Source organism: Mesorhizobium kamtschaticum (assembly GCF_056174585.1).
This window is the reverse complement of the sequence record NZ_CM149691.1, coordinates 5,191,677-5,302,411: the sequence shown is the minus strand read 5'-3', so window position 1 is coordinate 5,302,411 and position 110,735 is coordinate 5,191,677. Positions and strand designations below refer to the sequence as shown.

General features: G+C 62.9%; 105 protein-coding genes, 2 tRNA genes and 11 pseudogenes (2 of these 118 cut by a window edge). 62 read left to right on the top strand and 56 right to left on the bottom strand.

Going from position 1 to position 110,735, the window contains the following annotated elements; genetic code table 11:
- Both AC0V7N_RS26455 and AC0V7N_RS26450 read right to left on the bottom strand, forming a co-directional pair.
- A protein-coding gene (locus tag AC0V7N_RS26455) for a glycosyltransferase family 4 protein (protein ID WP_475451180.1) crosses the window boundary here: on the bottom strand, positions 1-1,008 show its 5' portion. It extends 123 nt beyond the left edge of the window; only the first 1,008 of its 1,131 coding nucleotides appear in the window; its start codon is at positions 1,006-1,008; its stop codon lies off the left edge, out of view.
- 10 nt (positions 1,009-1,018) lie between these two features.
- Positions 1,019-1,581: pseudogene (locus tag AC0V7N_RS26450) on the bottom strand (polysaccharide biosynthesis/export family protein).
- 254 nt (positions 1,582-1,835) lie between these two features.
- Here AC0V7N_RS26450 and AC0V7N_RS26445 point away from each other — a divergent pair.
- Positions 1,836-4,145 (top strand): GumC family protein, encoded by a 2,310-nt coding sequence (locus tag AC0V7N_RS26445; RefSeq protein ID WP_475451179.1) that lies wholly within the window; start codon positions 1,836-1,838, stop codon positions 4,143-4,145.
- A gap of 29 nt (positions 4,146-4,174) precedes the next feature.
- On the opposite strand, the gene AC0V7N_RS26440 is transcribed toward AC0V7N_RS26445, so the two are convergent.
- The 6 genes from AC0V7N_RS26440 to AC0V7N_RS26415 all read right to left on the bottom strand — a co-directional run bounded on the left by AC0V7N_RS26440 (position 4,175) and on the right by AC0V7N_RS26415 (position 10,120).
- Positions 4,175-5,011: a GNAT family N-acetyltransferase gene (locus tag AC0V7N_RS26440; RefSeq protein WP_475451178.1), complete on the bottom strand. Its 837-nt coding sequence runs from the start codon at positions 5,009-5,011 to the stop codon at positions 4,175-4,177.
- Between the two features lie 5 nt (positions 5,012-5,016).
- Positions 5,017-5,763 carry an aspartate/glutamate racemase family protein gene (locus tag AC0V7N_RS26435; protein WP_475460501.1) on the bottom strand — a complete coding sequence of 249 codons (747 nt, stop codon included), beginning with the start codon at positions 5,761-5,763 and terminating at the stop codon, positions 5,017-5,019.
- A 2-nt stretch (positions 5,764-5,765) separates the two neighbouring features.
- On the bottom strand, positions 5,766-6,584 hold the full coding sequence (locus tag AC0V7N_RS26430; protein WP_027042344.1) for an ABC transporter permease: 819 nt from the start codon (positions 6,582-6,584) through the stop codon (positions 5,766-5,768).
- A gap of 1 nt (position 6,585) precedes the next feature.
- On the bottom strand, positions 6,586-7,497 hold the full coding sequence (locus tag AC0V7N_RS26425) for an ABC transporter permease (RefSeq protein ID WP_475451176.1): 912 nt from the start codon (positions 7,495-7,497) through the stop codon (positions 6,586-6,588).
- Positions 7,498-7,707: 210 nt separating this feature from the next.
- Entirely contained in the window at positions 7,708-8,997 is a 1,290-nt protein-coding gene (locus tag AC0V7N_RS26420; protein ID WP_475451175.1) for an ABC transporter substrate-binding protein, read from the bottom strand.
- Positions 8,998-9,031: 34 nt separating this feature from the next.
- Positions 9,032-10,120: an ABC transporter ATP-binding protein gene (locus AC0V7N_RS26415; protein WP_475451174.1), complete on the bottom strand. Its 1,089-nt coding sequence runs from the start codon at positions 10,118-10,120 to the stop codon at positions 9,032-9,034.
- A gap of 263 nt (positions 10,121-10,383) precedes the next feature.
- Between AC0V7N_RS26415 and AC0V7N_RS26410 the strand changes: the two genes are divergently transcribed.
- Entirely contained in the window at positions 10,384-11,097 is a 714-nt protein-coding gene (locus AC0V7N_RS26410) for a GntR family transcriptional regulator (protein WP_475451173.1), read from the top strand.
- Positions 11,098-11,100: 3 nt separating this feature from the next.
- On the opposite strand, the gene AC0V7N_RS26405 is transcribed toward AC0V7N_RS26410, so the two are convergent.
- Entirely contained in the window at positions 11,101-12,330 is a 1,230-nt protein-coding gene (locus AC0V7N_RS26405) for a GNAT family N-acetyltransferase (protein ID WP_475451172.1), read from the bottom strand.
- A gap of 92 nt (positions 12,331-12,422) precedes the next feature.
- Here AC0V7N_RS26405 and AC0V7N_RS26400 point away from each other — a divergent pair, with 92 nt between their 5' ends.
- On the top strand, positions 12,423-13,481 hold the full coding sequence (locus AC0V7N_RS26400; protein WP_475451171.1) for a polysaccharide deacetylase family protein: 1,059 nt from the start codon (positions 12,423-12,425) through the stop codon (positions 13,479-13,481).
- Between the two features lie 21 nt (positions 13,482-13,502).
- Here the strand turns inward: AC0V7N_RS26400 and AC0V7N_RS26395 are convergent, their stop codons facing one another.
- On the bottom strand, positions 13,503-13,718 hold the full coding sequence (locus AC0V7N_RS26395) for a DUF2842 domain-containing protein (protein WP_475451170.1): 216 nt from the start codon (positions 13,716-13,718) through the stop codon (positions 13,503-13,505).
- A gap of 152 nt (positions 13,719-13,870) precedes the next feature.
- On the opposite strand from AC0V7N_RS26395, the gene AC0V7N_RS26390 reads away from it, so the two are divergent.
- Positions 13,871-15,043: a COX15/CtaA family protein gene (locus AC0V7N_RS26390; protein WP_496627372.1), complete on the top strand. Its 1,173-nt coding sequence runs from the start codon at positions 13,871-13,873 to the stop codon at positions 15,041-15,043.
- 33 nt (positions 15,044-15,076) lie between these two features.
- On the opposite strand, the gene AC0V7N_RS26385 is transcribed toward AC0V7N_RS26390, so the two are convergent.
- The 4 genes from AC0V7N_RS26385 to speB all read right to left on the bottom strand — a co-directional run bounded on the left by AC0V7N_RS26385 (position 15,077) and on the right by speB (position 18,282).
- Positions 15,077-15,400 carry a hypothetical protein gene (locus AC0V7N_RS26385; protein WP_258584315.1) on the bottom strand — a complete coding sequence of 108 codons (324 nt, stop codon included), beginning with the start codon at positions 15,398-15,400 and terminating at the stop codon, positions 15,077-15,079.
- 78 nt (positions 15,401-15,478) lie between these two features.
- Entirely contained in the window at positions 15,479-16,321 is an 843-nt protein-coding gene (locus AC0V7N_RS26380; RefSeq protein ID WP_475451169.1) for an aminoglycoside phosphotransferase family protein, read from the bottom strand.
- Positions 16,318-17,244 (bottom strand): N-acetyl-gamma-glutamyl-phosphate reductase, encoded by a 927-nt coding sequence (argC, locus tag AC0V7N_RS26375; RefSeq protein WP_475451168.1) that lies wholly within the window; start codon positions 17,242-17,244, stop codon positions 16,318-16,320. The genes AC0V7N_RS26380 and argC overlap by 4 nt, the downstream gene beginning before the upstream one ends.
- 30 nt (positions 17,245-17,274) lie before the next feature.
- Entirely contained in the window at positions 17,275-18,282 is a 1,008-nt protein-coding gene (gene speB, locus AC0V7N_RS26370; RefSeq protein ID WP_027042355.1) for an agmatinase, read from the bottom strand.
- 442 nt (positions 18,283-18,724) lie between these two features.
- Between speB and AC0V7N_RS26365 the strand changes: the two genes are divergently transcribed.
- The 3 genes from AC0V7N_RS26365 (at position 18,725) to AC0V7N_RS26355 (ending at position 22,240) form a co-directional block, all read left to right on the top strand.
- Positions 18,725-19,615: an acyltransferase family protein gene (locus tag AC0V7N_RS26365; RefSeq protein WP_496627370.1), complete on the top strand. Its 891-nt coding sequence runs from the start codon at positions 18,725-18,727 to the stop codon at positions 19,613-19,615.
- A 96-nt stretch (positions 19,616-19,711) separates the two neighbouring features.
- A complete protein-coding gene (locus AC0V7N_RS26360) occupies positions 19,712-20,770 on the top strand; it encodes a glycerophosphodiester phosphodiesterase family protein (RefSeq protein WP_475451166.1) in 1,059 nt (352 codons plus the stop codon).
- 87 nt (positions 20,771-20,857) lie between these two features.
- Complete coding sequence (locus tag AC0V7N_RS26355; protein ID WP_475451165.1) at positions 20,858-22,240, top strand: MFS transporter; 1,383 nt, start codon at positions 20,858-20,860, stop codon at positions 22,238-22,240.
- Between the two features lie 97 nt (positions 22,241-22,337).
- On the opposite strand, the pseudogene rpsI (AC0V7N_RS26350) reads toward AC0V7N_RS26355, so the two are convergent.
- A pseudogene (gene rpsI / locus AC0V7N_RS26350) lies at positions 22,338-22,526 on the bottom strand (30S ribosomal protein S9); the annotation flags it as partial.
- Between rpsI (AC0V7N_RS26350) and AC0V7N_RS26345 the strand changes: the two are divergent.
- A pseudogene (locus AC0V7N_RS26345) lies at positions 22,526-22,812 on the top strand (hypothetical protein); the annotation flags it as partial. The pseudogenes rpsI (AC0V7N_RS26350) and AC0V7N_RS26345 sit on opposite strands and share 1 nt — an antisense overlap.
- A 21-nt stretch (positions 22,813-22,833) precedes the next feature.
- Here AC0V7N_RS26345 and AC0V7N_RS26340 read toward each other — a convergent pair.
- From AC0V7N_RS26340 to AC0V7N_RS26320, 5 genes are all read right to left on the bottom strand, one after another.
- Positions 22,834-23,340, bottom strand: a complete 507-nt coding sequence (locus tag AC0V7N_RS26340; protein WP_496627369.1) for a methyltransferase domain-containing protein — start codon at positions 23,338-23,340, stop codon at positions 22,834-22,836.
- Complete coding sequence (locus tag AC0V7N_RS26335; RefSeq protein ID WP_496628027.1) at positions 23,298-23,567, bottom strand: methyltransferase; 270 nt, start codon at positions 23,565-23,567, stop codon at positions 23,298-23,300. Before AC0V7N_RS26335 ends, AC0V7N_RS26340 begins: the two co-directional genes overlap by 43 nt.
- A gap of 279 nt (positions 23,568-23,846) precedes the next feature.
- Complete coding sequence (rpsI, locus tag AC0V7N_RS26330; RefSeq protein ID WP_027042360.1) at positions 23,847-24,329, bottom strand: 30S ribosomal protein S9; 483 nt, start codon at positions 24,327-24,329, stop codon at positions 23,847-23,849.
- 1 nt (position 24,330) lies between these two features.
- Complete coding sequence (gene rplM, locus AC0V7N_RS26325; RefSeq protein WP_010915638.1) at positions 24,331-24,795, bottom strand: 50S ribosomal protein L13; 465 nt, start codon at positions 24,793-24,795, stop codon at positions 24,331-24,333.
- Between the two features lie 215 nt (positions 24,796-25,010).
- On the bottom strand, positions 25,011-25,475 hold the full coding sequence (locus tag AC0V7N_RS26320) for a hotdog domain-containing protein (protein ID WP_496627368.1): 465 nt from the start codon (positions 25,473-25,475) through the stop codon (positions 25,011-25,013).
- Positions 25,476-25,630: 155 nt separating this feature from the next.
- Here AC0V7N_RS26320 and AC0V7N_RS26315 point away from each other — a divergent pair, with 155 nt between their 5' ends.
- The 7 genes and pseudogenes from AC0V7N_RS26315 (at position 25,631) to AC0V7N_RS26285 (ending at position 30,781) form a co-directional block, all read left to right on the top strand.
- Positions 25,631-26,452, top strand: coding sequence for an enoyl-CoA hydratase (locus tag AC0V7N_RS26315; RefSeq protein WP_475451162.1), 822 nt, complete (start codon positions 25,631-25,633; stop codon positions 26,450-26,452).
- A gap of 2 nt (positions 26,453-26,454) precedes the next feature.
- Positions 26,455-26,876 (top strand): annotated as a pseudogene (locus AC0V7N_RS26310) (VOC family protein).
- A 13-nt stretch (positions 26,877-26,889) separates the two neighbouring features.
- Positions 26,890-27,672: an AAA family ATPase gene (locus AC0V7N_RS26305; protein WP_475451161.1), complete on the top strand. Its 783-nt coding sequence runs from the start codon at positions 26,890-26,892 to the stop codon at positions 27,670-27,672.
- Positions 27,673-27,680: 8 nt separating this feature from the next.
- Positions 27,681-28,430: a GNAT family N-acetyltransferase gene (locus AC0V7N_RS26300; protein ID WP_475451160.1), complete on the top strand. Its 750-nt coding sequence runs from the start codon at positions 27,681-27,683 to the stop codon at positions 28,428-28,430.
- Complete coding sequence (locus AC0V7N_RS26295; RefSeq protein WP_475451159.1) at positions 28,427-28,948, top strand: CoA-binding protein; 522 nt, start codon at positions 28,427-28,429, stop codon at positions 28,946-28,948. The genes AC0V7N_RS26300 and AC0V7N_RS26295 overlap by 4 nt, the downstream gene beginning before the upstream one ends.
- Positions 28,949-29,149: 201 nt before the next feature.
- Positions 29,150-30,430, top strand: coding sequence for an O-acetylhomoserine aminocarboxypropyltransferase (locus tag AC0V7N_RS26290; RefSeq protein WP_475451158.1), 1,281 nt, complete (start codon positions 29,150-29,152; stop codon positions 30,428-30,430).
- 6 nt (positions 30,431-30,436) lie between these two features.
- Positions 30,437-30,781, top strand: a complete 345-nt coding sequence (locus AC0V7N_RS26285) for a cupin domain-containing protein (RefSeq protein WP_475451157.1) — start codon at positions 30,437-30,439, stop codon at positions 30,779-30,781.
- A gap of 9 nt (positions 30,782-30,790) precedes the next feature.
- Here AC0V7N_RS26285 and AC0V7N_RS26280 read toward each other — a convergent pair whose 3' ends face one another.
- The 3 genes from AC0V7N_RS26280 to AC0V7N_RS26270 are packed head-to-tail and all read right to left on the bottom strand — an operon-like array spanning position 30,791 to position 33,851.
- A complete protein-coding gene (locus tag AC0V7N_RS26280) occupies positions 30,791-31,507 on the bottom strand; it encodes a transporter substrate-binding domain-containing protein (protein WP_496627367.1) in 717 nt (238 codons plus the stop codon).
- A gap of 12 nt (positions 31,508-31,519) precedes the next feature.
- Positions 31,520-32,632: a hypothetical protein gene (locus tag AC0V7N_RS26275; RefSeq protein ID WP_475451155.1), complete on the bottom strand. Its 1,113-nt coding sequence runs from the start codon at positions 32,630-32,632 to the stop codon at positions 31,520-31,522.
- Entirely contained in the window at positions 32,601-33,851 is a 1,251-nt protein-coding gene (locus tag AC0V7N_RS26270; RefSeq protein ID WP_475451154.1) for a cytochrome P450, read from the bottom strand. The genes AC0V7N_RS26275 and AC0V7N_RS26270 overlap by 32 nt, the downstream gene beginning before the upstream one ends.
- 104 nt (positions 33,852-33,955) lie before the next feature.
- On the opposite strand from AC0V7N_RS26270, the pseudogene AC0V7N_RS26265 reads away from it, so the two are divergent.
- Positions 33,956-35,060, top strand: a pseudogene (locus tag AC0V7N_RS26265) (NAD(P)/FAD-dependent oxidoreductase).
- Positions 35,061-35,078: 18 nt separating this feature from the next.
- Here AC0V7N_RS26265 and AC0V7N_RS26260 read toward each other — a convergent pair.
- A complete protein-coding gene (locus AC0V7N_RS26260) occupies positions 35,079-35,669 on the bottom strand; it encodes a hypothetical protein (RefSeq protein WP_475451153.1) in 591 nt (196 codons plus the stop codon).
- Positions 35,670-36,007: 338 nt separating this feature from the next.
- Here AC0V7N_RS26260 and AC0V7N_RS26255 point away from each other — a divergent pair, with 338 nt between their 5' ends.
- The 4 genes from AC0V7N_RS26255 (at position 36,008) to AC0V7N_RS26240 (ending at position 41,361) form a co-directional block, all read left to right on the top strand.
- On the top strand, positions 36,008-36,637 hold the full coding sequence (locus tag AC0V7N_RS26255; RefSeq protein WP_027042376.1) for an ATP-dependent Clp protease proteolytic subunit: 630 nt from the start codon (positions 36,008-36,010) through the stop codon (positions 36,635-36,637).
- A gap of 295 nt (positions 36,638-36,932) precedes the next feature.
- Positions 36,933-38,207: an ATP-dependent Clp protease ATP-binding subunit ClpX gene (gene clpX / locus AC0V7N_RS26250; protein WP_023759839.1), complete on the top strand. Its 1,275-nt coding sequence runs from the start codon at positions 36,933-36,935 to the stop codon at positions 38,205-38,207.
- A gap of 273 nt (positions 38,208-38,480) precedes the next feature.
- Positions 38,481-40,892, top strand: a complete 2,412-nt coding sequence (gene lon / locus AC0V7N_RS26245; RefSeq protein ID WP_475451152.1) for an endopeptidase La — start codon at positions 38,481-38,483, stop codon at positions 40,890-40,892.
- A gap of 196 nt (positions 40,893-41,088) precedes the next feature.
- Positions 41,089-41,361, top strand: a complete 273-nt coding sequence (locus AC0V7N_RS26240) for an HU family DNA-binding protein (RefSeq protein WP_006201846.1) — start codon at positions 41,089-41,091, stop codon at positions 41,359-41,361.
- Between the two features lie 87 nt (positions 41,362-41,448).
- Here AC0V7N_RS26240 and AC0V7N_RS26235 read toward each other — a convergent pair whose 3' ends face one another.
- Positions 41,449-42,471, bottom strand: coding sequence for an aldo/keto reductase (locus AC0V7N_RS26235; protein WP_475451151.1), 1,023 nt, complete (start codon positions 42,469-42,471; stop codon positions 41,449-41,451).
- A 150-nt stretch (positions 42,472-42,621) separates the two neighbouring features.
- On the opposite strand from AC0V7N_RS26235, the gene AC0V7N_RS26230 reads away from it, so the two are divergent.
- Positions 42,622-43,188 carry an SIS domain-containing protein gene (locus AC0V7N_RS26230; RefSeq protein WP_475451150.1) on the top strand — a complete coding sequence of 189 codons (567 nt, stop codon included), beginning with the start codon at positions 42,622-42,624 and terminating at the stop codon, positions 43,186-43,188.
- Positions 43,189-43,191: 3 nt separating this feature from the next.
- Entirely contained in the window at positions 43,192-43,935 is a 744-nt protein-coding gene (locus AC0V7N_RS26225) for a creatininase family protein (protein WP_475451149.1), read from the top strand.
- On the opposite strand, the gene AC0V7N_RS26220 is transcribed toward AC0V7N_RS26225, so the two are convergent.
- The 4 genes from AC0V7N_RS26220 to AC0V7N_RS26205 all read right to left on the bottom strand — a co-directional run bounded on the left by AC0V7N_RS26220 (position 43,932) and on the right by AC0V7N_RS26205 (position 48,047).
- Entirely contained in the window at positions 43,932-44,246 is a 315-nt protein-coding gene (locus AC0V7N_RS26220; RefSeq protein WP_475451148.1) for a hypothetical protein, read from the bottom strand. The two genes, AC0V7N_RS26225 and AC0V7N_RS26220, sit on opposite strands and share 4 nt — an antisense overlap.
- The gene (locus tag AC0V7N_RS26215) at positions 44,243-45,160 is read right to left on the bottom strand and encodes a carbohydrate ABC transporter permease (RefSeq protein WP_475451147.1); all 918 of its coding nucleotides are present in this window, start codon (positions 45,158-45,160) and stop codon (positions 44,243-44,245) included. Before AC0V7N_RS26215 ends, AC0V7N_RS26220 begins: the two co-directional genes overlap by 4 nt.
- A gap of 11 nt (positions 45,161-45,171) precedes the next feature.
- Positions 45,172-46,293, bottom strand: a complete 1,122-nt coding sequence (locus AC0V7N_RS26210) for a carbohydrate ABC transporter permease (RefSeq protein ID WP_475451146.1) — start codon at positions 46,291-46,293, stop codon at positions 45,172-45,174.
- Positions 46,294-46,382: 89 nt separating this feature from the next.
- Positions 46,383-48,047 carry an ABC transporter substrate-binding protein gene (locus AC0V7N_RS26205; RefSeq protein ID WP_475451145.1) on the bottom strand — a complete coding sequence of 555 codons (1,665 nt, stop codon included), beginning with the start codon at positions 48,045-48,047 and terminating at the stop codon, positions 46,383-46,385.
- Between the two features lie 280 nt (positions 48,048-48,327).
- Between AC0V7N_RS26205 and AC0V7N_RS26200 the strand changes: the two genes are divergently transcribed.
- From AC0V7N_RS26200 to rbsK, 3 genes are read left to right on the top strand one after another with little or no spacing between them, the layout of a single operon-like run.
- Positions 48,328-49,386: a sn-glycerol-3-phosphate ABC transporter ATP-binding protein UgpC gene (locus tag AC0V7N_RS26200; RefSeq protein WP_496627366.1), complete on the top strand. Its 1,059-nt coding sequence runs from the start codon at positions 48,328-48,330 to the stop codon at positions 49,384-49,386.
- A gap of 42 nt (positions 49,387-49,428) precedes the next feature.
- Positions 49,429-49,881, top strand: a complete 453-nt coding sequence (locus AC0V7N_RS26195; RefSeq protein WP_475451144.1) for an RbsD/FucU family protein — start codon at positions 49,429-49,431, stop codon at positions 49,879-49,881.
- 4 nt (positions 49,882-49,885) lie between these two features.
- Positions 49,886-50,815, top strand: a complete 930-nt coding sequence (gene rbsK / locus AC0V7N_RS26190; protein WP_475451143.1) for a ribokinase — start codon at positions 49,886-49,888, stop codon at positions 50,813-50,815.
- Between the two features lie 170 nt (positions 50,816-50,985).
- Here rbsK and AC0V7N_RS26185 read toward each other — a convergent pair whose 3' ends face one another.
- Positions 50,986-51,531, bottom strand: coding sequence for a hypothetical protein (locus tag AC0V7N_RS26185; RefSeq protein ID WP_475451142.1), 546 nt, complete (start codon positions 51,529-51,531; stop codon positions 50,986-50,988).
- Positions 51,532-51,857: 326 nt separating this feature from the next.
- A tRNA-Asp gene (locus AC0V7N_RS26180) sits at positions 51,858-51,934 on the bottom strand.
- 217 nt (positions 51,935-52,151) lie between these two features.
- Here AC0V7N_RS26180 and AC0V7N_RS26175 point away from each other — a divergent pair.
- A tRNA-Val gene (locus tag AC0V7N_RS26175) sits at positions 52,152-52,227 on the top strand.
- Between the two features lie 30 nt (positions 52,228-52,257).
- Here AC0V7N_RS26175 and AC0V7N_RS26170 read toward each other — a convergent pair.
- The 6 genes and pseudogenes from AC0V7N_RS26170 to AC0V7N_RS26145 all read right to left on the bottom strand — a co-directional run bounded on the left by AC0V7N_RS26170 (position 52,258) and on the right by AC0V7N_RS26145 (position 57,553).
- A complete protein-coding gene (locus AC0V7N_RS26170) occupies positions 52,258-52,479 on the bottom strand; it encodes a hypothetical protein (protein WP_475451141.1) in 222 nt (73 codons plus the stop codon).
- Positions 52,480-52,644: 165 nt separating this feature from the next.
- Complete coding sequence (locus tag AC0V7N_RS26165; RefSeq protein WP_475451140.1) at positions 52,645-53,415, bottom strand: SDR family NAD(P)-dependent oxidoreductase; 771 nt, start codon at positions 53,413-53,415, stop codon at positions 52,645-52,647.
- 13 nt (positions 53,416-53,428) lie between these two features.
- A complete protein-coding gene (locus tag AC0V7N_RS26160; protein ID WP_475451139.1) occupies positions 53,429-54,424 on the bottom strand; it encodes an ABC transporter permease in 996 nt (331 codons plus the stop codon).
- 120 nt (positions 54,425-54,544) lie between these two features.
- Positions 54,545-55,586 (bottom strand): annotated as a pseudogene (locus AC0V7N_RS26155) (sugar ABC transporter substrate-binding protein).
- A 39-nt stretch (positions 55,587-55,625) separates the two neighbouring features.
- The gene (locus AC0V7N_RS26150) at positions 55,626-56,390 is read right to left on the bottom strand and encodes an ATP-binding cassette domain-containing protein (protein WP_475451138.1); all 765 of its coding nucleotides are present in this window, start codon (positions 56,388-56,390) and stop codon (positions 55,626-55,628) included.
- Entirely contained in the window at positions 56,387-57,553 is a 1,167-nt protein-coding gene (locus AC0V7N_RS26145; RefSeq protein ID WP_475451137.1) for an ROK family transcriptional regulator, read from the bottom strand. Before AC0V7N_RS26145 ends, AC0V7N_RS26150 begins: the two co-directional genes overlap by 4 nt.
- 218 nt (positions 57,554-57,771) lie before the next feature.
- Here AC0V7N_RS26145 and AC0V7N_RS26140 point away from each other — a divergent pair, with 218 nt between their 5' ends.
- A complete protein-coding gene (locus tag AC0V7N_RS26140; RefSeq protein ID WP_475451136.1) occupies positions 57,772-58,950 on the top strand; it encodes a M24 family metallopeptidase in 1,179 nt (392 codons plus the stop codon).
- Positions 58,937-60,175, top strand: a complete 1,239-nt coding sequence (locus tag AC0V7N_RS26135) for a M20 metallopeptidase family protein (RefSeq protein ID WP_475451135.1) — start codon at positions 58,937-58,939, stop codon at positions 60,173-60,175. Before AC0V7N_RS26140 ends, AC0V7N_RS26135 begins: the two co-directional genes overlap by 14 nt.
- 58 nt (positions 60,176-60,233) lie before the next feature.
- On the opposite strand, the gene AC0V7N_RS26130 is transcribed toward AC0V7N_RS26135, so the two are convergent.
- From AC0V7N_RS26130 to AC0V7N_RS26100, 7 genes and pseudogenes are all read right to left on the bottom strand, one after another.
- Complete coding sequence (locus AC0V7N_RS26130) at positions 60,234-60,989, bottom strand: ABC transporter permease (protein WP_475451134.1); 756 nt, start codon at positions 60,987-60,989, stop codon at positions 60,234-60,236.
- A complete protein-coding gene (locus AC0V7N_RS26125; RefSeq protein WP_475451133.1) occupies positions 60,986-61,759 on the bottom strand; it encodes an ABC transporter ATP-binding protein in 774 nt (257 codons plus the stop codon). Before AC0V7N_RS26125 ends, AC0V7N_RS26130 begins: the two co-directional genes overlap by 4 nt.
- Entirely contained in the window at positions 61,759-62,787 is a 1,029-nt protein-coding gene (locus AC0V7N_RS26120) for an ABC transporter substrate-binding protein (RefSeq protein ID WP_475460499.1), read from the bottom strand. Before AC0V7N_RS26120 ends, AC0V7N_RS26125 begins: the two co-directional genes overlap by 1 nt.
- Before the next feature lie 84 nt (positions 62,788-62,871).
- Entirely contained in the window at positions 62,872-63,309 is a 438-nt protein-coding gene (locus tag AC0V7N_RS26115) for a VOC family protein (RefSeq protein ID WP_475451132.1), read from the bottom strand.
- Between the two features lie 2 nt (positions 63,310-63,311).
- Positions 63,312-64,051 (bottom strand): annotated as a pseudogene (locus tag AC0V7N_RS26110) (FadR/GntR family transcriptional regulator).
- Positions 64,048-65,487 carry an FAD-binding oxidoreductase gene (locus tag AC0V7N_RS26105; RefSeq protein ID WP_475451130.1) on the bottom strand — a complete coding sequence of 480 codons (1,440 nt, stop codon included), beginning with the start codon at positions 65,485-65,487 and terminating at the stop codon, positions 64,048-64,050. The pseudogene AC0V7N_RS26110 and the gene AC0V7N_RS26105 overlap by 4 nt, the downstream one beginning before the upstream one ends.
- Before the next feature lie 275 nt (positions 65,488-65,762).
- Positions 65,763-67,067 (bottom strand): M23 family metallopeptidase, encoded by a 1,305-nt coding sequence (locus tag AC0V7N_RS26100; RefSeq protein WP_475451129.1) that lies wholly within the window; start codon positions 67,065-67,067, stop codon positions 65,763-65,765.
- Positions 67,068-67,377: 310 nt separating this feature from the next.
- Here AC0V7N_RS26100 and AC0V7N_RS26095 point away from each other — a divergent pair, with 310 nt between their 5' ends.
- Positions 67,378-68,373: a sterol desaturase family protein gene (locus AC0V7N_RS26095; protein WP_475460497.1), complete on the top strand. Its 996-nt coding sequence runs from the start codon at positions 67,378-67,380 to the stop codon at positions 68,371-68,373.
- Positions 68,370-69,518, top strand: coding sequence for a GNAT family N-acetyltransferase (locus AC0V7N_RS26090; protein ID WP_475451128.1), 1,149 nt, complete (start codon positions 68,370-68,372; stop codon positions 69,516-69,518). The genes AC0V7N_RS26095 and AC0V7N_RS26090 overlap by 4 nt, the downstream gene beginning before the upstream one ends.
- Before the next feature lie 27 nt (positions 69,519-69,545).
- Here the strand turns inward: AC0V7N_RS26090 and AC0V7N_RS26085 are convergent, their stop codons facing one another.
- Positions 69,546-70,013, bottom strand: coding sequence for a peroxiredoxin (locus tag AC0V7N_RS26085; protein WP_475451127.1), 468 nt, complete (start codon positions 70,011-70,013; stop codon positions 69,546-69,548).
- Between the two features lie 96 nt (positions 70,014-70,109).
- Here AC0V7N_RS26085 and AC0V7N_RS26080 point away from each other — a divergent pair, with 96 nt between their 5' ends.
- From AC0V7N_RS26080 to AC0V7N_RS26040, 9 genes and pseudogenes are all read left to right on the top strand, one after another.
- Positions 70,110-73,490, top strand: a complete 3,381-nt coding sequence (locus tag AC0V7N_RS26080) for a hypothetical protein (RefSeq protein ID WP_475451126.1) — start codon at positions 70,110-70,112, stop codon at positions 73,488-73,490.
- Complete coding sequence (locus AC0V7N_RS26075; RefSeq protein ID WP_475451125.1) at positions 73,487-73,990, top strand: hypothetical protein; 504 nt, start codon at positions 73,487-73,489, stop codon at positions 73,988-73,990. The genes AC0V7N_RS26080 and AC0V7N_RS26075 overlap by 4 nt, the downstream gene beginning before the upstream one ends.
- A 137-nt stretch (positions 73,991-74,127) precedes the next feature.
- Positions 74,128-75,564, top strand: coding sequence for a multicopper oxidase family protein (locus tag AC0V7N_RS26070; protein WP_475451124.1), 1,437 nt, complete (start codon positions 74,128-74,130; stop codon positions 75,562-75,564).
- Between the two features lie 32 nt (positions 75,565-75,596).
- Positions 75,597-76,036 (top strand): annotated as a pseudogene (locus AC0V7N_RS26065) (DUF411 domain-containing protein).
- A 5-nt stretch (positions 76,037-76,041) separates the two neighbouring features.
- Positions 76,042-76,473: a redoxin family protein gene (locus AC0V7N_RS26060; RefSeq protein ID WP_496627365.1), complete on the top strand. Its 432-nt coding sequence runs from the start codon at positions 76,042-76,044 to the stop codon at positions 76,471-76,473.
- A 129-nt stretch (positions 76,474-76,602) separates the two neighbouring features.
- Positions 76,603-77,007, top strand: coding sequence for a hypothetical protein (locus AC0V7N_RS26055; protein ID WP_475451121.1), 405 nt, complete (start codon positions 76,603-76,605; stop codon positions 77,005-77,007).
- On the top strand, positions 77,004-77,465 hold the full coding sequence (locus tag AC0V7N_RS26050) for a copper chaperone PCu(A)C domain-containing protein (protein WP_496627364.1): 462 nt from the start codon (positions 77,004-77,006) through the stop codon (positions 77,463-77,465). The genes AC0V7N_RS26055 and AC0V7N_RS26050 overlap by 4 nt, the downstream gene beginning before the upstream one ends.
- Before the next feature lie 22 nt (positions 77,466-77,487).
- Complete coding sequence (locus AC0V7N_RS26045; RefSeq protein ID WP_475451119.1) at positions 77,488-78,273, top strand: DsbA family protein; 786 nt, start codon at positions 77,488-77,490, stop codon at positions 78,271-78,273.
- The gene (locus tag AC0V7N_RS26040) at positions 78,270-78,827 is read left to right on the top strand and encodes a hypothetical protein (RefSeq protein ID WP_496627363.1); all 558 of its coding nucleotides are present in this window, start codon (positions 78,270-78,272) and stop codon (positions 78,825-78,827) included. Before AC0V7N_RS26045 ends, AC0V7N_RS26040 begins: the two co-directional genes overlap by 4 nt.
- A 146-nt stretch (positions 78,828-78,973) precedes the next feature.
- Here AC0V7N_RS26040 and tyrS read toward each other — a convergent pair whose 3' ends face one another.
- Positions 78,974-80,227: a tyrosine--tRNA ligase gene (gene tyrS / locus AC0V7N_RS26035; protein WP_496627362.1), complete on the bottom strand. Its 1,254-nt coding sequence runs from the start codon at positions 80,225-80,227 to the stop codon at positions 78,974-78,976.
- A 367-nt stretch (positions 80,228-80,594) separates the two neighbouring features.
- On the opposite strand from tyrS, the gene AC0V7N_RS26030 reads away from it, so the two are divergent.
- The 4 genes from AC0V7N_RS26030 (at position 80,595) to AC0V7N_RS26015 (ending at position 84,203) form a co-directional block, all read left to right on the top strand.
- Positions 80,595-81,329, top strand: coding sequence for a glycosyltransferase family 2 protein (locus tag AC0V7N_RS26030; protein ID WP_475451116.1), 735 nt, complete (start codon positions 80,595-80,597; stop codon positions 81,327-81,329).
- Complete coding sequence (locus AC0V7N_RS26025) at positions 81,322-81,657, top strand: lipid-A-disaccharide synthase N-terminal domain-containing protein (RefSeq protein WP_027028626.1); 336 nt, start codon at positions 81,322-81,324, stop codon at positions 81,655-81,657. The genes AC0V7N_RS26030 and AC0V7N_RS26025 overlap by 8 nt, the downstream gene beginning before the upstream one ends.
- 35 nt (positions 81,658-81,692) lie before the next feature.
- Positions 81,693-83,342, top strand: coding sequence for an ArnT family glycosyltransferase (locus AC0V7N_RS26020; RefSeq protein ID WP_475451115.1), 1,650 nt, complete (start codon positions 81,693-81,695; stop codon positions 83,340-83,342).
- A 297-nt stretch (positions 83,343-83,639) separates the two neighbouring features.
- Complete coding sequence (locus AC0V7N_RS26015; protein ID WP_475451114.1) at positions 83,640-84,203, top strand: phosphatase PAP2 family protein; 564 nt, start codon at positions 83,640-83,642, stop codon at positions 84,201-84,203.
- A gap of 12 nt (positions 84,204-84,215) precedes the next feature.
- Here the strand turns inward: AC0V7N_RS26015 and AC0V7N_RS26010 are convergent, their stop codons facing one another.
- Positions 84,216-84,866, bottom strand: coding sequence for an FMN-binding negative transcriptional regulator (locus tag AC0V7N_RS26010; protein WP_475451113.1), 651 nt, complete (start codon positions 84,864-84,866; stop codon positions 84,216-84,218).
- A gap of 22 nt (positions 84,867-84,888) precedes the next feature.
- A pseudogene (locus tag AC0V7N_RS26005) lies at positions 84,889-85,564 on the bottom strand (alpha/beta hydrolase).
- Between the two features lie 239 nt (positions 85,565-85,803).
- On the opposite strand from AC0V7N_RS26005, the gene AC0V7N_RS26000 reads away from it, so the two are divergent.
- The 9 genes from AC0V7N_RS26000 (at position 85,804) to AC0V7N_RS25960 (ending at position 93,712) form a co-directional block, all read left to right on the top strand.
- Positions 85,804-86,967 carry a cysteine desulfurase family protein gene (locus tag AC0V7N_RS26000; protein ID WP_475460495.1) on the top strand — a complete coding sequence of 388 codons (1,164 nt, stop codon included), beginning with the start codon at positions 85,804-85,806 and terminating at the stop codon, positions 86,965-86,967.
- Positions 86,968-87,152: 185 nt separating this feature from the next.
- Positions 87,153-88,670, top strand: coding sequence for a Fe-S cluster assembly protein SufB (sufB, locus tag AC0V7N_RS25995; protein WP_172229489.1), 1,518 nt, complete (start codon positions 87,153-87,155; stop codon positions 88,668-88,670).
- 9 nt (positions 88,671-88,679) lie between these two features.
- Positions 88,680-89,036 carry a hypothetical protein gene (locus AC0V7N_RS25990; protein WP_475451112.1) on the top strand — a complete coding sequence of 119 codons (357 nt, stop codon included), beginning with the start codon at positions 88,680-88,682 and terminating at the stop codon, positions 89,034-89,036.
- Positions 89,029-89,784 carry a Fe-S cluster assembly ATPase SufC gene (gene sufC, locus AC0V7N_RS25985; RefSeq protein WP_475451111.1) on the top strand — a complete coding sequence of 252 codons (756 nt, stop codon included), beginning with the start codon at positions 89,029-89,031 and terminating at the stop codon, positions 89,782-89,784. Before AC0V7N_RS25990 ends, sufC begins: the two co-directional genes overlap by 8 nt.
- A 25-nt stretch (positions 89,785-89,809) precedes the next feature.
- On the top strand, positions 89,810-91,078 hold the full coding sequence (gene sufD, locus AC0V7N_RS25980; RefSeq protein WP_475451110.1) for a Fe-S cluster assembly protein SufD: 1,269 nt from the start codon (positions 89,810-89,812) through the stop codon (positions 91,076-91,078).
- Positions 91,079-91,082: 4 nt separating this feature from the next.
- On the top strand, positions 91,083-92,327 hold the full coding sequence (locus AC0V7N_RS25975; protein WP_475451109.1) for a cysteine desulfurase: 1,245 nt from the start codon (positions 91,083-91,085) through the stop codon (positions 92,325-92,327).
- A gap of 5 nt (positions 92,328-92,332) precedes the next feature.
- Entirely contained in the window at positions 92,333-92,725 is a 393-nt protein-coding gene (locus AC0V7N_RS25970) for an SUF system Fe-S cluster assembly protein (RefSeq protein WP_475451108.1), read from the top strand.
- A gap of 102 nt (positions 92,726-92,827) precedes the next feature.
- A complete protein-coding gene (sufA, locus tag AC0V7N_RS25965) occupies positions 92,828-93,208 on the top strand; it encodes a Fe-S cluster assembly scaffold SufA (protein ID WP_027036998.1) in 381 nt (126 codons plus the stop codon).
- Positions 93,209-93,250: 42 nt separating this feature from the next.
- Positions 93,251-93,712, top strand: a complete 462-nt coding sequence (locus AC0V7N_RS25960) for a GNAT family N-acetyltransferase (RefSeq protein WP_496627361.1) — start codon at positions 93,251-93,253, stop codon at positions 93,710-93,712.
- Positions 93,713-93,921: 209 nt separating this feature from the next.
- Here AC0V7N_RS25960 and AC0V7N_RS25955 read toward each other — a convergent pair whose 3' ends face one another.
- Positions 93,922-94,419, bottom strand: a complete 498-nt coding sequence (locus tag AC0V7N_RS25955) for a GFA family protein (RefSeq protein WP_475451107.1) — start codon at positions 94,417-94,419, stop codon at positions 93,922-93,924.
- 90 nt (positions 94,420-94,509) lie between these two features.
- On the opposite strand from AC0V7N_RS25955, the gene AC0V7N_RS25950 reads away from it, so the two are divergent.
- Entirely contained in the window at positions 94,510-94,833 is a 324-nt protein-coding gene (locus tag AC0V7N_RS25950) for a TfoX/Sxy family protein (RefSeq protein WP_475451106.1), read from the top strand.
- A 1-nt stretch (position 94,834) separates the two neighbouring features.
- Here AC0V7N_RS25950 and AC0V7N_RS25945 read toward each other — a convergent pair.
- Together AC0V7N_RS25945 and AC0V7N_RS25940 are read right to left on the bottom strand one after the other, a co-directional pair.
- Positions 94,835-95,751, bottom strand: a pseudogene (locus tag AC0V7N_RS25945) (pseudouridine-5'-phosphate glycosidase).
- Positions 95,752-95,825: 74 nt separating this feature from the next.
- Positions 95,826-96,770 carry a carbohydrate kinase family protein gene (locus AC0V7N_RS25940; protein ID WP_475460491.1) on the bottom strand — a complete coding sequence of 315 codons (945 nt, stop codon included), beginning with the start codon at positions 96,768-96,770 and terminating at the stop codon, positions 95,826-95,828.
- Between the two features lie 279 nt (positions 96,771-97,049).
- Between AC0V7N_RS25940 and recA the strand changes: the two genes are divergently transcribed.
- Positions 97,050-98,150 (top strand): recombinase RecA, encoded by a 1,101-nt coding sequence (gene recA / locus AC0V7N_RS25935; protein ID WP_013895892.1) that lies wholly within the window; start codon positions 97,050-97,052, stop codon positions 98,148-98,150.
- Positions 98,151-98,522: 372 nt separating this feature from the next.
- A pseudogene (gene alaS, locus AC0V7N_RS25930) lies at positions 98,523-101,190 on the top strand (alanine--tRNA ligase).
- 237 nt (positions 101,191-101,427) lie between these two features.
- Here the strand turns inward: alaS and AC0V7N_RS25925 are convergent.
- Together AC0V7N_RS25925 and AC0V7N_RS25920 are read right to left on the bottom strand one after the other, a co-directional pair.
- Positions 101,428-102,054 carry a glutathione S-transferase family protein gene (locus tag AC0V7N_RS25925; RefSeq protein ID WP_475451103.1) on the bottom strand — a complete coding sequence of 209 codons (627 nt, stop codon included), beginning with the start codon at positions 102,052-102,054 and terminating at the stop codon, positions 101,428-101,430.
- Positions 102,055-102,140: 86 nt separating this feature from the next.
- Positions 102,141-103,352, bottom strand: coding sequence for an NADP-dependent isocitrate dehydrogenase (locus tag AC0V7N_RS25920; RefSeq protein WP_475451102.1), 1,212 nt, complete (start codon positions 103,350-103,352; stop codon positions 102,141-102,143).
- A 215-nt stretch (positions 103,353-103,567) separates the two neighbouring features.
- Here AC0V7N_RS25920 and AC0V7N_RS25915 point away from each other — a divergent pair, with 215 nt between their 5' ends.
- From AC0V7N_RS25915 to murI, 3 genes are all read left to right on the top strand, one after another.
- Positions 103,568-104,416, top strand: a complete 849-nt coding sequence (locus AC0V7N_RS25915; protein ID WP_475451101.1) for an RNA methyltransferase — start codon at positions 103,568-103,570, stop codon at positions 104,414-104,416.
- Between the two features lie 81 nt (positions 104,417-104,497).
- Positions 104,498-105,100: a hypothetical protein gene (locus tag AC0V7N_RS25910; protein WP_475451100.1), complete on the top strand. Its 603-nt coding sequence runs from the start codon at positions 104,498-104,500 to the stop codon at positions 105,098-105,100.
- Between the two features lie 108 nt (positions 105,101-105,208).
- A complete protein-coding gene (murI, locus tag AC0V7N_RS25905; RefSeq protein ID WP_475451099.1) occupies positions 105,209-106,009 on the top strand; it encodes a glutamate racemase in 801 nt (266 codons plus the stop codon).
- A 23-nt stretch (positions 106,010-106,032) separates the two neighbouring features.
- Here murI and AC0V7N_RS25900 read toward each other — a convergent pair whose 3' ends face one another.
- Entirely contained in the window at positions 106,033-107,412 is a 1,380-nt protein-coding gene (locus tag AC0V7N_RS25900; RefSeq protein WP_475451098.1) for an RNB domain-containing ribonuclease, read from the bottom strand.
- 126 nt (positions 107,413-107,538) lie between these two features.
- On the opposite strand from AC0V7N_RS25900, the gene AC0V7N_RS25895 reads away from it, so the two are divergent.
- Complete coding sequence (locus tag AC0V7N_RS25895) at positions 107,539-107,721, top strand: DUF3008 family protein (RefSeq protein WP_475451097.1); 183 nt, start codon at positions 107,539-107,541, stop codon at positions 107,719-107,721.
- Between the two features lie 8 nt (positions 107,722-107,729).
- Here the strand turns inward: AC0V7N_RS25895 and AC0V7N_RS25890 are convergent, their stop codons facing one another.
- Both AC0V7N_RS25890 and AC0V7N_RS25885 read right to left on the bottom strand, forming a co-directional pair.
- Positions 107,730-107,918, bottom strand: coding sequence for a hypothetical protein (locus AC0V7N_RS25890; RefSeq protein WP_475451096.1), 189 nt, complete (start codon positions 107,916-107,918; stop codon positions 107,730-107,732).
- 230 nt (positions 107,919-108,148) lie between these two features.
- Positions 108,149-108,346 (bottom strand): hypothetical protein, encoded by a 198-nt coding sequence (locus AC0V7N_RS25885; protein WP_475451095.1) that lies wholly within the window; start codon positions 108,344-108,346, stop codon positions 108,149-108,151.
- A 374-nt stretch (positions 108,347-108,720) separates the two neighbouring features.
- Here AC0V7N_RS25885 and rpsD point away from each other — a divergent pair, with 374 nt between their 5' ends.
- The 3 genes from rpsD to AC0V7N_RS25870 all read left to right on the top strand — a co-directional run.
- Positions 108,721-109,338, top strand: a complete 618-nt coding sequence (gene rpsD / locus AC0V7N_RS25880) for a 30S ribosomal protein S4 (RefSeq protein ID WP_027028657.1) — start codon at positions 108,721-108,723, stop codon at positions 109,336-109,338.
- Positions 109,339-109,472: 134 nt separating this feature from the next.
- Entirely contained in the window at positions 109,473-110,360 is an 888-nt protein-coding gene (ttcA, locus tag AC0V7N_RS25875; protein ID WP_475451094.1) for a tRNA 2-thiocytidine(32) synthetase TtcA, read from the top strand.
- On the top strand, positions 110,350-110,735 hold the beginning of the coding sequence (locus AC0V7N_RS25870; RefSeq protein WP_475451093.1) for an inositol monophosphatase family protein. Its footprint extends 442 nt past the window's final position; only the first 386 of its 828 coding nucleotides appear in the window; its start codon is at positions 110,350-110,352; its stop codon lies off the right edge, out of view. The genes ttcA and AC0V7N_RS25870 overlap by 11 nt, the downstream gene beginning before the upstream one ends.

The window sequence follows — 110,735 nt, the reverse complement described above, 5'->3', positions numbered from 1 at the left end:
CGCCTCGCTCATCTTGCCGGCGAGTTCGACGGGATCGGGGCGGACAAGGGCAGGGGAACCGGAACCGAAAATCTCGGGTATGCCGCCGACAGCGGTGGCGATCATGGGTCTTGCCGCGGCCAGTGTCTCCAGCACGATATAGGGCATGGCTTCCGCGCGGGATGGAACGACCACCAGCGCCGCCAGCGCGAAGGCCTCCCTGGCCGGCATTGGCGGCAGGAAGCGGACATGGCCTTGCAGCCCCAGGCGCTCTACCTGCGCGTGGTAGCGCGGCAGGTCGTCGCCGTCGCCGACCATCACCGCGCTCAGCGCCCGGCCGAGTCGGGGAGCAGCGGCCGCCAGGGCATCGATGAAGATGTCGGGTCCCTTCAGGTCCCGCATCATACCGATATAGAGCAGATCCGCCGCATCGGCTGCGATGATCACCGGCTCGAATTCGGCGGCGCGCAGTCCGTTGTAGACCAGAATGTTCGGGATCGGCGGCTCGCCCACCTTCCTGCGATAGGTCCGCCGCTCGTAATCCGAGACGAACAGCAGGCAATCGGTAAAGCGCGCCATGGAGCGCTCCAGTGCGAAGAACAGCTTCCCCGTGGCTGTTGTTTCGTCATAGTGGAGAGAGCCGCCATGCGGCGAATAAAGGCGGGCTACGCGAGACCTTGATACCCGCAACAATGAGCCGAACAGACGGGCATAGGCGCCACCTTTGGCGCCGTGCCCGTGCAACACGTCCGGCCGCAATTCCTTGATGATCCTGTAGGTGCGCCGGGCCGAGGCGAGATCGCCCGGGCCGACATGGCGCTGCATTGGCGTGCGGTGGATGCCGAGCGCCAGCATGTCCTTCATCTGCTCGAACAGGCGCTCCTCGAATTCGCCGCCGGTGGTCGAATCGCAGACGATCCCCACCACATGACCGGCAGCGACCTGCGCTTCCGTCAGGTCGCGCACATGCCGGAAAATTCCTCCGACGGGTGAACGAAAGCAGTGGACGATCCTGAGCTTGTCCGCCACGTGGTGTCTGTCAGAACAGGCGTTCGCGGACGTAGACGGTATCTCCGGGCAGCAGCGGATCGGATGTGACCACGCGGCCGGTCATCACCTTGCCATTGATGTCGCGGGTGATATCGACGCTTTCCTGGTTGGCGCGCGGCGAGAAGCCACCGGCAATGGCGATGGCCTTCTGCACGGTCAGGCCGGGCACATAGGAATACTGGCCGGCGGCACCCACTTCGCCCATGACGAAGATCGGCCGGTAGCGATCGATCTCGACCGAGACGTCGGGGTCGCGCAGATAGCCTTGCCGCAACTTGTCGGCGATTTCCTTTCCATCTGCTGCGCGGTGTGGCCACGCGCCGGTATGGCGCCGACAAGCGGGAAGGAGAGGTAGCCGGACTGGTCGACGCTGTAGGTGTTGGTCAGTCCGTCCTGCTCGAACACGGTGACGCGGATGCGGTCGCCGGCGCCAAGACGATAGGGCTGGTCAAGGACCTCGTGGAAGGCCGCCGGCGTCGGCCGGTAGCTGGAGCAGCCGGCGAGCATCGACACGGCAAGCAGAGCGCGAAAGAGGGAGGCAGTGCTTTTCATGATCGGATACGTACCTTCGACTGGCCGCTGCGGCGTCGCAGCAAACATCTGGGATCGGGTCCGTTATCATCCTGTTAGGGTTAATGGCCGGTAAAGGAGCCGGTCGAGACGGCTCGCGCAGCAGGGGTTTTGGTGTTTTTATCGTTTTCTTGCTGCTCGCCAGTAATCCCTAACGGAGTATTACCGCGATCTTAACGGCTGAGTTACCATAGTTGTTTACGGTGCATCCTGACCCAGTTTCGGAGTAGGGATGCATGTCCGTTCAGTCCGCGGCCGCAGATGTCGACGTTGACCTCAGGCAGCTCTTCGCCAGCCTGGCGAGGAACTGGCTGCGCATATTGCTCTTCGTCCTGGTGGTGACGGGCCTGGCGTTTGCCTTCGCATCATTCGCGACAAAGCACTACAAGGCCCAGACGCAGATCGAAATCGCCCCACGCGAATCCGTCTACACCCGTCCGGCCGGCAGCAACAATGACGGCGACAAGCCGATCCTCGACGAGCAAGGGGTCGCCACCCAGGTCCAGATCATTTCGTCCAACGAAATCCTTAAGCAGGTGGCGCAGAAACTCGGCCTGTCGCGACTGCCTGAGTTCGACGAAACGATCAACATGTCGTCGCTGAGCCGCGTGCTGATCCTGCTTGGGCTGAAGAACGACCCGATGGATGTTCCGGCCGACGAACGCGTGTTGAAGAAGATGCGCGAGAAGCTCAACGTCTTCGGCGTTGAAAAGACCCGCATCATTGCCATCGAGTTCTCCTCCGAGGATCCCAAGCTCGCAGCCGCCATCCCCGATGCCATTGCCGCTGCCTATATTGCCGGGCAGGGCGCGGCCAAAAGCGAATCGAACACCGCCGCCGCGGACTTCCTGGCGCCCGAGATCGCCGACCTGTCGAAGCAGGTCAGGGATGCCGAGGCCAAGGTCGCGGCCTACCGCGGCCAGTCCGACCTGCTGATGGGCGGCAACAATGCGGTTCTTGCCACGCAGCAACTGGCCGAGCTGTCGACCGAATTGTCGCGGGTGCGGGCCAATCGCGCCGCGGCCGAAGGCACCGCCGACAGCGTGCGCAAGGCGCTGCAGAATGGCGGCTCGCTCGACTCACTACCGGAAGTGCTGTCGTCCGACCTGATCCAGCGTTTGCGGGAGCGGCAGGCCGAGTTGCGCGCCAACATCGCCGATCTGTCGACGACGATGCTCGACAATCATCCGCGCGTTCGCGCCGCGAAATCACAGCTGGCCGATCTCGACGCGCAGATTCGCAACGAGGCCCAGAAGATCATGAAGGGCCTGCTGATGCAGGCCGATGCCGCCAAGGCGCGTGAAAGCCAGCTCATCTCCGACGTCAATCAATTGAAGGCAGCATCGGCACAGGCCGGCAACGAGCAGGTCGGTCTCGACGCGCTGCAGCGCGATGCCGCCGCCAAGCGCCAACAGCTCGAACTCTATCTGACCAATTACCGCGAGGCAGCTTCGCGTCAGGACCGCAATTACGTGCCGGTCGACGCCCGTGTCTCCTCACCGGCTTCGGTGCCCTCCGAGCCGTATTTCCCCAAGGTCGGGCCGATCGTTGGCGCGGCTGCGGCGGCTTCGCTTCTGCTGGCCGCGGTATACACGCTGCTCAAGGAACTCTTCTCGGGCCGCGCCATGCGCCCGGCCACCGGCGCCCGTTTCGCGCCGATCGACGAGGTGGCGATGCCGGCAACTGCCCGCCAGGAGCCAACTGCCCACCAGGAGCCGGCCGCTCCTCTGGAGCCATATGCACGCCTTGAGCCGGCTGTCGCCAGCGAATTCGCCAATCGTGCCGCCGAGACGCCTTGGCCTGAAGCGGTCACGGAACCGGTCATAGAATCGGAGATGCTGGCGCAGCCTGTTGCCGCGGCCGAAGCTGTGGCCAAGGCTGAGCCTGTCGCGGAAGCCGAATCGGTCGCCGAGCCGGAGCCTGTCGTGGAGGTTCAGCGGCCACGTTCGGTGCTCGGCGAGATCGACATCGAGAAGGCCGCGGAAAAGCTGATCGCCAGCGGCGCCGCGCGCGCCATATTCGTTTCGCCCGAAGGCGACGAGGCGGCCGCATCGGCGATCCTGGTGGCGCGCGAAGTGTCCGACGCCGGCCTGCGCGTGCTGCTGCTCGACCTCACCGCCTCGGGTGCCGCCTCGCGGCCGATGCTAGACAGCGGGCTCTTCCCCGGCATCACCGATCTGCTCGCTTCGCAGGCGCAGTTCAGCGACGTGATCCATGCCGATCTCTATTCCGACTGCCACGTCATTCCCGTCGGCACCGCCGATCCGGTCCGCGCCATGCGCGCCGCCGACCGGCTGCCGATCATCATGCAGTCGCTCACCACCGCCTATGATCTGGTGGTGGTAGAATGCGGGCCGGCCGATGCGCAAGGCATCAGCCGCCTGGGCGGCGAGGCCACCGAGGTGTTCCTGTCGATGCTCGAGCCGGATGACGAGGTGACGCAGGCGGCCGTGAAGCTGATCGAGAGCGGCTATCCCGACCTGACGCTGGTGACCCCGCTTGGCCACGAACCACCGGGCACGCCGGGCCGGCGCTCCGCGGCCTGAAAGAACTGCTGTTCGGCGGCACGCTTGGTCTAACCCAGCTCCAGCGTCGTCACGCCGAATACCCTGTTGGCATCGAGCTTCGGCGGCAGGCCTTGGTACATGCGGGTGGTGCTGAAGGTCGGTGAGAAGCCTGTTGTCTCGAGCGCCGCGATAAAATCCACCTGGGTGGCTGGAACGTCGATGTTCAGGTCACCACCTTCGCACGCGCTCGCCAGCGCCCCGAGCAATTCGAGTGCTGTCTGCGCGTCGTCGGCGAAGAGCGGGCCGATCTTGAAGCCGCTGCGGCAGGATCGCGCCACCGCATAGCCGGCCGTTCCCCGTGATGTGATCGCTGCCAGGGCACGGTGAGGCGGCCGCAGCCATTGCTGCAGGAAAGAATGCCGGGGTGCGGGAAAGCAAAGCGCGTCATATCCGATGATGTCGGGCACCGGTTGTGCGGTCACCATGCGGGGCCGCTCGGTACGGACGGGCAGGGCCGCAGGGCGCCCGCTGTAACGGATGGTCTCGTAGACCGGCCTGAACCCCTTGCTCCGGTAGTTGGCCTGCTGCTCTTCGACGCCATCCAGGCCGACGGTGCGGCCGGTCAGCCTGTTCATGCCCGCGGTCCACACCGCCTTGCCATAGCCCTTGCCGCGCATGTCTGGGCGGCAGATGTAGAGACCGATGAAACCAAAATCGTGCCCATAGGCCACCGCCGAGATCGCGGCGACCATGTCGTTGCCAACAAAGGCACCGATGAAACCCTCCGGATCCGCCGCCTGGAACATCGCGGCGTCGTCAAGGCCGGGGTTCCAGCCCTCGTCAGCCGCCCAGTCGATGAGGTCGGCCAATTCCCCCAGCGACAGCGCGCGGATGATCGGTTGCATGGTGCTCACTCCGCCGCGACTGCTCCGGGCGCGAACGATTTCAGCATACCACGATAGGGCTTGGCCAGCGGGCTGGCATAGGCACCGCGCTTCGATGTCGACAGGCCGAGCGCAATCAGCGCTTCGGCCTGCTTGATCGCGGCGCCGACGCCGTCGATGACAGGCAGTCCGAAATCCGCCTGCAACTGGTGAGCAAGGTCCGCCATGCCGGCGCAGCCAAGCACGATGGCCTCGGCACGATCCTCCTCGACGGCGCGGGCGATCTCGTCGCGCAGCTTGCCGATCGCGCCTGATGCCGGATCCTCGAGTGCCAGCACCGGAATGTCGGCGGCCCGCACACGCGCCCGTCCCGACATGCCGTAGCGTTGCACCAGCCCTTCCACAGGCACGCGCGAGCGTTCGGTGGTGGTGACGACGGTGAAGCGCTGGGCGATGAAGGAGGCCATGCTGAGTGCGGCCTCGCAGATGCCGATGACGGGAATGGCGGCCATGGCCCGCGCGGCGTCGAGGCCGGTGTCGTCGAAACAGGCGATGATCGCCGCCTGTGCTCCACGGCGTTCGCCGGCGGCGATCTCCATCAGCAGGCCGGGCACCGCCAGCGCCTCGTCATAATAGCCCTCAATCGAGGCTGGTCCCGTCGACGAGGTGACGGCGACGATTTCGGTCCGGACGCCGGCGACGCCGCGCGCGGCCGCGGCGATCGTCTCGGTCATGCTCGCCGTCGTGTTTGGGTTCACCACAAGGATCTGCACGATCACGCTCTCGCCCGGCGGCGGCCGACATAGAGGATGGCGCCCAGTGTTGCCAGGATCACCAGGAAGGAAAACACGGTGGTCACCGTGCCCAGCGCGTAGAGCACCGGCGTCGTGACATTGGTGGTCATGCCATAGATCTCGAGCGGCAGCGTGTTGAAGGTCCCCGACGTCATCAGCGTGCGGGCGAACTCGTCATAGGACAGCGTGAAGCCGAACAGGCCGACGCCGATCAGGCTCGGCGCGATCATCGGCAACACGACATGGGCGAAGGTCTGCCAGGACGAGGCGCCAAGATCGCGCGCGGCTTCCTCATAGGCCGGCGAGAAGCGGTTGAAGACGGCGAACATGATCAGCACGCCGAACGGCAAGGTCCAGGTCAGATGCGCGCCGAAGGCCGACGTATACCAGGCTGGCCGCAAGCCGACCTGCTGGAAAACGACGCCGATGCCGAGCGAGATGATGATGGAGGGCACGACGAGACTGGCGACCGCCAGATAGAACAGCGCGGTGGCGCCGCGAAATTTTTGCCGGAAGGCAAGGCCGGCGAGCAGCGACACCACGACGGTGACGACCATCACCATCAGGCCCAGCACCAGCGAGCGCTTGAAGCTGCCGCCGAAATCGCCGACCGCCTGACGCTCGAACAGATTGGCGAACCAGTGCAGCGACACGCCGTTGAGCGGGAAGGTGAGGCCGCCGGTCTCGCCCTGGAAAGAGAGGATCAGGATCGCCGACAGCGGGCCGTAAAGGAACAGCACGAACAGCGCGAAGAAGGCGGCGAGCACGTAGAATTCGAGGGTGCGTTTTTCGTGGCTCACGTCAAAGCTCCCTGCGGATATCGACGATGCGCAGGATGCCGGCGACCATTAAGAGCACCAGCACCAAAAGCACCACGGCGTTGGCGGCGGCGGCCGGATATTGCAGCAGCGACATCTGGTTCTTCATCATCAGCGCAACGGATGCGCTCTGGCCGCCCGACATCACCTGCACGGTGGAGAAGTCGGCCATCACCAGCGTGACGACGAAGATGGTGCCGATCGCCATGCCGGGCTTGGCCAGCGGAATGATGACGTTCCACAGCACCTGCCAGCCGGAGGCGCCGGCATCGCGCGCGGCCTCGACCAGCGAGCGGTCGATGCGCATCAGCGTGTTGAAGATCGGCGTCACCATGAACAGCGTGTAGAGATGCACCATGGCCAGCACGACCGCGAATTCGGAATAGAGCAGCCATTCGATGGGTTTTGGCACCAGCCCCATATGTACCAGCGTCGAGTTGATCAGCCCGTTGCGGCCGAGCACCGGGATCCACGAGATCATGCGGATGATGTTGGAGGTCAGGAACGGCACGGTGCAGACCAGGAACAGCACCATCTGCATGGCCGTGGTGCGGATGTGGAAGGCGAGGAAATAGGCGACCCAGAAGCCGATGAACAAGGTCAGCGCCCAGACGATGGCGGCGAATTTGATGGTGTTGAGATAGGTCTTCCAGGTGACCCAGGAGCCCAGCACATCGGAATAGTTGGTGGTCAGGAAATCCGGATACATGGCGGCGAAGTCGTAATCCCAGAAGGACACGACGACGATCATGATGATGGGCAAAAGCAGGAACGCGCCGAGGATCAGCGCCAGCGGAGCCGACTGGAGGTAGGGTGTGACGGCGCCGATGGAGAAGCGGCGGCGTCGGACTGGTTTCGCGGCGGCGATGGCGGGGCGTTCGAGCGCGACTGTCATCTAGGCTCTCGGTGCAAGTTTGCGGAGCGGCCTTTCCTTCTCCCCTTGTGGGAGAAGGTGGCCTCACGAAGTGAGGTCGGATGAGGGGTGTTCCAGGGAAAGCCAACGTCTCACTCCGCTGGAACACCCCTCATCCGTCTCGGCGCTACGCGCCGATCCACCTTCTCCCACAAGGGGAGAAGGGGAAGGGAAGGCGCGGCGCTTGTTCCCTTACGCCGCGATGAACTCGTTCCAGCGCTTCACCATGTAGCGGTCCTCGTCCATCACCGAGTTCCAGCAGGCGACCTTGCCCATGCGCTCCTCGAAGGAGCCGCCATCGCGCACGGCGCCGGCTTTTTCCATGACCGTGCCGTCCGGCGCCTTGATCTCGCCCTTGGCCGGCTTGCCCTCGATCCAGTAGCCCCATTCGTCCTCGGTCATGAACTTCTTGGCCGAGACCATGTTGGCCGAGTAGTAGCCCTGGCGGTTGAGATAGCCGCCGACCCAGCCCGACGTGTACCAGTTGATGTATTCATAGGCCGCGTCGAGTTCGGCGCCCTTGAGGTGGGCGGCGAGGCCAAGGCCGCCGCCCCATGAGCGATAACCTTCCTTGAGTGGCTGGAAGCGGCAGGCAATGCCCTTGGAGCGCACGGCGGCGACGGCCGGCGACCACATGGATTGGATGACGACTTCGCCCGACGCCATCAAATTGACACTCTCGTCGAAGGACTTCCAGAAGGCGCGGAACTGGCCGGCCTGCTTGGCCTTGATCAGGAAGTCGATCGTCTTGTCGATCTCGTCCTTGGTCATGTTGCCCTTGTCGGCATATTTGATGTTGCCGGTGGCTTCCATGATCATGGCGGCATCCATGATGCCGATGGACGGGATGTTGAGGATGGCGGTCTTGCCCTTGAAGGCCGGGTCCATGATATCGGCCCAGGTTGTGATGTCGCGGCCGACGAGGTCGGGGCGGATGCCCAGCGTATCGGCGTTGTAGATGGTCGGCACCATGGTGAACCAGTTGGTCGGCGCCTTGGCGAAGGTCTTGGAGTCCTGCGCCTCGACGAAGCCGACGGTGTGCGGCGCGGTGCCCTGGGCGATAACACTGTCGGGGGTGAGTTTGCCGGTTTTGAACAGCGGCACCAGCTCGTCATAATATTTCAGCTTGCTGACATCCATCGGCTGCAGCACGCCGGTGGGGAACACCTTCTTGCAGATCCAGTATTCGATATCGGCGATGTCGTAGCTGTCGGGCTGGGTCACGGCGCGCTGCGCGGCGGCGTCGGAATCGGTCGCCGTCATCTCCAGCGTGATGCCGAGGTCGGCCTTGCACTTGTCGGCGATGGCGTTGAGGTTCGACACGCCGGTGCCGAACTGGCGCAGCGTGATGTTGGACTGCGCCCAGATGGTCGGGAAGCCGGTGATAACGCCCGAGCCGGCGGCAAGGCCGACGGCCGCCGCACCCGTCTTGAGCAGCGAGCGGCGCGAAATGCCAGTCTTGGTTTGTATGGTGTCTGTCATGTCTATTCCCCTGTCTTGTTTTGCTTGGTTGGAGTCATGAATTGAGGCGGCCGAGGACGATCGCGTCTTGCGGATCCCAGGCGAGCGGTACGGCGTCGCCGATGGCGACGGGTCTGGCGAAGAAGTCGGAATCGTCGACGATGACCGTGAAATCGTCGATGCCGGCGCCGGTTACCGACAGCTTCACCGTGGCGCCGCGATATTCGATGTTGGAGACGATGCCGGTGAAGCCGTGCCCGGGCGCGGGCGCGTCGCCGATGCGGACATGGTCGGTGCGGATGGCGATGTCGATCGGCGCGCCTGGCTCTTGGCGGTTGCCGCTGGCGGCGAGCGAGCCGCCGCCATTGACGTCGAAGACGACCATGCCGTCGCGCGCGCCGGTGACCCGGCCGGAGATGACATTGTGATCGCCCATGAAGCGCGCGACGAAGGCGGTGGCCGGCCGCTCGAACACATCGCGCGGCGGTGCCGCCTGTTCGATGCGGCCGTCATTCATCACCACGATCAGGTCCGCCAAGGCCATGGCCTCCTCCTGGCTGTGGGTGACATGGACGAAGGTGATGCCGAGCGAGGTCTGCAATTTCTTCAGCTCGGCGCGCATGCGGATCTTCAGGAACGGGTCGAGCGCCGACAGCGGCTCGTCGAGCAGCAGCGCTTCTGGCTCGGTGATCAGCGCGCGGGCGAGCGCGACGCGCTGCTGCTGGCCGCCGGAAAGCTGCGTGGGCCGGCGCGTCGCATAGGCCTCCATCTGCATCAGCTTCAGCATGTCGAGCGCCTTGCCGCGGCGCTTTTCCTTGTCGACGCCCTTCATCTTCAGGCTGAAGGCGACATTGTCGATAAGGTCGAGATGCGGGAACAGCGCATAGGACTGGAACATCATCGCCGTGCCGCGTTTGGCCGGCGGCAGGTCGGTGACGACGGTGTTGCCGAGCCGGACATCGCCGGACGAAATGCTTTCGTGGCCGGCAATCATCCGCAGCGTCGAAGTCTTGCCGCAGCCGGAGGGACCGAGCAGGCAGCAATAGGTGCCCGCCGGTATCTTCAGGCTGATGTCCTCGACGGCGGTCGTGGTTCCATAGACTTTCGAAACGGACACGATGTCGATCTCGGCGGCTTTGGACATTCAGGCTTCCCCGTTTGGTCGCATTAACCAAAGCATCATGCGTGCCAATCTCGGGATGAACCGCCAACCATTTGAATTGTCTGAAGAATCAGAATTTCCGGCTACTGCCTATCCGGTGGGCTGCCTTGTGCATTGCACAAATTATGGGCGATTGTGCGCGATTTGCACAAGAATCGTATGCAATCTTTTTTGGCTTCGTGTCCACTTTGCCTCTCGTGCGGGGAGGACGAGTCGCGCTAGAAGGGGGCAGGAACGCCATCGCCATGAATATCGCCGATCAGATCTATTCCGCCACCGACAGCGCCAATCAGGATCGCGCTCAGGCGATCCGCGACAATCTGCGCGACGCCATTGTCGACCGCCGGCTGGCGCCAGGCACCAAGCTGTCGGAAGGCGAGGTCGGCACGCTGTTCGACGTGTCGCGCACTGTCGCCCGCGCGGCCTTGCAGATGCTGTCCTTCGAAGGCCTGGTGCGCACCGAGCGCAACCGCGGCGCCTTCGTCGCCAACCCGTCGCCCGAGGAGGCGCGCCAGGTCTTCGCCTCGCGCCGCTTGATCGAACCCGGCATCGCCATTGCCGCCTGCGGGCGCGTCACATCAACCGACATCGTCGCCTTCAAGGCGCAACTCGACGAGGAGGGCCGCTTCATCGCCGAGCGCGGTCCGACCGCGCGGCGTTCAGAAATCAAGGCGTCCGGCGATTTTCATCTGCTGCTGGCGTCCGTCGCCGGCAATGCCATCCTGCAACGCTTCATGGAGGAACTGGTCGCTCGCTCCTCGCTTGTCATTGCGCTTTACGGACGGTCCGGCGTGTCAGCCTGCGGGCACAGCGAGCACACCGAAATTGTCGGCGCGCTGGAAAACAGCGATTGCGAGCGGGCAAGCCGCTTGATGCTGCACCACATCGATCACATCGAGGCCGATCTCGATCTGCGCGTCAGGGCCGGCCCGGCGCTCCGCGAGGCTCTCAAATTCTGACGGCTAGTTTTCGTCGTCCGTGGGAGCGGGTGCAGCCTGTCCGGCTGCCTTGCGGCGCAGCATCTTGGTCAGCTTCCAGATCGTCGGGCTGTTCTTGACGAAGGCCTTCAGCCGCGCGCCTTGGCGAAACGTCCGCGCCAGGGCGCGGCCCTTCAGCGTCAGCGGCACCAGCACCTCGAAATGCCGGGTTTCGATATCGCACCACTGCCGTTTGTAGGGCTCGTCGCCGACGGAGAAATCATAGACCGCAAAGCCGGTCTCGCAGGCTTCCTGGATGTTGTCGAAGAACAGAAAATCGCCGGGACTGCTGTGCGAGAGATCGTCCTCGGCAATTGCTCCGAACTCACAGATCAGGCGCTTGCCGGAACGGCTCGACCCGGTGACGGCGCGCAGCTTGCCGGCGACCTCCAGCCCGTGCAGCACGAAAGAGGGCGTCTCCTCGGCCAGGGCTTGCGTGAACAGCCCCCGGAAGAAGGCGCGCGTCTGGTCGTCGCCGAAGACGTTGGCTATGCCCATCTTGCGAAAGCGCTGCTCCTTCATCTCGAAGAAAGCGTCGAGCAGCCTGTCCACCTCGTCCGAGCTGCGTGCCTCGATGCGCCGGTGGCTGCCGACGGCCTCGAATTTCCGCGTCTGCGAACGATGCTTCTTGCGTTTGCGCTTGCCGCTGGCGCGCAGCAGCAGCGCATCGAAGCCACCGGCAAGGTCGACGGCCAGCGAAAGATTGGGGCTGGCGAAATGATCGAGCGATGCGAGCGGATTGGCGATGCCGTCGAAGTCGGGCAGCAACCGTTCCAGGGCGATGAGATCGATGTCGGGGCGAGCCTTGGCGATGGCGGCAAACATCGAGCGGACGGCCGTGATGTCAGCCCTGGCCAGCCATTGCGGGTCCACTGCGGCGAAATTGCCGTTGGCGTGGCGGCCGCCCATGAAACGGGCGACCCGGAACGGCCCCTGGCTTACGACCTCCAGCGCCAAGGCGAAGACCGGCTTGCCTTCGAAAGAGAGCGTTGCGACGAGCAAATCGGGTTTGAGTTGCGCGGCCCAGTTCAGGATCCATGTCGCGCCCTGCGCCGGCGCGCAGAGCGCCGAGCGGCAGAACCCCGCATAGGCCGTGAGCCCTTCGGCTGCAGCAACGGAAACCGACAGCTGCGCTGCATCCTTCGGCAGGGCGCGCGGCGAAGTCTCGGTGGCCGCGAGCCGATTGCCGTCAAATGACGCCATTGCGTCAACCATACCTCAATCCTTAAGGCGTATTCATCCCGATTTGGGGGAGCGCTCAGGCGTGTTCCGTGCTTGGATCAAGCCTAGGCGCAAAAGGTGAATGAATGATCGACGGTGGGGAGGCAATCCGGAAGCTGGCGCTCAATTTCGCGCGCTATACCGGCCTCGCACCGCTGGCCAGGCCGTTTGTCGGCGGCATCGGCGCCATCCTGATGCTGCACCGCGTAACGGCGACACCGGAAAAGCCAGACAGCGTCAACCGGCACCTCAACATCGCCCCCAGTTTCCTCGACGCGGTGATCGCCGATATGAAGGCCGACGGCTATGCCTTCGTCTCGATGGACGAAGCCGTCGAGCGCATCAAGGCCGACGGCAAGGGCGGCCGCTTCGCCACCATCACCGCCGATGATGCCTATCGAGACAACATGACAGAGGCCCTGCCGGTGCTGGAAAAGCACGGCGCGCCGATCACCATCTATGTCGCGCCGGGGCTGATCGACGGCACCGCCGATCTGTGGTGGGATGTGGCCGAGGACATCGTCAACGCCTGCGACCGCCTGACGCTCGCGACCTCGAATGGTCCAACGGTGATCGATTGCGCGACCCCCGCCAGGAAAACCCAGGCCATAGCCCGGCTGCACGCCTATCTCGCCAACGAGGTTCGCGAGGAAGATTTGCGCACCGTGCTGCGCGATCTCGCCGCTTCAAATGGCGTCGACGCGGATGCGCCGCGCCTGCGGACACTGATGAACTGGGATGAGATTCGCAGTGTTGCCGCGCATCCACTGGTGACGATCGGCGCCCATACGATCAACCACAGCAATCTGAAGCGGCTTTCCGAGGCCGATGCGCGCCACGAGATATCAGCTGTAAAGGACATGTTGCGGGCCGAACTCGGCATCGAGCCGCACCATTTCGCCTATCCTTATGGCTATGCAAGCGCCGTCGGCTGCCGCGAAGTCGGCTTTGTCCGTGACGCCGGCTATAACTCCGCCGTGACCACCCGCCATGGCGTGCTGCGCGCCGAACATGCCGGATTCCTGCAGGCCTTGCCGCGCATTTCGATCAATGGCCGCTACCAGAACCTTGCCCATATCCGCACCATGCTGTCAGGTGTGACGACACCGCTCGCCAATGCCGGCAAGATGCTCGTCACCATCTGATTGCGACGGGCCAGCCCGGCGTCAGCGCTTCGCCCGTGGCTCCAGCATCAGCCACTTGATGATGCCCATTGCCGGCAGCACCCAGAGCAGGCCGCTGAACAGGAAGAACAGGAATTGCACCAAGGCGCCTGACTCCGATAGCTGCGCGACCGCGAAGACCGATGCGACCAGCGCATAGATGATGACCAGTGCCACCAGCAGGAACATTCCGATCAGCTTTTTCAGGCGAATGGGCATGGCTCGGCCTCGTTGATGGCTATCGCTTAGGCCGAACGCAGGACTATCGCAACCCGCGGCGGACGGCGCGACGGCGTGCCGCGCCGGATGGTCTTGCCAGCTCGGGTGTGATGGTTCACCAATCCGCGACCTCAACCTGCCGGGACAAGATCATGGCTGCCATATCAGCCGCCGCTGCGCCATACGTTGCCCGCGACCGCGACCTGCACAACCGCGCGCTCGTGCGTGGCTGGCTTTACGTCGTGCTTCTGGTGCTGTTTGCACTGGTGCTGGTCGGCGGCGCCACCCGGCTTACCGAGTCCGGCCTGTCGATCACCGAATGGCAGCCGATCCATGGCGTCATCCCGCCGCTCAACGACGCCGAGTGGCAAGAGGAATTTCAGCGCTACCAGCAGATCCCGCAATACACCGAGCTCAACAAGGGCATGAGCATCGAGGCTTTCAAGTCGATCTTCTGGTGGGAGTGGGCGCACCGTCTGCTGGCGCGCAGCGTCGGCCTGGTTTTCGCCTTGCCGCTGCTGGTCTTCTGGGTAACGCGCCGCATCGAGCGCGGCCTTGGGCCAAAGCTGGTCGGCATTCTGCTTCTCGGCGGCCTGCAAGGCGCCATCGGCTGGTGGATGGTGGCCTCCGGCCTGGTCGACCGGGTTTCCGTCAGCCAGTACCGGCTGGCGACGCATTTGACGCTGGCGGCGTTGATCTTCACCGCCACCATGGTCGTGGCCCGTGGGCTGGCGCCGCATTCCGAGCCCGCCGCCGATCGCTCGACGCAACGGCTGGCCGGCTTGATCTTGCTTCTGGCGCTGATCCAGATCTATCTCGGCGGTCTGGTCGCCGGGCTCGATGCCGGCTTGAGCTACAACACCTGGCCGCTGATGGACGGCAAGATCGTCCCCGGCGATCTGCTGATCCTCGAACCGGCATGGCGCAACTTCTTCGAAAGCCCGAAGACGGTGCAGTTCGTGCATCGGCTCGGCGCCTATACGGTCTTCGCCGTCGCGCTCTGGCACATGATCGCCACACGTCGGCGGCTGCCAGGTTCAACGCACGCCAACCGCGCGACGCTGTTGTTTTTGCTGGTGCTTGTTCAAGCCTCGATCGGCATTGGCACGCTGCTGATGCATGTGCCGCTGCACATGGCGCTGACCCATCAAGCATTTGCTTTGATCGTATTGGGCTTTGCCGCCGCGCACTGGCGCGGCACTAAGGGCGCCTATTCCTTGCCAACTCGGCCCCCCGTTGAACGCGTTTATGTCGTCCTCGGGTTCGTAGGGATGTCGTTCGTGATCACCGCTGTTGCTTACGTCGCCAAGTCGATCTGGTCCTGACCGCCGTCATCCGGCCGGTCTCAACTCAGATGGTCACATCCAGAATTCGTTGGATTGCGTGGTTTTCTCGCCGTCGAATTCCGCCTGGCGCACAGCGGCGGCGGATGGTGTCGACTGGCTCTGAGCGGCTTTCGCTGCCTTGTCGGCGTCGGCGGCTCTGAGCGCGTCAAGCTTGGCCTGGGCCACGGCGATATCCTGCCGCACCTGGGCGGCCTTGACCTCATCGGTGATTGCCTTGGCCTGGTCTTCCAGGTCCTGGATCTGCTTTTCGAGCGCGGCCTCCTGGGCTGCATTGCTCGAGGAACTGGACGAGGAATACTGGGTTGCGGAGGAAGAACCCGAGATCGCGCTGACCATGAGGAATCCTTGGGTGGGAGCCAGGACATCTCAGTAGTCCAACATGGTAAATAAGTGTTTACCAATGCCCTCGCTTGATCAAAAACCTGCCCGCACCGTCCAGATCGCCTCGGCGATCGACAATTCGCGGTTCTCCTCGACCGCATTGTCGTCCTCGTGGTGCCAGGCCGCGGACAGGCAGCCATAGGCGATGGCATGGTCCAGTATCGCTGCCGGTGATTGCCCCAGCGTGCTGGCAAAGACTTCGGCCATGTGCGCGATCCGCAGGGGATCGAGGCAAAGCGCATCGCGATCAAGCGGGTTGTAGAACATGTTGGCGGCATCGAAGCCGGGATCGCCGAGCACGCCCTTCGGATCGATCACCAGCCAGCCGCGCGCGCCGTGCAGGATGTTTTCGTGATGCAGATCGCCATGCAACGGCCTGACATCATGCGGATCGTCCAGCAACCGTTCGGCGGTTGCCGCGGCCTCGACATAGAGGCTGGCATGACCCGCATCGCGATCGGTCGCGGCTTTCTTGAACAGGCTGACGAACCGCTCCCTGAGTGGCTGAAGCTCGGGCGGGTAGGGGTGTTTTGATGGCGAAAACAGTTTCGCCATCACCTCCGCCGCGATCGCGGTCGCGGCATTGTCGCCCTGTTCATCGAGAACCCGCGTAAGCAGGGTGTCGCCCGCATATTCGAGCAGCATGCTGTGGCCGTCGCGGCCGAGCAGGCGCACCGCGCCTTCGCCGCGCCGCCAGGCGAGAAAATGTTCGCCACGCAGCTCGTCGGCGACATCGTCGAAAGGTTTGAGCGCCTTGACGACGGCCGGCGAGCCGTCTTCGCGTCGCACTTTCCAGATGCGGCTTGAAAAGGTTTCGGCAATGAGTTCGGGCGCGCTGATTTTCCAGCGCGCCGGGAAGGCTGGTGCGTCCGTCAAAGCCCGAGCATCAGGTCCATGTTCTGGACGGCGGCACCGGAGGCTCCCTTGCCGAGATTGTCGTAGACTGCCAGCAGCAGCGCCTGCGCGCGTTTGTCGTTGGCAAAGACATAGACCTTCATGCGGTTGGTGCCGTTGTAGATCTCGGGATCGATGTCCGGCATGCGCTCAAGATGCGCATAGGGCGCCACTTCGACCACGCCGGCCTTGATCGCGGCGAAATGGTCGGCAATGGCGGCATGAAGCTCCACACCCGTCGGCACATGGTCGAGGCCGCCGAGCTGCAGCGGCACCACGGTGATCATGCCTTGGGCGAAATTGCCGACCGCAGGCTGCATGATCGGGTCATGCGACAGTTTTGCATAGGCCCGCAGTTCCGGCACATGCTTGTGCTGCAGGGTGAGGCCATAGGGCAGGAACTCAGAGGCGTCCTCGCCCTTGGCGACATAATCCTCGATCATCGGGCGGCCGCCGCCCGAATAGCCCGAAATACCGTTGACGGTGATCGGGAAATCGGCCGGCAGCAGGCCAGCGGTGACCAGCGGCCTGAGCGTTGCGATCGGTCCTTGCGGCCAGCAGCCGGGATTGGCGATGCGCTTGGCCGAGGCGATCGTCTTCGCCTGATCCTTGTCCATTTCAGCGAAACCGTAAGCCCAGCCTTCGGCGACGCGATGCGCCGTCGACGCATCGATGACCTTGGTCGTGTCATTGGCGATCAGCGAGACGCTTTCCTTGGCCGCATCGTCCGGCAGGCACAGGATCGCGACATCGGCGGCATTGAGGAATTCGGCGCGCGCCGCCGTTTCCTTGCGGCGCTCGGCGGGAATGGAAATGATCTCCAGGTCGCCACGCTCGGCAAGCAGCGCCCGGATCTGGAGGCCGGTGGTGCCGTGCTCGCCGTCGATGAAGATTTTCGGTTTCATTGCCTGATCAAAATCCCTGATATCTCAAAACTATATGCCGTTGCCGTGATTCACCGCGGCACCATTGTGGTTGCCGTTGTTCATCTCTACCTGCCGTGCCTTTCGCTCCGCCAGCAGGCCGAGATACTGCATGGCCACCATCGAGCCGGCAATCGCCGTTATATCGGCGTGATCATAGGCCGGCGCAACCTCCACGACATCGGCGCCGACAATATCGACCTGGTTGAGCTGGCGCAGCGTCGACAGGATCTTCGCCGAAGACGGTCCGCCGGCCACCGGCGTGCCGGTTCCCGGCGCATAGGCCGGGTCGAGGCAGTCGATGTCGAAGGTGAGGTACGTCTTCTTGCCGCCGGTGCGATCGACGATGGCGTAGGCGATATCGGACGCACGCATCTCCTCGATTTCGTGGCCGTAGAGGATCTTGATGCCGAACGTGTCGGGCGCGTGCGTCCGGATGCCGATCTGGATCGACCGGTCGGGATCGATGATGCCTTCCTTGACCGCGCGGCCGACGAAGGATCCGTGGTCGATGCGCTTGCCGTCATCCTCCCACGTGTCCTGATGCGCGTCGAACTGCACCAGAGCGAGCGGTCCGTGGATGGCGGCATGCGCCTTGAGCAGCGGCCAGGTGACGAAATGGTCGCCGCCAAGCGTCAAAAGGAAAGCGCCTGATTTCAGGATCTTGGCAGCTTCGCGCTCGATCGTGCCGGGCGTCTTCTGGTGGTTGCCGGAATCCAGCAGGCAATCGCCATAGTCGACCACGGCGAGATGCTCGAACAGGTCGCGCGAGAACGGGTATTGCGGATCATTGTCGAGGATCGCCGAGGCGCGGCGTATAGCCTGCGGCCCGAAACGGGCGCCGGGCCGGTTGGTGACGGCGGCGTCGAAAGGAATGCCCCACACCACCGCATCGGCGCCCTTCACGTCCTTGGTGTATTTGCGCCGCATGAATGACAGCGCGCCGGAATAGGTCGGCTCAAGGGCGCCGCCCGTTTTGGAGCGAGCGGTGAAGGCATGGTCGATGTTCTTGGTCGCCATTACTGGTCCTCGTTTTCATCGGGGTGCAACAACTACAGAACCGGCACGGAAGATGCCAGTCACAGCTTGGCGAGACGAAATCGCGCCGCCCGGGTGCCACGGCAAGACAGGATTTGTATCATCATGACGCAGACCGCGTTTCTTAATCCGTCCGATGCCATGGTGTCGACCCACACCGGTACGATAGCCGGCGAGCGCTTCCAGGTTCTCGATTCGTGGCGCGGCATCTGCGCCCTGCTGGTGGCGCTGTTTCATTTCCCGACCGCTTCCGCGATCTCGCAGAGCAGATTCATCGGTTCGTCCTATCTTTTCGTCGACTTCTTCTTCGTCCTTTCCGGCTTCGTCATCGCCAGCAGCTACGCCGAACGGCTGAGCCAGCCGGCTCAGGTCGCCCGCTTCGCATTGGTGCGTTTTCGGCCGTATTTACCCCCTGCATCTGCTCATGCTCGCCGCTTTCGCCGGTTTCGAACTGCTGCGGTTGGTGCTGCCGCAGCTGCATGGCACCGGCGCTGCCCCTTTCACCGGCGGTTTCGACCTGAAGAGCCTGCTGGCCAATCTGCTTCTGCTGCAAGGGATGGGCTTCGAGGATCAACTGACCTGGAATGCGCCAAGCTGGAGCATTTCGGCGGAGTTCTTCGCCTATCTCCTGTTCGCCGGCGTGGTCTTCATCGCTGGCGCGCGTGCATGGGTATGGTTCGTCGCTGCCGCCTGCACCGCGCCGCTGTTCCTGCTCGGCTTCTCCACGCATCATATGGATGTATCCTACGATTTCGGCTTCATCCGCTGCCTCTACGGCTTCTCGCTCGGAGCCCTGCTGGCCTGGTTTCAGCATGATTCCATTGCAGGGGCGCGACAGCTCCTCGTCAGGGGTGGCCCGCGGCTGAGCTGGACCCTTGCCGAAATCGTCATGGTGGCGGTCATCGCGCTTTTCGTCTCGCTGGCTGGCAGCAATGATTTCGGCATCGCGGCACCCCTGGTGTTCGCGCTGGCGCTGTTTCTGTTCGCCCATGAGGGCGGCTGGGTTTCCGCCTTGCTGAGAACGCCCTTCATGCTGACGCTCGGCGCGCTGTCCTACTCCATCTACATGGTCCACATCTTCATCCAGACGCGCCTGATCAACGTTGCCGGGCTCTTCGAACGCAAGCTCGGCCTGGGCCTCTTCGGCGACATCGTGCTGCGCGGCGAGCCGGCGACCGGCTTCGGCGCCGGCTGGGCCGGGACCGCGGCGATCGTCGTCATGCTCGTCGCCACCATCGCCGCGTCGTGGATCACCTGGCGCCTGGTCGAAATGCCTGCCATGGCCTGGTTCCGCCGGCTGTCGAAACGCATCTGACGACGGCTTCTTGCGGAAGCCGCTAGCCGGCTTCGTTCACCTGGATGTCACGGGCATCGCCTATCCCGGTCGCGATCCGGCAAGGAGCGATTCTCGATGCGGACAATCTGGCTGAGCCTTCTGCTTTCCACGGCCCTTGCTGCCGTCTCCGGTCAGGCTTTGGCCGGCGAAAGCCGCGCCAGGCAGATCCTCGACCGCTTCGAGCATGCCAACCAGTGGCGCGACCATGTCATGGTGGCCGCGCACCGGGCCGGCAGCATGCAGGCCGGCAAGACGCTCTACGCGGAAAATTCACTCGCTGCCGTCGAAGGCTCGATCGCCATGGGCGCCGAGATTGTCGAGGTCGATATCAGGCGTTCCAAGGACGGCGAGCTCGTCGTCATGCATGACAGCTGGCTCGATCGCACCACGACCTGCAAGGGCGAGGTGGTGAAGTATACGCTGGCTGAACTGAAGGCCTGCCGGCTGGTGGTCGAGGGCACGCGCGCCGTCACCGACGAGAGGGTCTCGACGCTGCGCGAGATGCTGCAGGCGACCAGGGACCGGATCCTCATCAATCTCGACAACAAGCTCGAAGTCGGCGACCTCCCCGGCATGATCGCCGTGGCGCGCGATCTCGGCATGGCCGACCAGGTCATCGTCAAGGAGAACCTCTGGAACCAGAACAGGATTGCTACGGTGAAGGCCGCCATGGCCGCCATCGGCGGCGGCTTCCAGTTCATGCCGATCATCGCCGACGACGCGGTGCATGATGCCGGTTTCGCCGAGACGGTCGACCACGCATTTGCGCCGCGCGCGATCGAACTGATCAACTGGCGGGCGGGCGCCGAAACGCTGACCGCAACCGGCGGACCGCTGTTCAGCACGCGCATGCGCGCGGCCGCGGTGCGCGGCAACTGGCACATCTGGGCCGACACTTACGCCATCGTCAACAAGCCGGGCGGTTTCCTGGCCGGCGGCCGTGGCGACGAACTGGCGGTGCAGGCCAGCCTGCCGCGCGAAGCCTGGGGTTTCTGGGCCGATCGCGGCGCCACCATCATCCAGACCGACGAGCCGAAGGCGGCAATCGACTGGCTGGCGGCGAACGGCTATCGCGTGCCTTATGCCGGGACGGGCGAACGCCTCGAACCTGCCGCGACCGCAAGCATCAATTGATTTGTCGTGATCGGCATCCCGGCCTAGTTGTCGCAGGCTGGCCTCTCCTGACGGAACGGTGTCAGTGACAAACCGTTACCCAAGGGCATGCCCGATACCATCGCTTTCAAGCCCCGCGCCGCCTATGCCGCCACCGTCGCCGCGACCAGTCTCGGTTTCGTGGTGGTGCAGCTCGATGTCTCCATCGTCAATGTCGCCTTGAACAGGATCGGCGCGGCGCTGTCGATGGGCATAGGCGGCCTGCAATGGGTGGTCGATGCCTACACGCTGGCCTTTGCCTCGCTGCTGCTCGCCGGCGGCGCGCTCGGCGACAGGATCGGCGCCCGCCGTGTGTTTGTCGGCGGCATGGCATTGTTCAGCATCGCTTCGCTGGTCTGCGGCCTGGCGCAGAGTCCCTGGGTGCTGATCGCGGCGCGCGCCGTGCAAGGCGCGGGTGCGGCCTTGCTGATGCCGTGTTCGCTGGCGCTGCTCAACCGCGCCTATGCGTCGGACAAGCCGCGCCGGGCGCGTGCGGTCGGCCTGTGGACAGCCGCGGGCGGCATCGCGCTGTCGTCCGGGCCGGTGCTCGGCGGCTTCATGGTCGCGTCACTCGGCTGGGCCAGCATTTTTCTGGTCAACCTGCCCATCGGCGCTCTCGCCATTTGGATGGCCTACCGGTTTCTTGAGGAAACACCGCTGAAGGCCGAGAAGCCGCCGATCGACTGGGCCGGGCAGGGGCTTGTCGTGCTGACGCTGTTTTCGCTGACCGGCGCTTTCATCGAAACCGGTTCGTCGGGCTGGACTTCCTTGCCGGTCATTGGCGGATTGATCTTGGCGGTGATGGCAGGAAGCCTGTTCCTGCTGGTCGAGAGCCGGACCAAGGCGCCGATGTTTCCGCTAAAGCTGTTTGCCAGCCGCATTCCGGCGGTGACCAGTCTCGTCGGGCTGGCGGTCAACCTGACACTCTACGGCACGATCTTCATGCTCAGCCTCTACTTCCAGAAGGAAAGGCATTTTTCGCCCGAGATGACAGGGCTCGCCTTCCTGCCTTTCATGGCGGCGGTCACGGTGTCGAATGTCGCCGCCGGACGCATCGCGGCAACCTATGGCTCACGCTTGCCGATGGCGATCGGCTTGCTTCTTGGTGCTGCCGGTTTCGGGTTGATGGCGCTGATCCAGGCCGACACGTCCTACCTGTCGCTGCTGTGGCGGCTGCTGTTCCTGCCGATCGGCATCGGCCTCGCCGTGCCCGCCATGACCACGGCGCTGCTGTCGTCCGTGCCGACAGCGATGTCGGGAACAGCCTCGGGCGTGCTCAACACAGTGCGCCAGTCGGGCGGGGCGATAGGCGTCGCGCTGTTCGGCTCCGCCTTGGCGCTGGGCACGATCCAGGGCATGCAGATCGCTTTCCTCGCCTCCGCGCTCGCCGTGGCGTTCGCGGCAGTCTGCGCGTTCCTGTTCATCCGCGATGCCGACCATTCCGCCGGATAGGGATGCGCCATGCAAAAAGGCCGCCCGGAGGCGGCCTTTTCGATTGTCCAAAACTGCGAAGCGTCTAGCGCTTCGAGAACTCGGCCCCAAGCGCTCTTTAGCGCTTGGAAAACTGGAAGCTGCGGCGGGCCTTCGCCTTGCCGTACTTCTTGCGCTCGACGACGCGGCTGTCGCGGGTCAGGAAGCCGCCCTTCTTGAGCACGGCGCGCAGCGCCGGCTCGTAGTAGGTCAGCGCCTTGGAGATGCCGTGACGAACCGCACCGGCCTGGCCGGAGAGGCCGCCCCCCCGAGCCGGCTGATGCCAATGCATCGACGACGGCGCCCGCGGCCATGGGCGGCACGGTCGCGCTCGGCCACACCGAATGCGACGTGGTGCGCGGCATCGGCGCGTCCTCGAACGTCAATCTCTCCAGTGACGGTGCCGGCCGGCGCGCGTCGCTGTGGTCACCTGGACGACCGGCCCGCGTGCGGGCATCTACACGTTCACGTCCGGCCGCCTGTCCTCGATCGAGGGCACGCCGGAAGCGCCGGTTGCACCGAAGCCGGCCAAGCCGAAGGCGAAGAAGAAAGCGCGACGTAAGGCGCCGCACGCATTAAGCGGCCTTTCGCCCCTTGATCGCCGTCGACCAGGCGTGAACCGTGATCGCTCCCGTGGCGCTTGCCGGCAGTCTGTCCTTTAGTCGGCGTTTCAGCTCCGCGCTCTCCGCATCCGACAGCTTCCCGACGATTCCGCTCGGGCTGCTCACGACCATGGATAGCCAATAATCGTCGAAGTCAGCGAAGGTGCGTTCGACGACAAGCTCGCGCGTCTCGACATCGCGGATGCCGAGCTCCGCCCAAAGCGCCTTCAGCGCCGCGAAACGCGAGACCTCCGCGCTCGGCGGACGTGCGGCCGGTTTGCCCATCGCGTCCATCTCCTCCCACAAATGCTGCGTAGGGGTGCCGCCGCGCATGACGTCCCAGGTGTAGGACGCGACAATGCCGCCGGGCTTGGTGACGCGGAGCATTTCCGAGGCGCCCTTGCGCGGGTCGGGGACGAAGAACAGCACCAGCGCCATCACCGCGACGTCGAAGCGGTTGGCGTCGTAGGGAAGGGCCATCGCATCGCCAATCGACAGCTGACCTGCTTTGCCGAGATTTTTTGCCGAGCAGTCGCAATCTGCGCGTCGGAGGGATCTATCGCGCAAACGGACGAAGGGGCGGCCTTCGCTAGAATGAGCTCAGTGAACGCGCCGTTGCCGGCACCGACATCAACCCAGGCCCGTCCGGAGTCCGGCGCCAGCCAGTCGAGGAACAAAGCCCCGGCGGATCGGCTCCAGGGAGCCATGAAGCGCTCGTAAGCCGCGCCGTCGGTGAATTTGATCGGTTCGGGTGACGACATCTGAGATCTCCCCTAAGAATTACCTATCCAAATATCCCTTGGGCCGAAAGGCCGGTCCCTGTTTCGTAGCATGGTGCCGCGCCGCGCGCGCCGGGCCGCAGCAAATTTGCCGAGCCTGACATTTTCCGGATGTGCAACACGGCTTGCATTCCGCAGGATAGGGATACGCCACGCAAAAAGGCCGCCCGGAGGCGGCCTTTTCGATTGTCCAAAACTGCGGAGCGCTTAGCGCTTCGAGAACTGGAAGCTGCGGCGGGCCTTCGCCTTGCCGTACTTCTTGCGCTCGACGACGCGGCTGTCGCGGGTCAGGAAGCCGCCCTTCTTGAGCACGGCGCGCAGTGCCGGCTCGTAGTAGGTCAGCGCCTTGGAGATGCCGTGACGAACAGCACCCGCCTGGCCGGACAGGCCGCCGCCGACAACGGTGGCGACGATGTCGTACTGGCCGGCACGGTTGGAGGCGATGATCGGCTGGTTGAGGATCATCTGCAGGACCGGACGCGCGAAATAGGTCGCGAATTCCTTGTCGTTGACGACGATCTTGCCGGAACCCGGCTTCACCCAGACGCGTGCAATGGCGTTCTTGCGCTTGCCGGTGGCATAGGCGCGGCCCGACTTGTCGAGCTTCTGGACGTGGACGGGGGCTGCCGGCTGGGTATTCGTGTTGCCGGTGGCGGCGCCCAGTTCTGCGAGCGAGGAAAGCTCAGCCATCTTATGCGACCTTCTTGTTCTTGGAATTCAGCTTGGCCACGTCGAGGACTTCTGGCTGCTGGGCGACATGCGGATGCTCGGCGCCTGCATAGACACGCAGGTTCTTCATCTGGCGACGGCCGAGCGGACCACGCGGGACCATGCGCTCGACGGCCTTCTCGACGACACGCTCGGGGAAACGGCCCTCGAGCAGCTGGCGCGCGGTGCGCTCCTTGATGCCGCCGGGGTGACCGGTGTGCCAGTAATAGACCTTGTCGGTGAACTTCTTGCCGGTGAACACCACCTTGTCGGCATTGATGACGATGACATTGTCGCCGTCGTCGACATGCGGGGTGAAGGTCGGCTTGTGCTTGCCGCGAAGATGATTGGCGATGACAGTGGCGAGACGACCAACGACGAGACCTTCGGCGTCGATCAGGATCCACTTCTTCACCACATCCGCAGGCTTCTGCGAAAAGGTTGTCATGTTTTCTGCTCTCGGTTCTGACCTTCACGGGGAAGGCGTTTCTTGTTGCTTGGATTGGCGATGAGACGCTTGCCCGCCGCCAATAACAAAACGGCGGCCTTTGCGGGCCGCTGCTTCGTGAGGGCTTATAGGCGAGGGGGAACTGCGCGTCAAGCCGATCAAAAAGCTCTCTAGCGCAGAAACAATAGCAAAAACAACGATCTAGGTAAAAGGTATTATTTTACCACATCGCTGTTCCGCTTCGGCGGGATCGAATAGGTACCCGTGGCGTGCGCGATCGTGTGCCCGTCCGGGCCGGCGACGATGTCGATGTCGAACACCATCAGGCTCTTTCCCAGTTTCAGGATGCGGCAATGGCCATCGATCGGCCCCGCCTCGGCCTTGCGCACGAAGTTGATGTTGAGATTGATGGTGACCGAGAGCGCATCCGGCCCGGCATGGGAGAGCACGCAGACATAGCCGCCAATGTCAGCGAGCGTGAACAGTGAAGGGCCGGACACCGTGCCGCCTGGACGCAAATGCCGTTCGCCGGCATTGAGCCGCACTGTGCAGCCACCGGGAAACACGTCGAGCGCCTCGTAATGTTTGAAATGCTCGTTGAGCTGCGGATAGACGGTTCCCATCAGCGTGTTGACTTGTGCTGCGGTCAGCACCGGTTTGAGATTGGTCTGGGCGGGCATGTCGGTCTCTCGTTTTGCGCCAAGCCTGTATGGGCGCAGCCGGGCGTTTCTGGCAACACCTTCAATCCCCCTGGCGCAAGCGATGGGTGTTGGATGAAACCCGATCCGATATTAGATAGTCTGCCAACCAGACCGGAATCGTGGAGACCTTAGCCATGGCCGAAATCCTTGCCATCAAGCCTGCTGCAGTTGAAGGTCCGGTTGTAGCACAACTGGGCAAGGGCGTGCTGCGCCTGACGATCACCAATCCACCCGCCAACGCTTTGTCGTTGGCAGTGATGGCGGCGCTGACGGCGGAACTCGAACGCGCCAAGGCCGACAAGGCTGTTCGTGTCATTATTCTGTCGGCCGCCGGCAAGGTGTTTTGTGCCGGCCATGATCTCAAGGAGATGACCGCGCGGCGTGCCGACGCCGATCGCGGCAAGGCCTTCTTCGAAGAGACCTTTGCCGCTTGCGCTAAGCTGATGCAGACGATCGTGCGCCATCCCTTGCCGGTGATTGCCGAAGTCGACGGCCTGGCGACCGCCGCGGGGCTTCAATTGGTCGCGAGCTGCGATCTGGCGATTGCTTCGCATGAGGCGACCTTCTGCACGCCGGGCGTCAACATCGGCCTGTTCTGTTCGACACCGATGGTGGCGCTGTCGCGCAACGTCTCGCGCAAGCAGGCGATGGAGATGCTCCTGACCGGCGAGACGATCGACGCGGCAACGGCCAAGGACTTCGGCCTGGTCAACCGCGTCGTGCCGCGCGAATACCTGAATCAGATCGTCACCAAATACGCGCAAACCATTGCTTCCAAATCATCTTTGGTGGTCAAGACCGGCAAGGAAGCCTTTTACGCGCAGGCCGAAATGGGGCTGGCGGACGCCTATGCCTATACCGGCCGTATCATGGTCGAAAACATGCTGTCGCGTGACGCTGAGGAAGGCATCGGCGCCTTCATCGGCAAGCGCAAGCCGGAATGGACGGACGAGTAGTCGTGGAACCGCGCGTCTCCATCATCACCATCGCCACCGACGATCTTGACCGCGCGGTGCGCTTCTACGAGGTGATGGGCCTGACCCGTCATGCCGGCATCACCGACGGTGTCGCCTTCTTCCAGATGGGCGGCGCCATTCTCGGCCTGTTTCCACGCAAGAGCGCCGAAGAAGATTCCGGCATCGCCTTCACCAAGGCGCCTTCCTCCGTCTATCTAATTACAACACCCGTTCCGACGCCGAAGTCGACGAGGTGCTCGCCATGGCGGAGCAGGCAGGCGGCAAGATCGTCAAACCGGCCGGCCGCGCCTTCTGGGGCGGCTGGTACGGCTATTTCGCCGATGCCGACGGCCATGTCTGAGAAGTTGCGCACAATCCGGCCTTTCCGATCGCGGAAGACGGCACGATTTCGCTGCCTAAATGATGATGATCACGTGATGGCCTACCGCAAGCAGCTGACGCGGCTCAAGGCGCCCTATCTCAAGCGCATCCTGCTCGACCCCGAGCGGGTGTCCGACTGGGAAAAATACCCTTGGAACCTGCCGCTGTTTCGCGGCCGCGACTTCGAACTTGAGTTCACCACGCCGATCACCATCATCGTCGGCGAGAACGGCACCGGCAAATCGACGCTGCTCGAGGCGATCGGCGCGCTGGCCGGCTATGACGAGGCCGGCGGCGGCAAGGGCTATCGGCCAGTCGACCATTCCAGCGCCATTGACAAGAGTGGTGCCGCATTGGCGAACACATTCCGTGGCCACTGGCTGCCAAAAGTCACCGCCGGCTGGTTTTTTCGCGCCGAATCCTTCTACTCGGTGGCCCGTTATCTTGATCAGGCCGCGCTGGAAGATCCGTTCAAGCCACCGCCGCCGGATTTCCTGTCCTGGTCGCATGGCGAAGGGTTCATCCGCTTTTTCGAGGAGCGCTGCCGCAGGCAAGGCATCTACATCCTCGACGAGCCGGAAAGCGCTTTGTCGCCGTCGCGCCAGATCGAACTGTTGAAAATGCTGCGGCGCATGGATCAGTCGGGCACTGCCCAGGTGATCATGGCAACGCACTCGCCGCTCTTGATGGCCTGTCCGGGCGCGCGGCTATTCCGCATCAGCCGGTTCGGGCTCGACCCGACCGATTTCACCGACACCGATCATTTTCGCATGATGCGCGACTTCTGTAGCGATCCTGACATGTTTATGGAGGAAGCGCTGCGGGAGGACGAGACGTGACGGTGCGCATGACTGACGACGATCTCAATTGGCGGATGGAAGAGGCGTGCCGCGACGCTTGGCCGGCAGCAACAGAGACGGTCGTCGAAGGTTGGCTTCTGAGACGATCGGGCGGCAGGATCCGGCGCGCGAATTCCGCCAATCCCTTGCGTGGCAAGCGCGGCGCGCCTGACGCCATGATCGACGCTGCCGAGGCCTTTTATATCGGTCACGGCCAGACGCCGCTGTTTCGCGTGCCTGATATCGCCAACGAGCTCGAAGCCGCGCTCGACGATCGCGGCTACCGGCTGGAAGGCGGAACGATCCATCTCCATGCCGGGATCGACGATTTCGCGGAGGTTCACGGCGAACATGTCACGATTTCGCCGATACCGAGCGAGGACTGGTTCGCGGCGCGGTTTCGCATGGGCACCTATGACGACACTGACCGCCACGTCTTTCGCGAGATGACCGGGCTAATTGTTGGCGACCGGGCGTTCGTGTCGTGCGAGCGCGACAGCGAAATTGCCGCCTTGGCCTATGGCGTCATCCGCGACGGGCTGCTTGTGGTGGAGTCGGTTGAAACCGACGGCCGCTTCAGGCAGCAAGGGCTGGGTCGCAAGACGGTTGGCGGCCTGATCGGCTGGGCGCGGCGGGCAGGCGCCTCCGCAGCCTGCCTGCAGGTCGTCGCCGACAACACACCGGCGCGCGCGCTCTACGCTTCGCTCGGCTTCGGCCGCGAACTCTACCGCTATCACTATCGCAGGAAAGCCGCATGAATCACGATAGCTACGACAATGCCTATATCGGCGGCATCCTCAATTCGGTGAAGACCACCGCCATGGTCGGCGCGTCCGCCAACGACGTGCGGCCGAGCTATTTTGTGCTGAAATATCTGCTGGCCAAGGGCTTTTCGGTGATCCCGATCAACCCCGGCCAGGCCGGCAAGGAAATCCTTGGCCGGATGACCTATGCCAGCCTCGCCGATATTCCAGAGCCGATCGACATGGTCGACATCTTCCGCGCCGCGACCGCGGTGCCGGGCATCGTCGACGAGGTGTTGCGGCTCGATCCCTTGCCCAAAGTCATCTGGATGCAGCTTGGCGTGCGCCATGACGAGGCAGCAGCACGCGCCGAGGCGGCCGGCATCAAGGTGGTGATGAACCGCTGCCCCAAGATCGAGTACGGCAAGCTGTCCGGCGAAATCGGCTGGACCGGCGTCAATTCCGGCGTCCTGTCGTCGAAGAAGCCGCTGATGCGTCAGGGCTTCCAGAGTTTTGGCGTGCGCCAGAAGTGACGCGATCCCAAAGATTGGGATCGTTTTTTCGGAATAGAATCCAGTCAACCGCTGGCGCGCAAAATTATTTCGGGAAGCGATTGAGTTTCCTGCGCGTTCATCGCAGATCGTCCACCAAAAGGTATTTTCTTCTTTGCATTCGCCTACGGGCTTCGCCAAGAATGCCCGGCGATTTCTAGAGTTTCAAAAAGGGAGGTTTCAGTGACCCGTTCGCCTGGTTTCAACACGCTCGCCGTCCATGCCGGCGCCAAGCCCGATCCGGCCACCGGCGCGCGCGCCACGCCGATCTACCAGACGACCTCCTTCGTCTTCGACGACGCCGACCACGCTGCTTCCCTGTTCGGTCTCAAGGCCTTCGGCAACATCTACACCCGCATCATGAACCCGACCCAGGCGGTGCTTGAGGAGCGCGTCGCGGCCCTCGAGGGCGGCACGGCTGCCCTTGCGGTCGCATCCGGCCACGCCGCGCAGGTGATCGTGTTCCACAATCTGATGCAGCCGGGCGACAATTTCGTCGCTGCGACCAGACTTTATGGCGGCTCGATCAACCAGTTCGGCCACGCCTTCAAGAACTATGGCTGGGAGGTGCGCTGGGCCGACACCAACGACATCTCGACTTTCGAAAGCCAGATCGACGACAGGACCAAGGCGATCTTCATCGAGAGCCTGGCCAATCCGGGCGGCACCTTCGTCGATATCGAAAAGATCGGCGACATCGCCCGCAAGCACGGCCTGCCGCTGATCGTCGACAACACGCTGGCCTCGCCCTATCTGATCCGGCCGATCGAGCATGGCGCCGACATCGTCGTCCATTCGCTGACCAAATTCATCGGCGGCCACGGCAATTCGATCGGCGGCGTCATTGTCGATGGCGGCACCTTCGACTGGTCGAAGTCGGGCAAGTACCCGATGCTGTCGGAACCGCGCCCCGAATATGGCGGCCTCGTCCTGCACGAAACCTTCGGCAATTTCGCCTTCGCCATCGCCGCGCGCGTGCTCGGCCTGCGCGACCTCGGCCCGGCGATCTCGCCGTTCAACGCCTTCCTCATCCTGACTGGGCTGGAAACCTTGCCGCTGCGCATGCAGCGCCATTGCGACAATGCGGTCACGGTCGCCGGCTGGCTGTCGAACCATCCGAAGGTCGCCTGGGTGAACTATCCCGGCCTGCCCAGCGACAAGAACAACGCGCTGCAGAAGAAATATTCGCCGCTCGGCGCCGGCGCCGTGTTCACCTTCGGCCTCAAGGGCGGCTACGAGGCCGGCGTCAAATTCGTCGAGGCGCTGGAACTGTTTTCGCACCTCGCCAATGTCGGCGACACCAAGTCGCTGGTCATCCACCCGGCCTCGACCACCCACCGCCAGCTTTCCGACGAGCAGAAGGTCAAGGCCGGCGCCGGCCCGGACACCGTGCGGCTTTCCATCGGCATTGAGGATGTCACCGACATCGTCGCCGACCTCGAACAGGCGCTCGCCAAGGTCTGATCGGGGATGGCTGCGTTCCTTTCTGTCGACACCAAAAGCGTCGAACCCGAATCCGGCGCACCGGGGCCGGATCGCCTGATCTCGGGCGATCCGAAATTCCGCACCTGGAATGTCGAGGAGCAGGACGGCGGCCTTTATGCCGGTATCTGGGAATCGACTCCCGGCAAATGGCGCATCGTCTATGACGAGTGGGAGTTCTGCCACATCCTGTCCGGCGTTTCGGTGATCGCGGAGGACGGTGGGCAAGCGCGCACCGTCAAGTCCGGCGACAGTTTCGTGCTGAGGCCGGGCTTCAAAGGCAGCTGGGAAGTGCTTGAAACGACTCGCAAGGAGTATGTGATCAAGCTGTAGGCATCCGGGTCAGACGACGCGATCGATATCGCTGTCTGAAAATCCGTATCGGGCCATCATCCGCCGGTGCCAGTCGCTGCCGAGCAGTTCATCGAGGCAATCATCGATGCGCCGGAGCAGGCCAGCATTCTCCTTGGCGATCGCGAAGGCACCGGCCGATGGCTGTTTTTCAGCCGCGGCAACGTCGACGAGTCCAAGCGGCATTTCGGGTCGCCGCCACAGATAACCTCGGTGCGCCATGGCAACGCTGGCATAGGTATGCACCATGCCGTCGGCGACAGCCCGCGCTGCGTCCGCCTGTGTCGCGAACGGCCTGATCTGGCTGGGCGAGACGCCATTCCGCAACGCCGTGAGATGCTGGACCTGATCGGTGATGACGCCGATCAAGGCGGTGGGATCTTTCGCGATCGATTGATAGCCGGCGAAGCCGCACGGATTGCCTTGTATGACCAGCAACCCGTCCTGCAAAGACCAGATCGGCCGGGTGAAGTCGACAATCCGCCTGCGCTCGTCGGAGACGAACAGCCCGGTTGTCATGGTCCAGCGGCCGTCCACCAGCCCTGGTAACAATTCGGCCAATTCGGTTCCGATCGCCGTAAAATCCTTGAGGCCCAGCATGTCGCTGATCCCCCGCGCAAGCTCGACGTCGCAACCCGAAACCTCACCCGATGCGTCGGTAAAGCAAAATGGCGGCTCTTCCAGGAAAGCGAATTTCATTTCGGTCATTGGGTCCGGCATCTATTTCGCCGGGAACTGGCTGAGGCAGGCTTCCGACGCCTTGTCGTGCATCGCGAGCGCATCCTCGGCATCGGTGTCCGAAATCTCGTCGCGGTAGTAGCGTGTTACGAGATCTAACTGGGCCTGTGTCACCCCTTGTGTGGGCATTTCGCGGGCAAGGCAGCCGCAAAGGCTGAGTGCACGGTCCGGGGAGCCGACCTTGCGGTTGGTCAGGATGAACTCCTGGGTTGGGCAGGCAGCGATGAAGCCGTTGAAATCGAGCCTCTGTTGCGGCTGGTCGCCATGATTGAAGTAAGCCGGCTGCCACTGGCTCTTGCCGCTGACCACGTCACAACCGGTTGCGGTGTCGCTCGCATTCGTGGTGACGGCTTGCCAGGCCTTCTCTTTGCCGCCGCTGGGATATTCAAAATTCTCGCCCAGCGAGGCGGCATATTGGTCAAGGTCGGCTTGGGTCAAGCCGATCGCTTGAAACCGGTTGAACTGGCATTGGCATTCACCGGCGACCCGTTCGGCCTCGCCGTCTTCGGGCTGCTCGCTGGATTTGCCTTTTTGGCAGGCCGCCATAAAGGCAGTGCCGTCGAGCGACGTAGCGGGAAAGGTCGAGACATCAGCGTAGTGGTCGCCCGTCCAGCCAAACAGCTTCTGGTCGAGTTGCAGGTCGATGAAGCCGTTGCGCTTGAACGCACCGAGCGCGACCCTGTCTGGAGGCGTAAGTCTCGCACCCGGGATGTCACCGAGAACCTCACGGTAACCGTCGCCTTCGAGCACGAACAGGAAAAGCCCGCATTTCACGCCGTCGCAGGTGGGACCCGCGACATAGGCATAGATTTCGGACAGGCCGTCGAGGTTGAAGTCGACTTCATAGGCCCAGAACTTGTCCGCGGGCACAACCGCGCCCGTCTGGCGTTCGAGCAGACCGCCAGCCATGGCCCTGGCGACGGCATCGCTGTTTTCCTGCGGGATGTTTTCCGGCTGCTGCTGGGCGCGCGCTGCCCCCAGGCAGGCGCACAGCAGTGCCAATGCGAACGCCGTCGCCGGTCTCCAATACAGTCTCATCGCGCAGCCCCAGGCCCGCGATCGTTCAGAAGCCGACAGCGAGCGTTTCCAGCCCATGGAAGTGGTAAGTGTCGCGGAAGCGGGGCTGTTCGGCAAGATGCAGTTGCGGGTGCCGTTCGAACAAAGTCTTCAGCGACACCTGCAATTCGAGCCGCGCCAGCGGCGCGCCGATGCAGAAATGGATGCCGGCGCCGAAGGACACGTTCTTCTGGTCGGTCCGGTCCGGCCTGAAGGCCTGCGGTTCGGCGAAGGCGCGCGGATCATGATTGGCCATGCCGAGTAGAAGCCCGATCGTCTGGCCCGGCTGCACGACGATGCCAGGCGCAATCTCGATTTCCTGATAGGCGTAGCGCGTGAACATGTGCAGCGGTGCGTCGAAGCGCAGGCATTCCTCGACCGTTGCCGCGGTTGCTTCCGCCGAGATGAAGAAGCGTCTGGGGTCGCCGCCTTGCGCCAGGATCGAGCGGACCGCATTGCCGGTCTGGTGCACGGTCGCTTCATGGCCGGCATTGAGCAGCAGGATGGCCGAGGACACCATCTCATCCTCGGACAGCTTTTGGCCGTCCTCCTGCGCTGAGATCAGCAGCGAAAGCAGGTCGCCGCCGGGGTTGTTGCGGCGCTCTGTGACGTAGCCACGCAGGAAATCGGCAAATTCGCGCGCTGCGCGATTGGCCGTCTCCTCGGTCTCGCGCGTGCGGCCATGGATGTACATGGCGACCATCTGATGTGACCAGTCGAGCAGTTGCGGCCCCATCTCCACCGGCACGCCAAGCATTTCAGCGATGATGGTGATCGGCAAGGGCGCCGCGAAGGCGGGCAAAAGGTCGACGGCCCCGCTCGGATCAAAGCGGTTGATCAGCTCGTTGGCGAGCACTTCGACACGCGGCCGCAGCCGTTCGACCTGGCGCGAGACGAAGGCACGGTTGACCAGTGTCCTCAGCCTCGTGTGCACCGGTGGTTCCAGCTCGAGCATGGAATTGGCTTCGATGCCGTCGAATGCCTTGAGATGGCTTCGGTCCTGGCCGTTGCCGCGGCTGTCGGGAATACCGGCGGGGTTCTGGCGGCCGAAGCGGCGGTCGCGCAGCAGCCGGTTGACCTCGTCGAAGCCGCCAAAGCACCAGAAGCCGAATTCCTCCCAGAAGAAGGCATTCGAGACGCCATGCAGGAAGGCATAGGCCTCGTACGGGTTCAGGAAGAAAGCCGGCTCGTGCGGGTCGAGCCGCAGCCGGCGGGTGGCTGGATCAAAGGCCAGATAGGGGAGCGTCAATTTGGTCATGCCAGACCCATAGCGCGGCTTGCCAGCCTCATTCCAGACCGTATGTTGGCGCGCGATACCCCATGAGTTGATCCAGCCAATGCGGATGCGGAAGGTCTGAACGGATGAATGTGATCGTCGTCGGCGCGGGTATTGCCGGTCTCTCCACGGCATGGTCGCTCGTCAAGGCCGGCCACAGCGTGTCGATCGTCGAGCAGGGGCCGATCCCCAATCCGTTGGCGGCGTCAGGCGACCATCATCGCGTCATCCGCCGCGCCTACCGCGCCGGAACCGGCTATGGCCGGCTGATCACCGAGGCCTATCAGGCCCTGGGACGAGATGTGGGCCGATCTCGGCGAAAGCCATCTCGATGCGCGCGGTTTTGTCTGCATTTCGCGTGAGCCGGGCGACGAGGCCGAGGAATACCGCAAGGGTCTGGAAGCGGGGAATTTCCCTTTTGAATTGCTGGAACCGGATGCAGCCGTGAAACGCTGGCCCTTTCTTGAAGCCGGCACGTTCCGCTATGCCTATTTTTCGACCGAAGGCGGCGCGCTGCATTGCCGCAAGATCGCGGCGGGACTGGCAAAGTGGCTGCGCGCCAACGGCGCCAATGTCTACGAGCACAGCAAGGTGACGGCGATCGACGCCGAGACTGGCCATATCGTGCTGGAGAGCGGCGAGACCATGCAGGCCGACCGCATTGTCGTCGCCGCCGGCGCCTGGGTGCTGAAACTGTTTCCGGAACTGGACGGCGAGTTGAAGACCTATCGGACAGCCCTTGCCTATGTCAAACCGCCGGCCGATTTGAAGTCGGCCTGGGAGGTGGCGCCGGTCGTGCTCGACATCGGCGGCGCGGTCGACGGCTACGTGATCCCGATCTCCGGCGGCGCCGGCATGAAATTCGGTTCGGGGTTGCACAAGGTGCCCACCAGCGACGCCGACTGGAACCGTGACCCGGTGCCGGGCGAGGGCGAGGCAATCCGCAACCTGTTTTCGCCGCCGATCGCCCGCATCGAGGAATACGCGGTGACCGAGGTCGTCACCTGCGCCTACACCTTTACCGATGACGAGAAATTCATGGCGCATGAAAAGGGCAAGTGCCTGATCGTCTCGGCCTGCTCCGGCCATGGCTACAAATTCGGCGCCGCGGTCGGCAGGCGCGTTGCCGCCGCCGTCGGCGACGGCGACGTCGCGGGGCTGAAAGCATGGCTGCGGGCGGAGGTGGCCTGAGCGTCCGCCGAACCTGAATTAATCCTGGCAATGCCTGGGGATATGCACGCGCCGCCAGCCTGACGACCCTTCGCGGACCACCACGCGCCGCGCGACGGTCTGGTGGGAGGCAGGCACATCGATAATACGCCTTTGTTCCGGCTGTATCAGCACCTCCTCGGCGATCCTGTCGTATTGCGCCGGGATGACGACGCGCCGCGTGCGTTCAGGCTGGATCACCACCGTTTCGGCGACGCGTTCATAGCGTGCCTTGTGCCCGATCTTGCACAGCACCCGGCGGCCATGGATGACGCGCCACTCCCAGGAATAGCCGCCGTCGTCGGCTTGCACCGTGTGGTAGACGGTGCGGGTGATGGCTGGCACGACCTCGTAGCTCACCTGCGCCGGAACGGTCATCACCACGCGTTCGCGCGTTCCATAGATGGGTGGGGTGTAGTCGACCTGCTGGCCGGGTGGGCTGACCATCACGTCTTCATAGACCGTGTCGTAAACGGCCGGTGTGCGGACCGGTTCGTAGCATTCCACGGCGCGGCCGCCGGCCGCCGTCTGCGAAGTTGTGCCGAGCATGGCCAGCCCGGCAACGGCGAAGGATGCGCTTCTCCTGAACATGACACTCCCCCTGTTTGAACTTTACACACAAGTTCAACGTTGAATTGTAGGGCAAGCCGTTGCGGAGAAAAGCGGTTTTGCCGCATTTCGTTAAGTGACGCGGTTAAGAAACTGCTACGTTGCGGACCGGCACGGCTGCCGCAGACCGGCGCAGGCGTCCGGCGATGCGAATCCTTGGCCGTAAAGCTTGATTCGACTTACCCAGATGGCTAGGACGGGTCGGCCTTGCACAAGGATGAGCCGGCATCCTATCTACGGAATAACGATCCAGTCCCGATTCTGCCCGATCTGCCGGCATTCCCGGCGCCGGAATCCCACCGCGAGATAAGAGATATCTGATGAAGAACCCCGTCGAAACCTACATGAACCTCGTTCCGATGGTGGTCGAACAGACCAATCGCGGCGAGCGGGCCTACGACATTTTCTCGCGCCTCCTCAAGGAGCGCATCATTTTCATCACCGGTCCGGTCGAGGACGGCATGGCGACGCTGGTCTGCGCGCAGCTTTTGTTCCTCGAGGCCGAGAATCCGAAAAAGGAAATCAACCTCTACATCAATTCGCCGGGCGGCGTCGTCACCTCGGGCATGGCGATCTATGACACCATGCAGTTCATCAAGCCGGCCGTATCGACGCTCTGCATCGGCCAGGCCGCCTCGATGGGCTCGCTGCTCTTGACCGCCGGCCACAAGGACATGCGCTTCGCCACGCCGAACGCCCGCATCATGGTTCACCAGCCGTCGGGCGGCTTCCAGGGTCAGGCTTCCGACATCGAGCGCCACGCCATGGACATCGTCAAGCTGAAGCGCCGTCTCAACGAGGTCTACGTCAAGCACACCGGCAAGACCTACGAGGAGATTGAACGCACGCTCGACCGCGACCATTTCATGACCGCCGACGAAGCCAAGGATTTCGGCCTCATCGACAAGGTCATTTCGTCGCGCGAGCCGCCTGAAGCCGCCGTGGCATAAGGGCTGGGTGGCAGTTGGATGGCACCATCACGCGCTTTTGGCGTCTCTTGCGGCATTTCGGCCACAATTGGCTGTTCCCTCGACGGTCGGGATTGCCTACGTTAAGGCTATGTTGATTTTCGACGGCTTAGCTTTGTGTAGGGTTGCTGCGAATCATTGCCACGTTTTCTGATTTGTGTTTCGTACGGAATACGTTGCGGGAGCCGGGACACTGGCGGCGGCGGATTCCCGCGATAGATAGAATATGCGCCCTTTCAGCCAGACCATCGGCGGGCGGCCATGAAAGGACAGGAAAATGAGCAAGGTCGGCAACAACAGCGGTGATTCGAAGAACACGCTTTATTGCTCGTTTTGCGGCAAAAGCCAGCATGAGGTGCGCAAGCTGATCGCCGGTCCGACGGTCTTCATCTGCGACGAATGCGTCGAGCTCTGCATGGACATCATCCGCGAGGAGAACAAAACCTCGATGGTGAAGTCGCGCGAGGGCGTGCCGACACCGCAGGAGATCCTCAAGGTTCTCGACGACTACGTCATCGGCCAGCCCTACGCCAAGCGCGTGCTGTCGGTGGCCGTCCACAACCACTACAAGCGCCTCGCGCATGCCGGCAAGAACAACGACGTCGAGCTGGCGAAGTCCAACATCCTGCTGATCGGCCCGACCGGTTGCGGCAAGACGCTGCTCGCGCAGACGCTCGCCCGCATCATCGACGTGCCGTTCACCATGGCGGACGCGACGACGCTGACCGAAGCCGGTTACGTCGGCGAGGATGTCGAGAACATCATCCTGAAGCTGCTGCAGTCGGCCGACTACAATGTCGAGCGCGCGCAGCGCGGCATCGTCTACATCGACGAGATCGACAAGATTTCGCGCAAGTCCGACAATCCCTCGATCACCCGCGACGTGTCGGGCGAGGGCGTGCAGCAGGCACTGCTGAAAATCATGGAAGGCACCGTTGCCTCCGTGCCGCCGCAGGGTGGCAGGAAGCATCCGCAGCAGGAATTCCTGCAGGTCGACACCGCCAACATCCTGTTCATCTGCGGCGGCGCTTTCGCCGGGCTGGACAAGATCATCTCGGATCGCGGCAGAAAGACCTCGATCGGCTTCGGCGCCATCGTCGCTTCACCTGAGGATCGTCGCACCGGTGACGTTTTCCGCCTGGTCGAGCCCGAGGATCTCCTGAAATTCGGCCTCATCCCGGAGTTCGTCGGCCGTCTGCCGGTCCTGGCCACGCTGGAGGACCTCGACGAGCCGGCGCTGATCCAGATCCTGACCGAGCCGAAGAACGCGCTGGTCAAGCAGTATCAGCGGCTGTTCGAGATGGAAAATGTCGACCTGACCTTCCACGAGAATGCGCTCTCGGCGATCGCCAAGCGCGCCATCGAGCGCAAGACCGGCGCCCGCGGCCTGCGTTCGATCATGGAAGCGATCCTGCTCGACACGATGTTCGAACTGCCCGCGCTCGAAGGCGTGCGCGAAGTGGTGATTTCGGAAGAGGTGGTGACCGGCAGTGCCCGGCCGCTCTACATCTACTCCGAACAGAAGGAAAAGAAGGGCAATGTCAGCGCCTGATATGGCACTCGACCCTATATTTTTGTGGAACGGCGCCGTTGCGGCGCCGTTTTGCTGTGAAGGGCACGCGACCTCAGCGATGGAGTGGATTTGCCGGCGATGTTAACTCTTGATCTTTGCCCTGCGTGCATCCACCTAACACTGGAAGGCCGAGGTGCCGAATTCTGTGCTGTAAAACTCCCGTCACAAACGGTGGTAGGCGGAACGATCCCCGGTCGTTAATATGAGATTCGCGGTTGGCCTGATGGTGGCCGCGACATGAAAGGTTGGACAATGGCCAAAATATCCAAGGCTCCCAGCGACGGCGTCTTCGCAGTCCTCCCACTGCGCGACATCGTGGTGTTTCCGCACATGATCGTTCCGCTCTTTGTCGGGCGCGAAAAGTCGATCAAGGCGCTGGAAGAGGTGATGGGTCAGGAGAAGCAGATTCTGCTTGCCACCCAGATGAATGCCGCCGATGACGATCCCGAGCCCGATGCCATCTTCGACATCGGCACGCTCGCCAATGTGCTGCAATTGCTGAAGCTGCCCGACGGCACCGTCAAGGTTCTGGTCGAGGGCGCTTCGCGTGCGAAAATCGTCTCCTTCACCGACCGTCCCGACTTCCACGAAGCCCGCGCCACGGCGCTGGTCGAGCCGGAAGAGGAAGAGGTCGAGGTCGAGGCGCTCGCCCGTTCGGTCGTCACCGACTTCGAGAACTACGTCAAGTTGAACAAGAAGATCTCGCCTGAAGTGGTGGGCGCTGCCAGCCAGATCGACGACTATTCCAAGCTCGCCGATACGGTTGCCTCGCATCTCGCCATCAAGATCCCTGAAAAACAGGAAATGCTGGCCACGCTCTCGGTCAAGGAGCGGCTGGAAAAGGCGATGGGCTTCATGGAAGCCGAAATCTCCGTCCTGCAGGTGGAGAAGCGCATCCGCTCGCGCGTCAAGCGCCAGATGGAGAAGACGCAACGCGAGTACTACCTCAACGAGCAGATGAAGGCGATCCAGAAGGAGCTCGGCGAAGGCGAGGACGGCCGCGACGAGGCCGCCGAGATCGAGGCGCGCATCAAGAAGACCAAGCTCTCCAAGGAGGCCCGCGAAAAGGCGGAAGCCGAGTTGAAGAAGCTGCGGACGATGTCGCCGATGTCGGCGGAATCGACGGTCGTGCGCAACTATCTCGATTGGCTGCTGTCGATCCCGTGGGGCAAGAACTCTAAGGTCAAGCAGGACCTGGCTTTCGCGCAGAACGTGCTCGATACCGATCACTTCGGTCTCGACAAGGTCAAGGAGCGCATCGTCGAGTATCTCGCCGTCCAAAGCCGCCAGAAGAAGCTGAAGGGGCCGATCCTGTGCCTCGTCGGACCTCCCGGCGTCGGCAAGACCTCGCTCGGCAAGTCGATCGCCAAGGCGACTGGACGTGAGTTCATCCGCATGGCGCTGGGCGGCGTGCGCGACGAGGCCGAGATCCGTGGCCACCGCCGCACTTATATCGGCTCAATGCCCGGCAAAGTCATCCAGTCGATGAAGAAGGCGAAGAAGTCCAATCCGCTCTTCCTGCTCGACGAGATCGACAAGATGGGCCAGGACTTCCGTGGCGATCCGTCATCGGCACTGCTCGAGGTGCTTGATCCCGAGCAGAACTCGACGTTCATGGATCACTACCTCGAGGTCGAATACGACCTGTCGAGCGTGATGTTCGTGACGACGGCGAATACGCTGAACATCCCGGCGCCCTTGATGGACCGCATGGAGATCATCCGTATCGCCGGTTACACCGAGGACGAGAAGATCGAGATCGCCAAGCGGCACCTGATGCCGAAGGTGATCCGCGATCACGCGCTGCAGCCGAAGGAGTTCTCCGTCAGCGAGGACGCGATCCGCGCCATCGTTCAGACCTACACCCGTGAAGCGGGCGTCCGGAGCCTGGAGCGCGAGTTGATGAAGCTCGGGCGCAAGGCGGTGACCGAGATCCTGAAGACGAAGAAGAAGACGGTGAGCATCACGGCGGCGAACCTTGCTGATTACCTCGGTGTTCAGCGCTTCCGCTTCGGCCAGGTCGAGGCTGACGATCAGGTCGGTGTCGTTACCGGACTTGCCTGGACGGAAGTCGGCGGCGAGCTGCTGACGGTCGAAGGCGTCATGATGCCCGGCAAGGGCCGCATGACGGTGACCGGCAATCTGCGCGACGTGATGAAGGAATCGATTTCGGCGGCGGCCTCCTATGTCCGCTCGCGCGCCATCGATTTCGGCATCGAACCGCCGCTGTTCGACAAGCGCGACATCCACGTCCACTTGCCGGAAGGCGCCACGCCGAAGGACGGCCCGTCCGCGGGTGCTGCCATGGCGACAGCCATTGTGTCGGTGCTGACGGGTATTCCGGTCCGCGCCGATGTGGCGATGACTGGCGAGATAACGCTTCGCGGCCGCATCTTGCCGATTGGCGGCCTCAAGGAAAAGCTGCTTGCCGCACTGCGCGGCGGCATCAAGAAGGTGCTGATCCCGGAAGACAACGCCAAGGATCTGGCGGAGATTCCGGACAATGTGAAGAACGGCATGGAGATCATTCCGGTCGCACGCGTCGGCGAGGTGTTGCGGCACGCGCTGGTGCGTATGCCGGAGCCGATCGAATGGGTCGAACCGGTCAATCCGCCGGCCACGACCGACAGCGTTGACGACGCTGGAAAGTCGCTTGCGCATTAATATTTGCTAAAGTTGCAGTGCACAAACGGAAAGCCGGGCCTCGCGCCCGGCTTTTTCATGTGAAAAACCCCGGATTTCCGGGCTTTTTCCGCTTTTTTCCTGCCTTTTCGACTTGGTTGCGGGAACGCTTCTTTCTAAAGTCCGTTTCCTGCCGGATGAGTCGTTAGTTCCGGTGTTCTCATGGAAGGGAATTTTTATGAACAAGAACGAACTGGTGTCCGCTGTCGCCGACGCCGCGAGCATTTCGAAGGGTGACGCGCAGTCGGCGGTCGATGCGGTATTTTCCGTGATCACCGGCGAACTGAAGAAGGGCGGCGATGTCCGGCTTGTCGGCTTTGGCAATTTCACCGTGTCAAAGCGTGCGGCCTCGACCGGCCGCAACCCGCAGACCGGCGCCGAAGTCAAGATCCCGGCACGCACCGTGCCGAAGTTTTCGGCCGGCAAAGGCCTCAAGGACGCAGTCAACTAAAACGCGTTTTTCTTTTCAGAGACAGAAAAGCCGGGCTCGCCCGGCTTTTCATTTTTTGGCCCGATGCCGACGCGAATGGTGGCCGAGTTATGCGGTCGGCGCATCCGCGCGCATCAAGCCTTCCTTCTTGAGGTCGGCCCAAAGGGCCGCTGGCAGTTTCGCGTCAAGCAGCGACCGGTTGCTTTCGACCTCGCTTGGCCGCTGGCCACCGGGGATCACCGAGACCACCGAAGGATGCAGCAGCGGGAATTGCAGCGCCGCCTCGATCAGCCTGATGCCATGGCGCTTGCAGACAGCCTCGATGCCGGCGACCCGCTCGAGAATGTCCTTCGGCGCTTCGGAATAGTCGTAGTAGGCACCGGGCTTCGGTCCTGTCGCCAGGATGCCGGAATTGTAGGGGCCGCCCAGCACGACGCCGATGCCGCGCTTCTGGCAAAGCGGCAGGAAGGATGTCAGCGCCTCCTGTTCCAGCAGCGTGTAGCGCCCGGCAAGCAGGAACAGGTCGAAATCGCCGCGCTCGGCCAGCGTCTGGGCAACCTGCCATTCGTTGATGCCGCCGCCGAACGCCTTGATGGCGCCCTGGTCGCGCAGCGACAGCAGCCCGTAATAGCCCGAGCGCATGAATTCTTCGATGCGCTGGTCGGACGCCGCCTTGCTGCCATGGGTGAAGATGTCGACATCGTGCACGAACAGGATGTCGATCCGATCGACGCCAAGCCGCTCGAGCGAGGCCTCGAACGAGCGCATCACGCCGTCATAGCTGTAATCGTAGACTTCCCTACGCGACGGCGTGTCGAAGAACTTGCCGATGCCCGTGCGCTGTTCCGGCGGGCAGGCGCGCATCAGGCGGCCGACCTTGCTCGACAGCACATAGTCGTCGCGCTTCTTGCCGCGCAGGAACGGGTTGAGCCGTGTTTCCGACAGGCCGAGCCCATAGAGCGGCGCGGTGTCGTAGTAGCGGCAGCCGGTCGCCCAGGCGGCATCGAGCGTCGCATTGGCATCCTCGTCGGAGACGGCGCGGTAGAGATTGCCGAGCGGCGCCGTACCGAAGCCGAGCTCGGTAAAGGTGATGCCGCCATTGCCGATGCGGTCGAAATGCCGTGTCTTCATGTCCTGGTGTGTCCTGGCTTGATTTGTCTGACATGACACTATCATGCCTGTGGTCAGGCAAAAGCGCTGCGCAGTGTTGGACACGCATTTTCGCGGTTGCTAGCATGAACGAAATCAAGCTGTTCATGGACATTCGAGGGCAGGTTTGCGGTGAGCGACAAGAACGAAAACCTGTTTGGAACCGCGCTCAACGAACTCGGCGCCGTGCTGGCGCGGGTGGATGAGGGCCAGATCGACGCCGCCTGCAAGCTGTTGGCCGAAGCCAAACAGATCGTCGTCTATGGCTGCGGCCGCGAGGCCTTGCAGGTCAAGGGTTTCGCCATGCGGCTCTATCACCTCGGCCTGCCGGTCTCGGTGGTCGGCGACATGACCACGCCGCCGCTGGGCCGAGGCGACGTCTTCCTCGCCAGTTCCGGACCGGGAGAGACCTCGACGGTGCTCACCTTGATGCGCATCGCGCGCGATGCCGGCGCGACCAATCTGCTTCTGACCGCCCAGGCCGGCGGCAGTGCGGCGGGGCTGGCCGATTTCACGCTGCTTATCCCGGCCCAGACCATGGCCGATGACCAGGGGGCGCAAAAGACTTCGGTGCTGCCGATGGGCTCTGTGTTCGAAGGCGCACTGTTCCTGCTGTTCGAGGTGATGGTGCTGAAGCTCAAATCGCTGACCGGCGCGTCGCCCGAAGCCATGCGCGCCCGCCACACCAACATGGAATAGACCATGCGCTATGAGCTGATGCTGCCGCACCAGATCCGCAAGGCGATCGCCGAGAATTGGCCGGTCGCCCTGCCGCTCGGCGTGCTCGAATACCATGGCGAGCACATGGCCGTCGGCATGGACACGCTGGCCGTCATCAAGACGCTGGAACTGTTCGAGAAGGAGAGAGATATCGTCATCCTGCCGCCCTTCTACTACGGCGCGGCGAGCTACGCGGTGGCGCCGCCGGAAGGCACTGGCTCGGTACAGGTCGGCGGCAATCAGCTGGCGCCGTTCGGCGAGGAGCTGTTCTACAGCCTGCTGCGCATCGGCTTCCGCAACATCCACGCCATCATCCATCACCAGACCGAAAACTTCGCCGCCGGCATGCCGACCGATCTCGCCTTCAAGACCGCCGGCCGCCAGGCGATCTTCCGCTTCCTCGAGAAGCAGCGCGGCGAGGGCTGGTGGGGGTCGGAGACGATGGCCGACTATTATGCCGGACATGCCGCTGGCGAAAATTTCTTCAACTGGGTGCAGGTGCATCCACTGATGCCGGCGACGATGAACGGCAAGTACCCGTTCGACCATGCCGGCATCGGCGAGACATCGCTGATGCTGGCGCTATGTCCGGAGGCTGTCGATACGGCCCACTTCGCCGACAATACCAGCTGGTATACGGCTGATGCCAAGGACGCATCGGCGGAACTTGGGCAGCAGGGCGTCGCCATGATCATGGATCACCTGCGCGCGATCCTGAAGGCCTAACCCCGGCTTTTCAACCGCTCCGCCCGGTAGTCGGCGATCGACTTGTCCGGATCGCTCTTGGTGGCCACGGCCCAGATGAACGTGCCGGCGCCGGTTATCGCCAGGATGACGTAGAGGGCTATGCCAAGCGCCAGGTGATTGGCGTAAAAGCCCACCAGGGCCATGAGCAGGCCGCCGCAGACCATCGCCAGCACAAAGCCGGCGATGACGGCCCGACCCTGCCAGGCGATAGGCATGACGCCCTTGCCATAGCGGTCGTAGCCCTTGTAGCCGACACGGATGTTGCGTGCGAACCAGTATTGGGTCGTCACTTCACGGCTCCCGCCGTCATGCCCATGATCAGATAGCGTTCCAAGGCAATGCCGATGACCGCCAGCGGTGCAATCGCGGCGGTGGCAAGCGCTGCCATCGACCACCAGTTGATGCCTTGCGAGCCGGTCTGGCTCGCCACCATGACGGGAATGGTCTTGGCATCGGTCGAGGTCAAAAGGGCGGCGAAAAAGTACTCGTTCCAGCACAGCACCATCGCCAGGATGAAGGCGGCGACCATGCCCGGCAGCGCGATCGGCATGACGATGCGGAAAAAGGCGCCCCAGATCGACAGGCCATCGACGAGGGCCGCTTCCTCGAGCTCGACGGGGATGGAATTGAACTGGTCGCGCATGATCCAGATGACGATCGGCAGCACCATCAGCGTGTAGAGCAGGATCAGCCCGATGCGCGTGTCGAGCAGGCCGACTTCCCGGTAAAGCACCAGGAAGGGCAGTGCCAGCACCACCGGCGGCAGGATCAGCTGCGACAGGAAGAAGAACGAGATGTCTTCGTTCTTGAACCAGGCGAACTTGTAGCGGTAGCGCGTGAGGCCGTAGGCGGCGAGGCTGCCGATGACGATGGCAAGGCTCGACGCGCCGACCGAGGTGATGACCGAATTCATGAAGCGCTTGAAGAATTCGTCACGCACCGTGGAGGTCTGGAAGATCGAATCCGGCGACAGGCCAAGCGAACGCCAGCCCTTCCAGTCCGGCTGGAAGTCGACGAACGGAATAAGGTGGCCCTGCGTGACGTCGACCGCCGACTTGAACGAGGTGGTTATCGTCCAGTAGATCGGGAACAGGCAGATGAAGGCCCAGAACACCAGCGCGCCATAGATGAAGACGCGGCTGGTGATGAAGCTCGCCGGCGAGCGGATTTCGGAAACGGTGTATTCGGTGGTTTGAACGCTCATGATCCCACCGCTCAGTTGACGTTGCGCACGAAGCGGTTGGCGAATTTCAGCAGCCAGGTCACGAACACCACGATGATCACGAGATAGGCCATCGCCAGCATGGTGCCGTAGCCGACATTCGAGCGGTCGCGGTATTCTCGGTAGATGAAACTGGAGACGGAATCCGTGGCGCCACCGGGTCCGCCCGAGGTCACCGTGATGATGATGTCGGCAAGCTTCAACTTGAAGATGATGCGCAGGATCACCGCCGTCACCGACACCGGCAGCATCAACGGGAAGGTGACCTGCCAGAAGGTCTGCCAGGCATTGGCGCCGTCGACCCGCGCGGCCTCCAGCACCTCGCGCGACATCGCCTGCAGGCCGGCCAGCAGCATGATCATCATGAATGGAATGAAGGTCCAGGCATCCAGTATCATGATCGAGATGCGGGCTGTGATCGGATCCGAGAAGAAAGCCGGATTCTCCCAGCCGAGATGGCGCGCCAGCGTCGCCGCCGGCCCGAACCGGTACTCCATCAGCGATTTGCCGATCATCCATGACACCGCGACCGGCGACAGCATCAGCGGCATCAGGAAGACGACGCGGAAGAATTTTCGGGCCCGGATCTGCGCGTTGAGCAACAGGGCCAGGCCAAAGGCGATGACATATTCGACCAGGACCGCCAGCACATAGAGCACCATGTTGAACAGCGCATTGCGGTAGTAGGGATCGCCCAGCATCTGCCAGAAATTGTCCAGCCCGTTGAATTTGCGGCCCGAAAACGAACTCAGGTTCCAGTCGGTGAGCGCGATGTAGAAGCCGAACAGCGTTGGAAAGATCACCATGGCGATGGTGAACAGCAGCGCCGGCAGCAGGAACAGCGCACGCTGGCCATCCTCGCCGCGTGTCAGCACCTGGCCGATGCCGAGCGCCACGCCCCACAGCACATAGGCGTAGACGACTGGACGCCAGGTCTCGAAGCCGATCGTGTCGGTATCGGTCTTGTACAGGATCTCTAGCAGGATCGTCGCCAGCAGGCCGAGCGTCGCCGCAGCCATCAGCGCCCAGCCAAGCCGTTTGCGGCCTGGAGAAATCAGATCATAGGGGGCGGCATCTGCCGGCCACTGGTTTGCGGTCGAAGTCTGGTCAGCCACAAATCTCGCCCGTTTGGAAGGCCCCTCTTGGAGCCGGAGAAGGCTGTGGTCCGGCGTTGCCGCCGGACCACGGTTCATAGCGCAGGAGCCTACACGCCGAGCGAGGCCTTGTAGAGCTTGACTTGCTTTTCGCGACCGATCTGGTCGGTCAGCTTTTCCCAGGCCGCGGCAATGGCGTCAGCGCCTTCCTGAGCCTTCATCTTGCCGGCGAAGGTGTTAGCCAGGATATCCTCGGCAGCACTGTAGTACTGGAAGATGCCGGGGATGCGCGGCTCGATCGCGCCGTTCGGATGGTTGTAAGAGTTGAACTGGGAATCGAGGTAACTCGTGATGAATGCCTTGTCGTAGCCGGCGGCCACCCATTCGTCGATGTCATGCTGGCTGTTGCGGTAGCACTGGAAGCCGGACGGATACATGGCCGTCCAGATCGCCAGATCCTTGCCACCGAGATGGGCGGCGGCGGACCATGCCGCCTTTTTCTTCTTCTCGTCTTTGTCGACGCGGGCCATGACATAAACGCCCCAGCCGAGATAGGCGAGGTTCGGCGCGTAGTTCGGTCCGCCCGGCAGCTTGTCCCATTTGGCGGTCTTGGAATTGTAGACGTCATCCGAGCCCGGCAGGATGTCGAAGCCGCAAAGGTCGCCAATCACGGACGAGTCATTGGTCTTGACGTTGGAGCCGATGTCGCCCCACCAGGGGATCATTGAACCGGTTCCGGCCAGGAACTGCTGGAAGCCGGTGGTGTTCGGGTCGGCGTTGATCTGGTCCGCGGGTTCGGACGGCAAGGCGTCGATGACGTCCTGGATGGCGCGTACCCAGGCCGGGTTGTTGACACGTGGCTTCATCGTGTCGGCGTCGAACAGCCACGCCTTGTCATCGGGATGCTTGGCGTAAGCGCTGGCGCGGCTGCCAAGGAAGTAGAAGCCGAAACCGCCCCAGGGCTTGGGCGCATCGAGATAGCCATAGACATCCTGGCCCTTGAATTTCTTGCCCTTGAGGAACTTGGTGACGGCCTGCACCTGCTGCCAGGTCTTCGGTACGCCCCATTCGCCGGCGCCGCCGCCGTCCTTCCACTGCTTGGCGAGATCCGCGTCGGCGAACACGTCGGTGCGGTAATTGAAATTGTGCGTGTCGCCGTCGATGGTGACGCGATATTGCTTGCCATCCCAGGTGCCAACCGGAGGCTTCAGATAATTGACCAGGTCGTCCATATCGATCTGTTTCTTGACCCAGTCGGGCATTTCCGAAGTGAGCCCCTTGCCGCAGACATCGCCTTCGAAAGGCGCGCCCATCTCGGCAATGTCGAAGTCGACGGTTCCGGTGGCGATCGACTGCTGCAGGCGGGCATTGTAATCCGCCTGCGCCAGGTCGATCCAGTTGATCTTGGCGCCGGTGTAGGTCTCCCACGGCTTCAGGAAGCCACGAAACAGCACATTGTGCAGGTTCTGGTTGTTGAGGCCCATGAACGAGAGCTCGACACCGGCGAACTCGCCTTGCTTGACATTTGCCTTGGTCGCATCAAGGCAGAGTTCGCCAACCTTCTGGAAATCTGAGTCGGTCGGCTGGCCTTTGCCAACGCCGGGAATCTGCAGGATTTTCGCACGAAGTTCACTTGCCGCGGAAGCAGGACGCGTCAAGGCGCCGAGCCCGGCGCCCGATGCCGCTGCGATCGCGGCCATGCTGGCCGCGCCCTTCAGTATGTCGCGCCTGGTAGCGCCGGCACGGACCAGTTTTTCGTAAAGATCTACTCTCATCGACTATTCCTCCCAGAACATCAGTGTGAATGGATGTGACCAACCTGTCGGACGCTGGAGCGCCAGCGGTTCTTCCGGCTCGTTGACGAAATTACGCAGGACCCCACCTGCTCGATCTAAGTTTCGATTGCGGATTGGCTCCGACATTTGGACCAGCGCCCGCCACTATTCTCACAACCAAACGCCGTGTCAACGAGAACAGGTTTTTATCTATAGAGTTCCGACTTGCCCTGACAGGTCGCGTTGGTTAGCTTCTGCGCCTACGGCCGATGGAGGAGATATGGCTCAAGTCGCAATCAGCAAGGTGGCCAAGGCGTTTGGAACCGTCAAGGTTCTGCATGAGGTCAGCGTCGACATCGCCGACGGACAGTTCGTGGTGCTGGTTGGCCCCTCGGGTTGCGGCAAGTCCACGCTGCTCAGAATGGTGGCCGGGCTGGAGACCGTTTCCGGCGGCACGATCGCCATCGGCGACCGCGTCGTCAATCATCTGCCGCCAGCCAAGCGCGACATCGCCATGGTGTTCCAGAACTACGCGCTCTACCCGCACAAGACGGTGGAGCAGAACATGGCCTTTGCCCTCAAACTGCGCAAAACCGATCCGGCCGAGGTCGCCGAGCGGGTCAAGCGCGCCGCCGACATCCTCGATCTCAATCCCTATCTGAAGCGCTATCCCCGGCAGCTTTCCGGCGGCCAGCGCCAGCGCGTGGCGATGGGGCGCGCCATCGTGCGCAATCCACAGGTGTTCCTGTTCGATGAGCCGCTCAGCAATCTCGACGCCAAGCTGCGCGTGCAGATGCGCACCGAGATCAAGGAACTGCACCAGCGGCTGAAGACCACCACCATCTACGTCACCCACGACCAGATCGAGGCCATGACCATGGCCGACAAGATCGTCGTCATGCGTGACGGCCGCATCGAGCAGGTCGGCGCGCCGCTGGAGCTGTTCGACCGGCCGGCCAATTTGTTTGTCGCCGGCTTCATCGGCTCGCCGTCGATGAACCTGCTCAAGGGCATCATGCGCAAGGGCGACAAGCCGGGCGTCGAGATCGCTGGCACGCTGTTCCCGATTGCCCCGAACAGCGCCGCGCAGGACGGGCAGGCCGTCGTCTATGGCGTGCGCCCGGAACATCTGGAGATCCATCCCGACGGTGTGCCGGCGAAGATTTCGGTGGTCGAGCCGACCGGCTCGGAAACGCTGGTGTTCCTGCGCTTCGGCGAGGGCGAGATGGTAGCGTTGTTCCGTGAACGCCACGACTTCAAGCCCGGCGACACGCTGGCTCTGAAGCCGAGGCTCGACCAGATCCATCTTTTCGACGCCGAGACCGGCCAGCGTCTCTGACCTCAACGTCTCTGATCTCAAACAGACTTCACGAGGACTATCATGCTCAAAGGCATCAATCCGCTGCTCAATGCCGACGTGCTGCAGGCATTGCGGGCGATGGGCCATGGCGATGACCTGATCATCGCCGACACCAACTTTCCGTCGGATTCGGTGGCGAAGCAGACCGTGCACGGCAAGCTGCTGCGCATCGATGCATCGGCGGCGCAAGTGGTGAAGGCGGTGCTGTCGCTTTATCCCTTGGACACATTCGTCGATGACTCCGCTGCGCGCATGGAAATCGTCGGCAAGCCGGACGAGATTCCGGCGGTGCAGAAGGAAGTGCAAAAGGAGATCGACAAAGCCGAAGGCAAGGCCTGGCCGATGATTTCCGTCGAGCGCTACGCCTTCTATGAGCGCGCCAAGCAGGCCTATTGCGTCATCCAGACCGGCGAGCGCCGCTTCTATGGCTGCTTCGCCTTCCGCAAGGGCGTCGTGCCGCCGGATGCGGAGTAGCCGCATGGCCATCGGCAAGCCTGTCGTCATTTTGGGCGTCTTTGTCGCCGACACCGCCTATCGCGCCGATCGCCAGCCGCGCATGGGCGAGACGATCCTCGGCAACTCGTTCAAGCTGGGTCCGGGCGGCAAAGGGTCGAACCAGGCCGTGGCCGCCGGCAAGCTCGGCGCTGACACCACCTTCCTGACCCGGCTTGGCATCGACGCCTTCGCCGACATGGCCAAGCGGACCTGGCAGGATGCCGGCGTGAAGAGCGCCGTCATCGACACGCCGGACAGCTATACGGGCGCGGCCTACATCTTCGTCGAGGAGGGCAGCGGCAACAACGCCATCATCGTCAGCTCCGGTGCGGCCATGCTGATCTCGCCGGCCGATATCGAGGCCAACGGGGATCTGATTCGTGGCGCCGGCGTTTTCGTCACGCAGCTTGAACAGCCGATCGACGCCGCGATGCGGGCGCTGGAGATCGCGCGCGGGGCAGGGGTGACGACGATCCTCAACCCCGCTCCCGCGGCAAAGCTTCCCGACCATATCTACACGCTCTGCGACTATCTCACGCCAAACGAGACCGAGGCCGAGGAATTGACCGGACTAAAAGTCTCTTCGGTCGATGACGCCCGCGCCGCCGCCGGCAAGCTGCTCGAAAAGGGTGTCGGCACGGTCATCGTCACGCTCGGCGACAAGGGCGCGCTGCTGCACACGAAGGGCCGCTCCGACCATGTCCCCGCCATCAGTGCCGGGCCGGTTGTCGAAACCACCGGTGCGGGGGATGCCTTCAACGGCGGCTTCGCCGCAGCACTGTCGCGAGGCGTGGAGCCGCTGCAGGCTGTGCGCTTCGCCTGCGCCGTCGCCGGCATTTCGGTGACGCGTCCCGGCACAGCGCCGTCGATGCCGACGCTGCAGGAGGTCGAGGCGCTGCTGGCGAAGGGCTGAGATAATTGAGGCTCGCGGAGCCGTCAGTCTATTCCAGCCCCAATGCATGTCGCCCAAAAGTGACCTTGGTTTGGGAGAACGGTATGCATCAAAACAAGGACCCAAAGCGCGTCGCATGAATCGGCTTCGACGCGACGCGCTTTAGATGTCCCGCAGGCGATGGCCCGGCCTTACTGCTTGATGTAGCAGCGTTTTTCTTGATCAGGCGCGGGATCGCCGAATGAATCATTGTCGCATTGGACGCCATTGCGGAACACGTCTTGTGTGAATCGGCCACGCGCCCCGTATCTGACCACCTTGCGGCCATCGAAGTCGCAGTATTCGCCTTCGTCGGCACAGGCCGCCCATCTTTCGCGGCGGGGCTCGTCGTAATTGTCATCCGACTGGTCCCGGTCGCGCATGACGATGAAACACGACTTTGGCCTGTTCGGTGCCGGGTCGCCAAAAACGCGATTTGAGCAGGGTACCGCGTTTCGCTCGATATAGCGCGAGGTTGTGCGGCCCCGGGCGCCATAGACCACTTCGGCGGGATACGGCAGACGGCAGATGCCGCCCTCGCGCGCGCACAGCTGCAGTCGGTCGGCCGACGCGGTCGCTGGGAAAAGGGCGGTGGCGACCGTCGTCACGGCACCCAGGTAAACGAGCGTGAATATCGTGCGTATAGGAATGTTTGGTGCGATTGACACTATAAGTCCTCCATACCGTTTCGGCAGCATACTGGTGCAGCTCCGCTACCTGCGAAATGAATCGAGCGCTTTGTGGGCAAATCCGCAAGCGAAATTCGCAAGATCAAACGCGGCTCAACCCAGGCGGAGTCGGTTCAGGAGCTGCTTTTCAGCCTATTGGAGTGGCGTCCCATTTGCCACACCGTCACGCATGCATGAGTGTTTTTTTGAAGCCGGCTGTGAAGACCGTCGGCCGCGTACGATGGGCGCTGGTAGCGATCACCGACCGCGCCTCGACACTTCATTTCTGAAAGTGGACCTTGACAATTCATGTCGACATTTCCCTTGTGCCAAGGGTTTGAAACCCTTGAGAGAAATGGCGCGAGTGACGGGGCTCGAACCCGCGACCTCCGGCGTGACAGGCCGGCACTCTAACCAACTGAGCTACACCCGCGCATTGACGAGCACGTGTCAGCCGTGTTCGTCGTTGGGGCGCTGGATAAGGGGTTCGCCACCGGGTGTCAAGCGCACCAAACCATCATAACAGCAAACTGGAGAAGGTTTTTTGACAGCCGGCGTTTTGTTGACAAATCCGGCCCGCGAACAGGGCGTCGCCTGTTCATTTGGCCTTGCGAAGCCGGTCCCGACCGCTTAAAGGTCCGCGCCGGAGCGGGCGATTAGCTCAGTTGGTAGAGCGCTTCGTTTACACCGAAGATGTCGGCGGTTCGAGCCCGTCATCGCCCACCATTCCAGTCACACAATCCATCCAGCGCCGCGTCAATGGCGAATGTCGAAATACGCGGTGGCCGGCGGCCCGGCCGCGTCACAAACCCGGCGCAGATCAGCATGGATGTTTTTGGTGTTCAACAGCTCGGCTGCTTCCGGATAACCCTCGGCCAGCAACGCGGCAACAATCTCGGCTGGAGAGTTGTGGACGCCACCTTCCGCCAAAGCTTGAGCCCGCTGGTAGATATGGCTTGTTCTGATGTCGTCGACCATTCCCAAATCCCTCGGTTGACTAGCACTGATAGACAACCCTTGAGGTGCGGATGCGTTCCATGCAACTTACGAGGGAATACTTGCCGGGCTGATGTGCCGAGCGGCGGCTTGTCCTTGTTGCCTCTGGTCAGGAGGCGGGCGATCCAATGCCGTCGATGTAAAGATTCACGGCGGCACCATCCGGAAATCCTTGCCTTCGGGCAGCAATTGCCCGCCGTCGACGACAATGGTCGTGCCGGTGATGTAGCTGGCATCGTCCGAGGCGAGGAACAGGAAGGCATTGGCGACGTCGCGCGGGCTGCCGAGCCGGCCGAGCGGGATCGAATCCTCCATGTTCTTGATATAGGCGGCACCGCGATGCTGCTGGATGGCTTCGGTCAGGATGTTGCCGGGCTCGACGCCGTTGACGGTTATGCCGTAACCGGAGAATTCGAGCGCCGCCGAACGGATGAAGCCGTTGATGCCTGCCTTGGTCGCCGAATAATGGCCGTGGCCGGGACTGGTGACATGCGGACCGGTGATGGAGGAGGTGAACAGCATACGTCCGTAGCGCTGCGCCTTCATCGGCACCAGTGCGGCGCGGGTGGCATTGAAGGTGCCGCGCAGATTGACGGCCATGACGCGGTCCCAGTCGTCGGTGCTGGTGTTCTCGATCAACTGCCAGGGATAGATGCCGGCATTCTGCACGATGATGTCGAGGCGGCCATGATGCTTCAGCGCCAATGCCACCGCGGCCTCGGCATCGCGCATTTGCGAGATGTCGGTGCCGATGAAAGGGGCGCCAAGCTCATCCGCGGTCGCTTGTCCGGCCCCGACCTCGGTGTCGGCGAGCACCAGCCTTGCACCTTCTTCAGCGAAGCGCAGGGCGGTGCCTTTGCCGATGCCGCTTGCGCTGCCGATGATCAGCGCGACCTTGTCGTTCAGCCGTCCGGTCATGCCTGCCATCCTGTCATGCGAGTCTTTGGCGAATGGTTTGTTTGAAGGCGTCCAGCAGCACCGCGGCCAACACCAGCAGGCCGTGGATGACCTGGGTGAAGTTGGCCGGCAGCCCCATCAGATTGATCGCCGTGTTGATGGCCGAGAGCAGCAGCACGCCGGCATAAACGCCGGGCAGCGTGCCGACCCCGCCTTTGAGGCTGACGCCGCCGATGACGACCGCGGCAAAGGCGTTGAACAGCAGGCCGACGCCGAGATTGGCGGTGGCGCCCGAGGTGCGGATCGCCAGCAGCCAGCCGGCAAGGCCGGCAATGGCGCCAGCAAGCACGAAGGCGATGATGAGGTTGCGGTTCACCCGGATGCCGGCGCGGAAGGTCGCCGTCTCGTTGCCGCCGATCATCACGAGATGACGTCCGAATGGCGTCTTGGCCATGATCAGCGAGAAGACGACGAAGCAGGCGATGGCGATCCAGGCGGTAAGCGGCAGGCCGATCAGCCGCTGGATGCCGAACCAGCGGATGGCAGGCGCGAGATCCTGCGCCGAGCGGCCGCCTGAAATAACCAGCACCAGGCCGCGCACCCAGATGTAGGAGGCCAGCGTGATGATGAAGGCGCTCATCTTGACCTTGACCACAAGATAGCCGTTGAAGGCGCCGATGAGGCCGCCGACGGTCAGTGCCAGCAGCAGCGACACCGGAACCATCAGCCATTCCGGGTGCAATTGGACGCCAAGGCCGATGCCCGACGAGCAGAACAGGATGCCGACAGCCATGGCGCTCAGCGCCGCCACCGATTCGACCGACAGGTCCATGTGGCCGGCGATGATGACCAGCGCCAAGCCGATCGACATGACGCCGAGCACGCTCGATGCCTCGATGATGTTGGCGAAGATGCCGAGCTGGAAATAGTTCGGGATGAAGATGGAGAAGACCACCAGCACGAACAGCAGCATGAACCAGACGAGGTTGTCGAGAACGAACTCCAGGGCATGGCGGGTGCGAGGGTTCATGGGCTGATCCCGGCTGGCGCATATCCGAAAATCATCTTTTGATTTTCGAAGTCATGCGCGGATTGGAATTGCGGAGGATCGGCTCCGGGCCGATGGCCCGGAGCGTTTCAGGCGACGTGCCTATTCGACCGACTTGACGGTGTCCGTCGGCGGCTTCTGGTTGCCCCAGAAGGCCGGGTTGTCGACGTTTTCCTTGGTGATGGCCGCACCCGGGATCTTGATGTTCGGCCCCCAGGCTTCCTTGGTCACGGTCGATTTCAGGCCGAGCACATCGTATTCGCCGGGCTTGATCTCTTGCTTCTTGACCACCTTGTCCATGAACATGGCGACGGCAGCGGCCTGCGCGTAGAGCGGCTGCTCGACTTCGACATTGAGCCAGCCCTTGCGGATCAGGTCGAGGCCGACCGGAGCGCCGTTCGAGCTCATCAGCATGACATCGCCCGGCTTCTTGCCGGCAGCCTCGAGCGAGGCGACGGCGGCGACCGAGAGGTGAGCGGCATGGCTGAAGATCAGGTCGATGTCGGGGTTGGCCAGCATCTGGTCGGCAACAATGGTGCCGGCGTTGCTGGCTTCCCATTGCATGGCCGGCAGCGAGATGATCTTGACGTCCGGAAACGCCTTCATCTTCTCCTCAAAGCCTTTCTGGATGTCGAGCGTGTAGGGATCGCCGGGATCGCCCAGCACTTGCAGCACCTTGCCCTTCACCGAGCCGTTCTTGGCTTTCAGCAGCTTTTCGGCCTGGTCGGCGGCGACATAGCCGATCTCGACGGTTCCGGCGACCGAGGTGAAGTCGGAAGGCGTCGAGGTGATCTGGCGGTCGAATTCGACCACCGGAATGCCGGCGGCACGCGCCGCTTCGATCGACGGTTTCAGCGCGTTGAAATCGACCGCGGCCAGGATGATCGCCGCCGGCTTCAGCGCGATGACGTCATTCATCTGCGATTGCTGGGCGTCGGTCTTGTTGTCGGCGTTCAGCGTCTTCATCTCATAGCCGGTCTGCTTCAGGAACAGCTCCAGCGCGCTCACCGAGCCGGTCTGGAATTCGTCGAGCAGTGTCGGCACCATGTAGATAGACGACACCCTTGGACTGGGCGAATGCCGGCGTGAGCGTGGCAAAGGCCAGTGCCAGGATACCGAAGACAGCAAGAAGTATTCGCTTCATGTCGTTGGCTCCCTGTTAAGCCGGACCCCTCTTTGTCCCTCAGCCCGCCGGTCCGGCACCGGCAAGCGTCTCTCCGGTGATCATGTTGATCACCGCATCGGGACTTGTTTTGTTGCGTGCGACATCGCCGGCCACGACGCCTTGGCGGATCACCACGATCCGGTCGGCGACCTGAAAGGCCTGCTGCATGATGTGGGTGATGATGACGACGCCGATGCCCTGGCTCGCCACCTGGCGGATCATCTCGAGACCGCGCCGCGTCTGCTCGACGCCAAGGGCGGCGAATGGCTCATCCAGAAGCACCAGCTTGCCGCCCCAGTGCACGAACCTATTGAGTTCGATGGCCTGCCGCTGGCCGCCCGACAGATGCTCGACATTGGTGCGCAGCGACGGAATGCGGGTACCGGCGCTGGCCAGCGCCTTTTCGACGACGGCTTCCATGGCGCGCTCGTCAAGCACCGGAATGCCGAGCACCTTCCTGGTGATCTCGCGGCCCATGAAGAAATTCGCCACCACGTCGACATTGGTGCACAGCGACAGGTCCTGGTAGACGGTTTCGATGCCCGCCGCCTTGGCTTCGGCGGGCGATCGGGCCAGAAACTCCTTGCCTTCGAACAGCATGCGGCCAGAGGTCGGCTCGAGCCCGCCGGCGATGATCTTGACCAGCGTCGATTTGCCGGCGCCGTTGTCGCCGAGCAGCGCCACGACCTCGCCCTTGCCGATGGAGAAGCTGATGCCTTTCAGCGCTTCGATCGCGCCATAGTTCTTGGTGACGTTGTCGAGCACCAGCAGCGGTTCGCTCATGCCGCAATCTCCTTGGCTGTCAGAAGATCGCGGCCGCGTTCGCGTTCGGCGGCGAACATCTGGCCGAAGCGCGGCGACAGCACCCCGGAAACCGCAAGCGCGGCGGCGCCGCGCAGCACGGAATGCTGCCCGCCGCGCGCGACCATGATCCGCGGCGTCACCCGGTCCTTGCGCGCGGAGACGGAGTTGTGCAGGCCGCCAGTCGAAGCGGCCAGCCGTTCGAGCAGATCGGTGGACGCCAGCCCGCCGAGAATGACGGTTTCAGGATCGAACAGGTTCTCGATGACGGCGATGGCATTGTGAAAGATCGGCGCGACTTCCGCGACCCAATCGGCCTCTGTGCCGTTCCAGCGCCGGAGCGCCTCGAGCGAGAGGTACCGTTCAAGACAGCCGCTGTTGCCGCACGGACAAGCCTCGCCGCCCGGAACGACAGGGATATGCCCGACCTCGCCGGCATTGCCCCAGGCGCCACGCTGCACGCTGCCGTCATGAACCATGACGCCGCCCAGACCGACGCCGAAATAGAGATAGTAGTATTCAGAAAATTGGGCGCCGAGGCCGTAGAGCCGCTCGCCCATGGCCGCGGCCGCCATGTCGGTTTCGAAAAAGGCCGGCAGTCCCGTCGAGGCCGCCAGCCGATCGCGCAGCGCCACATCCTGCCAGCCGGTCATGGTGGTCGGGCCGACAAAACTCATGGATTCGACACCGAATGGTCCGGGCAGGGCGAGGCCGACCCCGAGAACCCGCCCGCCGGCCCGCAATCCGGTCAATTCAGACACCATCGCCCCGATCAGGTCGAAGGCGTGGTCGGGCGTCGCGTTCGGCGCTTCTCGATAAGTGCTCTCGATCACGTCGCCGCTCAGATTGATCAGGGCGGCATTGATGCCGAGCGGGGTGATGTGGATGCCGACGGCATAGCCGCCCTCGGGATTGATCCGCAGCGTCGCCGGCGGCAGCCCGCGCCCCTTGGGTTCCTCGCGCACGGAGAGGATGTAGCCTTGCTCCTCCAACTCGCGAACGATGGTCGATACGGTCTGGACGGTCAGCCCGACGCGGCTGGCGATCTCGCCGCGGGCGATCGGTCCGTGAAGGCGGATGGACTCAAGCACGATGCGCCGGTTGTACGGCCGCCCGAATTCCTGATTGGTCCCCCGCAATGCCATGCCTTGCGCCTCCAGTTGACGTTAGGTTCGCATCAAAGATTTATTCAGTCAAATGGAATTCAAAAATAAACGAAAGCCGCGTTCCAATCCTGGGAGAGCCGCAAGTCACATCCGGCCCAGGCCCTGTTCACGTGTCGCGCTTGGCTGATTGCCGCCATAGCGAAACCGCTTCAATGCTGTGCAAGCCTCGCAACCGTTGAACAAAGCATGGAGTAGAGATGATCGAACTGCCGTTTGCCCGCGACGAATACCAGCAGCGGCTTGCCAAGATCCGCGCCGAGATGGCGAAGCGCGGCCTCGAACTCCTTGTCGTCAACGACGTTGCCAACCAGCACTACATCACCGGCTATGATGGCTGGTCGTTCTACACGCCGCAGGTGGTGTTGGTACCCCTGGAGGAGGTCCAGCCCGTCTGGATCGGACGCGCCATGGATGCCGCCGGTGGCCTGCTGACGGCCTGGATGAAACCAGAGAACGTGGTTGGCTTCCCGGAGGATCATGTTCAGCGTGCCGATCGTCACCCCATGGACTGGATCGCCAGTTGGATCGTCGCCAAGGGCTGGGGTAGCAGACACATCGGCATCGAGCTCGAAGCCTATTATTTCTCGCCGAAAGCGCATGCACGGCTGGTCGCTGGACTTCCCAATGCGAAGTGGCACGATGCCGATCTGCTGGTGAACTGGATCCGTGCGGTCAAATCGGCGCCCGAGATCGCCTATTTGCGCAAGGCGTCGACCTTGGCCGAAGCGGCGGTGGCACGGGCCTTCGAGGTGATCGCGCCAGGTGTGCGCGAATGCGATGCGATTGCTTCGATCCAGGCGGCGCAGATCGCCGGCAGCCCGGACTTCGCCGGCGACATCACGGCTCTTCCGCCGACGATCCTCGGCGGCGAGAATGCCTCGGCCCCACACATCATGTGGAGCGACAGGCGGTTCGGAGACAATGAGACGATTGCGCTGGAACTCGCCGGCGTCTGCCGCCGCTATGCCGCCGGATTGGCGAGAACGATGCAGCTCGGCAAAACACCGACCCGTGTCGCGGACACGGCAAAGGCGGTGATCGAGGGCATGGACGCTGTGCTCGACGCGGTCAGGCCGGGAACGACTGCCGAAGCCGTCGAGGGCGCATGGCGCAAGGTCATTCAACGCCACGGGCTGAAGAAGGAGTCACGCATCGGCTATTCGATCGGCGTCGCCTATCCGCCGGATTGGGGCGAACACACGATCAGCCTGCGGCCCGGCGACAAGACGGTGCTCCAGCCCGGCAACGTCGTTCACTCCATCCTCGGCATGTGGATGGACGGCTGGGGCATCGAGATCAGCGAGACCATTTTGGTTACCGAAACTGGCCATGAGACGCTGACGAAGTTCCCGCGAGAGATCCATGTCAAATCCTGAGGGTTCGGCCATGGCAGGCAGTGTTGCCAGTCTCGGCGCGATCGATATCGACACCGGCATTCTCGATCAGATGATCGAGATCCGCCGCCATCTGCACCGCAATCCGGAACTGTCGAACAGCGAAGCCAACACGCAGCGCTATCTCAGGCAGATGCTAGCCGGCGAGGGAATAGCCGACATTCGCGACGTCGCGGGCTTTGGCCTGGCGGTCGACGTAGTCGGCACCGGCAAGCCGTCGAACCGAAAGCTTGCCATTCGCGCCGACATCGATGCCTTGCCTATCGAAGAGGAGTCCGGTGTCGACTACGCATCGACCAATCCCGGCGTGAGGCATGCCTGCGGTCACGACGCCCACGCCTCGATGGGTTTCGCGGTCGCCGCGCATCTGCATCGATCAAGGGCTGATTTTGGCGGGACGGTCCGCCTGATCTTCCAGCCGGCCGAGGAGGATTCGCCCTCGGGCGGCAAACGGGTGGTGGAAGAGGGGCTGCTCGACGATATCGACGCCGCGATCTGCCTTCACGTCGATCCCTATACACCATCCGGCAAGATCGCGGTCGGTTCGGGTCCCTACACCCTGGCGTGCGACACGTTCGATGCAATCGTCATCGGCGAGGCGGCGCATGCGGCCAAACCCTATGAGGGCGTCGATGCGATTGCCGTGGCCTGCTCCATGGTCGGGGAATTGCAGAAGATCGTCTCGCGCGAGATCGACCCTTACAACCCCCTGGTCATCTCAGTCACCGGCATCAATGGCGGCAGCGCCTACAATGTGATCGCCGGCAAGGTCGCCTTGAAAGGCACCATCCGCAGCGGCAGCGACGCAACCCGCGAGCGGGCCTGGCGCCGCGTTCGCGAAATCCTGGAGGGGATCGCGACAAGCCACGGCGCCAGTGTGCAACTCGCCATCCACAAGGGTGAACCCGGGGTCGTCAACGATGTTGAGATGGCGGAGTTGATCACCGCCAGCGGCAAGGCCTGCGTCGGCGCCGACAATGTTCTCAACACGCCCGGATGGACGATCGCGGACGACTTTGGCTACTTCAGCGAGAAGCGCCCGTCGGTCTATTTCCGCCTTGGCATCCGCAACGAGGCGGTCGGATCGGTCTTTCCGCTCCACCATCCGAGGTTTCGTGTCGATGAGGCCGCGCTAAAAATCGGCGCGGCGACCCTGGTTTCGGCGGCGACCAGATTTCTGTCGACGCAACCGGAAAATAACGGCTGACCAATGCAGTCCAAAGGTCGGCTCGTGCACGGCCTGCACGAGCCGGTGCAATGCCTGTTCAGTATTTGATGACCCGGCGCTCGACCAGCACCACGACACAGAACAGCACGATCGACAGGCAAGACGACAGCACGATCGCCGCATAAAGCCGGTCCGACTGGTAATTGAAGCTCGCCTGGATGATGAGCGCGCCGAGGCCCTTGTCCGAGCCGATCCATTCGCCGACGATGGCGCCGATGACCGCCGTCGCCGACGCGATGCGGAGCGAGGAAAATAGCATCGGCAGCGCGCGCGGCAGCCGCAGGCTCCAGAAAATCTCCGAACGTGTCGCCGACAGCACGCGGAACAGCTCGTGCTCATTGTCGCTGGCCGAATCCAGGCCGCGGATCATGTTCACCAGCGTCGGGAAGAAGCATATCACCGCCGCGATGACGATCTTCGGCGTCATGCCCAGCCCGAAGATCAGGATGATGATCGGCGACAGCGCCAGGATCGGAATGGTGTTGAAGAACAGCACGATCGGAAAATAGGTGGCCTGCAGGATGCGGTTGTGCACGAACAGGACCGCCAGCAGCACGGCGGCCAGATTGCCGATGACGAAGCCCGCCAGCGCCTCGATCAGCGTCGGCCTGAGATTGTCCATGAGCAGCGCGAAATTCTTCTGGAAGACGCCTGATATGGCCGTCGGCGTCGGCACGATATAGGCCGGCACGCCGAGCAGCGGCAGCAGATACTGCCAGGCAAGCAGCAGCGAAGCCGCGCCGAGAACGGGCAGGGCTATTGCCATTTGCGGCGAGAGCGGCGCCGGCCTCATGATGCCTGCTCCAGCGCGGTCCGCAGTTCCGCCATGGCGGCGACAATCGCCGGGTCTTCGCGCGTACAGCGGTTGCCATCCTGTTTGAGCGGCCGCAGGTCCAAATCCTTGATCAGCCGCCCCGGATTGGCGGCGAGAACGATAACCCGTTCACCGAGATAGGCGGCTTCGGCAATCGAATGTGTGACGAACAGGATCGTCGTGCCGGTGCGCCGCCACAGGTTGAGAAGTTCGTCGTTGAGGCGATCGCGGGTGATCTCGTCGAGCGCCCCGAACGGTTCGTCCATCAGCAGCAGCTTCGGCTGGCCAAGCAAGGCGCGGGCAATCGCCACACGCTGGCGCTGGCCGCCGGAGAGTTGATGTGGCAGGCGCTCGCCAAAGCCGGCAAGCCCCATCAGCTCCAGCAACTCGTCGCTGCGGTCTTCGATCTTGCGGGTCAGGCTGCCTTGCCCGACGCCAAGCGGCAGGCGGACATTGTCGCGCACCGTGCGCCAGGGCAGCAGCGTCGAATCCTGGAAGACGAAGCCGACATCGCGGCGCGAGCGCACCGCATGCGGTGTGTCGCCAAGCACGCTGATCGTGCCGCCTAGCGGGTCGAGCAGGTCGGCGACCACGCGCAGCAAGGTCGACTTGCCGCAGCCGGACGGCCCAAGGATCGACAGGAAGGAGCCGGCCTCGACGCTGAGGTCGAGACCGGAAAGCACCTTTACGGCCGCCTGGCGGCCGCCATAGCCGACATCCAGCCTGCTGGCTTCGATCGCATTCGCCATCAGGCGGCGGGCGCGTCGAGCTTCGGCCGCTCAGTGGCCGAAAGTTCGAGGATCTTGGTGGTGTAGACGTCGGCCGCCTTGGGCCGGCCGTTGGGGTACTGGCCGACCTTGTCGAGCAGCGCCAGCTGTTCTTCGATGGAGGCGGGGTCGAACGTGCCCCAGCCGTCCTTGGCCGTCGCGCCGTCGAAGGAGAGTTTGAGCACGAGGTTGACGGTCTTCTCTTCCCAGCCAAGGTCCATTTCCGGATAGGCGGCGACCATTTTCTTCACCGCTTCCTGCGGGTTGGCGTGCACCCAGCCCCAGCCCTTGGCAACCGCGCCGATGAACTTGGCCAGTGTGTCCGGGTCCTTTTCGATCGCCGCATCGGTGGCGAAATAGACATCGGCATAGGAATTCAAGCCGAGGTCGCGCACCAGAAGGTCGATGCGGTCGTCGCCGACGACGCTCAGCGCCTGCGTGTTGGTGATCCAGCCACCAATGGCATCGACATCGCCCCGCACCAGCGGTCCCTTGTCGAAGCCGACATTGATGACGGTGAGATCGGACGGGCTCAAGCCGTTCTTGGCCAGGATCTCATCCATGACGAAACGCGCCGTCGGCTGGATGCCGATCTTCTTGCCCTTGAGGTCGGCCACGCCCTTGATCGGATTCGAGGCCTTTGAGGTAAGCGCGTAGGGGCCGGTGCGGAAGCCGCAGGCGATCATCTTTACCGGCACGCCGCTGGCGCGCGCGGCAAACAGCTGTGGCGTTTCGGAGAATTGGCCAAGCTGTGCCGCGCCCGAGATCACCGGCGGCACGGTCGAGGCGTTGGGGCCACCCGGGCTGAATTCGACGTCGAGCCCGGCATCCTTGAAGTAGCCGTTGGCGACGGCGGCGATATCGCCGATCTGGCCGTTGGACATCAGCCAGTCATACTGGATGACGACCTTGCCGGCGGCTTTCGCGCCCGGCGTCAGCACCAGCTGCATTCCGCCCGATGCCACGGCAACAGCCGCCAGGCCGGACTTCATGAAGCCACGGCGGTTCATGTCGTAATTCCCATTCATTTTTCGCTCCTGTTGCAAGACTGTCTCGTCTCTTCATTGCGCGCCGTTCCCTTGGCGCGGTGTCGTCTACGGCTGTTCATCGTGGTAGTCGCCGGGGCCGCCGTCGAGCCAGGCGTAGAGTTCCCAAAGCGTGTCGTCCGGGTCGGTGAAATAGGCGCAGCGCGCGTTCCAGACGTAGTTTTCCGGCGGGCCATAAAACGGCACGCCCTTGGCCGTCAGCTCGGCATGCAGCTGGTCGATCTCGTCAGGTGCGTCGAGCTGGACGGCGACGCAGACCTTGTGCGCGTGGCGCGGCGACCGCAGTTTCGAGACGCCGGTATGCCGGCTGATATGGTCGATCTCCCAGGCGGCCAGTGTCACGCCTTCGCTGTGGAAGTCGGCGAAACCCTCGGCGCGGCGACGCAGGCGAAAGCCCAGTCTGTCGACATAGAACTCCACCGTCCGCTCGATATCCTCGACGAGAAGGCAGACATCCGAAATTCGATATGCGGTCCCCAGCGACATGGCTATTGGCCTCCTTCGGTACGCCGGGTGCGCAATGGCAGTTTGACGCCGACACGGTCGGCCGCGCCGATGATGTGCGCGCGCATCGCGGCTTCGGCTGCTGCCGCGTCGCCGGCGACCAGCGCCTCATAGATGCGCACATGCTCGCCGACATTGACTTCCACCAGATCGTGCAAGGGGTTGGTCTGCCTTGCGTAATAGATCGAGCGGCGGATCTGTTCGCAGACGAAGGAAATGAAGGTGTGGATGTAGCTGTTGCCCGTCGCCCGGGCGATTTCGCGATGAACAGAAGGTCGGCGTCGATGCTGCCGTCCTCCCAGCGTTCCTCGCCGCTCATACGGTCGAGTGCTGCCTTGATGGCGTCGAGGTGCTCCTGGTCGCGGCGTTCGGCGGCGAGTGCGGCTGACTCGGCCTCGAGGATGCAGCGAAGCTCGAACAGCCGCTCCATGTTCTGCCCTTCCTTCAGAGTCTCGCGGTCGATGCGGATCGCCGCGCGCTGCTCCGGCGCCAGGACGAAGGAGCCGATGCCTTGCCGCGCCTCCACCATGCCGTCGGCGCGCAATTGTGCGATCGCCTCGCGCACGACGTTGCGGCTGACGCCGAATTTTTCGGAGAGCTGTTGTTCCGTCGGCAGCAGGGCGCCCGGGTTGAGGTCGCCGGACTCGATCTCGCGGCTGAGGAACGCCGCGACCCGATGCGGCAGCGCCTCGACAGTGCCGATGGCGGCCAGTCGTTGTTTCATGAAGAAGTCTCCGTCGCGGGAAAGAGGCAGCCAGGGTTCATCAGCCCGCCCGGGTCGATGGCATGTTTCAGCGCGCTGACGAGCTTGCGATGGATAGGGGTCATTCCGGCCCAGTAGGCAGGCTGTCGGGTGCGCCCGATGCCATGCTCGGCGCTGATCGAGCCGCCGAGGGCGTTCGTGATGTCGTACAACCCGGTGGTGATGGCGGCGCCCCTGGCGCGGGCGTCGGGCTCGGCAAGGTCGAGCGGCGGCAGGACGTTGAAATGGATGTTGCCGTCGCCCGCGTGGCCATAGGCCTGGGAAATCCAGCCCGGATGCTCCAGCGCGACAAAATCGCGGGCCTGAACGACGAGCGTTGGGATGTCGGAGATACGCACCGAAAGATCGGTACGCACGTGGTAGCCGCGCTTGGCCTGGCCCTCGACCAGTCCTTCGCGAATGGCCCAGAACGCCCTGGCCTGTGCGCCGCTCTCGGCCAGGACGGCCTCAGTGACGAGGTCTTCTTCCATTGTGCAGGCAAGGAAATTCACCAGCAGGCTGCGTAGATCGATCGCGGCACTCGACGACAATTCGATCAGCACATGGACAGGGGCCGTGACCGGCGCGACGATGTCCGGGTCGACGAGACGCGCCAGCTCCATGCATTCCGATCCGATGATCTCGAAGGCGGATATCAGGTCGGAGCATCCGCGTCGGGCTTGGCTGAACAGCGCTATCGCCGCCTCGAACGAAGGAAGCCCCAGATACGCCGTCTCGACCCTGCCGGGTTTCGGAAACAGTTTGACCTCGACGCCAGTGATGATGCCCAGTGTGCCCTCGGCGCCGATGAAAAGCTGCTTCAGGTCGTAGCCGCGGTTGTCCTTGCGCAGGCCGGAAAAGCCGCTCCACAATTCGCCATCCGGCAGCACGACTTCCAGCCCGACGATGAGGTCACGGGCCATGCCGTAGCGCAACACGTTGACGCCGCCTGCATTGCTTGCCGCATTGCCGCCGATCTGGCAGCTGCCTTGAGCGCTGAGCGCCAATGGAAACAGGCAGTTCTGCTCTTCGGCGGCATCCTTGATGTGCTGCAGGATGCAGCCGGCATCGGCTTGCAGCATGAAATTGTCAGTGTCGACCAAGCGGATCCTGTTCAGCCGCTCCAGGCTGATGATCACCGCGCCGTGGGCCGTGCCGATGTCGATCGCGCCCGCGACAAGCCCGGTGTTGCCACCCTGCGGGATTATCGCCAGCCCAAGCGTGCCGCACAGCCGAATCGCGGCCTGAACCTCGGCGACCGAGGCTGGCTTCAGCACCGCAAGCGCGCCGCCATGATGGTCGCTGGACCAGTCCACGAGGTATTTCGCCATGCCGGCCGCATCGGCAGCCATGCCGCCTTGCCCCAGGAGATGCTCCAGGGCGGCAAGGACGTCAGGCGAAGTGCCATGAATGGTCATTATCGGAGTGGCGCTGGTGTTGTGGCGTATGGTTATACATATCATCCTACAACTGGAATTGTGTCAACACCGGCAGGCCGAAGGGCCGTGGACAAGTCGCTTGCCAGCGCGTTGGGTGAGGTGCTGGCCAGGTCGCTGTTCAGGCAAGAACCGAAGCCACCGGCAGGCAGTCGAGGCCGGCACGGACAGCGATCACCCAGATCTGGATTGGTTGCAAAGCGGGTCAGATTTGGTTGAGAGGTATTGAGTGCCAATCAGGTCAGGACCGGTGCGCCTCAGAGAAACTGGGCGACCTTCTTGCCGACGGTGAGGAAGCGCAGGGGATCGATCGCTTCGCCATTGTGGCGCACTTCATAATGCAGATGCGGGCCGGTCGAGCGGCCGCTGCTGCCGGTCTTGCCGATGACGGCGCCCGCGCCCAGCTTCTCGCCCACGGTCACGTCGATTTCGCTGAGGTGCCCGTAGCGGGTCGCAAAGCCATTGCCGTGATCGACTTCCACCATGCGGCCATAGCCGCCATTCCATCCGGCCTTGGTGACAACGCCAGGCGCCGTGACCTTGGCGTCCATGCCGATCGGCGCCCTGAAATCCATGCCCGAATGCAGCGCTGCGGTGCCGAGGATGGGATCGGTGCGCACGCCGAACGGGCTGGTGACGGAGTGGCCGGGGGCGGGGTTGGCCAGCGGCAGCTGGCGGGCTTCTTTCTTGAGATGGTCGAGTGTATCCAGCGCCTCGTCCAGTTCCTTGACCTTGCTGTCGAACATCATCGAGCTGTCGAGCGGGATCAGCGGGCCGCCGACATCGCTCTCATTCTTGCCGAAATCGCTGTCGACCGGCAGGCCCGCAGCCTGGAGCGCCTGGGTGATCGCGTCGGCGCTCTTGTAGGCATTGTCTGCAAGCGTGCTGATGCGGGTGAGCTGTTCGTTCTCGATGGATTTCAGCGACTGGTTGATCGAGACGAACAGCCTGTCGGCACGATCGGCGGCTGAATCGCTGGGCAGCGGATCGGTGCGCGTTGACCATAGGGAAAATGGCCTGGTATCGGCGGCGCCGAGGTCGGCGCTCAGGCTGGCGACCGCGTAGTTCTGCGCCGGTTGGCTGATGCTGCCGGTCACCTCGGCGTGCTTGTCAGGCTTGGCAGCCGCTGCCGGATCCTCAGTGGGCACCGTTCCGACGTCATTCTCGGCGCGTTCGAGCAGCGGGCCAAGACGACCGTGACGCTGGCTGAGCTGTGTCTGGCGTTCAAGCAGTTCGCTGACCTTGGTCTCCATCAATTGCTGGTCGAGCAGTTGGCGGCTGGTGATGCGGTCGACCTGGGCCCGAAGTGCTGAAATGCGGTCTTCGTAGGCCTGCTGCATGCGCGCCTGGCGCGCGGTCGTGGCGCCGATCAGGTCGTCGCGCAAAACGAGATAGGACGTGGCCATGAGGTAACCGATGGCAATGGCGGCGAGTGCTGAACCGATGAATGCCGCGAGCCAGGGCCGTATCGTGAAATGCCTGATCTCGTTGCCGCGGGCGATGATGATCGTGTGGGGTTCCTTGCGCCTGCCGAAGATTGCGGACTGACCGGTTGCGTTCACGGGACCAAGCTTTCGTTTACGACACCACGACTGCCTGACTACACATTATTAAGGTTAACAAAGGCTTTCTGGACCGATTGCGTGGCGCGGAATGCACGCGGCGCGGGCAAAGGGTTGCATGAAACCGCCAGGGGAGCGGCCTTCATGCCGCTAAGTCATTGGCGAAGAGCACCAATCTGCTGCCCGCCATACGGCCTGTCGCTCGCGGAGGTCCAGAGTTCCTTAACTGTCTTCAATTGCATTTACTTGACGGTTTTCGAGTAAAAGCGCGATGGGGTTTGGGATTTTATCGAAGATGGCGGTCCAAGGGATGCTGAGCGATCTGGTTAGCAAGATCCTCGACAAGCTGTCGGGCACCAGTCTGCTGGCGACCGGGCTCTTGTTGCTGACGGCCCTTGTCAGCGCGCTCGTGGCCTATTGGCGCACGGTCGAAAAGAAGAGCTGGAAGGAGTTCTTCGAGTTCGTCATCCCGCATGAGGTCATCACCCATCCCTCGGCGAAGGCCGACCTGATGTTCTGGGTGACGAAGAAGGCGCTGATGCCCTTCCTCATGCTGCCCGCTGGAATTGTCTTCGTCTCGGCGGTGGGCTACGGCACCAACTGGCTGTTTTCGACACTCTTCCAGTTCCAGCCGCCGCTGATCGAGGGACCGGCAGGGCCGGTGACGGTGCTGATCTTCACCGTCACCATGCTGCTCGCCTACGACATTTCCTACTATCTCTATCACGTTGCCCAGCATCGCTATCCCGTGCTTTGGGAATTGCACAAGGTGCATCACTCGGCCGAGGTGATGGTCGGGATCACCAAGGACCGGGTCCACCCGCTCGACGAACTGATGAACCGGGCCTGGGACGGCGTCGTCGTGGGCATCTGCTTCGGCATCTGGTCGCTGATTTCGCTGAACCTTGTTGAACTGACCGTCTTCGGCGTCAACGTCTATGTCATGCGCAACATCCTGATGATGGATTTCGTCAGGCACACGCATTTCAAGATCTCGTTCGGCCCGCTCAGCAATTTGATCCTGTGTCCGCATTGGCACCAGCTGCATCACAGCACCGATCCGCGCCACTACGACAAGAATTTCGGTCTGCTGTTCTCGTTCTGGGACCGGCTCTTCGGAACATTGTGCGTGCCGAGGCCCGACGAGGACTTCAAGTTCGGTCTGGTCGACCGCGACGTGCGCGACTACCAGTCGCTGGCCGGCCTCTATGTCATGCCGCTGAAGCGGATGTGGGGGCATATTGCCAGGCGCATCCGGCCTGGAAAGCCACGGATTTCGCGATCATCGGAAGGGACACGGCCATGAACGCTCCCTTCGTGCTCGCGATCCCGCGCACACGCACCTTCGAAGTCGTGACATCGGCGGCGCGCCTGGCCGAGATCGCCCCGGCCTGGAGCGCGCTCTGGCAGCGAGCCGGCGGGCTTGTCTTTCAGCACCCGGGCTGGATCGCGGCCTGGTGGCGCACCACGCCGCATCAGGAACGGCGCACGCTCAGGATCGGGCTTGCCTGGAACGGCGACAGGCTCGAGGGTGTGATTGCGCTCGCTACCTTCAAGCGCTCCGGCATCCGCATACTCGAATGGGCGGCGAAGGATCACAGCGACTATGGCGATGCGCTGGTTGCGCCCGACAGCGATCCGCAGGCGATCTCCCGCCTCTGGCAGTATATTTTTGACCAGGGCGGCTTCGACCTCAGCTATCTCAACCGTCTGCTGCCGGATGCCGGTGTTCATGCCCTTCTGGACCCGGCCTCGCGCCATGGCACGGCGCTTCGGCCCAACCACCGCGCTGAAATCAGCTACCGTGTCGCTGGTCCCTGGCAGAGTGGGGCGGAATGGTTCGAGACGCTGTCCAAGAAGGCCCGGCAGAATTACCGTCGTGGCCGCAAGTTCATGGAGGAAGGCGGTGCATTGCGTTTCCGCCTGCTCGATGCTGACGACCCGCGCGAGCCGGTGCTCGCACGGGTCGCGGCGCTGAAGCGCCTCTGGCTCGTCAGGCATGGCCGCGTTTCAGACCTGTTCGACAAGGGCTCGCCCGTTCTCACCGCGCTTATTTCGGTGCTGGCCGAGCTCGGGCTGTTGCGCATCTTCGTGCTGGAACTTGACGACACGATCGTCGCCGTCTCGATCAATTTCGAGCAGCACGGCACGATGATGGCTTTCGTCACCACCTATGATCCCGAATACGAGCGCGCCTCGCCGGGCATGGTGCTGATGATGGACTATATCCAGTGGTCGCTCGACCGTGGCCTCGCCAAAGTTGATTTTCTCTGCGGCGGCGAGGATTTCAAGCGGCGCTTCGCCACCCAATCGGTCACGCTGTCGTCGATGATCGGCGCGCGTGGCCTGCGCGGTCATCTCGCCGCGCTGGCCGATCGTGTGAGCCATGTTGCCAAATCCTGGCGGGCGCAGCGGCGGCCGAAGCCGAGGGCAGAAGCACCCGACGAGTAGGACGGCTCGTGTGGCTCTTCGCGACGCTCAAAGCGCGCGAACGGCCTCCAGCACCTCTTCCGCATGACCCTTGACCCGGACCTTGCGCCAAATCCCAGCGATCCGCCCGTCACGGCCGATCAGGAACGTCGCCCGCTCGACGCCCATGTATTTACGGCCATACATCGATTTCTCGACCCACAGATGGTAGGCCTCGATTACCTTGCGCTCCTCGTCGGCGGCGAGGTCGATGGTGAGATTGTACTTGGATTTGAACTTGTCGTGCTTCTTGACGTTGTCGGGGGACAGACCGATCACGACGGCGCCGGCCTTCTCGAATTCGGGTTTCAGCTGTGAAAAGCTGATTGCCTCTTGCGTACAACTCGTCGTGTCGTCCTGCGGATAGAAATAGAGGACGACGGGTTTGCCGGACGAGGACGAGAGGCTTAGCGACCCGCCCCCATCCCGGGGCAGGTCGAACTGCGGTGCGAGATCGCCCACGTCGAGGTCAGCCATATCGATGCCCTTGTTTGAGGTTACGCGCGAAGCCACACCGATATAGTGTCGACCGGGGATTCGTCCACGAGCGAATTTGTACAACGGAAGATTTGCGTGGATCAGGAGCAACCGCAGCACGAGAAGATCAGGTTCAGGCGTGACGAGATCACCGACCTGGGGACCTTGCCGTCCGCGTGCCGCGTTCCACCGCTCGGTCAGGCGTCGATCGGCCGCGGCTTCCGCATGCTTTCGCGCGTATTTGCCGGCATGGTCGCGCTTGTCCTGCTGGCCGCGGTCGTTGTCTACCTGGTCGGGGCGTCCGGCATCGGCTCCGAGCGGCTTCGGGCGGAAGCGGAAACCGCCATCGAGAAGCTCGCCGGCGTCGATGTCCATGTCGCGGTCGGGCCGGCGCGCATCACGCTCGACAGTTCGAGCTTCGTCGCGCTTCAGGTGAGCGACGTCAGCCTGAAGACATCAGATGACAAGCCGATGGCGGATGCCGGCCGCGTGCGCTTCGGCATGCGCCTGATACCGCTGCTTTGGGGAGAGGTGCGGCTGACCAGCGCCAGGATCTCGGATGCCCATATCGTTGTGGCGGCAATGCCGTCCGGTGGCGACTGGACAGCGCAATTGCGCAATGAGGACGGCCTCGTCGATCCGGAAAAACTGTCCGCCGCGGTGTTCGGCAACATCCATCGCGCGCTGGACGCCGTGCGGGAAGATTCGCTGCGCCGGATCGAACTCAGCAGTGTCGAATTCGTACTGCCCGACACCGGGGCGATCAAACGGGTCAAGATCGCCGACGCCACCGTCGTACAGTCGGGGCCTGGCGGCATGGAGTTTTCCTCCGAGGCCGATGTCGATGGCAGAAAGGTCACCGTTGCCGCTTCCGCTACCCGCGATATCGCGGCGCACCGGGTGACGGCGCTGAATGCAAGCATCGATCTGGTGGCTGCCGAGACCACCACGGCCGACGCCGGGAAGTTGGGGGCCGTCGCGCTGAAACTGACAGGATCGGAAGGAGCCGGCACCATTGCATCACGGTTGACGGCCGCCCTGTCGTCGACAGGTTCCGTGCTCGATCTTGGTCCCCGCGGGCTGCTCCCGGCCGACGTCGATGTCGATGCCACGCTTGTCGATGGCAGCAACAAGATCCAGGTGGACAAGCTACTGCTGAAAACCGGCCGGTCTTCTTTCAATTTCGGCGGGTCGATAGGGCCAAAGCCCGCGACCGGGGCGGCGGGCGAGGAACCCTCCTATCGTTACGACCTGACCAGCGACGGTTCGACCCTGGCGCCATCGGAGTCACCCGAGCCCGCGCTGACCTTCCTCGCCCGCATTGCCGGCGTCTATCAGACCAAGAGCCACAAATTGGTGGCCGAACAGATCGCGGTTCGCTCCGACGCTCCCGGCGAGGTGCTCGGCACCGCGGCCGTTACGTTCGTTGACGGCAAGGCTCCCGGCATCAATCTGGCGCTCAACGTCCATGACATGCCGGTCTCGGACGTCAAGCAGCTGTGGCCGTGGTTTTCGGCACGCAATGCACGACTCTGGGTGCTGAACAATCTGTTCGGCGGCCGCGTCGTCGACGCCAATCTCCAATTCCAGGTCGTGCCCGACCGCCTCGGCAACGGCGTGCCGCTGTCGGCCGACGAGGTGTTCGGCCGCTTTCAGATCGAAGGGTCGCGTTTTGACACCGCCGGCCGCATTCCGCCGATACGCGACGCAGTCGGCGTCGTCGCCTTCCACGGCAATGACGTCGATGTTTCGCTCTCCTCGGGCACCGTCTTCATGCCCAGCGGCCGCACCGTGGCGGCCAGCAACGGCACACTGAGCGTCAAGGCGGCTAACCACCCGCCGGTCATCGGCGCACTCGACATCGACGTCGAGGGGGAGGCGCCGGCTGTCGCCGAACTCGCCTCCTACGAACCGATCAATGCCATGCGCCATGTCGGCTTCCTGCCGGAGGATTTGTCCGGCAACGTTACCGGCCATGTCAGGGCCGACATTCCCTTGCAGTCCGGCGTCGACACCTCGAAACTCGACTGGCTGGTGTCGCTCGACTACACCGGCCTGTCGCTGGCCAAGCCATTCGATGGCCAGACCGTGGCCGATGCCGACGGCTCGATCACGGTCGATCCCGAAAAGGCAGTGATTTCCGCCAAGGCATCGCTGAACGGCATTCCGGCTGAACTCGACCTCGTCGAACCGCTGGTCGATGATGGGCCGCCGCGCAGCCGCAAGGTGGCGCTGGTGCTCGACGACAAGATCCGTGCCGCCGCCATGCCCGGCCTGACGCCGCTGCTGGGCGGAACGGTGAAGGTCGCGATCGACAAGAGCGGCAGCGGCAATCAGAACGTCTCGGCCGACCTGACCAACGCCAGGCTGGACATTCCCTGGGCCGGCTGGAGCAAGGGGGCAGGGGTTCCAGCCAACGTCACCTTCGTCATGACCAAGGCCGGCGACACCACGACGCTGTCCGATTTCAACCTCGACGGAAAGACATTCTCCATCGACGGCAGCGTCGTGCTGGTCAACGGCGCCCTATCGTCGGCGAAGTTCAGCAAGGTCACCTTGAACCGGGGTGACGATGTCGCGATTTCGGTGAAGCGGTCGGGCAAGGGCTATGCGGTCGACATCAATGGCAACGCACTCGACGCCCGCTCGCTCATCAAGCAGTTCACGTCCGATGTGGACACCGCAACCAAGACGACCGGAACAGACAACATTTCCGTCAGCGCCGATGTCGAGCAGCTTACCGGCTTCCACGACGAGCAACTGTCCAACCTGAAGCTCGATTACAGCGCTGCCGGTTCCAGGGTGAACGGACTGAAGGTCAGTGCCACGGCAAGTTCGGGCGCGGCCATCACCATCAGCAACACCACCGGCGGTGGCCAGCGCTCGCTCAACGTGCAGTCCGCGGACGCCGGCGCCATATTGAGGTTCTTGAACGTCTACGAGCACATGGAAGGCGGCGCGATCACGCTGGCCTTGTCAGGAACCAGCGACGGGCCGATGAAGGGCAAGGTCGACACCAGCAACTTCTTCATCGTCAACGAACCGAAACTCGCCTCTATCGTCTCGACCACGCCGGCCGGCGACAACCGCAGCCTCAACCAGGCGGTCAAGGGCAATCTCGACACGTCGCGGGTGAAGTTCGAGCGCGGCTATGCCGAGATCGAGAAAGGCAGCGGCTATCTGAAGCTGGCCAATGGCGTGCTGCGCGGTCCGCGCATCGGCACGACGTTCCAGGGCATTCTCTACGACCAGAACAACAATATGGACATGACCGGCACCTTCATGCCGGTCTATGGCCTCAACCGCATCTTCGGCGAACTGCCCATCGTCGGCGCCTTGCTCGGCAATGGCCGCGACCGCGGCCTGATCGGCGTCACCTACCGTCTCAGGGGCAATGCCAACAAGCCGGTGCTCGACGTCAACCCGCTGTCGGTGATCGCACCGGGCATATTCAGGTCGATCTTCGAATATCGATGAAGCCCGCCGTGTGTCGCCAAAACCCGCGCCAGGTTCCGGCCTTGATGTCGCACCATCGGCCCATCACGGGCTTGGGACTTGCAAAAGCCATGCTTTGCCGTCAGCCTGAGTGGGCTATGGCTCGGCTTTCGCCAAAACATCTTTTGGTCGTGCTGCTCGCGGTCTTCCTGACTGCGGATTTCACCCTGTCCACTGCCCAGGCCAGCATCATGTCAGTCCGTATGGCGGGTGCAATGATGGTGCCAGCCGATACGGGCATGGGCAAGATGGCCGAGACACCCATGAAGGGCGATTGCAATGCCTGCCTCAAGGACACGGGCGATAAAGGCGGCCCGATGCAGTGTGCGCCGATCTGCATAGCGCCAGCGCTTGCCGTGCTGCCGCAGGATTTCAGGGTGACGCCGGCTCCCTCGGTGCAGCAGCCATCGGCCTTGCCCGCCCCGTTCCTGCACGGGCGAAGTTCTCTGCCCGATCCTTACCCTCCCAGACCCAGCGCCTGACGCCGTTTCAGCCCAGACAAGGCTGATTCCCGGCGCCTGATCGCTTGCGCGCGCATCGTTGCGCCGTGGGCGCTCATGCCAATCCAGGTCGATGCCGGCATGGCCGCCATCGATCGAGATCGCAAAGGGCTAGAAGGGTGAATGACGATTTCAAATACCACATTTCGCGCCGAGGCTTTCTCGTCGCGGGGGCAGGGCTTGCCGTGTCCACTTCGCTGCGTCCCGCACGCGCCTCCGCCGTCGACGAACGCTCAATCAAGATCGCACCCGGCCGGACGCGGCTCGGTGGCGGCGACGGCCCATCAACTGCTGTCTGGGCCTACAACGGCGCCGTTCCCGGTCCGACGCTGCGCTTGCGGCAAGGTGAGCCTGTTCGCTTCACAGTCGAGAACGGACTCGAGGAGGACACGACCGTCCATTGGCACGGCATCCGCCTGCCTAACGCCATGGACGGCGTCCCAGGCCTGACCCAGCCACCCATCAAGCCGGGCGAGACCTTCGTCTATGAATTCACGCCTCCCGACGCTGGGACCTTCTGGTATCACCCCCACACGGACAGCTTGGTGCAGCTCGGCCGCGGTCTCGCTGGACCGCTCATTATCGACGAAGCAGAGCCTGTTCTCGTCGATCGTGATCTTTTATGGCTGCTGCAGGACTGGCGGCTCGCCGCCAACGGGCAGATTGCCGGCGGCTTCGGCAGCACGATGGATGCGTCGATGTCCGGCCGCGTCGGCAACAGCGTCACCATCAACGGCGCGGTGCCGGCCGACCTCGGGGTAAGGGCCGGCGAGCGTGTCAGGCTGCGGCTCGCCAATGCCGCGCTTGCCCGCATGATGGCACTGCGCTTTGAAGGTCACCGGCCGGTCGTCGTCGCCATCGATGGCCAGCCCTGTGACCCGCATGAACCGGAGAACGGCCGTCTGCTGCTAGCGCCGGCGATGCGCATCGACATCGTGTTCGACATGCAGGGCGACCCCGGCAGCAGGCATGCCGTAATCGACGACTTTTATGACGGGCTTGCCTATACGCTGACCAACCTTGCCTATGACAAGGTGTCTCCGCTCCGTGCGCATCCACTCGATGCGTCTGTCGGCCTGCCGCACAATCCGTTGCCCGAGCCGGACCTGGCGAACGCCGTGCGCCAGGAGATCATGCTGCAAGGCGGCATGATGGGCGGCGGCAAGCTCGCTGGCGTCGGTGGCATGATGGGCACGGGGATGCCGGGCATGAACGGTGGCGCCGCCTGGGCGATCAACGGCATGTCGATGACCGGCGACGGCCATGCCGGCATGGCGCCGCAGTTCACGCTTGAACGGGGCGCCTCTTGCCATCTCACCATGCGCAACGAAACCGCCTGGTGGCACCCCATGCATGTCCATGGCTTCAGCCTGTCGGTGCTCTCTCGCAACGGCGCGCCGGTGCCGCACCGGCAGTGGCAGGACACGGTGCTGATGCCCCCCAAGGATGTGATCGAATGCGCCTTTGTCGCCGACAATCCGGGCGACTGGATGCTGCACTGCCATGTCGCCGACCACCAGATGGCCGGCCTGATGACCGTGTTCCGCGTGAAATGAGTTTGAACCACACCATCAAAGGAGAACTGCAAATGAAGCTGACCTATCGCCTCGCCGCCCTCTCGCTGCTCATCGCAACACCGATGCCCGCATTCGCGGCGACCATCAATGCGGTGATGTACAAGAACCCGCAATGCAGCTGCTGTGAATCCTATGCCAACTATCTGGAGCACAACGGCTTCAAGGTCGATATCAAGCCGGTCAACAATCTGTCGCAGATCAGCAGCGATGCCGGCGTGCCCGCCGACCTCGAAGGCTGCCACACGCTGATGGTCGACGGCTATGTCGTCGATGGCCTGGTGCCGGTCGACATCGTCAAGAAGCTGCTCACGGAACGTCCCGCCATTGCCGGCATCACGCTGGCCGGCATGCCGGCGGGCGCGCCCGGCATGGGCGGCGAAAAAGCGAGACCTGGACGATCTACGCCTTCACCAAGGACGGCAAGGCGCCGACCGTCTACGCTACGGAGTAAGCACCGTGAACAAAAGCAAACAGGCCATCGCCATGATCGGCGTGCTGCTGGCGATTCCGCTGCCCGCCAGGGCGGCGGAGGCGCCGCAGAACCTTGCCGTTCTGGAAGCGCCTTCAGTGGTGCCGGCGATCAGCTTTGTGGATGCCGCCGGCCAGCCGAAAACGCTCGCCGACTATTCCGGCAAGGTTGTGTTGCTCAACATCTGGGCGACGTGGTGCGCGCCTTGCCGCAAGGAGATGCCGACGCTCGACCGGCTGCAGGCCAAGCTCGGTGGGCCGGACTTCGAGGTCGTCGCGTTGTCCATGGACCAAAAAGGCCCGGACGCCGTGAAGAAATTCTATGCCGATATCGGCATTACACACCTTGCCCTGAACATCGACATTTCGGCCAAGGCCATCTTCGCGCTCGGCGCGGTTGGCCTGCCGACGACCTGTTGATCAATCGTGACGGCAAGGAAATCGGCCGACTGATCGGCCCGGCCGAATGGGATGCACCCGACATGGTCGACTTCATCCGCGGCCGTATCGCCACAAAATGAGAAAGGAAATGACATGAGCACCACTGAATTGACCCAGGCCAGCGAGACTTCGTCGCGCCGCGATTTTCTCCCGGGTGTTCGCCCCTATCTCCGGGGTCGGCGTGGCCTGATCGCGGCTGGCGCGGTCATCGTTGCCGCTGGCCTTGCCTTCAAATGGTCATGGCTGGTCGCCGCCGGCATCGCGCCGGTGCTGCTCAGCCTGCTGCCCTGCCTTGCTATGTGCGCGCTTGGCCTGTGCATGAACCGGATAGCAGGCGGATCGTCCGGCAGGCAGCAATCAGCAACCGATCTCGGAGTTCCGACTGACGACGAGCCGACGGCTGCAAGGCTGGCGGCTTCTAACTTGGTAGGACCGATCAGCGCAGGCGATGCACGCTGCTGCCAAAGTGTTCCATTTGATCGCCGATCGTTGAACGAAGGAGTGAAACAGTGAGGACCATTTACGCAGCTGTCGTGCTGGCCCTTGGCCTGTTGAGCGTCGGCGATGCCGTCGCCGCGTCGAGCCAGATCGTGGTCGAAAAGGCTTGGGCGCGGGCAACGCCCAAGATGGCGGTCACCGGCGGAGGCTATCTTACGGTGACAAACCACGGGCCTGACGAGGATCGTTTGCTGAACGTGACAAGTCCAGTCGCCGAAAAAATTCAGTTTCACACCATGGCCGTTGACAATGGTGTGGCCAAGATGACCCGGCTTTTGGCTATCGAGTTACATCCCGGCGTCCCGGTCGTCTTCAAGCCTGGCGGCATCCACATGATGCTGCTTGGGCTGAATCACCAACTCAAGGAGGGTGAGACCGTACCGCTCACCCTGACGTTCGAGAAAGCCGGCGCAATCGAGGTGGATGCCCAGGTGTTGGGGATCGGTGCGACGGCGCAACCTGCCGGACAATGACCCCTTACAAGGAGAAACACCTATGATCACCAGACAAGCGCATCGGTGTGGCAGGCTGGCTCACATGCTCCTGCTTGCCGGACTGACCGGATGGCTCCTGCTCAATCCGAGCTTTCAGGGCGCTCGAGGGGCGGCGTTCGCGGCCGGCGAAATGTCCCAGGACCAGCTCGACCTTAGGATACACGACTACATCTTGGCGCATCCGGAGGTTCTCGTGCAGGCGTTGCAAAGCTTGGACGAGCGCCAGCGCGAAGCAGAGGCAGCCCAGGCGAAGCAGGTGCTCAAGGCGCGCGCTGACGACGTCTTCCGCGACAGGCAGAGCCCTATCGGCGGCAATCCTGACGGCAATGTCACGCTAGTCGAATTCTTCGACTATAATTGCCCCTATTGCCGGGTGATGGCGCCGATCATGGATCAGGCCGTGGCTGACGATCCCCAGCTCAAAATCGTCTACAAGGAATTCCCCATCCTCGGCCCGGACTCCCTGTTCGCGGCCAAGGCAGCGCTGGCGGCCGAACGCCAGGGCAAATATCAGGAATTCCACAAGGCGCTTTATGGGGCTCGCACAAGAGTGACAGAAGCGATAGTGCTCAGGATTGCCGGTGAGGCTGGGCTCGATGTCGAGCGGATGAAGAGCGATATGCAGCAGCCCGACATCCAGGCATTGATCGATCGCAACACGGAGTTGGCGCAGGCGCTGAAGATCACGGGAACGCCGGGCTTCGTCGTTGGCGATCAGATTTTTCCGGGTGCGACCGATCTTGAGACGATGAAGAAATTGATCAGGCAAGCAAGGGCCGGCAAATGACCAGCACCCCAAACCGGCGCACCATTGTTCTTGGCGTGTTTGGCGTCGCTATGGTTGCGGGCTTTCTAACGCGAGCCGATTTGGCAATCGCCGCCGACGATCTGGAATTGGCCAAGCGGTTCAAGGATCTCAGCCAGAACGGCAACAGCACCTGCTCGGCCAAATTCACGGAGTCGATCGCGACCATGCCGGCTGTGTCGCGGATCACGGGCTCATGTTGCAGCCCGATGGAAATGAAACGCTATGTCGAGCAGGTGAACGGCCTGACCAAGTACCGCGCCATCCAGATGATCCCGAGCGATCCGTACGACATTCCGGCTGGCGTCGCACAGAAGATGATCCCTTACTATGATGAGAAACTCAGCGACGACGAGCAGAAGGCCTATGACTACGCGATGGCCAATTCCGAGGAGAAAGGACCATGCTGCTGCCAATGCTGGCGCTGGAAGACATATGGTGGACTGGCGAAATATCTGATCCACGAGCATGGTTTTGACGGCAAGCAGATCGTGGATGTGTGGGACCTTTCCGACGGCTGCGGCGGGGGGATGTAGGAAGTGCCGGCGGCGTAACCTCCCCACAGCCGGTGCCGGAACCCTTGTCACGCCACGACACCTGCGTTGATAGCTGCCTTGCAGCGAGGGCGAAATCTTGAAAGTTACCGCAGTGGGTGGTGATCTGAATGCGGCGCCGGGGATGATCAGGCCGGCCGCACTAAAACGTCTTTTTTCTTGCCCAGTGAAAGCTTTACGACGTTTTCCGGACTCAAATCCTGAAGCGTGACCATGCGGCGGTCGTCGCTGACAGACTGGTCGTTGATGCGCACCGCACCGCCCTGGATGTGCCGCCGTGCCTCGCCATTGGACGCTGCCAGCCCGGCCGTGACCAGCAGCGACAGGATGCCGACGCCGGCCTCCAGCACGGCCTTATTGGCCTCGACGGTCGGCAATGTTTCGGCGAGCGCGCCTTCCTCGAAGGTTTTTCGCGCGGTTTCCTCGGCCTGGTTTGCCGCGTCTCGACCGTGGACGATCGCCGTCGTCTCCGTGGCCAGGATCTTCTTGGCCTCGTTGATCTCGGAGCCACCGAGTGCGGCCAGCCGCGCGATCTCATCGAGGGGCAGGCGGGTGAATATCTTCAGGAAGCGCTCGACGTCGGCGTCCTCGGTGTTGCGCCAGTACTGCCAGAAATCATAGGGCGAGAAGAGGTCGCCGTTGAGCCACACCGCACCCTTTGCCGATTTGCCCATCTTGGCGCCGGACGATGTCGTGAGCAGCGGCGTGGTCAGGGCGTAAAGCTGCGGCGTGCCCATGCGATGGCCGAGATCGACGCCATTGATGATGTTGCCCCACTGGTCCGACCCGCCCATCTGCAGGCGGCAGTTCTGGCGCCGGGCGAGTTCGACGAAATCGTAGCCCTGCAGGATCATGTAGTTGAATTCGAGGAACGACAGCGACTGCTCGCGGTCGAGCCGCAGCTTGACGCTGTCGAAGGTCAGCATGCGATTGACCGAAAAATGCCGGCCGACATCGCGCAGGAACTCGACATAGTTGAGCTTCATCAACCAGTCGGCATTGTTGACCATGATGGCGTCGCTCGGGCCGTCGCCGAACCGCAGGATGCGGCCGAAGATGCGCTTTATGCCTTCGATGTTGGTGGCGATCGCCTCAGGCGTCAAAAGGCTGCGCTGGTCGTCGCGGAAAGACGGGTCGCCGATCATCGACGTGCCGCCGCCCATCAGCGCGATCGGCCGGTGTCCGGTCTCCTGCAGCCAGTAAAGCATGGTCGCCGAGATCAAATTGCCGATATGCAGGCTGGTGGCGGTGGCGTCGTAGCCGACATAGGCGGTGACCGTTTCCTTGGCGAAAAGCTGGTCGAGGCCGGTTTCATCCGAAATCTGGTGGATGAAGCCGCGCTCGCTCATCGTGCGCAGGAAATCGGATTTGAAGGCAGGCATATTTTGTTTCCCGAAAGCGTCCGCCCGGTCCGGCCGGGCATGTGTGAACGGGCGCGTTTAGCATCCAAGCGCGATCAGCAAAAGTGGAATCCGGTTTTGCGGCGGATCGCGCCCCAACCAAGTGTTCGCGATCAGCGAAAAGTGGAATCCGGTTTTTGCGGCGGATTGCCATGCGAAGGATCGCAAGATGTCCTGACGATCACCCGTTGTCGAAACGGTGCGACGAGCCGTCCGGCACGAATGCTTGCTTCATCGTTTCGGCTGGCGTAATGAGGCGCCGCGCCAAAGGTTCTTGCAGCCCACGACCTCGAGCGGCACCGCACGGCATCCATTAATGCCATATCCGACGACAGAGCCCCGACGCGACATGCCGGACGCATTGATATCCATCGTCATTCCTTGCAGGAACGAGGCGGCAAACCTGCCGCTGCTGATCGACGAGATCGAGGCGGCGATGGCCGGGCGCGACTTCGAACTGATCATCGTCAATGACGGCTCGACCGACGAGACCGCTGCGGTGCTGGCCGAGCAGACGGCACTTCGCCCGTTCCCGGTGCGGGAATTGCGGCACCAGAAATCCGCCGGACAGAGCCTTTCGGTGCGCTCGGGCGCTTGGGCGGCGCGCGGCAGCATCATCGCCACGATCGACGGCGATGGCCAGAACGATCCGCAATACATTCCGGTGCTGGTCGATGCCTTGCGGCAGGCCGGGCCAGATTTCGGCGCTGCCCAGGGGCAGCGCCTCAAGCGCCGCGACAGCAAGGTCAAGCAATTGGCGTCGCGCTTCGCCAACTGGCTGAGAAACGCCATCCTGCATGATGAGACGCGCGACACCGGCTGCGGCCTGAAGGCCGTCCACACCGATGTCCTGCGCAAATTGCCGTTCTTCGACGGCACGCATCGTTTCGTCCCGGCCCTGGTCATTCAGGAAGGCTATCGCGTCGTGCATTGCGACGTCGTCGACCGCTCGCGCCGCCACGGCAAGTCGAACTACGGCATTTTCGACCGCGGCCTGCAGGGCGCGCTCGATCTCGGCGGTGTCTGGTGGCTGCGCCGCAGGCGCCGCAGAATGCCAAAAGTAGAGGAAATCAAGCGTGGTTAACGTGCTTCAGGAATTGGGAACCTGGCTTCACCAGGTTTTTGTCAAGCAATTCGACGCGTGGATCCTGCTGGGGTTCATCGCCCAATTCTTCTTCACCATGCGTTTCGTCGTGCAGTGGCTGGCATCTGAAAAGGCCAAGCGCAGCGTCGTGCCCGTCGCCTTCTGGTTCTTTTCCCTGTTCGGCGGCGGCCTGCTGCTGATCTATGCCATCGTGCGTCAGGATCCGGTGTTCATCGCCGGCCAGGCCATGGGCATGTTCATCTATGTCAGAAATCTCTGGCTGATCGCCAATGAGCGCAAGGCGGCGGCGATGACCAAGGTCGATTGAGCTGCCCGTCAAGACATGATCAGAGAGGCTCAAGCATGGCGTTGAACAGGAACTACATCCTTCTCTTCCTGTTCAGCCTGGTGATGACGCTTTCGGGGCTGGCATCCCTGCCGCCGATCGACCGTGACGAGTCGCGCTTTGTCCAGGCGACCAAGCAGATGGCGGAGAGCGGCGACTATGTCGACATCCGCTTTCAGGACGCGTCACGGTACCAGAAGCCGGTCGGTATCTACTGGCTGCAATCCGCCGCCGTGACGCTGAGCGGTAAGGGCGCCGAAGCCCCGATCTGGGTCTACCGCACGATCTCGGCACTCGGCATTGCCATTGCGGTGCTGGCGATCGCCTGGACGGGAACCAATCTTTTCGGCGCCAATGCCGGCATCGCCGCCGGCCTCGTGATGGCCGCCATCTTCGCCACGGCCTTCGAGGGCCGCGACGCCAAGACCGATGCGATGCTGCTGGCCTGCTGCGTGGCGGCCCAAGGCGCGCTGGCGCAGATTTACCTGGCATCCCGCCGCAGCGAGCCGGTCGCCGGCCATCTCTGGTGGATTTTCTGGATCGCGCAAGGCGCGGCCATCCTGATCAAAGGGCCGATCGCGCCGCTTTTGTCGGCGCTGACCATCGCGGCGCTGTTCGCCTTCGAGCGCGACGGGCGCTGGCTGTCGAAACTCAGGGTCGGACGTGGCCTGTTGCTTGTCGTGGTGATCGCGCTGCCCTGGCTCGCCGCCATCACCTGGAAAAGCCATGGTGCTTTCCTGCAGCAGGCCGTCGGCAAGGACATGCTCGGCAAGGTCGCCTCGGGCGAGGAATCACACGGCCTGCCGCCCGGCTTCTACATGCTGACCTATTCGCTGTTCATGTGGCCGTTTGGCTTGATCGCGGTCGGCGCTGGCCTTCAGGCCCTCAACCGGTTGCGCGACGATGTCAGGCTGCGCTTTTGCCTCGCCTGGTATATCCCGTTCTGGTTGGTGTTCGAGCTGATCCCGACCAAGCTGCCGCACTATGTCCTGCCGGCCTATCCCGGCATGGCGCTGCTGATCGGCTGGCTGCTGACATTGCAGCCGGAAGATGCCAATGCCCCGCTGAAGCGCTGGCAGCAATGGCTGTGGTGGTCGACCGCCTTCGGTCTGGTCGTGGTCAGCCTCGGCCTGGCGGCGGTCTGCATCGGCGCGCCGATCTACATCACCCACACCTTCTCCTGGTGGAGCATTCCGGCGGCTGCCGCCGCACTCGGCACGGGCTACTTCGCTTTTTCGCGGCAGTTGCAGGTGCCGCTGCCCCGCATCGGCGCCACCGCCGCCTGTGCCGGCATCACCTACGCCTTGCTGTTCGGCGTCATCGCCCCGTCGCTGAAGCCGATCTGGCTGAGCCCGGCGATCAAGCAGGCAGTGCTTGCCAACAAGCCTTGCGACACGACGTTGCTGGCTTCGGCGCGGTATCAGGAACCGAGCCTGGTGTTCCTGGTCGGCACCAAGACGGTGCTGACCGATGTCGGCGGCGTGGCGGAACATCTGCTTGCCGATCCGGCTTGCGCGTTGGGGCTGGCGCCGATCGGGGACGAGCAGAAACTGAACGGCATGCTGTCGGTGCGCGGCAAATCGGTGAACCGCGTCGCCGAGATCGACGGCCTCAACTATTCGTCGGGAGACAAACTGTCGCTCGGCCTCTATCGTGTGGCTCCATGACGGCTCGTCGATGCCCATGACGGCAACAATGGGGTCGAACTCCCAATGCTCGTGAAACCGCGCCCTTCCGTTTTCGCCACGCTTCTTGCGGCTGGCCGCCGGTCCATGGACAATTTTCGCGACACCTTGCAGATCGTCAGAAGGCGTTTTGCCGTTCGTCCCGCACGTTACCCCAACATCGCATGGCCGGTTTGGCTCGTGGTTTGGGTGTTACTGACCGGGGCGGCATTCGTTCGCCTCGACACACCGGCTGGGATGGTTCACGGCCAATGGTCGGGGGCGAGGCTTGCCGAATTCTTGACCCAATTCGCTCTCGGGGGCTGGTATCTGATCCCGTCGGCGCTTTTGCTCGTCGCGGCCAACCTGACCGATTGGCGCAGCCTTTCACGGCGATCGCTGATGCTGGCCTACAACTGGACCTGCCTGGCTTTCCTGGTGCTGAGTTCCGTCGGCCTGTCCGGCCTGCTGGTCAATGTCCTGAAATATGCGATCGGCCGGGCCCGCCCGCTCTACTTCCAGGATTTTGGCGTGCTCGCCCTGCATCCCTTCGCCTTTGACGCACGCTTCGCCGGTTTCCCCTCAGGCCATGCCACGACGATGGGGGCGGTCTTCGGCGTTCTCCTGCTTTTGTTCCCGAGGCGTTGGTATATCGCCCTGGCGATCACCGCCTGTTTCGCCTCGACCAGGGTTTTCGTCGGCGCCCATTATCCCAGCGACACCGTTGCCGGCTTCGGCCTTGGCTGCGCCTTTGCGCTCGCCTGCGGACTGGTCTTTGCCCGGCTCGGCTTCATCTTCCGTCCGACGCCGTCAGGATTGCCGGTCCGAAAAGCGTCGTTCCGGCTGATTGCTCCGGAGAGATAGGTCGAAGCCTGATTAATTGCTGTCCAGGCCGCCGTAGGACCGTACCAGGCGAGCCATGTCGGATGCGTTGGCGACTTCGCTTTCGAGACCTTGCGCGACGCCGACGCGGTCGGCGACGGGACGGTTCTGGCTGACCTTCCACTTGCCATGGATCTCGCTGATTTCGATTTCCAGCCCGATGATGCCCTTGATCTGCGACTGGATGAAGGGCGGCGGCGCGTCGGTCACCGCCCAGGGGGCCTCGCGAGGGCCTTCCTGCGATATGGTCAGGTCGGCGATCTGCTGCGCCAGCCAGTCCTGGTCGTCGATAACCTTGGCGGTGCCGCGCACCTGCACGATGGCATAGTTCCAGGTCGGCACCACCTTGCCGGTCTCGCGCTTGGTCTCGTACCAGGACGGCGTCACATAGGCGTCGGTGCCCTGGAAGACGACCAGTACCGGTGATGACGGGTTTTCCGCGATAAGTTTCCAGTGCGGGTTGGCCCTGGCCAGGTGGGCGCGCAGCTTGCCGCTCAGTGACGCCCCGGCGTCGAGCAGGAACGGAATGGCGTCGGCGACCGGCCCATCGGGGCCGTTCGAGATCAGCATGCCGAGCGGATGCGACCGGATCAGTCCGTGCAGGACATCGGGTCGGGTTTCCTGGAAATGGGGAGGCTCGTACATCGGCGCTACCGCCTTTCCCTGCTTATCTCAGCCGCTTCGGCCGCGGATCGGACAATTCGCCCGCCAGCCGGCGATCGAGATAGTCGGCGCATTCCTCGATCAAAAGATCGGCGTCGTTGGCGAAAAAGTGGTTGGCGCCGGGCAAGGTCTTCTGCGTGATGGTGATGCCCTTTTGCGTATGCAGCTTGTCGACCAGGCCCTGCACATCCTTCGGCGGCGCCACCTTGTCGGCATCGCCATGGATGATCAGGCCCGATGACGGGCAGGGGGCCAGGAACGAGAAGTCATAGGTGTTGGGCTGCGGGGCGATCGAGATGAAGCCTTCGATCTCGGGTCGGCGCATCAAGAGCTGCATGCCGATCCACGAGCCGAAGGAATAGCCGGCGACCCAGCAGCTCTTGGAATTCCGGATGCAGCGACTGGACCCAGTCGAGTGCCGCCGCCGCGTCAGACAATTCGCCGGTGCCGTGGTCGAACTCGCCCTGACTGCGGCCGATGCCGCGGAAATTGAAGCGCAGCGTGGTGAAATCCCGCTTCTGGAACATGTAGAAGAGGTCGTAGACGATCTTGTTGTTCATCGTGCCGCCGAATTGCGGATGCGGGTGCAGCACAATGGCAATCGGCGCGCTCTTTTCCTTGGAGGGCTGGTAGCGTCCCTCCAGGCGGCCGGCCGGACCGGTGAAAATGACCTCAGGCATGAAATACTCCACTTGGGTATACGAATGCGCGGCGCCCGGAACGTGTCTTCCTCTGGCCTTGACGCAGGGCGAGCGTCTTCTTAGAAGCTAGTTTAGAACTATTCAAAACTGAGTGGCCTGACGTCGAGCCCGGCCACCCGCGCCGCAAGCCGCGTAAATAGGACGGCTCGCCTTGGAATTTCAAGGAAATAACGCCATACGACAACCGAATGGCGTCTGACAGGATCAACTGGACGAAAATGGCCGCAAAACGCGCCTATCTCGACTACAATGCCAGTGCGCCGCTGCTCCCAGCGGCACGCGAGGCTATGGTCGCGGCGCTCGACGTTGCCGCCAACCCGTCATCGGTTCATGCCGAAGGCCGCGCCGCGCGGCGCCTGATCGAGACGGCAAGGCGCGAGGTTGCGGCACTGGTGAATGCCAGGCCCGAACATGTCGTGTTCACCTCCGGTGCGACCGAGGCTGCCTCGACACTGCTTTCACCCGATTGGCAGATGGGGCGCGGCAGCGTGCGCATGAGCCGGCTTTACGTCAGCGAGGCCGATCATCCCTGCCTGTTGAATGGCGGACGCTTCCCGGCAGCGCAGGTGACGCGCATCGGCATCGATGCCAATGGCATTGCCGATCTTGCCGCCTTGGCCGCGGCACTTGCCGGTCACGACAAGACTGACGGTCTGCCGCTGGTGGCGATCCATGCCGCAAACAACGAGACCGGCGTCATCCAGCCGATCGATCGGATCGCCGGGATCGTCAAGGCCGCGGGCGGCATTCTTGTCGTCGATGCGGTTCAGGCCGCGGGCCGCGTTTCGATCGATATGTCAGGGGGTTACGCCGACTATTTGATTCTATCTTCGCACAAGATCGGTGGCCCCAAGGGTGTCGGCGCCATCGTCGCCGCCGCCGAGCTGATGATGCCAAAGCCGCTGATCAATGGCGGCGGCCAGGAAAAGGGCCATCGCGGGGGCACCGAAAACCTTGCCGCCATTGCCGGTTTTGGTGTTGCCGCACGCGAGGCGCTGGCCGGGTTGCCGGCGATCGATGCGGTGCGTGAGCGCCGCGACGAGATCGAGGCCATCGTGAAAATGCTGGTGCCGGAGACGGAAATCTTTGGAACCGGCGCGCCAAGGCTTGCCAACACGACATTCTTCGCTATTGCGGGCGTCAAGGCAGAAACCGCGCAGATCGCCTTCGATCTGGCCGGTGTGGCGCTGTCGGCCGGCTCTGCCTGTTCGTCTGGCAAGGTCGGACCGAGCCATGTGCTGAAGGCCATGGGCTACGGCGACAGTCTCGGCGCCTTGCGCGTGTCGATCGGCTCAGTGACGGGTGCCGAGGACATCGAATTGTTCCGCACCGCGCTGGCGGGGATTGCCGCCCGTCGGGCGGACAAGGAAAAGGCCGCCTAGCGGTTGGACGATTTTGGGCCTTTCGGCCTGGTAGAGCCGTGCGTTTCATGCTGGCCGGGTGAATTTCCGGTCGAGGCGCACTATATGGAACTTACGCTGCCGCGAGCGCTCTTCGACGTTCATTTCGGCGGTGCCATAGTTTGAAAACTGTCGGGCCTTGACCCCGGCGTGGATGGAGAACGCATATGCCTGCTGTGCAGGACACGATCGATCGGGTCCGAAAGATCGACGTCGACCAATACAAATACGGGTTCCAGACCGAAATCGCAGTCGACAAGGCCCCCAAGGGTCTGAGCGAAGACATCATCCGTTTCATTTCGGCCAAGAAGGACGAACCGTCCTGGATGCTGGAATGGCGCCTGGAAGCCTATCGGCGCTGGCTGACGCTGGAAGAGCCTACCTGGGCGCGCGTCCATTATCCGAAGATCGATTTCCAGGACATCTATTTCTACGCGGCGCCCAAGAGCACGCCCGGCCCGTCATCGCTCAGCGATGTCGATCCCGAACTCTTGAAGGTCTACGAGAAGCTCGGCATTCCGCTGCGGGAGCAGGAAATCCTCGCCGGCGTGCAGAAGACCGATGCCTCCGATCTCGAGGAGCCCAGCGACAACGTCTACAAGTCCGGCCGCGTCGCCGTCGACGCGGTGTTCGATTCCGTCTCCGTCGTCACCACCTTCAAAAAGGAGCTGGCGCAGGCCGGGGTGATCTTCTGCTCGATTTCGGAAGCCATCCGCGAGCATCCGGAGCTGGTGAAGAAATATCTCGGTTCGGTCGTGCCGACCTCTGACAATTACTATGCGACGCTGAATTCGGCTGTCTTCACCGACGGCTCCTTCGTCTTCGTGCCCAAGGGCGTGCGCTGCCCGATGGAGCTGTCGACCTATTTCCGCATGAACGAGAAGAACACCGGCCAGTTCGAGCGTACGCTGATCATCGCCGAGGAGGGGGCTTATGTCTCCTATCTCGAGGGCTGCACGGCACCGCAGCGCGACGAGAACCAGCTGCATGCCGCGGTTGTCGAACTGGTGGCGCTCGACGATGCCGAGATCAAATATTCGACCGTGCAGAACTGGTATCCCGGCGACGCCGAGGGCAAGGGCGGCATCTACAATTTCGTCACCAAGCGCGGCGATTGCCGCGGCGACCGTTCGAAGATTTCGTGGACGCAGGTCGAGACCGGCTCTGCGATCACCTGGAAGTACCCGAGCTGCATCCTGCGCGGCGACGATTCCCAAGGCGAGTTCTATTCGATCGCCGTGTCGAACGGCTATCAGCAGGTCGATAGCGGCACCAAGATGATCCATCTCGGCAAGAACACGTCGAGCCGCATCATCTCCAAGGGCATCGCCGCCGGCTTCTCGCAGAACACCTATCGCGGCCAGGTTTCGGCGCATCGCAAGGCGACCAACGCCCGCAACTTCACCAACTGCGACAGTCTGCTGATCGGCGACCAGTGCGGCGCGCACACCGTGCCCTACATGGAAGCCAAGAACTCGACGGCGCAGTTCGAGCACGAGGCGACGACGTCCAAGATTTCCGAGGACCAGAAATTCTACGTCATGCAGCGCGGCATTCCCGAAGAGGAAGCGATCGCGCTGATCGTCAACGGCTTCGTCAAGGACGTCATCCAGCAGCTGCCGATGGAGTTCGCGGTCGAGGCGCAGAAGCTGATCGGTATTAGCCTTGAGGGGAGTGTTGGTTAGACGAGGTCCATGAGCGCCAACGGCAAACTGCTCGGAACGTTCGCCGGTGATCTTCAGGACGGCGAACTCGATAGCAAGGCAGTGGCCGCCGCGCTTTACCGGGCGCTCGAGGCGGAGAAACAGGAAGCCGGCATCGTCGATATCTGGTGGTACGGCTTCAGCGTTGAGATGGAACTTGGCAATGGTGAACATTGGGCGGTTGAGTGCCTGGGACCAAATGCTTTTCGGCTCTATCCCGGCATCGTCCGCGAAGAGAGCGTGACCTGGCTGAATTTGTGGGTAGCCCCGAATTACACGCTGGAAGAACTGATTGAACGAATGAACGAAGTCGCCACGTTGGCGAAAGGAACGAAGAACAATGCTTGAGATCAAGAACCTTCACGCCCGTATCGTCGACGACGGCACCGAGATCATCCGCGGGCTGGACCTGACGGTGAAGGCTGGTGAGGTCGCAGCTATCATGGGCCCGAACGGCTCGGGCAAGTCGACGCTGTCCTATATCCTCGCCGGCCGCGAGGACTATGAAGTCACCGAAGGCGACATCCTCTACAACGGCCAGTCGATCCTCGAAATGGATCCGGCCGAACGCGCCACGTCTGGCATCTTCCTCGCCTTCCAGTATCCGATGGAAATACCGGGCGTCGCGACGATGGAATTCCTCAAAGTGGCGATGAACGAGCAGCGCAAGGCGCGCGGTGAAGAGCCGCTGAAGATCCCGGAATTCCTGAAGCGGGTGAAGGAAGCAGCCGCTTCGCTCAGCATGGACATGGCGATGCTGAAGCGGCCGCTCAACGTCGGCTTCTCCGGTGGCGAGAAGAAGCGCGCCGAGATCCTGCAGATGAAGCTCTTGGAGCCGAAACTCTGTGTGCTCGACGAGACCGATTCCGGTCTCGACATCGATGCGCTGAAGATCGTTTCCGACGGCGTCAACGCTTTGCGCGCGCCGGACCGGGCGTTCCTGGTCATCACCCACTACCAGCGGCTGCTCGAACACATCGTGCCCGATAGCGTGCACGTGCTCTACAAGGGCCAGGTCATCAAGTCCGGCGACAAGTCGCTGGCGCTCGACCTCGAAGCCAATGGCTATGCCGGCGTGATCGGCGAAGCCGCGTGAGATGCCAGAAGGCAAGGTCAAACTGATGAATATGCACACACAACCGCAGCGGACACCGGCCGAAACCGCGTTGATCGAGGCGTTCGGCGACCGGCTGTCGCTGCTGCCTGGCGACGGCGCGGTGATGCTGAAGCGCGACGACGCGATCGAGGCGATCAAGCACGGCCTGCCCACGCGGCGTATCGAATCCTGGCACTACACCGACCTGCGCCGGTTGTTGAATGCGGTGCCGGATTTCGACCCGGCTGCGGCGGCGAAAGCCGTTGCACCGATCGTCGAAGGCTCCGCGGTGTTGGCGATCCTGAACGGCAAGTCCGACGCGAAGACGCCTGATATCGAAGGTGTCACCGTCCAGCGCCTGTCGGAAAAGCTGATCGACGGCAGCATCGCGCCGGGCCTCGATTCCTATGGCAGCGATGATGCGATCGGGGCACTGAACACGGCTTTCGTCGCCGACGGGTATTTTGTCGACATCGCCGACGGCGCTGAAATCGAAAAGCCGATAGAACTGCAGAATTTGCAGGCCGGCGGCCAGACCCATGTGCGCCTGCCGGTGCGCGTCGGCGCGGGCGCCAAGGCGGTCATCGTCGAGCGTCAGGCAGGAGATGGCGCCGCTCTGGTCAGTTCCGTCAGCCAGCTCGTGCTCGGCGAAGGCGCCGAGGTGACGTGGCTGATCGTGCAGGAGCAGCCGGAGACGGCGACGCATCTGGCGCAGTTCAAGGCCTATATCGGCAAGAACGCGAAACTGACGCTGTTCGTCATGAACGCCGGCGGCAAGCTGGTGCGCCAGGAGATCATGGTCAGGACGACGGGCGAAGGCGCCGACTTCAAGCTGCGCGGCATCAACCTGCTCGCCGGCGACACCCACACCGATGTGACCATGGTGCTCGACCACGCCGTGCCGCACACGGCCTCCACCGAGGTCATCCGCAACGTGGTGACGGGCAAGGCGCGCGGCGTTTTCCAGGGTCGCATCAACGTCCATCAATATGCGCAGAAGACCAACGCCAAGATGGCCTGCAACACGCTGCTCCTGTCGGACGATGGCGAGTTCTCGACCAAGCCCGAGCTTGAAATCTTCGCCGACGACGTCATCTGCGGCCATGGCGCGACGGTCACCGAGATCGACCACGACCATCTCTTCTACCTGATGGCGCGCGGCGTCGACGAGAAGAGCGCCCGCGGGTTGCTGGTCAAGGCGTTCGTCGCCGAGGTGATCGAGGAACTGGATGACGAGACGATCGTCGAGGCGCTGGAAGCGAAGCTCGACGACTGGTTTGTGACGCACGGGTGAAATGATGAACGCTCCAGGCAAGATTGGAGATTTCTACGACGTCGAGGCAATCCGCCGCGACTTCCCGATCCTGTCGCGCGAAGTCTACGGCAAGAAGCTGGTCTATCTCGACAATGGCGCCTCGGCACAGAAACCGCAGGTGGTGCTCGATACGATCCAGCACGCCTATTCCCAGGAATATGCCAACGTCCACCGTGGCCTGCATTTCCTGTCCAATGCGGCGACCGATGCCTATGAGAAAGCCCGTGAGACGGTGCGCTGCTTCCTCAATGCGCCGAGCACCGACAACATCGTCTTCACCTCGAACACGACCTCGGCGATCAACACCGTCGCCTATGGCTATGGCATGCCCAATATCGGCGAGGGCGACGAGATCGTACTGTCGATCATGGAGCATCACTCCAATATCGTGCCCTGGCACTTCATCCGCGAGCGGCAGGGCGCCAAACTGGTCTGGGTGCCGGTCGACGATCTCGGCGTCTTCCACATCGAGGAATTCGAGAAGCGGCTGACCGACCGCACCAAGCTCGTCGCCATCACGCAGATGTCGAATGCGCTAGGCACGGTGACGCCGATCAAGGAAATCGCGCGCATCGCCCATGCGCGCGGCATTCCCGTGCTTGTCGATGGCAGCCAGAGCGCCGTGCATATGCCGATCGACGTGCAGGACCTCGACTGCGACTTCTTCGTCTTCACCGGCCACAAGGTCTACGGCCCCTCCGGCATCGGTGTGCTCTACGGCAAGAAGAACATCCTCGCCGGCATGCGTCCGTTCATGGGCGGCGGCGAGATGATCGAGGAGGTGACGGAAGACATCGTCACCTACAACGAGCCGCCGCATCGTTTTGAGGCCGGCACGCCGCCGATCGTCCAGGCGATCGGGCTGGGCGCGGCACTCGACTACATGGATAGCATCGGCCGCGAGCGCATCGCCGCACACGAGGAAGATCTCAAGACCTACGCGCATGAGCGGCTGCGCGCCATCAACTCGCTGCGCATCTTCGGTGACGCACCCGGCAAGGGCGCCATCATCTCCTTCGAACTGCAAGGCATTCATGCCCATGACGTGTCGATGGTGATAGACAGGCAGGGCGTGGCGGTCCGCGCCGGCACTCATTGCGCTCAGCCGCTGTTGAAACGCTTTGGCGTAACCTCCACATGCAGGGCATCGTTCGGCATGTATAATACCAGGGCCGAAGTCGACGCTTTGGCCGAGGCGCTCGAAAAAGCGCGCAAGTTCTTCGGGTGACGATCATGGATGACGCTAGCAACACCACCGAGGCCGCGCCGGAAACGGCGATCAACCCACGGGTTTCCGCTTCGGCCATTCCCGCCGACGAACTGGCGCGGCTGACCGACGACATCGTCTCGGCGCTGAAGACGGTCTATGACCCGGAAATCCCCGCCGATATCTACGAGCTCGGCCTCATCTACAAGATTGACATCGAGGACAACCGCTCGGTCAAGATCGACATGACGCTGACCGCCCCGGGCTGCCCGGTGGCCGGCGAAATGCCCGGCTGGGTCGAAAACGCTGTCGGCGCCGTCGAAGGCGTCTCCGGCGTCGAGGTCAACATGACCTTCGATCCGCCCTGGTCGGCCGACCGCATGTCGGAAGAGGCTCAGGTGGCGGTGGGCTGGTACTAGCGTCGAGCCTGGTACACTTGCGCCAAGGGTAAAACTTCACCATTTTAGGTGAGGAATCATTCGGCAGGCCTTGAACCTGCATGGAATGGAGAAGGAAAAAGAATGGGACGCTTCGCCGTCATCACGATGACCGAAAAGGCCGCCGATCGGGTGCGCGAGATCGTTGCCACCCGCGACAGCGCGCATGGCATTCGCCTCGGCATCAAGAAGGGCGGCTGCGCCGGCATGGAATATACGGTCGATCTGGTGACCGAGCCCAACACCAAGGACGATCACATCGAGCGCGACGGCGCCCACGTCTATGTCGCGCCGGAGGCTGCCCTTTTCCTGTTCGGCACCGAGATGGATTTCGAGCAGACGACGCTGCGCACCGGCTTCACCTTCCACAACCCGAACCAGAGTTCGGCCTGCGGCTGTGGCGAATCCGTCGAACTGAAGCCGGCCGACCTCAAGGCGCTGGCAGAGGCACGCGCTTCGGCCTGAGCCCAGGCCGAATTTCCAAATCCACACCGAGCCCGTGACCGGATGGCCGTCGAACACGTGACCGACGCGATATCAATCCGGCCGCATGTCGGCGTCGACAATGCCGCGTTGGCGCATCTTTTCGAAGAGATGCAGCGGCACTATCGGGTGCCGTGCCCGCCGCCCGAGGCCATCCTTGCCGATCTTGCCGGTCTGCCGCCGGGCGTTGAGATCCTGGTCGCTGAAACGGACAGGATCATCGGTTTTGCCATCTGCTCGACGATCTATCCCGGACCCGGTTTGCGAACCGGATTTTTCCTGAAAGAACTGTTTGTCTCGGCGGCCTATCGCGGCAGTGGTGCCGGACGCCTGCTGATGCAGGCACTGGCGCGGATCGCCCAGCAGCGCGGACATGGACGTGTGGACTGGACAGCCGACGGTGAAAATGAGCGGCTGCTGACGTTCTATGACGGCCTTGGCGGTACGAGGCAGCCGGAGAAGGTTTTTCTTTCGGCTGAGCGGTGAGGCGCTCGCGGCTTTGGCGAACGGTGAAGACTGAGGTGGCCGCCTGAGCCTTTCCTTCGCCCCGTTTACGGGGAGGTGAGGAATGGCCCGCGCAGCGGGCGAAAAGCCAATTGCTTGGCTTTTCGAATGACGAACGCCCGAAGGGCCGGATGAGGGGCAGCGCCAACCTCTCAAATGTCTGCGCTACCGGTCATCTGCCTGCCGGCCTGCTACTCCACCCACATCCCCGTCCGCTTGTGCCAGTCGGCGATCGATTCTTCGGGATAAACATCGAACGCCTTGTCGCCCTTGCCAATATCGGGCTCGACCCAGTTCGCCTTGTATTTCAGCATCAGATGCACCTTTTCCGGTGGTTTCGGCAGGTCGCTGTCGATCGCCGAGGCGAAGGGATGCACCAGCTCCGGCCAGGTCGGGTCGTAGAGCCAGAGCGCCGATCCGCATTTGCGGCAGAAATTGCGCTCGCCGGTCGAGACTTCGCAATGGGGGTGCTCGTCGTCCTCTATCTCGGCGCGGTAGACGCCAAGGCTTCTCTTGCCCCTGATGTTCAGCGTCTCGTAGTCGGCGCCGAGATTGATGGCGAAACCGCCGCCGCCCTGCTGCTTGCGGCAGATCTCGCAGTAGCACAGCATGAACGGCACGGGCGTGTGGCTTTCCACCTCGAAACGCACGGCGTTGCAGCGGCAGGATCCCTTGAGCAGAAGCGGCATGGCAAAAAACTCCGACGGAATGGTCTCAACCTGTCAGCATGATTTTGGTTGCGCGATGACAATGTCAAATGCCGGTGACATGATCGCGGCATGGACAATGAACGCATCGCCGAACTGTTCGCGGGGCTGGGCCCGGTCAGCATCCGCAGACTGTTCGGCGGCAAGGGCATCTATTTCGACGGCGTCATCGTCGCCATCGTGCTGCGCGGCGAATTGCTGCTGAAGGCCGACGAACAAAGCGCGCCGGATTTCGAGACCGCCGGCTGCCGGCAGTGGACCTATACCGGCTCACGCCACGGCAAGCTGGTCGCCATGCCCTATTGGAGCATTCCAGACAGCGCTTTTGACGATCCCGACGAGATGACGGTCTGGGCACGCCGCGCCTATGAGGCAGGGCGAAGGGCTGGGAAGTGAACTAAAGCGCCTTCGCTATCTCGGCTGCCAGCCGCGCATTGTTTTCGACCAGCGCAATGTTGGTCTTCAGGCTCCGGCCGCCGGTCAGTTCCAGGATTTTTCCCAGCAGAAACGGCGTCACCGCCTTGCCGGTCACATTGAGCGCCTCGGCAGCTTTCTGCGCCGCCTCGATGTAGCCGGCCATCTCTTCGGCCGGTATTTCGTGGTTCTCGGGCACCGGATTGGCGATCAGCATGCCGCCGCCAAGCCCCAGCGCAGCCCGAGTCCGGTAGAAATGCGCGATCTCTTCTGGCGTGTGCAGAGTCAGTGGCGCGCGGAAGGGCGACTGCCGCGACCAGAAGGCCGGCATCGTCTCGCAGCCATGGCCGACCACGGGCACGCCGCGCGTTTCCAGCACCTCGAGCGTCTTTTCGATATCAAGGATGGCCTTGGCGCCGGCCGAGACGACGATGACCGGCGTGCGCGCCAGCTCGTCGAGGTCGGCGGAGATATCAAAACTCTTTTCCGCCCCCTTGTGGACGCCGCCTATGCCGCCGGTGGCGAACACTTTATCCCGACCATGTGCGCTGCGATCATCGTGGCGGCGACTGTGGTGCCGCCGGTACGCCCTTGCGCGACGGCGAAGCCGAGGTCGGCGCGCGACAGCTTCATGGCGTCACCCGTCATGGCCAGCGATTCGCGCTCGCCGTCGGAAAGGCCGATCTTGATGCGGCCGCCAACCACGGCGATCGTCGCCGGTACGGCGCCGCCGTCGCTGATGATCTTCTCGACATTCGCCGCCATGGCGCCATTGTCGGGATAGGGCATGCCGTGGGTGATGATGGTGCTTTCCAGCGCCACCACCGGCCGTCCGGCAGCCAGCGCCTGCGCCACCGGCGCGTGGATGTCGATGAAGGGGCGGGCGGTCTCTGGGGTCATCTGCATCTCCAACCGGAGTGCGGCGCATCGGTCTGGATACGCAGCTTCACTCAGGCGCTATGAATTTGCCGGTCTCATGCCACTTCCTGCGCCTCCGGCACAAGGGCCAGCGCTTCACTGAAGCTTGCGGCGGTGAAATCGGGAACGGCGTCGGCGCTTTCGATGGCCAGCGTCGCCGCCGCGACGCCGTCGCGCAAGGCCTGGCGCAAAGGGATGCCGCGCAGCAAGGCCGCGATCGTTGCACCCGCCAGTGCGTCGCCGGCACCGGTGACATCGGCAACCCTTCTCGGCGGCGGCGGCAGGATCGAGAAGGCGCCTGCTTCGTCGAAACCCAGCACCGGTGCGCCGCCTGCCGTCACGACGCCGCTGGTGAGGCCGCTGCATCGCAATCCGTCGATGAGATCTCGCTCGGCGGCATCCGCATGGACGCCGGCCAGCGCGATGGCTTCTCGCCGGTTCATGAACAGCTGAGCCAACGCGCCGAGCACCGGTATCAGCCGGATCACCTTGGCCGGCGAAATGGCAATCGCGAATACAGGTTTGCCGGCGGCAAGCGCAACCAGCCGCTCCAACGCTGCCGACGGCAGATTGGCGTCGCATAGGACGGCATCGGCGGCACTGATCGCCTCGCGCACCTTGGAGCGCCTCATCTGCTTGGGGAACGCCAAATCGTATAGCGCCATATCGGCGAAGCCGACGATCAGCTCGCCCTCGCGGTCGATCAACGCCGTATAGCTCGGCGTCGTGCGGTCGAGGAACACGGCTGACAGATCGGCGATGCCTGCTTCCGCTATGGCGCGTGAAACGGCATCGCCTGCCGCATCGCCGCCCCGCATCGAAAGCAGTGAAGCGGAGGCGCCGCGCCGCACCGTGCTGCGCAGCGCGTTGAAGACGCCGCCGCCGACATCCTCGCGCATCGTGCCGGGATTGGACGCGGCCGGCACATAAGCGCCGGACACCTGGCCACGCCGGTCGATATGAGCGCCGCCCACGGCCAGAATCTTTACGGATTTCACCATGCCGGCGATATGCCCTTTGTTATTCTTGCCGCGCAAGCGCTAGGCTGCAACTGCAGTTTCGCATGCGAGGCAGCGATTCGGCACACCGAGACAACGGGGCCTGCTGGCCTAATGCGAATGCGTTGCTGCTTACGTTTCTGGGACGAAAAAAGAACAAATCGGGATATTGCTTGTTTTTCAAATGGTTGTTGCCTCTTGCCAAATGAGAACAAAAAAGGTACAAAATGGCAGGGATTACGGATTGTCCGGCCTTCATTGACGACCAAGGGGTGATGTATCATGGCTCAGAATTCTTTGCGGCTTGTAGAGGATAAGGCAGTGGACAAATCAAAGGCTCTGGATGCGGCGCTGTCGCAAATCGAGCGGGCTTTCGGCAAGGGCTCGATCATGCGGCTCGGCGCGAACGAGCAGGTCGTCGAGATCGAAACGGTGCCGACCGGCTCGCTCGGCCTCGACATTGCGCTTGGCGTCGGTGGCCTGCCGCGCGGCCGCATCATCGAGATCTACGGGCCGGAAAGCTCGGGCAAGACGACGCTGGCGCTGCACACCGTGGCCGAAGCGCAGAAGAAAGGCGGCATTTGCGCCTTCGTCGACGCCGAACATGCGCTCGATCCGGTCTATGCCCGCAAGCTTGGCGTCGACCTTGAAAACCTGCTGATCTCGCAGCCCGACACCGGCGAGCAGGCACTGGAAATCTGCGACACGCTGGTGCGCTCCGGCGCCATCGACGTGCTGGTGGTCGATTCGGTCGCCGCACTGACGCCGCGCGCCGAAATCGAGGGCGAGATGGGCGATTCGCTGCCGGGTCTTCAAGCTCGTTTGATGAGCCAGGCGCTGCGCAAGCTGACCGCCTCGATCTCGCGCTCCAACACCATGGTCATCTTCATCAACCAGATCCGCATGAAGATCGGCGTCATGTTCGGCTCGCCCGAAACCACCACCGGCGGCAATGCGCTGAAATTCTACGCTTCGGTTCGCCTCGACATCCGCCGCATCGGCTCGGTCAAGGACCGCGACGAGGTCGTCGGCAACCAGACCCGCGTCAAGGTGGTCAAGAACAAGCTGGCGCCGCCCTTCAAGGTGGTCGAGTTCGACATCATGTATGGCGAGGGCGTGTCCAAGACCGGCGAACTGGTCGATCTCGGCGTCAAGGCCGGTGTGGTCGAGAAGTCGGGCGCCTGGTTCTCTTACAATTCGCAGCGTCTCGGCCAGGGCCGCGAAAATGCAAAACTGTTCCTGCGCGACAATCCCGATACCGCGCGCGAGATCGAATTGGCGCTGAGGCAGAATGCCGGGCTGATCGCCGAAAAGTTCCTCGAGAATGGTGGCTCTGAGGGCAACGGCGACGACGGTTTTGAGGACGAAGCCGGCGCGATGTAAGGCGATTGCCGGAGTTCGGCCATAATCCCGGTCTATGATCTGAGGCTTAAGTAATCGAGTTCTTTAGTACCGCGTCCAAAACCGCCGGCCTTCGCGCCGGCGGTTTTCGTTTTTGGCTAGCGCGAATGGCTGGCAAGCTCCCAAAGCGCGTCGCGTCGAAACGGATTCATGCGACGCGCTTCAGGTCTTTGTTTTTATGCATGTCGTTCTCCCAAAACCGAAGTCACTTTTGGGCGACATGCATTAGATTGGCCCAATTCCGTGTTTCTGGACAGGCTGGGGCGTGCCCGCTAAAAGGCCAAATCTATTTCTGCAAAGCAGAGACCAGTTTCCGCCGGCCGCGCCGGCGGTTTTCGCGAAAAGGCAGCAGTCATGAGTGGCGTGAACGAGATCCGGTCGACCTTTCTCGACTATTTCCGCAAGGAGGGCCACGAGGTCGTGGCCTCGAGCCCGCTCGTGCCGCGCAACGATCCGACCTTGATGTTCACCAATGCCGGCATGGTGCAGTTCAAGAACGTCTTCACCGGGCTGGAGAAGCGGTCCTATTCGCGTGCCACCACCGCCCAGAAGAGCGTCCGCGCCGGCGGCAAGCACAACGACCTCGACAATGTCGGCTACACCGCGCGTCACCTGACCTTCTTCGAGATGCTCGGCAATTTCTCCTTTGGCGACTATTTCAAGGAGCGTGCCATCGAGCTTGCCTGGAACCTGATCACCAAGGAGTTCGGGCTGAACAAGGACAAGCTGCTGGTCACAGTCTACCACACGGATGACGAGGCGGCCGGCTTCTGGAAGAAGATCGCCGGCTTCTCCGACGATCGCATCATCCGCATCCCGACCTCGGACAATTTCTGGGCGATGGGCGACACCGGTCCTTGCGGGCCGTGCTCGGAGATCTTCATCGATCGTGGCGAGCACATCTGGGGCGGCCCTCCCGGCAGCCCCGAGGAGGACGGCGATCGCTTCCTCGAATTCTGGAACCTGGTGTTCATGCAATATGAACAGGTGACGAAGGAGGAGCGCGTCGACCTGCCGCGTCCGTCGATCGACACCGGCATGGGCCTGGAGCGCATGGCGTCCATCCTGCAAGGGGTGGAAAGCGTCTTCGAGACCGACCTGTTCCGGCACCTGATCGATGCGGCGTCCTCCGCGCTTGGGCGCGCTCCCGATGCGGAAACGGTGGCGTCCTACCGCGTCATTGCCGATCACCTGCGCTCGTCCTCCTTCCTGGTCGCCGACGGTGTTTTGCCGTCGAACGAAGGCCGCGGCTATGTGCTGCGCCGCATCATGCGCCGTGCTATGCGCCACGCGCAGTTGCTCGGTGCGAACGAGCCGCTGATGTGGAAGCTGGTGCCGGCGCTGGTGCGCGAGATGGGCCAGGCCTATCCCGAACTGCTGCGCGGCGAACAGCTGATCACCGAGACGCTGAAGCTCGAGGAGACACGCTTCCGCAAGACCCTGGTGCGCGGCCTCGGCCTGCTCTCCGAGGCGACGGAAACATTGCACGCCGGCGACATGCTGGACGGCGAGACGGCCTTCAAGCTTTACGACACCTACGGTTTCCCGCTCGACCTGACGCAAGACGCGCTGCGCCAGCGCAGCATCTCGGTCGATCTTGCCGGCTTCACCAATGCGATGGAGCAGCAGAAGGTCGAGGCGCGCAAGCATTGGACCGGGTCCGGCGAGGCCGCGACCGAGACGGTGTGGTTCTCCGTGCGTGAAAAGACCGGCGCCACCGAATTCCTCGGTTACGAGACTGAAGCTGCGGAAGGCCTCATCGAGGCGCTGGTCAAGGACGGCAAGACCGTCGACAGCGCCGGCAAGGGCGACGCCGTTGCTGTGGTCGTCAACCAGACGCCGTTCTATGGCGAGTCCGGCGGCCAGATGGGTGACACCGGCGTCATCTCCGGCGAAGGATTCTCGATCGAGATATCCGACACGCAGAAGAAAGCCGACGGGCTGTTCGTGCATCTGGGCAAGGTGGCAAGCGGCACCGTCAAGACGGGCGCGGCCGTTGAGCTCAAGGTCAACCATGCGCGCCGCACCAGGCTGCGTGCCAACCACTCCGCGACGCATCTGATCCACGAGGCGCTGCGCGAGGTGCTGGGCACCCATGTCGCGCAGAAGGGCTCGCTGGTCGCGCCCGAGCGCCTGCGTTTTCGACATCTCACACAACAAGCCGATCTCGGCCGAGGAGCTCGAAGAGGTCGAGCGCATGGCCAACGAGATCGTCGTGCAGAACAGCCCGGTGACCACCCGCCTGATGTCGGTCGACGATGCCATCGCCGAGGGCGCCATGGCGCTGTTCGGCGAGAAGTACGGCGACGAGGTGCGCGTTGTGTCGATGGGTACGGGGCTGCACGGCGCCAAGGCCAACCGGCCCTATTCGGTCGAGCTCTGCGGCGGCACCCATGTCAGGGCGACCGGCGATATCGGTCTGGTCCGCGTTGTCTCCGACAGCGCTGTCGCCGCCGGCGTGCGCCGCATCGAGGCGCTGACCGGTGAAGCCGCGCGCAAACATCTCGACGAGCAGGACAGGCGCCTGAAGGCGGCGGCAGCGGTGCTGAAGATTTCGCCCGCCGACGTGCCGGCGCGTGTCGAGGCTTTGCTCGACGAGCGCAAGAAGCTCGAGAAGGAGCTGACGGAAGCGCGCAAAAAGCTGGCGCTGGGCGGCGGTGCCGCGGCAGGTGCTCCCTCGGAGAACGAGACGGTCGCGGGCGTCGGCTTCCTCGGCAAGGCGGTCTCCGGCGTCTCGCCGAAGGACCTGAAGCCGCTCGCTGACGCCGGCAAGACCTCGCTGGGTTCCGGCGTCGTCGTCTTCGTCGGCGCTGGCGAAGACAACAAGGCGAGCGTCGTGGTCGCCGTCACCGACGATCTGCTAAGCCGCTTCAGCGCCGTCGATCTGGTGCGCGTGGCCTCCGCGGCACTCGGCGGGCAGGGCGGTGGCGGCCGGCCTGATATGGCGCAGGCCGGCGGTCCGGATGCGTCGAAGGCCAACGACGCGATTGCGGCTGTGAAGGCGGCACTCGAAGCGGCGTAGGCGAGTGGACTGAATCTATAGCAACGGTTGGAGGGACAGCGCCCCCCTCTGTCCTGCCGGACAACTCCCCCGCTTGGGGGGAGATCGGACGTCGCATCGGCTTTCGCCAATCCTCCCACGTGGAAATACAACCGCGCCGGGATAGGCGCCTTACCAGACGCTGCCAATCTCCCCACTCGTGGGGGAGATGTCCGGCAGGACAGAGGGGGCGCTGTCCCGCGGACGTCTCAATACTTATCAGCCGACTTTTTCAGTCCGCACGAAGCTCCGCCGAGCCGCAACCCGCGCATACCAGTCCTGGATATCCGCGAACCGCGCCAACAGGTCTTGACCCTCGCTGACCTTGACGAAATAGGCAATGACCGGTGCGGCGTGCAGGTCGGCCAGCGTCAGCTGGTCGCCGAGCAGCCAGGGTCCATTTGCCTTCAGTGAGGTCAGCACCTTCAGCACCGTCTCCGCCTGGCTCAGGCCGCTCGCGATCAAAGCCTCATCCGGCTCAGCCTTTTCCAGCCGCTCGACGGCAACGTCCCAGACCATGGCGCGGTAGCCATAGGCATCGAGCATGCCTGTCATCTGGCCCATCCTGGCACGGCCGCGCGCGTCGGCGGGCTGCAGCGCCGGACCGTCGAAACCCTCGTCGACATAGCGCGCGATCGCATTCGTCTCGAAGAGGCGAAAACCTTCATGCTCGAAAGCCGGGATGCGGCCGAAAGGGTGATGCTCCAGATACCAGGCCGGAATGCCTTCGGCGGCGAAGATATCGAGCGGCACGAGTTCGTAGCCGATGCCTTTCTCCTCCAGAGCCAGCCGCGCGATGCGCACGTAAACGCTGTAGTCCGCGCCGTAGATGATCGGCCTGGTCATTGGCCCCGGCCCTCCGCTATGGCTCCGGGCGTTCGTCGCTTGAAAAGCCCATTTCGGGGCTTTTCATGCGCTTCGCGCACCGCTCCTCACCCCATCGCCTTCTGCAGATTCTCGTCGATCTTGTCGAGGAAGCCGGTGGTTGACAGCCAGGGCTGGTCGGGACCGATCAAGAGCGACAGGTCCTTGGTCATGAAGCCGGATTCGACCGTCTGGATACAGACCTTCTCCAGCGTGTCGGCAAACCGCTTCAGCTCGGCATTGTCGTCGAGCTTGGCGCGGTGCGCGAGGCCGCGCGTCCAGGCGAAGATCGAGGCGATCGAATTGGTCGAGGTTTCCTCGCCCTTCTGGTGCTGGCGGTAGTGGCGGGTGACGGTGCCGTGCGCTGCTTCCGCCTCCACCGTCTTGCCGTCCGGCGTCATCAGCACCGATGTCATCAGGCCGAGCGAGCCGAAACCTTGCGCTACCGTGTCGGACTGCACGTCGCCGTCATAATTCTTGCAGGCCCAGACATAGCCGCCCGACCATTTCAGGGCGGAGGCCACCATGTCGTCGATCAGGCGATGCTCGTACCAGATTTTCTTTGCCTTGAACTCGGCCTCGAATTCAGCCTCGTAGACTTCCTGGAAAATGTCCTTGAAGCGGCCGTCATAGGCCTTGAGGATGGTGTTCTTGGTCGAGAGATAGACCGGATAGTTGCGCAGCAGGCCGTAATTCAGCGAGGCGCGGGCGAATTCGCGGATCGACTCGTCGAGATTGTACATGGCCATGGCCACACCGGCGCCGGGTGCATCGTACACATCATGCTCGATCACCTGGCCGTCCTCGCCGACGAACTTGATCGTCAGCTTGCCCTTGCCCGGAAAGCGGAAATCGGTGGCGCGGTACTGGTCGCCGAAGGCGTGACGGCCGACGATGATCGGCTTGGTCCAGCCGGGCACCAGGCGTGGCACGTTCTTCATGATGATCGGCTCGCGGAAGATGGTGCCGCCGAGGATGTTGCGGATGGTGCCGTTCGGCGACTTCCACATCTTCTTCAGCTTGAATTCCTCGACGCGCTGCTCGTCGGGGGTGATCGTCGCGCATTTCACGCCGACGCCGTATTTCTTGATGGCATTGGCCGAATCGATTGTCACCTGGTCGTTGGTAGCGTCGCGGTGCTCGATGCCGAGGTCGTAATATTCGAGCTTCAGGTCGAGATAAGGGTGGATCAGCTTGTCCTTGATGAACTGCCAGATGATGCGGGTCATCTCGTCGCCGTCGAGTTCGACGACCGGGTTCGCCACCTTGATCTTCGCCATGAAAGAATGCCTCGTTGCTGGGATATGGGACGGCCTTGCCCGCGCGGGGTTCGGCCAGGGGATGCCGCCCGTATATCAAAGCGCTTTTGGCCGCGCAAACGGCGATCGGTCACGAATGTGAGGCTGTCGCCGCGATCATTTGCCAAAGCTTCATTTTCGCGGCTGAATATGGCAGGGAACGCTGAAATGCCGCAAACAGCAGTTCATTGACAATCATGCCCGTCACCAAAGATGCTGATAGCACTGCACCCGCCGGTCCGGCGATCATCCTCGTCGAGCCGCAGCTTGGTGAGAACATCGGCATGGTCGCCCGCGCCATGGCCAATTTCGGCCTTTCGGAGCTGCGCCTGGTCAACCCGCGCGACGGCTGGCCGAGCGAGAAGGCGCGCGCCGCCGCCAGCCGCGCCGACCATGTCATCGATGCCGTGAAGGTGTTCGACGACCTGGCCTCGGCGCTTGCCGATTTGAACTTCGTTTTCGCCACCACCGCCAGGCAGCGCGACGGCTTCAAATCCGTGCGAGGCCCGGTTGAGGCGGGCAGGGTGCTCCGCGCCCGTCATGGCATCGGGCAGCGCACCGGCATCCTGTTCGGCCGCGAGCGCTTCGGTCTCTACAATGATGAGGTCGGCCTTGCCGACGAGATCGTCACCTTTCCCGTCGATCCGGATTTCTCTTCGCTCAACATCGCCCAGGCCGCCTTGCTGATGTCCTATGAGTGGATGAAGTCCGGCCTCGAGGACGAGACCAAGACCAATTTTTCCGGTCCGGAGATGAAGCCGGCCAGCAAGGAAGAGTTGCACGGCCTGTTCGCCTATCTGGAAGGCGCGCTCGAAGCGCGCGGCTATTTCCGACCGGCGCCGAAGAAGCCGAAAATGGTCGACAATCTGCGCGCCGTGCTGACGCGCGCCGGGTTCGCCGAACCGGAGCTCAAAGTACTGCGCGGCATAATTTCCTCACTCGACAGGTTTTCCCCGGCGATGCCGCGTGGTGATGGCTCGCCAGGAGACGATCCAAGACGGCTTCCGGCCGCTGCGCGAAGCCGGGCGGCGGATAAAGAAGGTTAAGGTCAGTAAGCTTCGAACGTCTGGAGTAACCGAATATTATTCGGTTCTGATCCATCCTCATCGAAACTATGGGGGTGGCATATGTTTACGTCCAGTATAGGCCGGATGCGCTTCTTCCTTTACTCTCTCGGCCTGTCGGTGGCCGAGGTGGTGGCGATCATCATCTGCATCATGGGCACGATCGGCTTCGAAGGACTGGTCTATTCGGCGCCAGGCCCGTCACGGCAAGGCATGGCCGGTGCGGTACTGGTCTTCTCGCTCATCTTTGTTGTGCTGCGCGGCAACATTGCCTTGCGTCGCGGCCGCGATGCAAACGGGCGCCGGTGGATCGTGTGGTCCTATATCGTGCTCTCCGGTTTCTACGCCGTTCTGCAGGCAGGCACGCTGCTGGTCATCAAATTCGGCGATCCGGAAAGCGTGCCTGGCGGCCTGAACCTGCTTGGCCTTTCAATATTCGGCCTTTGGTGCAGCATCCTGTGGGCAAAGCCTGTCGCCGGCAGCAACATCGAAGAACTGACCTCGATGTTCGACTTTGACGGCCCGCTGCCAATTTCGGCCCGCGCTGGGAGCACCGCAGCAAGCAATGTCCAGGCTACGCCGCGTGTCGCCGCTGCACGCGTTGCGCCCGCGCCGCAGCCTTTCGGCAGGTCGCGCACCGCCGGTTTCGGCAAGCGTGGGGTGTGAGGCCTGCGCAAAAGCTGTGAGCATTCGCCACTTCAAGACCATGATCGTTGCGGATAGAAACGGCATTGGCCAAATCACCGGCCAGCCTCTTTCCGTGGTCCGATATTCATGAACGATCGATCAAGCCACCGCCCGATCCTGATGTTCGATTCCGGCGTCGGCGGGCTGACCGTGTTGCGCGAGGCGCGCGTGCTGATGCCGGACCGGCGCTTCATCTATGTCGCGGACGATGCGGCCTTTCCCTTCGGCGCCTGGGAAGAACCGGCGCTGCGGACCCATATATTGGAGCTGTTCGCCAAGCTGCTCGACCGGTTTGAACCAGTCATTTCGGTCATTGCCTGCAACACCGCCTCGACGCTGGTGATCGACGCGCTGCGCGACGCCTTTCCGGGCCACCCCTTTGTCGGCACCGTGCCGGCGGTCAAGCCGGCGGCGGAGCGCACGCGTTCGGGCCTGGTCTCGGTGCTGGCGACGCCGGGAACGGTGAAGCGGCAATACACGCGTGACCTGATCAGCAAGTGGGCGCAGAAATGCCATGTCCGCCTGGTTGGCAGCGACAGGTTGGCGGGACTTGCCGAAGCCTATATGCGCGAGGGCTTTGTCGACGAAGAGGCCGTGCGTGCCGAGATCGCGCCCTGTTTCATGGAGCGTGACGGGATGCGGACCGATATCGTCGTGCTGGCCTGCACGCATTATCCGTTCCTGGCCAACCGCATGCGCAAGACCGCACCCTGGCCGGTCGACTGGATCGATCCGGCCGAGGCAATCGCCCGGCGCGCGCTTTCGCTGCTGCCGCCCGTCGATGGGCCGCTGCCGCAAGGCGAGCCGGATATCGCCGTCTTCACTTCCGGCAAGGCTGACTTTGCCGTCAGCCGGCTGATGCAGGGCTTTGGACTGGCCGTACGCTAGGCGGTGGCGGAAACCTCTGCCGCTCAAACAGGTTCGAAGACGATGCTGCGCTGATCCGGATCCGCCGAGACCAGCTTCAGCGTCACGCCATCACCCTGCTTGAGCCCGGAGGCCTTCAGGTTGGCAACGACAGGCATGTCGGCAAGCTGGACGCGCACGCCATGGTTGACGTCGGTCACAACGGCCTTGAACGTCTCCCCCTCGCGTCCCCTGAGCATCACCGCCTCGGCAAGGTCGATGGCCGCATGGTTGATCTGCGAGGCGCGGGCATCCGAACGTCCCATCACTTTCGGCAATCTGGTGAACGCGTCGGTGACGGCCTGCGGCACGGGCTGGCCGTTGGCGATTGCCAGCGCGCAGCGCACGACATAGCGGTCGGCCAGCCGCCTGAGTGGCGCGGTTGCATGGGCATAGGTCGCAGCCATCGCCTCATGCCACGGGACGAGGCCCTCCTGATAGGGCTGATAGGAAGCGCCGGAGCCGGCATGGCGGATTTCCAGCATCAGCGCCGCCTGCTGCTTATTGGTCGGATCAAGGGTCCGCTGATAGTCGTGCAAGCTGGTGGAGGCCGGCCAGGATAGCCCGAGAGCCTGCGCCGCATTGCGCAGTCTTTGCACCTTGGAAGCGTCTGGCTCCGACATCACCCGGAACAACCCGGTATGATGCGCAAACATGGCGTCGGCGATCGCCATGTTGGCAGCCAGCGAAAGCGCGGCATTGTCTTGTTCGGATTGCAGTATCGGTCTGAACGAAAGCCGGAATGTGCGATCGGCTAGCCTTTCAACCTCTTGCTCGGGCGGGTCGACGCGTGACGCGCCACGGCGCTCCTCGTTTGCCGCTATGCGCCGTGCCAGCTCCGCGAAGTCGGCGGGAACGTCGGAGGCCTTAACGCTGTCATAGGCGAGCTTCGCGCGGCTTTGAATGATTGCCCGCTCCGCGCCGTCCAATTTTGTCGCACCGTCCTCTGCGATGCGGACCGTGAAGATGACCGCTGGACGCGGTCCATCCGGCAACAGGCTCGCCGCACCTTCGGCGATTGCCGGCGGGTAGAGCCCGGCCTTGCCGTCCGGCAGGTAAAACGTCTCGCCCCGCGTCCAGGCTTCGAGATCGATCGCGTCGCCGTCCTCGACGAACCAGGCCACATCGGCAATGGCATAGTGCAGCAGCAGATCACTGCTGCTCGCCTCGATCGAGAACGCCTGGTCGAGATCGGTGGAGGCAGCCGGATCGAGCGTGACGAAGGGCATATCAGTTCGATTGACATGCTGGTTCGGCACACGTCGGGTCGCCGCCTCCGCCGCGGCCATGACCTCAGCCGGAAATCCATCCGGCACGTGGAATTCGGTGCGGATTTTCGCCAGGCCGGTGGAGAGCGCTTGTGAGGGGTCGGTCAGAGACTTCATTCAACTGTCCTACACCGGGGCTGCGGGCTCGGGAAGGCAGCCGACGAGTTCGTCAAAGCCTGGGCCGCAGGCGCTGGAACTGCCGCCGAAGCTTGGCGTTTCTTCCTACAGCAAAGGAGAAAAATCATGCCTGCCAAATCACAAGCTCAGCAAAAGGCCGCCGGCGCGGCGCTTTCCGCCAAGCGCGGCGAGACCAAAAAAGGTGAACTCAAAGGCGCGTCGCGCGAGATGTACGAATCGATGACCGAAAAACAGCTCGAGGAATTCGCCGAGACCAAGCGCAAGGGTCTGCCCGACAAGAAATCATAAGTTGACCGTCAATGATGGTGGTAGTCGCAGCGCTTCACTTTCTTCGTGATCCAGTGGGGACCGCCATTGCTCCAGACTCGTCTGGTGATCTTGACCCAATGGCAGTTGTTTTTTCCGCCGGCCACAGCGACGTTTGGCGAAGCGAGTACGGTCGGGCCTGCAAGTAGCGCGACCAGAAGCAAGGTTGCGGTCATCATAGGGCTCTCCATTGCCTGACATTCGATTTCTAGCGAATCGCGGCAATGATCCCCAATCACGAAGTCGGGAACGTCATTAGAGAGGTCCCTCGCTGCAAAGGCTCCTCTCCAAATTCGGGATCGTTCGCTCTCGCGGCTGACACCCTTTCAATGCGAAAAGGCCAGCGACGGATCACTGGCCCTCCTGGATCTTGGCATTCCAAGACATCAAAGCTTGTCCTGAGCCGGTCTCACAAGCGGTGGCAGCGCCTTATCTTCTGCACAATCACCTTGCGATGACCGTGCCGCCACACCACCCTCTTCTTGACGATGACGCGGCAGACCTGTTTGTGGCCGTGCCAATGGCGTGCCATGGCTGGTTCCGGCGCCACCACCATCGAACCTGCAAGCACCGCGGCGCCCGCCAAGGTAAGGAAGAACTTCTTCATGCTAATTGGACTCCTCTAGCTCCAGATCCCTTCCTGGTGCCGTTGGCGCAAAACCTCCCGCCACATCCGGCATCGCATAACGTCGGCGACGGTATACGGTTGCGCCGTGTCGAGCTAGGCGAAAGCTTGACACCGGTTAAATCTCGGTTTAACCAGCCGCCAACGCCGGGCAGCGATGTCCGGTGTTTGTTTTGTATGCGCAAGACCGGTTGCCTTGGTTTCTGGTTTTGTTTGAACTGACGTGTCCCGTGGGTTTTCCGCCGCGTTGCGTGGGAAAACCCTGTCAGGTCTCGAAAACGGAGGCCAGAGGAGGGCGCGTTTCCTTCACCCGGACCATGAGGTGCCGGGTGTGTTGTTTTTGAAAAGGGAATGCGATGAGCAAGCGCGAATCCGCGAAGTACAAGATCGACCGCCGTCTCGGCGAAAATATCTGGGGCCGCCCGAAGTCCCCGGTCAACAAGCGTGAATACGGCCCCGGCCAACACGGCCAGCGCCGCAAGGGCAAGCTTTCCGACTTCGGCCTGCAGCTGCGCGCCAAGCAGAAGCTGAAGGGTCACTATGGCGACGTTTCGGAAAAGCAGTTCCGCAAGGTCTATGAAGAGGCTGACCGCCGCAAGGGCGACACCTCGGAGAACCTGATCGGCCTGCTCGAGTCGCGTCTCGACGCGGTCGTCTACCGCTCCAAGTTCGTGCCGACCATTTTCGCTGCCCGTCAGTTCGTCAACCACGGCCACGTCAACGTCAACGGCAAGCGCGTCAACATCGGCTCGTACCGCTGCAAACCGGGCGACGTCATCGAAGTGCGCGAAAAGTCGAAGCAGCTGGTCATCGTCCTGGAATCGGTCGGCCTCGCCGAGCGCGACGTGCCGGACTACATCGAAGCCGATCACAACAAGATGGTCGCAACCTTCTCGCGCATCCCCGGCCTGGCGGACGTTCCGTTTGCCGTGCAGATGGAACCGAACCTGGTCGTCGAATTCTATTCGCGCTAAGCGAACGATTTTCCGCGATACCGAAAAGGCCGCCCTTCGAGGCGGCCTTTTTGTTTCGCGCATCCGCTTTGCGGTTTCGATTCTCCGGCCGATGCGCTAATCCGGGCAGACGTCACATCCGGGGCCGCCGCGCCATGAACATGCAGCCAGACATAGAGACGCTAGAACCGATCGCCGAGGGCGGTTTCCATCCGCTGTTCGCCGATGTGCCGTCCTCGGTCGAGTTCAACAAGCTGCGAAAGCGGCTGCTGCGGCTGACCCGTCAGGCGACCGAGGATTTCTCGATGATCGTGCCCGGCCAACGCTGGCTGGTCGCGCTGTCGGGCGGCAAGGATTCCTACGGCCTGCTCGCGATCCTGCTCGATCTCAAATGGCGCGGGCTGCTGCCGGTCGAATTGCTGGCCTGCAATCTCGACCAGGGCCAGCCGAATTTCCCAAAACACATCCTGCCCGACTATCTCAACGCCAACGGCATTGCGCACCGCATCGAGTACCAGGACACCTATTCGGTCGTCACCGACAAGCTGCCGCAGGGCAGCACCTATTGCTCGCTCTGCTCGCGACTGCGGCGTGGCCATCTCTACCGTATCGCGCGCGAAGAGGGGTGCTCGGCGCTGGTGCTTGGCCACCACCGCGAGGACATTCTCGAAACCTTCTTCATGAACCTGTTCCATGGTGGCCGGCTCGCCGCCATGCCGCCAAAGCTGCTCAATGACGAAGGCGATGTCATGGTGCTGCGGCCGCTGAGCTATTGTGCCGAGATCGACCTCGAAAAATTCGCCGCCGCGATGCGGTTCCCGATCATCCCTTGCGACCTCTGCGGCAGCCAGGAAGGTCTTCAGCGCAACGCCATGAAGGCGATGCTGGACGATATCGAAAAGCGCATGCCCGGCCGCAAGGACACCATGATCCACGCGCTGTCCAACACCAGGCCGTCGCACCTGCTCGACAGGAAACTGTTCGATTTCGCCGCTCTCAACGAAACCCTCATACGCAGGCAAGATGCTCCCGATGACATTTGACGACAACGCGATCGACTGGCTGGCCAGCCTGCTGGCCGAGGCGGCCGACACCGAAATCATGCCCCGCTTTCGCCGGCTGGGCGATGGCGATATCAGACAGAAGACCTCTGCCGCCGATCTGGTCACGGAAGCCGATGTCAACGCCGAGCGGCTGATCACCGCCAGGCTGCGCCAACGCTATCCCTCGGCCATGGTTGTCGGCGAGGAAGCCTGTTCCGACAATCCGGCGCTGCTCGATGGTCTGGGCGACGCCGATCTAGCATTCGTCATCGACCCGGTCGACGGCACTTTCAATTTCGCCTCCGGCGTGCCGCTGTTCGGCGTCATGCTCGGCGTAGTGGTCAAGGGTGAGACGGTCGCCGGCATCATCCACGA

Excerpts from the sequence above, each read along its gene's own strand:
- AC0V7N_RS25915 (WP_475451101.1), top strand. The coding sequence starts at position 103,568 with ATGCCCGTCACCAAAGATGCTGATAGCACTGCACCCGCCGGTCCGGCG.
- ttcA (WP_475451094.1), top strand. The coding sequence starts at position 109,473 with ATGAACATGCAGCCAGACATAGAGACGCTAGAACCGATCGCCGAGGGC.
- AC0V7N_RS26390 (WP_496627372.1), top strand. The coding sequence starts at position 13,871 with ATGGCTGCCATATCAGCCGCCGCTGCGCCATACGTTGCCCGCGACCGC.
- AC0V7N_RS26105 (WP_475451130.1), bottom strand. The coding sequence starts at position 65,487 with ATGACCATTCATGGCACTTCGCCTGACGTCCTTGCCGCCCTGGAGCAT.
- AC0V7N_RS26125 (WP_475451133.1), bottom strand. The coding sequence starts at position 61,759 with ATGGCGAATGCGATCGAAGCCAGCAGGCTGGATGTCGGCTATGGCGGC.
- AC0V7N_RS26030 (WP_475451116.1), top strand. The coding sequence starts at position 80,595 with ATGCCGGACGCATTGATATCCATCGTCATTCCTTGCAGGAACGAGGCG.
- AC0V7N_RS26335 (WP_496628027.1), bottom strand. The coding sequence starts at position 23,567 with ATGGCTCCCTGGAGCCGATCCGCCGGGGCTTTGTTCCTCGACTGGCTG.
- AC0V7N_RS26185 (WP_475451142.1), bottom strand. The coding sequence starts at position 51,531 with ATGCTGCCGAAACGGTATGGAGGACTTATAGTGTCAATCGCACCAAAC.
- AC0V7N_RS25955 (WP_475451107.1), bottom strand. The coding sequence starts at position 94,419 with ATGCCGCTTCTGCTCAAGGGATCCTGCCGCTGCAACGCCGTGCGTTTC.
- AC0V7N_RS26365 (WP_496627370.1), top strand. The coding sequence starts at position 18,725 with ATGCTCGCCGCTTTCGCCGGTTTCGAACTGCTGCGGTTGGTGCTGCCG.
- AC0V7N_RS26420 (WP_475451175.1), bottom strand. The coding sequence starts at position 8,997 with ATGACAGACACCATACAAACCAAGACTGGCATTTCGCGCCGCTCGCTG.
- AC0V7N_RS26440 (WP_475451178.1), bottom strand. The coding sequence starts at position 5,011 with ATGCAACCGATCATCCGCGCGCTGTCGCTGGGGGAATTGGCCGACCTC.
- AC0V7N_RS25900 (WP_475451098.1), bottom strand. The coding sequence starts at position 107,412 with ATGAAGTCTCTGACCGACCCCTCACAAGCGCTCTCCACCGGCCTGGCG.
- AC0V7N_RS26045 (WP_475451119.1), top strand. The coding sequence starts at position 77,488 with ATGATCACCAGACAAGCGCATCGGTGTGGCAGGCTGGCTCACATGCTC.
- AC0V7N_RS26095 (WP_475460497.1), top strand. The coding sequence starts at position 67,378 with ATGCTGAGCGATCTGGTTAGCAAGATCCTCGACAAGCTGTCGGGCACC.
- AC0V7N_RS26195 (WP_475451144.1), top strand. The coding sequence starts at position 49,429 with ATGCTCAAAGGCATCAATCCGCTGCTCAATGCCGACGTGCTGCAGGCA.
- AC0V7N_RS25950 (WP_475451106.1), top strand. The coding sequence starts at position 94,510 with ATGGACAATGAACGCATCGCCGAACTGTTCGCGGGGCTGGGCCCGGTC.
- recA (WP_013895892.1), top strand. The coding sequence starts at position 97,050 with ATGGCTCAGAATTCTTTGCGGCTTGTAGAGGATAAGGCAGTGGACAAA.
- AC0V7N_RS26165 (WP_475451140.1), bottom strand. The coding sequence starts at position 53,415 with ATGACCGGACGGCTGAACGACAAGGTCGCGCTGATCATCGGCAGCGCA.
- AC0V7N_RS26130 (WP_475451134.1), bottom strand. The coding sequence starts at position 60,989 with ATGAGGCCGGCGCCGCTCTCGCCGCAAATGGCAATAGCCCTGCCCGTT.
- AC0V7N_RS25975 (WP_475451109.1), top strand. The coding sequence starts at position 91,083 with ATGAACGCTCCAGGCAAGATTGGAGATTTCTACGACGTCGAGGCAATC.
- sufD (WP_475451110.1), top strand. The coding sequence starts at position 89,810 with ATGAATATGCACACACAACCGCAGCGGACACCGGCCGAAACCGCGTTG.
- AC0V7N_RS26145 (WP_475451137.1), bottom strand. The coding sequence starts at position 57,553 with ATGGCATTGCGGGGGACCAATCAGGAATTCGGGCGGCCGTACAACCGG.
- AC0V7N_RS26415 (WP_475451174.1), bottom strand. The coding sequence starts at position 10,120 with ATGTCCAAAGCCGCCGAGATCGACATCGTGTCCGTTTCGAAAGTCTAT.
- AC0V7N_RS26280 (WP_496627367.1), bottom strand. The coding sequence starts at position 31,507 with ATGACCGAAATGAAATTCGCTTTCCTGGAAGAGCCGCCATTTTGCTTT.
- AC0V7N_RS25885 (WP_475451095.1), bottom strand. The coding sequence starts at position 108,346 with ATGAAGAAGTTCTTCCTTACCTTGGCGGGCGCCGCGGTGCTTGCAGGT.
- AC0V7N_RS26215 (WP_475451147.1), bottom strand. The coding sequence starts at position 45,160 with ATGAGCGTTCAAACCACCGAATACACCGTTTCCGAAATCCGCTCGCCG.
- AC0V7N_RS26040 (WP_496627363.1), top strand. The coding sequence starts at position 78,270 with ATGACCAGCACCCCAAACCGGCGCACCATTGTTCTTGGCGTGTTTGGC.
- rpsD (WP_027028657.1), top strand. The coding sequence starts at position 108,721 with ATGAGCAAGCGCGAATCCGCGAAGTACAAGATCGACCGCCGTCTCGGC.
- AC0V7N_RS26275 (WP_475451155.1), bottom strand. The coding sequence starts at position 32,632 with ATGGGCTGGAAACGCTCGCTGTCGGCTTCTGAACGATCGCGGGCCTGG.
- AC0V7N_RS26120 (WP_475460499.1), bottom strand. The coding sequence starts at position 62,787 with ATGAACCGCCGTGGCTTCATGAAGTCCGGCCTGGCGGCTGTTGCCGTG.
- sufB (WP_172229489.1), top strand. The coding sequence starts at position 87,153 with ATGCCTGCTGTGCAGGACACGATCGATCGGGTCCGAAAGATCGACGTC.
- AC0V7N_RS25940 (WP_475460491.1), bottom strand. The coding sequence starts at position 96,770 with ATGGTGAAATCCGTAAAGATTCTGGCCGTGGGCGGCGCTCATATCGAC.
- AC0V7N_RS26135 (WP_475451135.1), top strand. The coding sequence starts at position 58,937 with ATGTCAAATCCTGAGGGTTCGGCCATGGCAGGCAGTGTTGCCAGTCTC.
- tyrS (WP_496627362.1), bottom strand. The coding sequence starts at position 80,227 with ATGCCTGCCTTCAAATCCGATTTCCTGCGCACGATGAGCGAGCGCGGC.
- AC0V7N_RS25970 (WP_475451108.1), top strand. The coding sequence starts at position 92,333 with ATGGATGACGCTAGCAACACCACCGAGGCCGCGCCGGAAACGGCGATC.
- AC0V7N_RS26355 (WP_475451165.1), top strand. The coding sequence starts at position 20,858 with ATGCCCGATACCATCGCTTTCAAGCCCCGCGCCGCCTATGCCGCCACC.
- AC0V7N_RS26315 (WP_475451162.1), top strand. The coding sequence starts at position 25,631 with ATGGCCGAAATCCTTGCCATCAAGCCTGCTGCAGTTGAAGGTCCGGTT.
- AC0V7N_RS26295 (WP_475451159.1), top strand. The coding sequence starts at position 28,427 with ATGAATCACGATAGCTACGACAATGCCTATATCGGCGGCATCCTCAAT.
- rpsI (WP_027042360.1), bottom strand. The coding sequence starts at position 24,329 with ATGGCTGAGCTTTCCTCGCTCGCAGAACTGGGCGCCGCCACCGGCAAC.
- AC0V7N_RS26320 (WP_496627368.1), bottom strand. The coding sequence starts at position 25,475 with ATGCCCGCCCAGACCAATCTCAAACCGGTGCTGACCGCAGCACAAGTC.
- AC0V7N_RS25990 (WP_475451112.1), top strand. The coding sequence starts at position 88,680 with ATGAGCGCCAACGGCAAACTGCTCGGAACGTTCGCCGGTGATCTTCAG.
- AC0V7N_RS26235 (WP_475451151.1), bottom strand. The coding sequence starts at position 42,471 with ATGAAGACACGGCATTTCGACCGCATCGGCAATGGCGGCATCACCTTT.
- AC0V7N_RS26205 (WP_475451145.1), bottom strand. The coding sequence starts at position 48,047 with ATGAGAGTAGATCTTTACGAAAAACTGGTCCGTGCCGGCGCTACCAGG.
- argC (WP_475451168.1), bottom strand. The coding sequence starts at position 17,244 with ATGAAACCGAAAATCTTCATCGACGGCGAGCACGGCACCACCGGCCTC.
- murI (WP_475451099.1), top strand. The coding sequence starts at position 105,209 with ATGAACGATCGATCAAGCCACCGCCCGATCCTGATGTTCGATTCCGGC.
- AC0V7N_RS26085 (WP_475451127.1), bottom strand. The coding sequence starts at position 70,013 with ATGGCTGACCTCGACGTGGGCGATCTCGCACCGCAGTTCGACCTGCCC.
- AC0V7N_RS26020 (WP_475451115.1), top strand. The coding sequence starts at position 81,693 with ATGGCGTTGAACAGGAACTACATCCTTCTCTTCCTGTTCAGCCTGGTG.
- AC0V7N_RS26115 (WP_475451132.1), bottom strand. The coding sequence starts at position 63,309 with ATGTCGCTGGGGACCGCATATCGAATTTCGGATGTCTGCCTTCTCGTC.
- AC0V7N_RS25895 (WP_475451097.1), top strand. The coding sequence starts at position 107,539 with ATGCCTGCCAAATCACAAGCTCAGCAAAAGGCCGCCGGCGCGGCGCTT.
- AC0V7N_RS26410 (WP_475451173.1), top strand. The coding sequence starts at position 10,384 with ATGAATATCGCCGATCAGATCTATTCCGCCACCGACAGCGCCAATCAG.
- AC0V7N_RS26300 (WP_475451160.1), top strand. The coding sequence starts at position 27,681 with ATGACTGACGACGATCTCAATTGGCGGATGGAAGAGGCGTGCCGCGAC.
- AC0V7N_RS26075 (WP_475451125.1), top strand. The coding sequence starts at position 73,487 with ATGAAGCCCGCCGTGTGTCGCCAAAACCCGCGCCAGGTTCCGGCCTTG.
- AC0V7N_RS26255 (WP_027042376.1), top strand. The coding sequence starts at position 36,008 with ATGAAGAACCCCGTCGAAACCTACATGAACCTCGTTCCGATGGTGGTC.
- AC0V7N_RS26090 (WP_475451128.1), top strand. The coding sequence starts at position 68,370 with ATGAACGCTCCCTTCGTGCTCGCGATCCCGCGCACACGCACCTTCGAA.
- AC0V7N_RS26270 (WP_475451154.1), bottom strand. The coding sequence starts at position 33,851 with ATGACCAAATTGACGCTCCCCTATCTGGCCTTTGATCCAGCCACCCGC.
- AC0V7N_RS26285 (WP_475451157.1), top strand. The coding sequence starts at position 30,437 with ATGGCTGCGTTCCTTTCTGTCGACACCAAAAGCGTCGAACCCGAATCC.
- AC0V7N_RS26225 (WP_475451149.1), top strand. The coding sequence starts at position 43,192 with ATGCGCTATGAGCTGATGCTGCCGCACCAGATCCGCAAGGCGATCGCC.
- AC0V7N_RS25890 (WP_475451096.1), bottom strand. The coding sequence starts at position 107,918 with ATGATGACCGCAACCTTGCTTCTGGTCGCGCTACTTGCAGGCCCGACC.
- clpX (WP_023759839.1), top strand. The coding sequence starts at position 36,933 with ATGAGCAAGGTCGGCAACAACAGCGGTGATTCGAAGAACACGCTTTAT.
- AC0V7N_RS25910 (WP_475451100.1), top strand. The coding sequence starts at position 104,498 with ATGTTTACGTCCAGTATAGGCCGGATGCGCTTCTTCCTTTACTCTCTC.
- AC0V7N_RS26260 (WP_475451153.1), bottom strand. The coding sequence starts at position 35,669 with ATGTTCAGGAGAAGCGCATCCTTCGCCGTTGCCGGGCTGGCCATGCTC.
- AC0V7N_RS26400 (WP_475451171.1), top strand. The coding sequence starts at position 12,423 with ATGATCGACGGTGGGGAGGCAATCCGGAAGCTGGCGCTCAATTTCGCG.
- AC0V7N_RS25925 (WP_475451103.1), bottom strand. The coding sequence starts at position 102,054 with ATGACCAGGCCGATCATCTACGGCGCGGACTACAGCGTTTACGTGCGC.
- AC0V7N_RS26425 (WP_475451176.1), bottom strand. The coding sequence starts at position 7,497 with ATGACAGTCGCGCTCGAACGCCCCGCCATCGCCGCCGCGAAACCAGTC.
- sufC (WP_475451111.1), top strand. The coding sequence starts at position 89,029 with ATGCTTGAGATCAAGAACCTTCACGCCCGTATCGTCGACGACGGCACC.
- rplM (WP_010915638.1), bottom strand. The coding sequence starts at position 24,795 with ATGACAACCTTTTCGCAGAAGCCTGCGGATGTGGTGAAGAAGTGGATC.
- AC0V7N_RS26385 (WP_258584315.1), bottom strand. The coding sequence starts at position 15,400 with ATGGTCAGCGCGATCTCGGGTTCTTCCTCCGCAACCCAGTATTCCTCG.
- AC0V7N_RS26360 (WP_475451166.1), top strand. The coding sequence starts at position 19,712 with ATGCGGACAATCTGGCTGAGCCTTCTGCTTTCCACGGCCCTTGCTGCC.
- AC0V7N_RS26340 (WP_496627369.1), bottom strand. The coding sequence starts at position 23,340 with ATGGCCCTTCCCTACGACGCCAACCGCTTCGACGTCGCGGTGATGGCG.
- AC0V7N_RS25920 (WP_475451102.1), bottom strand. The coding sequence starts at position 103,352 with ATGGCGAAGATCAAGGTGGCGAACCCGGTCGTCGAACTCGACGGCGAC.
- lon (WP_475451152.1), top strand. The coding sequence starts at position 38,481 with ATGGCCAAAATATCCAAGGCTCCCAGCGACGGCGTCTTCGCAGTCCTC.
- AC0V7N_RS26445 (WP_475451179.1), top strand. The coding sequence starts at position 1,836 with ATGTCCGTTCAGTCCGCGGCCGCAGATGTCGACGTTGACCTCAGGCAG.
- AC0V7N_RS25960 (WP_496627361.1), top strand. The coding sequence starts at position 93,251 with ATGGCCGTCGAACACGTGACCGACGCGATATCAATCCGGCCGCATGTC.
- AC0V7N_RS26170 (WP_475451141.1), bottom strand. The coding sequence starts at position 52,479 with ATGGTCGACGACATCAGAACAAGCCATATCTACCAGCGGGCTCAAGCT.
- AC0V7N_RS26010 (WP_475451113.1), bottom strand. The coding sequence starts at position 84,866 with ATGTACGAGCCTCCCCATTTCCAGGAAACCCGACCCGATGTCCTGCAC.
- AC0V7N_RS26160 (WP_475451139.1), bottom strand. The coding sequence starts at position 54,424 with ATGAACCCTCGCACCCGCCATGCCCTGGAGTTCGTTCTCGACAACCTC.
- AC0V7N_RS26395 (WP_475451170.1), bottom strand. The coding sequence starts at position 13,718 with ATGCCCATTCGCCTGAAAAAGCTGATCGGAATGTTCCTGCTGGTGGCA.
- AC0V7N_RS26200 (WP_496627366.1), top strand. The coding sequence starts at position 48,328 with ATGGCTCAAGTCGCAATCAGCAAGGTGGCCAAGGCGTTTGGAACCGTC.
- speB (WP_027042355.1), bottom strand. The coding sequence starts at position 18,282 with ATGGCGACCAAGAACATCGACCATGCCTTCACCGCTCGCTCCAAAACG.
- AC0V7N_RS26305 (WP_475451161.1), top strand. The coding sequence starts at position 26,890 with ATGGCCTACCGCAAGCAGCTGACGCGGCTCAAGGCGCCCTATCTCAAG.
- AC0V7N_RS26000 (WP_475460495.1), top strand. The coding sequence starts at position 85,804 with ATGGCCGCAAAACGCGCCTATCTCGACTACAATGCCAGTGCGCCGCTG.
- rbsK (WP_475451143.1), top strand. The coding sequence starts at position 49,886 with ATGGCCATCGGCAAGCCTGTCGTCATTTTGGGCGTCTTTGTCGCCGAC.
- AC0V7N_RS26150 (WP_475451138.1), bottom strand. The coding sequence starts at position 56,390 with ATGAGCGAACCGCTGCTGGTGCTCGACAACGTCACCAAGAACTATGGC.
- AC0V7N_RS26140 (WP_475451136.1), top strand. The coding sequence starts at position 57,772 with ATGATCGAACTGCCGTTTGCCCGCGACGAATACCAGCAGCGGCTTGCC.
- sufA (WP_027036998.1), top strand. The coding sequence starts at position 92,828 with ATGGGACGCTTCGCCGTCATCACGATGACCGAAAAGGCCGCCGATCGG.
- AC0V7N_RS26240 (WP_006201846.1), top strand. The coding sequence starts at position 41,089 with ATGAACAAGAACGAACTGGTGTCCGCTGTCGCCGACGCCGCGAGCATT.
- AC0V7N_RS26405 (WP_475451172.1), bottom strand. The coding sequence starts at position 12,330 with ATGGTTGACGCAATGGCGTCATTTGACGGCAATCGGCTCGCGGCCACC.